At 65.8% G+C, this 112891-nt stretch carries 105 protein-coding genes and 1 riboswitch (1 of these 106 cut by a window edge); of the genes, 42 read left to right on the forward strand and 63 right to left on the reverse strand.

Translation table 11 applies throughout. The annotated features are described in order from the left end of the window. Nucleotides 1-986 precede the first annotated feature (986 nt). The 4 genes from FDW84_RS19780 to FDW84_RS15680 all read left to right on the forward strand — a co-directional run bounded on the left by FDW84_RS19780 (nt 987) and on the right by FDW84_RS15680 (nt 4765). A complete protein-coding gene (locus FDW84_RS19780; protein ID WP_240721554.1) occupies nt 987-1352 on the forward strand; it encodes a hypothetical protein in 366 nt (121 codons plus the stop codon). Further along, on the forward strand, nt 1289-1981 hold the full coding sequence (locus FDW84_RS19785; protein ID WP_240721555.1) for a hypothetical protein: 693 nt from the start codon (nt 1289-1291) through the stop codon (nt 1979-1981). The genes FDW84_RS19780 and FDW84_RS19785 overlap by 64 nt, the downstream gene beginning before the upstream one ends. 427 nt (nt 1982-2408) lie before the next feature. Then, nucleotides 2409-4031 carry a xylulokinase gene (locus FDW84_RS15675; protein WP_171046809.1) on the forward strand — a complete coding sequence of 541 codons (1623 nt, stop codon included), beginning with the start codon at nt 2409-2411 and terminating at the stop codon, nt 4029-4031. Then, on the forward strand, nt 4028-4765 hold the full coding sequence (locus FDW84_RS15680) for an L-ribulose-5-phosphate 4-epimerase (protein WP_138610439.1): 738 nt from the start codon (nt 4028-4030) through the stop codon (nt 4763-4765). The genes FDW84_RS15675 and FDW84_RS15680 overlap by 4 nt, the downstream gene beginning before the upstream one ends. Before the next feature lie 9 nt (nt 4766-4774). Here FDW84_RS15680 and FDW84_RS19790 read toward each other — a convergent pair whose 3' ends face one another. Then, nucleotides 4775-4972, reverse strand: a complete 198-nt coding sequence (locus FDW84_RS19790) for a hypothetical protein (RefSeq protein WP_240721562.1) — start codon at nt 4970-4972, stop codon at nt 4775-4777. Here FDW84_RS19790 and FDW84_RS15685 point away from each other — a divergent pair. The 8 genes from FDW84_RS15685 to FDW84_RS15720 all read left to right on the forward strand — a co-directional run bounded on the left by FDW84_RS15685 (nt 4914) and on the right by FDW84_RS15720 (nt 14926). Next, a complete protein-coding gene (locus FDW84_RS15685; protein WP_240721561.1) occupies nt 4914-5855 on the forward strand; it encodes a LacI family DNA-binding transcriptional regulator in 942 nt (313 codons plus the stop codon). The two genes, FDW84_RS19790 and FDW84_RS15685, sit on opposite strands and share 59 nt — an antisense overlap. A 200-nt stretch (nt 5856-6055) precedes the next feature. After that, nucleotides 6056-7576, forward strand: a complete 1521-nt coding sequence (araA, locus tag FDW84_RS15690) for an L-arabinose isomerase (RefSeq protein WP_138610441.1) — start codon at nt 6056-6058, stop codon at nt 7574-7576. Nucleotides 7577-7839: 263 nt separating this feature from the next. Beyond that, on the forward strand, nt 7840-8853 hold the full coding sequence (locus tag FDW84_RS15695; protein WP_138610442.1) for a LacI family DNA-binding transcriptional regulator: 1014 nt from the start codon (nt 7840-7842) through the stop codon (nt 8851-8853). Nucleotides 8854-9132: 279 nt separating this feature from the next. After that, nucleotides 9133-10473, forward strand: a complete 1341-nt coding sequence (locus FDW84_RS15700) for an ABC transporter substrate-binding protein (protein ID WP_138610443.1) — start codon at nt 9133-9135, stop codon at nt 10471-10473. 102 nt (nt 10474-10575) lie between these two features. Further along, complete coding sequence (locus FDW84_RS15705; protein ID WP_138610444.1) at nt 10576-11526, forward strand: carbohydrate ABC transporter permease; 951 nt, start codon at nt 10576-10578, stop codon at nt 11524-11526. A gap of 3 nt (nt 11527-11529) precedes the next feature. After that, the gene (locus FDW84_RS15710; RefSeq protein ID WP_138610445.1) at nt 11530-12459 is read left to right on the forward strand and encodes a carbohydrate ABC transporter permease; all 930 of its coding nucleotides are present in this window, start codon (nt 11530-11532) and stop codon (nt 12457-12459) included. A 50-nt stretch (nt 12460-12509) separates the two neighbouring features. Continuing rightward, nucleotides 12510-14021: an arabinosylfuranosidase ArfA gene (locus tag FDW84_RS15715; protein WP_138610446.1), complete on the forward strand. Its 1512-nt coding sequence runs from the start codon at nt 12510-12512 to the stop codon at nt 14019-14021. Next, complete coding sequence (locus FDW84_RS15720) at nt 14018-14926, forward strand: aldose 1-epimerase family protein (RefSeq protein WP_138610447.1); 909 nt, start codon at nt 14018-14020, stop codon at nt 14924-14926. The genes FDW84_RS15715 and FDW84_RS15720 overlap by 4 nt, the downstream gene beginning before the upstream one ends. Nucleotides 14927-15241: 315 nt before the next feature. Here the strand turns inward: FDW84_RS15720 and FDW84_RS20075 are convergent, their stop codons facing one another. Together FDW84_RS20075 and FDW84_RS20080 are read right to left on the reverse strand one after the other, a co-directional pair. Beyond that, a complete protein-coding gene (locus tag FDW84_RS20075) occupies nt 15242-15529 on the reverse strand; it encodes an Abi family protein (RefSeq protein WP_138610448.1) in 288 nt (95 codons plus the stop codon). Continuing rightward, nucleotides 15520-16020: a hypothetical protein gene (locus FDW84_RS20080; protein WP_371419181.1), complete on the reverse strand. Its 501-nt coding sequence runs from the start codon at nt 16018-16020 to the stop codon at nt 15520-15522. The genes FDW84_RS20075 and FDW84_RS20080 overlap by 10 nt, the downstream gene beginning before the upstream one ends. 449 nt (nt 16021-16469) lie before the next feature. Between FDW84_RS20080 and FDW84_RS15735 the strand changes: the two genes are divergently transcribed. Beyond that, entirely contained in the window at nt 16470-16703 is a 234-nt protein-coding gene (locus FDW84_RS15735; RefSeq protein ID WP_138610450.1) for a hypothetical protein, read from the forward strand. Between the two features lie 105 nt (nt 16704-16808). On the opposite strand, the gene FDW84_RS15740 is transcribed toward FDW84_RS15735, so the two are convergent. The 6 genes from FDW84_RS15740 to FDW84_RS15765 all read right to left on the reverse strand — a co-directional run bounded on the left by FDW84_RS15740 (nt 16809) and on the right by FDW84_RS15765 (nt 23295). Beyond that, the gene (locus FDW84_RS15740) at nt 16809-17624 is read right to left on the reverse strand and encodes an HpcH/HpaI aldolase family protein (protein WP_171046810.1); all 816 of its coding nucleotides are present in this window, start codon (nt 17622-17624) and stop codon (nt 16809-16811) included. Next, nucleotides 17609-18394, reverse strand: coding sequence for a 2-oxo-hept-4-ene-1,7-dioate hydratase (hpaH, locus tag FDW84_RS15745; RefSeq protein ID WP_138610451.1), 786 nt, complete (start codon nt 18392-18394; stop codon nt 17609-17611). The genes FDW84_RS15740 and hpaH overlap by 16 nt, the downstream gene beginning before the upstream one ends. A 3-nt stretch (nt 18395-18397) precedes the next feature. After that, on the reverse strand, nt 18398-19495 hold the full coding sequence (gene hpaD, locus FDW84_RS15750; protein ID WP_138610452.1) for a 3,4-dihydroxyphenylacetate 2,3-dioxygenase: 1098 nt from the start codon (nt 19493-19495) through the stop codon (nt 18398-18400). A gap of 69 nt (nt 19496-19564) precedes the next feature. Then, nucleotides 19565-21106 (reverse strand): 5-carboxymethyl-2-hydroxymuconate semialdehyde dehydrogenase, encoded by a 1542-nt coding sequence (gene hpaE, locus FDW84_RS15755; protein ID WP_138610453.1) that lies wholly within the window; start codon nt 21104-21106, stop codon nt 19565-19567. Nucleotides 21107-21143: 37 nt separating this feature from the next. After that, entirely contained in the window at nt 21144-21827 is a 684-nt protein-coding gene (locus tag FDW84_RS15760) for a GntR family transcriptional regulator (RefSeq protein WP_138610454.1), read from the reverse strand. After that, nucleotides 21820-23295 (reverse strand): fumarylacetoacetate hydrolase family protein, encoded by a 1476-nt coding sequence (locus FDW84_RS15765; protein ID WP_138610455.1) that lies wholly within the window; start codon nt 23293-23295, stop codon nt 21820-21822. Before FDW84_RS15765 ends, FDW84_RS15760 begins: the two co-directional genes overlap by 8 nt. A gap of 222 nt (nt 23296-23517) precedes the next feature. Here FDW84_RS15765 and FDW84_RS15770 point away from each other — a divergent pair, with 222 nt between their 5' ends. Next, nucleotides 23518-25428 carry an FAD-binding monooxygenase gene (locus FDW84_RS15770; RefSeq protein ID WP_138610456.1) on the forward strand — a complete coding sequence of 637 codons (1911 nt, stop codon included), beginning with the start codon at nt 23518-23520 and terminating at the stop codon, nt 25426-25428. On the opposite strand, the gene FDW84_RS15775 is transcribed toward FDW84_RS15770, so the two are convergent. The 4 genes from FDW84_RS15775 to FDW84_RS15790 form a co-directional block, all read right to left on the reverse strand. Next, entirely contained in the window at nt 25410-26267 is an 858-nt protein-coding gene (locus tag FDW84_RS15775) for a prephenate dehydratase (RefSeq protein ID WP_138610457.1), read from the reverse strand. The genes FDW84_RS15770 and FDW84_RS15775 overlap by 19 nt on opposite strands. 38 nt (nt 26268-26305) lie before the next feature. Then, the gene (locus FDW84_RS15780) at nt 26306-28228 is read right to left on the reverse strand and encodes an amylosucrase (RefSeq protein ID WP_138610458.1); all 1923 of its coding nucleotides are present in this window, start codon (nt 28226-28228) and stop codon (nt 26306-26308) included. Between the two features lie 66 nt (nt 28229-28294). Continuing rightward, nucleotides 28295-30583, reverse strand: a complete 2289-nt coding sequence (treS, locus tag FDW84_RS15785) for a maltose alpha-D-glucosyltransferase (protein WP_138610459.1) — start codon at nt 30581-30583, stop codon at nt 28295-28297. 139 nt (nt 30584-30722) lie between these two features. Beyond that, entirely contained in the window at nt 30723-31397 is a 675-nt protein-coding gene (locus FDW84_RS15790) for an AmiS/UreI family transporter (RefSeq protein WP_371419182.1), read from the reverse strand. A 161-nt stretch (nt 31398-31558) separates the two neighbouring features. On the opposite strand from FDW84_RS15790, the gene gdhA reads away from it, so the two are divergent. Then, nucleotides 31559-32896, forward strand: coding sequence for an NADP-specific glutamate dehydrogenase (gene gdhA / locus FDW84_RS15795; RefSeq protein WP_138610460.1), 1338 nt, complete (start codon nt 31559-31561; stop codon nt 32894-32896). 9 nt (nt 32897-32905) lie between these two features. Here the strand turns inward: gdhA and FDW84_RS15800 are convergent, their stop codons facing one another. The 4 genes from FDW84_RS15800 to FDW84_RS15815 form a co-directional block, all read right to left on the reverse strand. Then, nucleotides 32906-34591 (reverse strand): alkaline phosphatase D family protein, encoded by a 1686-nt coding sequence (locus tag FDW84_RS15800; protein ID WP_138610461.1) that lies wholly within the window; start codon nt 34589-34591, stop codon nt 32906-32908. A 62-nt stretch (nt 34592-34653) separates the two neighbouring features. After that, complete coding sequence (locus FDW84_RS15805; RefSeq protein ID WP_138610462.1) at nt 34654-35403, reverse strand: ThuA domain-containing protein; 750 nt, start codon at nt 35401-35403, stop codon at nt 34654-34656. Continuing rightward, a complete protein-coding gene (locus tag FDW84_RS15810; protein WP_138610532.1) occupies nt 35403-36485 on the reverse strand; it encodes a Gfo/Idh/MocA family protein in 1083 nt (360 codons plus the stop codon). The genes FDW84_RS15805 and FDW84_RS15810 overlap by 1 nt, the downstream gene beginning before the upstream one ends. Nucleotides 36486-36620: 135 nt before the next feature. Continuing rightward, nucleotides 36621-37619 (reverse strand): LacI family DNA-binding transcriptional regulator, encoded by a 999-nt coding sequence (locus FDW84_RS15815; protein ID WP_138610463.1) that lies wholly within the window; start codon nt 37617-37619, stop codon nt 36621-36623. 386 nt (nt 37620-38005) lie between these two features. Here FDW84_RS15815 and FDW84_RS15820 point away from each other — a divergent pair, with 386 nt between their 5' ends. Next, the gene (locus FDW84_RS15820; RefSeq protein WP_138610464.1) at nt 38006-39295 is read left to right on the forward strand and encodes an ammonium transporter; all 1290 of its coding nucleotides are present in this window, start codon (nt 38006-38008) and stop codon (nt 39293-39295) included. A gap of 110 nt (nt 39296-39405) precedes the next feature. Here FDW84_RS15820 and FDW84_RS15825 read toward each other — a convergent pair whose 3' ends face one another. From FDW84_RS15825 to FDW84_RS15835, 4 genes are all read right to left on the reverse strand, one after another. Further along, nucleotides 39406-40374, reverse strand: coding sequence for a glycoside hydrolase family protein (locus tag FDW84_RS15825; RefSeq protein WP_138610465.1), 969 nt, complete (start codon nt 40372-40374; stop codon nt 39406-39408). An 81-nt stretch (nt 40375-40455) separates the two neighbouring features. After that, nucleotides 40456-40806, reverse strand: coding sequence for a hypothetical protein (locus FDW84_RS19795; RefSeq protein WP_240721556.1), 351 nt, complete (start codon nt 40804-40806; stop codon nt 40456-40458). Further along, a complete protein-coding gene (locus FDW84_RS19800) occupies nt 40797-41129 on the reverse strand; it encodes a hypothetical protein (protein ID WP_240721557.1) in 333 nt (110 codons plus the stop codon). Before FDW84_RS19800 ends, FDW84_RS19795 begins: the two co-directional genes overlap by 10 nt. Before the next feature lie 128 nt (nt 41130-41257). Beyond that, on the reverse strand, nt 41258-44740 hold the full coding sequence (locus FDW84_RS15835) for a DEAD/DEAH box helicase (RefSeq protein ID WP_138610466.1): 3483 nt from the start codon (nt 44738-44740) through the stop codon (nt 41258-41260). Nucleotides 44741-44967: 227 nt separating this feature from the next. Here FDW84_RS15835 and FDW84_RS15840 point away from each other — a divergent pair, with 227 nt between their 5' ends. Further along, entirely contained in the window at nt 44968-45564 is a 597-nt protein-coding gene (locus tag FDW84_RS15840) for a DMP19 family protein (RefSeq protein ID WP_240721558.1), read from the forward strand. A gap of 42 nt (nt 45565-45606) precedes the next feature. On the opposite strand, the gene FDW84_RS15845 is transcribed toward FDW84_RS15840, so the two are convergent. Further along, a complete protein-coding gene (locus FDW84_RS15845; protein WP_138610467.1) occupies nt 45607-46200 on the reverse strand; it encodes a DUF5655 domain-containing protein in 594 nt (197 codons plus the stop codon). A 182-nt stretch (nt 46201-46382) separates the two neighbouring features. Between FDW84_RS15845 and FDW84_RS15850 the strand changes: the two genes are divergently transcribed. From FDW84_RS15850 to FDW84_RS15860, 3 genes are all read left to right on the forward strand, one after another. After that, the gene (locus FDW84_RS15850; protein ID WP_138610468.1) at nt 46383-47090 is read left to right on the forward strand and encodes a protein tyrosine phosphatase; all 708 of its coding nucleotides are present in this window, start codon (nt 46383-46385) and stop codon (nt 47088-47090) included. 205 nt (nt 47091-47295) lie between these two features. Beyond that, on the forward strand, nt 47296-47859 hold the full coding sequence (locus FDW84_RS15855) for an RNA polymerase sigma factor (RefSeq protein WP_138610469.1): 564 nt from the start codon (nt 47296-47298) through the stop codon (nt 47857-47859). Next, nucleotides 47852-48592 carry a hypothetical protein gene (locus tag FDW84_RS15860; RefSeq protein WP_138610470.1) on the forward strand — a complete coding sequence of 247 codons (741 nt, stop codon included), beginning with the start codon at nt 47852-47854 and terminating at the stop codon, nt 48590-48592. Before FDW84_RS15855 ends, FDW84_RS15860 begins: the two co-directional genes overlap by 8 nt. A gap of 82 nt (nt 48593-48674) precedes the next feature. Here FDW84_RS15860 and FDW84_RS15865 read toward each other — a convergent pair whose 3' ends face one another. Continuing rightward, the gene (locus tag FDW84_RS15865; RefSeq protein WP_138610471.1) at nt 48675-49223 is read right to left on the reverse strand and encodes a COG4315 family predicted lipoprotein; all 549 of its coding nucleotides are present in this window, start codon (nt 49221-49223) and stop codon (nt 48675-48677) included. Nucleotides 49224-49395: 172 nt separating this feature from the next. Between FDW84_RS15865 and FDW84_RS15870 the strand changes: the two genes are divergently transcribed. Together FDW84_RS15870 and FDW84_RS15875 are read left to right on the forward strand one after the other, a co-directional pair. Then, nucleotides 49396-49890 (forward strand): sigma-70 family RNA polymerase sigma factor, encoded by a 495-nt coding sequence (locus FDW84_RS15870; RefSeq protein WP_138610472.1) that lies wholly within the window; start codon nt 49396-49398, stop codon nt 49888-49890. Further along, nucleotides 49887-50174: a zf-HC2 domain-containing protein gene (locus FDW84_RS15875; RefSeq protein WP_138610473.1), complete on the forward strand. Its 288-nt coding sequence runs from the start codon at nt 49887-49889 to the stop codon at nt 50172-50174. The genes FDW84_RS15870 and FDW84_RS15875 overlap by 4 nt, the downstream gene beginning before the upstream one ends. Here FDW84_RS15875 and trmB read toward each other — a convergent pair. Next, nucleotides 50159-51082, reverse strand: a complete 924-nt coding sequence (trmB, locus tag FDW84_RS15880) for a tRNA (guanosine(46)-N7)-methyltransferase TrmB (RefSeq protein WP_138610474.1) — start codon at nt 51080-51082, stop codon at nt 50159-50161. The two genes, FDW84_RS15875 and trmB, sit on opposite strands and share 16 nt — an antisense overlap. Before the next feature lie 597 nt (nt 51083-51679). Between trmB and FDW84_RS15885 the strand changes: the two genes are divergently transcribed. Next, entirely contained in the window at nt 51680-53017 is a 1338-nt protein-coding gene (locus FDW84_RS15885; protein ID WP_171046812.1) for a CynX/NimT family MFS transporter, read from the forward strand. 13 nt (nt 53018-53030) lie between these two features. Next, nucleotides 53031-54416, forward strand: a complete 1386-nt coding sequence (locus tag FDW84_RS15890; protein ID WP_138610475.1) for an MFS transporter — start codon at nt 53031-53033, stop codon at nt 54414-54416. Between the two features lie 71 nt (nt 54417-54487). On the opposite strand, the gene FDW84_RS15895 is transcribed toward FDW84_RS15890, so the two are convergent. Beyond that, entirely contained in the window at nt 54488-55243 is a 756-nt protein-coding gene (locus tag FDW84_RS15895) for a class I SAM-dependent methyltransferase (protein WP_138610476.1), read from the reverse strand. A 336-nt stretch (nt 55244-55579) separates the two neighbouring features. On the opposite strand from FDW84_RS15895, the gene FDW84_RS15900 reads away from it, so the two are divergent. Continuing rightward, nucleotides 55580-57460 carry a DEAD/DEAH box helicase gene (locus FDW84_RS15900; protein WP_138610477.1) on the forward strand — a complete coding sequence of 627 codons (1881 nt, stop codon included), beginning with the start codon at nt 55580-55582 and terminating at the stop codon, nt 57458-57460. 185 nt (nt 57461-57645) lie between these two features. Here the strand turns inward: FDW84_RS15900 and FDW84_RS15905 are convergent, their stop codons facing one another. The 7 genes from FDW84_RS15905 to FDW84_RS15935 form a co-directional block, all read right to left on the reverse strand. After that, nucleotides 57646-58296 (reverse strand): MBL fold metallo-hydrolase, encoded by a 651-nt coding sequence (locus FDW84_RS15905; protein ID WP_138610478.1) that lies wholly within the window; start codon nt 58294-58296, stop codon nt 57646-57648. Nucleotides 58297-58332: 36 nt separating this feature from the next. Further along, nucleotides 58333-59325, reverse strand: a complete 993-nt coding sequence (locus tag FDW84_RS15910) for an aldo/keto reductase (protein ID WP_138610479.1) — start codon at nt 59323-59325, stop codon at nt 58333-58335. A 41-nt stretch (nt 59326-59366) separates the two neighbouring features. Next, complete coding sequence (locus FDW84_RS15915) at nt 59367-59993, reverse strand: nucleoside/nucleotide kinase family protein (RefSeq protein WP_138610480.1); 627 nt, start codon at nt 59991-59993, stop codon at nt 59367-59369. A 106-nt stretch (nt 59994-60099) separates the two neighbouring features. Further along, complete coding sequence (locus FDW84_RS15920; protein WP_138610534.1) at nt 60100-60468, reverse strand: DMT family transporter; 369 nt, start codon at nt 60466-60468, stop codon at nt 60100-60102. Then, the gene (locus FDW84_RS15925; protein ID WP_138610481.1) at nt 60468-60791 is read right to left on the reverse strand and encodes a DMT family transporter; all 324 of its coding nucleotides are present in this window, start codon (nt 60789-60791) and stop codon (nt 60468-60470) included. The genes FDW84_RS15920 and FDW84_RS15925 overlap by 1 nt, the downstream gene beginning before the upstream one ends. A gap of 9 nt (nt 60792-60800) precedes the next feature. Beyond that, nucleotides 60801-60866: riboswitch (guanidine-III (ykkC-III) riboswitch) on the reverse strand. A 66-nt stretch (nt 60867-60932) separates the two neighbouring features. Beyond that, nucleotides 60933-61463: a ferritin gene (locus FDW84_RS15930; RefSeq protein WP_138610482.1), complete on the reverse strand. Its 531-nt coding sequence runs from the start codon at nt 61461-61463 to the stop codon at nt 60933-60935. A 94-nt stretch (nt 61464-61557) separates the two neighbouring features. Then, the gene (locus FDW84_RS15935; RefSeq protein ID WP_138610483.1) at nt 61558-62739 is read right to left on the reverse strand and encodes an ROK family transcriptional regulator; all 1182 of its coding nucleotides are present in this window, start codon (nt 62737-62739) and stop codon (nt 61558-61560) included. Nucleotides 62740-62861: 122 nt separating this feature from the next. Between FDW84_RS15935 and FDW84_RS15940 the strand changes: the two genes are divergently transcribed. From FDW84_RS15940 to FDW84_RS15965, 6 genes are read left to right on the forward strand one after another with little or no spacing between them, the layout of a single operon-like run. Next, a complete protein-coding gene (locus FDW84_RS15940) occupies nt 62862-64193 on the forward strand; it encodes an ABC transporter substrate-binding protein (protein ID WP_138610484.1) in 1332 nt (443 codons plus the stop codon). Next, nucleotides 64193-65107 carry a carbohydrate ABC transporter permease gene (locus FDW84_RS15945; protein WP_205754754.1) on the forward strand — a complete coding sequence of 305 codons (915 nt, stop codon included), beginning with the start codon at nt 64193-64195 and terminating at the stop codon, nt 65105-65107. Before FDW84_RS15940 ends, FDW84_RS15945 begins: the two co-directional genes overlap by 1 nt. Continuing rightward, nucleotides 65104-65988, forward strand: a complete 885-nt coding sequence (locus FDW84_RS15950; protein WP_138610485.1) for a carbohydrate ABC transporter permease — start codon at nt 65104-65106, stop codon at nt 65986-65988. Before FDW84_RS15945 ends, FDW84_RS15950 begins: the two co-directional genes overlap by 4 nt. A 27-nt stretch (nt 65989-66015) precedes the next feature. After that, nucleotides 66016-67101, forward strand: a complete 1086-nt coding sequence (locus FDW84_RS15955) for an ABC transporter ATP-binding protein (RefSeq protein ID WP_138610486.1) — start codon at nt 66016-66018, stop codon at nt 67099-67101. Beyond that, a complete protein-coding gene (locus FDW84_RS15960; RefSeq protein ID WP_138610487.1) occupies nt 67098-68456 on the forward strand; it encodes a glucosylglycerate hydrolase in 1359 nt (452 codons plus the stop codon). The genes FDW84_RS15955 and FDW84_RS15960 overlap by 4 nt, the downstream gene beginning before the upstream one ends. Before the next feature lie 3 nt (nt 68457-68459). Then, complete coding sequence (locus FDW84_RS15965; RefSeq protein ID WP_240721559.1) at nt 68460-69776, forward strand: Gfo/Idh/MocA family protein; 1317 nt, start codon at nt 68460-68462, stop codon at nt 69774-69776. On the opposite strand, the gene FDW84_RS15970 is transcribed toward FDW84_RS15965, so the two are convergent. Then, nucleotides 69760-70353, reverse strand: a complete 594-nt coding sequence (locus tag FDW84_RS15970) for a HutD/Ves family protein (RefSeq protein WP_138610488.1) — start codon at nt 70351-70353, stop codon at nt 69760-69762. The genes FDW84_RS15965 and FDW84_RS15970 overlap by 17 nt on opposite strands. A gap of 107 nt (nt 70354-70460) precedes the next feature. Here FDW84_RS15970 and FDW84_RS15975 point away from each other — a divergent pair, with 107 nt between their 5' ends. Together FDW84_RS15975 and FDW84_RS15980 are read left to right on the forward strand one after the other, a co-directional pair. Continuing rightward, nucleotides 70461-71060, forward strand: a complete 600-nt coding sequence (locus FDW84_RS15975) for a phosphoribosylanthranilate isomerase (protein WP_138610489.1) — start codon at nt 70461-70463, stop codon at nt 71058-71060. A gap of 94 nt (nt 71061-71154) precedes the next feature. Then, nucleotides 71155-71556 (forward strand): YccF domain-containing protein, encoded by a 402-nt coding sequence (locus tag FDW84_RS15980; RefSeq protein WP_138610490.1) that lies wholly within the window; start codon nt 71155-71157, stop codon nt 71554-71556. 34 nt (nt 71557-71590) lie between these two features. Here the strand turns inward: FDW84_RS15980 and FDW84_RS15985 are convergent, their stop codons facing one another. Both FDW84_RS15985 and FDW84_RS15990 read right to left on the reverse strand, forming a co-directional pair. Next, entirely contained in the window at nt 71591-71977 is a 387-nt protein-coding gene (locus FDW84_RS15985; protein ID WP_138610491.1) for a VOC family protein, read from the reverse strand. Nucleotides 71978-72020: 43 nt separating this feature from the next. Next, nucleotides 72021-72902: a DUF4031 domain-containing protein gene (locus FDW84_RS15990; RefSeq protein WP_138610492.1), complete on the reverse strand. Its 882-nt coding sequence runs from the start codon at nt 72900-72902 to the stop codon at nt 72021-72023. A 115-nt stretch (nt 72903-73017) separates the two neighbouring features. Between FDW84_RS15990 and FDW84_RS15995 the strand changes: the two genes are divergently transcribed. From FDW84_RS15995 to FDW84_RS16010, 4 genes are read left to right on the forward strand one after another with little or no spacing between them, the layout of a single operon-like run. Further along, the gene (locus tag FDW84_RS15995; RefSeq protein ID WP_138610493.1) at nt 73018-73428 is read left to right on the forward strand and encodes a TOBE domain-containing protein; all 411 of its coding nucleotides are present in this window, start codon (nt 73018-73020) and stop codon (nt 73426-73428) included. Then, the gene (gene modA, locus FDW84_RS16000) at nt 73428-74213 is read left to right on the forward strand and encodes a molybdate ABC transporter substrate-binding protein (protein ID WP_138610494.1); all 786 of its coding nucleotides are present in this window, start codon (nt 73428-73430) and stop codon (nt 74211-74213) included. The genes FDW84_RS15995 and modA overlap by 1 nt, the downstream gene beginning before the upstream one ends. A gap of 24 nt (nt 74214-74237) precedes the next feature. Then, nucleotides 74238-75113, forward strand: coding sequence for an ABC transporter permease (locus FDW84_RS16005; protein WP_138610495.1), 876 nt, complete (start codon nt 74238-74240; stop codon nt 75111-75113). After that, complete coding sequence (locus tag FDW84_RS16010; protein WP_138610496.1) at nt 75110-76204, forward strand: sulfate/molybdate ABC transporter ATP-binding protein; 1095 nt, start codon at nt 75110-75112, stop codon at nt 76202-76204. Before FDW84_RS16005 ends, FDW84_RS16010 begins: the two co-directional genes overlap by 4 nt. Before the next feature lie 60 nt (nt 76205-76264). Here the strand turns inward: FDW84_RS16010 and FDW84_RS16015 are convergent, their stop codons facing one another. Then, nucleotides 76265-76600, reverse strand: a complete 336-nt coding sequence (locus FDW84_RS16015; protein ID WP_138610497.1) for a YciI family protein — start codon at nt 76598-76600, stop codon at nt 76265-76267. A gap of 281 nt (nt 76601-76881) precedes the next feature. Here FDW84_RS16015 and clpB point away from each other — a divergent pair, with 281 nt between their 5' ends. Beyond that, entirely contained in the window at nt 76882-79524 is a 2643-nt protein-coding gene (gene clpB / locus FDW84_RS16020; RefSeq protein WP_138610498.1) for an ATP-dependent chaperone ClpB, read from the forward strand. Between the two features lie 31 nt (nt 79525-79555). Here the strand turns inward: clpB and FDW84_RS16025 are convergent, their stop codons facing one another. Further along, nucleotides 79556-80221 (reverse strand): septum formation family protein, encoded by a 666-nt coding sequence (locus FDW84_RS16025; RefSeq protein ID WP_138610499.1) that lies wholly within the window; start codon nt 80219-80221, stop codon nt 79556-79558. 275 nt (nt 80222-80496) lie between these two features. Here FDW84_RS16025 and FDW84_RS16030 point away from each other — a divergent pair, with 275 nt between their 5' ends. Beyond that, the gene (locus FDW84_RS16030) at nt 80497-80730 is read left to right on the forward strand and encodes a DUF3073 domain-containing protein (protein ID WP_138135377.1); all 234 of its coding nucleotides are present in this window, start codon (nt 80497-80499) and stop codon (nt 80728-80730) included. 202 nt (nt 80731-80932) lie between these two features. On the opposite strand, the gene FDW84_RS16035 is transcribed toward FDW84_RS16030, so the two are convergent. The 14 genes from FDW84_RS16035 to FDW84_RS16100 all read right to left on the reverse strand — a co-directional run bounded on the left by FDW84_RS16035 (nt 80933) and on the right by FDW84_RS16100 (nt 95768). Next, nucleotides 80933-82726: an ABC transporter permease subunit gene (locus tag FDW84_RS16035; RefSeq protein ID WP_138610500.1), complete on the reverse strand. Its 1794-nt coding sequence runs from the start codon at nt 82724-82726 to the stop codon at nt 80933-80935. Further along, nucleotides 82726-84276 (reverse strand): ABC transporter substrate-binding protein, encoded by a 1551-nt coding sequence (locus FDW84_RS16040; protein ID WP_138610501.1) that lies wholly within the window; start codon nt 84274-84276, stop codon nt 82726-82728. Before FDW84_RS16040 ends, FDW84_RS16035 begins: the two co-directional genes overlap by 1 nt. A 67-nt stretch (nt 84277-84343) precedes the next feature. Next, nucleotides 84344-85600, reverse strand: coding sequence for an MFS transporter (locus FDW84_RS16045; RefSeq protein ID WP_138610502.1), 1257 nt, complete (start codon nt 85598-85600; stop codon nt 84344-84346). Beyond that, nucleotides 85597-86454: an ABC transporter ATP-binding protein gene (locus FDW84_RS16050; RefSeq protein WP_138610503.1), complete on the reverse strand. Its 858-nt coding sequence runs from the start codon at nt 86452-86454 to the stop codon at nt 85597-85599. Before FDW84_RS16050 ends, FDW84_RS16045 begins: the two co-directional genes overlap by 4 nt. Then, nucleotides 86451-87203 (reverse strand): ATP-binding cassette domain-containing protein, encoded by a 753-nt coding sequence (locus tag FDW84_RS16055; protein ID WP_138610504.1) that lies wholly within the window; start codon nt 87201-87203, stop codon nt 86451-86453. The genes FDW84_RS16050 and FDW84_RS16055 overlap by 4 nt, the downstream gene beginning before the upstream one ends. A 274-nt stretch (nt 87204-87477) precedes the next feature. Further along, a complete protein-coding gene (gene purM, locus FDW84_RS16060) occupies nt 87478-88641 on the reverse strand; it encodes a phosphoribosylformylglycinamidine cyclo-ligase (RefSeq protein WP_138610505.1) in 1164 nt (387 codons plus the stop codon). Then, nucleotides 88638-90308, reverse strand: coding sequence for an amidophosphoribosyltransferase (gene purF / locus FDW84_RS16065; protein ID WP_138610506.1), 1671 nt, complete (start codon nt 90306-90308; stop codon nt 88638-88640). Before purF ends, purM begins: the two co-directional genes overlap by 4 nt. A 75-nt stretch (nt 90309-90383) precedes the next feature. Continuing rightward, entirely contained in the window at nt 90384-90698 is a 315-nt protein-coding gene (locus tag FDW84_RS16070) for a hypothetical protein (RefSeq protein WP_138610507.1), read from the reverse strand. 104 nt (nt 90699-90802) lie between these two features. Then, nucleotides 90803-91141 carry a hydroxyisourate hydrolase gene (gene uraH, locus FDW84_RS16075; RefSeq protein ID WP_138610508.1) on the reverse strand — a complete coding sequence of 113 codons (339 nt, stop codon included), beginning with the start codon at nt 91139-91141 and terminating at the stop codon, nt 90803-90805. Beyond that, nucleotides 91138-91635, reverse strand: a complete 498-nt coding sequence (uraD, locus tag FDW84_RS16080; RefSeq protein ID WP_138610509.1) for a 2-oxo-4-hydroxy-4-carboxy-5-ureidoimidazoline decarboxylase — start codon at nt 91633-91635, stop codon at nt 91138-91140. The genes uraH and uraD overlap by 4 nt, the downstream gene beginning before the upstream one ends. A 312-nt stretch (nt 91636-91947) precedes the next feature. Further along, nucleotides 91948-92373 carry an ATP-binding protein gene (locus FDW84_RS16085; protein ID WP_138610510.1) on the reverse strand — a complete coding sequence of 142 codons (426 nt, stop codon included), beginning with the start codon at nt 92371-92373 and terminating at the stop codon, nt 91948-91950. Further along, nucleotides 92366-92698, reverse strand: a complete 333-nt coding sequence (locus FDW84_RS16090) for an STAS domain-containing protein (protein WP_138610511.1) — start codon at nt 92696-92698, stop codon at nt 92366-92368. The genes FDW84_RS16085 and FDW84_RS16090 overlap by 8 nt, the downstream gene beginning before the upstream one ends. Further along, nucleotides 92698-94659, reverse strand: a complete 1962-nt coding sequence (locus tag FDW84_RS16095; protein WP_138610512.1) for a glycosyltransferase family 2 protein — start codon at nt 94657-94659, stop codon at nt 92698-92700. The genes FDW84_RS16090 and FDW84_RS16095 overlap by 1 nt, the downstream gene beginning before the upstream one ends. After that, nucleotides 94656-95768 carry a PP2C family protein-serine/threonine phosphatase gene (locus FDW84_RS16100; protein WP_138610513.1) on the reverse strand — a complete coding sequence of 371 codons (1113 nt, stop codon included), beginning with the start codon at nt 95766-95768 and terminating at the stop codon, nt 94656-94658. Before FDW84_RS16100 ends, FDW84_RS16095 begins: the two co-directional genes overlap by 4 nt. 236 nt (nt 95769-96004) lie before the next feature. Here FDW84_RS16100 and FDW84_RS16105 point away from each other — a divergent pair, with 236 nt between their 5' ends. After that, nucleotides 96005-96319, forward strand: a complete 315-nt coding sequence (locus tag FDW84_RS16105; RefSeq protein ID WP_138610514.1) for a hypothetical protein — start codon at nt 96005-96007, stop codon at nt 96317-96319. A gap of 279 nt (nt 96320-96598) precedes the next feature. Here the strand turns inward: FDW84_RS16105 and FDW84_RS16110 are convergent, their stop codons facing one another. Both FDW84_RS16110 and FDW84_RS16115 read right to left on the reverse strand, forming a co-directional pair. Then, on the reverse strand, nt 96599-97174 hold the full coding sequence (locus FDW84_RS16110; protein ID WP_138610515.1) for a GNAT family N-acetyltransferase: 576 nt from the start codon (nt 97172-97174) through the stop codon (nt 96599-96601). A 41-nt stretch (nt 97175-97215) separates the two neighbouring features. Then, entirely contained in the window at nt 97216-97710 is a 495-nt protein-coding gene (locus FDW84_RS16115) for a hypothetical protein (RefSeq protein ID WP_138610516.1), read from the reverse strand. Between the two features lie 95 nt (nt 97711-97805). On the opposite strand from FDW84_RS16115, the gene FDW84_RS16120 reads away from it, so the two are divergent. After that, entirely contained in the window at nt 97806-99314 is a 1509-nt protein-coding gene (locus tag FDW84_RS16120) for an MFS transporter (RefSeq protein ID WP_240721560.1), read from the forward strand. 67 nt (nt 99315-99381) lie between these two features. On the opposite strand, the gene bcp is transcribed toward FDW84_RS16120, so the two are convergent. The 9 genes from bcp to FDW84_RS16165 form a co-directional block, all read right to left on the reverse strand. Then, on the reverse strand, nt 99382-99861 hold the full coding sequence (gene bcp, locus FDW84_RS16125; RefSeq protein WP_138610517.1) for a thioredoxin-dependent thiol peroxidase: 480 nt from the start codon (nt 99859-99861) through the stop codon (nt 99382-99384). An 80-nt stretch (nt 99862-99941) separates the two neighbouring features. Beyond that, a complete protein-coding gene (locus FDW84_RS16130) occupies nt 99942-100598 on the reverse strand; it encodes a winged helix-turn-helix domain-containing protein (protein ID WP_138610518.1) in 657 nt (218 codons plus the stop codon). A 9-nt stretch (nt 100599-100607) separates the two neighbouring features. Continuing rightward, on the reverse strand, nt 100608-101951 hold the full coding sequence (gene allB, locus FDW84_RS16135; RefSeq protein WP_138610519.1) for an allantoinase AllB: 1344 nt from the start codon (nt 101949-101951) through the stop codon (nt 100608-100610). Continuing rightward, nucleotides 101944-103140, reverse strand: coding sequence for a glycerate kinase (locus FDW84_RS16140; protein WP_138610520.1), 1197 nt, complete (start codon nt 103138-103140; stop codon nt 101944-101946). The genes allB and FDW84_RS16140 overlap by 8 nt, the downstream gene beginning before the upstream one ends. Before the next feature lie 36 nt (nt 103141-103176). Further along, nucleotides 103177-104967, reverse strand: a complete 1791-nt coding sequence (gcl, locus tag FDW84_RS16145) for a glyoxylate carboligase (protein ID WP_138610521.1) — start codon at nt 104965-104967, stop codon at nt 103177-103179. A gap of 119 nt (nt 104968-105086) precedes the next feature. Next, nucleotides 105087-105965, reverse strand: coding sequence for a 2-hydroxy-3-oxopropionate reductase (locus FDW84_RS16150; protein WP_138610522.1), 879 nt, complete (start codon nt 105963-105965; stop codon nt 105087-105089). A 42-nt stretch (nt 105966-106007) separates the two neighbouring features. After that, on the reverse strand, nt 106008-106808 hold the full coding sequence (locus tag FDW84_RS16155; protein WP_138610523.1) for a hydroxypyruvate isomerase family protein: 801 nt from the start codon (nt 106806-106808) through the stop codon (nt 106008-106010). A 215-nt stretch (nt 106809-107023) separates the two neighbouring features. Beyond that, complete coding sequence (locus tag FDW84_RS16160) at nt 107024-108313, reverse strand: MFS transporter (RefSeq protein WP_138610524.1); 1290 nt, start codon at nt 108311-108313, stop codon at nt 107024-107026. A 96-nt stretch (nt 108314-108409) separates the two neighbouring features. After that, the gene (locus FDW84_RS16165) at nt 108410-109642 is read right to left on the reverse strand and encodes a M20 metallopeptidase family protein (protein ID WP_138610525.1); all 1233 of its coding nucleotides are present in this window, start codon (nt 109640-109642) and stop codon (nt 108410-108412) included. A 139-nt stretch (nt 109643-109781) separates the two neighbouring features. Between FDW84_RS16165 and FDW84_RS16170 the strand changes: the two genes are divergently transcribed. Then, nucleotides 109782-110807 (forward strand): Lrp/AsnC family transcriptional regulator, encoded by a 1026-nt coding sequence (locus FDW84_RS16170; RefSeq protein WP_138610526.1) that lies wholly within the window; start codon nt 109782-109784, stop codon nt 110805-110807. Between the two features lie 21 nt (nt 110808-110828). Here the strand turns inward: FDW84_RS16170 and glgX are convergent, their stop codons facing one another. Then, on the reverse strand, nt 110829-112891 hold the 3' portion of the coding sequence (gene glgX / locus FDW84_RS16175; RefSeq protein ID WP_138610527.1) for a glycogen debranching protein GlgX. The gene runs 163 nt beyond the window's last position; only the last 2063 of its 2226 coding nucleotides appear in the window; the start codon falls outside the window, past its right edge; its stop codon occupies nt 110829-110831.

Raw genomic sequence — 112891 nt, forward strand, 5'->3', positions numbered from 1 at the left:
CCACTTCGCAGCCAAGGGGATCGTGCTGAGCGAGGCGCTGGGTGGGCGGCCCTCTTACCTTTTGCAGGTGCCTTCCGTATATACCGCGGATGAAGCATCTGAGGACATCGTTCGGCATCTCGAGGAGCTGCTCCCGTCGGTCGTCGCCGAGCAGGTTTAGGGGTGGGGGCATCATGGGTCACAGCACTGCCGAGGTAACCGCGGTCGTTCCCGCCCGGCTCGCTGAACATTTGCTCCGGCGCTGGCTGGAGGCCCCCTTCAGTATGGGGTTGACGACTTGTTCAGGGTTCGTAGAGGACGGCCATGGAGCCTCCAAGCAGTTCTGGAGAGTGTTGTGGACCGGGCTATTGGGGCCCGGAGCTGACAGATCAACTCGTTCAAATCGGGGGAGGACAACGAACCGCGTCGGCGGATGCGGTCGTGGGGACTGCGACCGGCGTTGTCGCGGCGCGTAATCGTAAAACATTGTTCGCGGTAGACGACTTCGACTTCGCCCTGGACTAATTCCTCATGGAGGGGTCGGGACTGGAACGAATGGTCCGCAAGGCAGCTGGCGCGGTGCAACTTTGACGCTGCTCTGGGACTCGTTGGCGTGCTGCCCTACCCGTTCTGGGCGGGGCTCTTGCTTCTTAACGTCGCTTTCGTCCTGGCGATTCGGGGAGATGCTGCGGGTCCGGTGTGCCTTCCGGTCATGGTGTGGCTCGTCGTGGTGCTCGTGTTCGTGCTTTTCGGGACTGCCGCCCTCGCTACAGAAGTACCGCGGGGTGAGGTCGCTTTCCGCCATATAGGCATCGCTGACGCACTCTCGCGCACTCAGAAAATCGACCCGGACATCGACGCGTACTTCAACTGGCCTGCTTTCTTCGCGCTTCTGGCAACGATATTCCAAGCAACCGGCCTCAACCCGCTCGCTGCCTTGGCTGTGCTGGTGGCGGGGCCGCTTACCCGCCTATCCCCGACCAAACCAGCGAATAAACGCCCTCGCTGTGACCCTTCTACTCCTCGCGGTTATCTGCGCAAGCCATCAGCTGACACCGTTCATGATGCTCATCGCCATCACTGTCCTAACCTTGAGCGGATGCGTCTGGCCCAGCCGCCTGCCCCTGATCACCGCCGTCGTGCTGGCACTCTGGCTCGCCTATCCCGCCAGTGCATACCTGGTGGGTCACCCACCCCGTTCAGACGTCGGACTGCAGGCCGCAACAAAGGCGAACGTCGTCAATCGCATGAGCGGGACCCCTGGGCACGTGCTGGTGGTGCAGCTTCGGATGGTTCTGACCCTCGTGCTATGGGCCCTCGCAGCGGCGGGAGTGACCGTGACTGGCGCAAAAGGCGTCTGGACATCCGGGTAATCCTCCTCGCCGTCACCCCGCTGTTTCTCTTGCCGGCGCAGTCGTACGGCGGGGAAATGCTCATCCGTGTCTCCCTGTTCGCGCTTCCTTTCATCGCAGTGCAGGCGTCCTCCATCCTGCTTCCCACGGCCAGTCGGGCGCGTCCTTCCTCTCCGGCAAAGGCAGGCCTTACCGCAGGAAGTCTCGTGCTGACCTGCTTCCTGCTTGCTGTATTGACCGTGACAGGCCGGTTCGGCAACGGGCGCTACGACATGTTCACCGACAGTGCGGTCGCCGCCGTTGCCGCCGCAAATCGTATCGCACCCCCTAGCTCGGCCATTATTTCGGCTGCCCACCCAACTCCCTGGCGCAGCGAGGCCTACCTCGAACACAAATACCGCACGTTCGACGAACTGTGCGGGCCTGAGCTGTCAACAATGACGTGCGGCCCACGCCTCTATGGCTGTGCCCGGCACAATCCTGCGGGAGCAGTAGTGCTGCTCATGCGCTCGTCAGAGGCAAGCCTGGTACTCCGAGGCGTAACCAGCGCGCAGGGTATACAAGAGCTGGAAAAATGGCTCGGCGCGCAGGACGGCGTGGAGCTGGCATTCAGCAACGCGGACGCACGCGTGTACCGTGTGGCACCATGAGCGGCGGCAGCGTCAGCCGGCAAAACGTGAGGCTGGGTCTCGCGGACGTAGCGCTGTCGCCGGTGGCCCTCGTCAGCCTGCCAACACCGCTACTGGCGACCTTGGCCAGGAAGCCGGGCATAGATGTTTGGATCTTACGGCCCACCCTGATTCTCGCGAGCCCGTCAAGCGAACGGGTGTCTTGTTGAGGTGTAGATCAGCCGCACGCTTCGCGTGCTGAGGTCTTTATTTGTGTACGCCAGGGGCGAGGAAAAGAACCGCTCTGTCGAGACTGCTCTTGCCTGTTCAGGTGCTTAGCTGTCACTCCAACCTTGGGCCGGCACCTAGCAATGCACGCATCAGGAGCTGCCCTGGTCACGTCTGGACGTTGCTGCCGCCATGAAGTAACCTGTGTGGAACTTGTTAGCGCTAACAGAAAGGGATCTTTGTGAATCTTTCCAGCACCGAGAGTGCGGCCGATGCCATTCGCTCCGGACGAGGTCGTCTCGGAATCGAACTGGGCTCAACGCGAATCAAGGCTTGCCTGATTGGCGATGATCCCCGCGACGTCCTGGCACTGGGGAGTTTTACCTGGGAAAACTCGTTTAAGGACGGGCTGTGGACGTACTCGCTCCCGGATGTTTGGGCCGGCGTGCAGGCAGCCTATGCCGATCTCGTGGCCAACGCGGAGCGCAGGTACGGCGTAAGGCCTAGAGCTCTTGAAGCCATTGGCATTTCCGCCATGATGCACGGCTACCTCGCTTTTGACGGCGAAGGTGAGCTGCTCGTACCGTTCCGGACGTGGCGGAACACCACGACCGGGGAGGCCGCCGCAGAACTCACCGGGCTTTTCGGTGTGAACATTCCCCTCCGCTGGTCCATTGCCCACCTGCACCAGGCAGTTCTGGACTCGGAGCCCCATGTTCCCCGGATCGACTTTACGACCACATTGGCGGGTTACGTCCATTGGTGCCTTACCGGTCGGAAGGTCATTGGAGTTGGTGACGCCTCCGGTATGTTCCCGATCGATTCCGCCACGCATGACTATGACGCCGACCTGATGAAGCGCTACAACGCACTCGTTGCCGAAGCCGCGCCGGGAATGGACCTTTCGCGGCTGCTTCCCCAGGTGCTCGTGGCAGGGGAAAAGGCCGGAAGGCTCACCGAAGCCGGAGCTGCGTTGCTTGATCCTTCAGGTCGCCTGCAGGCCGGTGCGGTCTTTTGTCCCCCGGAGGGTGACGCCGGCACTGGGATGGTGGCCACCTGTTCGGTAGCGCCCAGGACCGGCAATGTCAGTGCCGGGACCAGCATCTTCGCCATGGTGGTGCTCGAGCATCCGCTGGCGCAGGTGCACCACGAACTGGATCTGGTGGCAACTCCGGCCGGCGCCCCTGTAGCAATGGTCCACTGCAACAACGGCGCCAGCGAACTCGCTTCCTGGGCGCGCCTGTTCACAGACTTTTCCGCAGCAGCAGGCGTCCCCGTTGGTTCCGACACGGCCTTCAACGCCCTCCTGCAGGAAGCGCTTAAGGGCGAAGCAGATGCCGGAGGCCTGCTCGCATACAACTATCTTGCAGGGGAACCCATCGCAGGGCTCAGCGAAGGACGCCCCCTCTTTGTCCGCGCCCCCGACAGTAGCTTTACGCTGGCCAACTTCATGCGGGCCCAACTTTATGGCGCATTCGCCACCCTAATCCTGGGCATGCGGGTGCTGGCCCAGGAAAATGTCGGCATTGACAGGATGTTCGCCCACGGCGGTATGTTCCGGACCGCCGGTGTTGCCCAGCGGTTCCTGGCTGGTGCGCTGAATGCGCCCGTTTCGATGGCGGAATCCGCTTCCGAGGGCGGCGCCTGGGGAATCGCCGTACTGGCTGCCTTTGTCACCGACACCACCGCAAACCTCGATGAGTACCTCCGCGACTCCGTCTTCGGCGGCGCAGCATTCGAAACCGCCAATCCGGACCCGGCCGATAGCGCCGGCTTCACCAAGTTCCTCGACCGCTACAGCGCCGGACTCGCCGTCCAGCGTGCCGCGGTGGACACCCTCACCCTCAAAGGACTACCCCGATGACCACTGCCAAAGAAAACCTTCCCGTCGATTCCATCCCTGCCGACGTCGCAGAAAGCATTAGCCGGGTCCGCGTGGAGGTCTGCGCGCTGCATGCGGAACTGGTCCGCTACAACCTCGTCGTGTGGACTGGCGGCAACGTCTCAGGCCGGGTGCCGGGCACCGACTACTTCGTGATCAAACCCAGCGGGGTGATTTATGACGATCTGGCTCCTGAGAATATGATCCTGTGCACCCTAGACGGCGAGGTCGTCCCGGGGTCCCTGGGTTCTAAAAGAGCACCCTCAAGTGACACCGCTGCCCATGCCTACGTCTACAGGCACATGCCCGAGGTTGGGGGAGTGGTTCACACCCACTCACCCTACGCGGTCGCCTGGGCCGCGCATGGCGAACCCATTCCCTGCGTAACTACCGCCATGGCCGACGAATTCGGCGGCGAAATCCCGGTGGGCCCCTTCGCCATCATCGGTGATGATTCTATTGGCCGCGGCATCGTCGAGACCCTGGCCGGGCACCGCTCACGCGCCGTACTGATGAAAAACCACGGCCCCTTCACTATCGGCAAGGACGCCCGCGACGCAGTCAAAGCAGCCGTGATGGTTGAAGACGTCGCCCGCTCCGTACTGTTCTCCCGGCAACTGGGGAACCCTCACCCCATCGCCCCGGAAGCTGTGGATTCCCTTTTTCACCGCTACCAGAACGTCTATGGGCAAGACCCGGCGGGAGCCCTGAACTGACCGCGGTCTTCACAAATCGCCGCGCACTTCGTAATCCCGCCGCAAGCGCCGGTGGCGGACGACGATGATCAAAAGCAGCAAGGCGCGGTTGCCGCGGCTGGAAGACGTAGCTAATGTCGCCGGAGTTTCGCAGCAGACAGTTTCCAGGGTGATCAATAACCACCCCAACGTCAGCACGGCGACGAGGGAAAAGGTGGAGTCGGCCATCGTGGAACTTGGGTATCGCCGGAACACCGCTGCCAGGAGTCTTGTGACACGGCGTTCACAGATCATAGGCGTCCTGGCCAGTGAGCTGTCGCAGTACGGCCCTGCCCGCACGCTGCTGGGCGTGGAGCAGGCTGCCCGCGATGCCGGATACTTCGTCAGCATCGCGGCGCTGCGTGAGGTGACCACAGAGGGCATACTCAATGCCGTCAGCCACTTCACTGACCAGGCCGTTGACGGCATAGTGGTACTGGTGCCGCACGCGGATACTGTCAGAGCATTGGAGGAAATGAACCTGTCTGTGCCTGTAGTAGCGGTTGGAGCTCCTGGAAACAGCAACGTGAGCGGGGCCAGGGTTGACCAGCGCCACGGTGCCCGCCTCGCGGTCAGGCACCTTGTCGAGTTGGGCCACAGGAGGATAGCCCATGTTTGTGGTCCACCCCATTGGACCGACAGTGGGGAACGTGCCGCCGGTTGGCGGGAAGCCTTACGCGATGCAGAACTTGATGACCAGTTTCTTTTGGAAGGTGACTGGAGCGCGGGCAGTGGCTACCACATCGGCCGCAGGCTTGGTGCAGAACGGCAGGTCACAGCCCTGTTCGTTGGTAACGATCAGATGGCATTGGGAGTGCTGCGCGCCTTCGCGGAGGCGAACGTCAGGGTCCCGCAGGACGTCTCCATTGTTGGCTTCGATGACCAGCCGGAGTCCGGCTACTTCACCCCGCCGCTGACCACCGTTCGGCAGGATTTTGAAGAGCTGGGCCGCCGATGTGTCGACGTCATGCTCAGGGGAATTGCGGCCAACGCGGTGGAAGGTTCCATCTTCGTGCCTCCCCACTTGGTACTGCGTTCCAGCACGGCGCCGCCGCGAGGACCGGCATTTTGATCATGAAAGATAGTTGACCCAGCACATGTTAGCGTTCACACTTTACCTATCCCAATGGTCCTCGCGCTGCCTCGCGTCGAACGTCCCGATCGCCAAAGTGCTACGCCACAGCTGGAAACGCCCCTTGTTGTCCCCATAAACTCCCTGCCCCTTATCGCCCCGGTTACACCAACCAGCTCACTTACTTCCCAGGAGAACCCATGAGTACCGCAGCATCCACTTCACTCGACGGCTACGAGGTCTGGTTCCTCACCGGCAGCCAGCACCTCTACGGCGAGGACGTCCTGAAACAGGTCGCCGCCCAGTCGCAGGAGATCGCCAACCAGCTCAACGCCTCCTCCTCGGTGCCTGTACGGATTGTGTGGAAGCCGGTCCTGACGGACTCTGACGCCATCCGCCGCACGGCCCTGGAGGCGAACTCGGACGATTCCGTCATTGGTGTCACGGCCTGGATGCACACCTTCAGCCCGGCCAAGATGTGGATCCAGGGCCTGGACCTGCTCCGCAAGCCGCTGCTGCACCTGCACACCCAGGCCAACCGGGACCTGCCGTGGGCGGACATCGACTTCGACTTCATGAACCTGAACCAGGCAGCCCACGGCGACCGGGAGTTCGGCTACATCCAGTCCCGCCTGGGCATCGCGCGGAAGACCGTGGTGGGGCACGTCTCCAACCCGGAAGTTGCGCGCCAGGTGGGCTCCTGGCAGCGGGCCGCCGCCGGCTGGGCCGCCGTCCGCACACTGAAGCTGACCCGCTTCGGTGACAACATGCGCAACGTTGCCGTCACCGAGGGCGACAAGACAGAGGCCGAGCTGCGCTTCGGCGTCGCGGTCAACACTTGGTCGGTGAACGAGCTTGCCGATGCCGTGCACGGGGCGGAGGAGTCCGACGTCGATGCCCTGGTGGCGGAGTATGAGGACCTTTACGATGTGGTGCCGGAGCTGCGCGCGGGCGCGGCCCGGCACGAATCGTTGCGCTACGGCGCCCGGATCGAACTGGGCCTGCGCAGCTTCCTTGAAGCGAACGGCTCGGCGGCGTTCACCACGTCCTTTGAGGACTTGGGCGGCCTCCGCCAGCTTCCCGGCCTGGCAGTCCAGCGGCTGATGGCCGCCGGCTACGGCTTCGGTGCCGAGGGCGACTGGAAGACGGCCATCCTGGTTCGCGCCGCCAAGGTGATGGGCGCCGGACTTCCTGGCGGCGCATCCCTGATGGAGGACTACACCTACCACCTCGAACCCGGCTCCGAAAAGATCCTTGGCGCCCACATGCTGGAGGTATGCCCGTCCCTGACTGCCGGCAAGCCGCGGCTGGAAATCCATCCGCTGGGCATCGGCGGCAAGGAGGACCCGGTGCGCCTGGTGTTCGACGCCGATGCCTCCCCCGGCGTGGTGGTCGCGCTGTCAGACATGCGGGACCGTTTCCGTCTGGTGGCGAACGCCGTCGACGTCGTTCCCCTGGACCAGCCGCTGCCCAACCTGCCCGTGGCCCGCGCTCTGTGGCAGCCCAAGCCGGACTTTGCCACCTCCGCGGCAGCCTGGCTCACCGCCGGTGCCGCACACCATACCGTGCTCTCCACCCAGGTGGGCATGGACGTGTTCGAGGACTTCGCAGAAATCGCCAAAACCGAACTGCTCACCATCGACGAGGACACCACCATCCGGCAGTTCAAAAAAGACCTGAACTGGAACGCCGCCTACTACCGGCTGGCCGGGGGGATCTAGACCCCGTATATCCTTCGAGGGAGTACGCCCGCCGTCGAAACTCCGGCTAGTGCATCCCGGAAGCTGCGCCACCGGGACGGGATTTAACGTCCCGTTCCCGGTGAAACCCGGGTTTCAACTTAGGCGCCGTTATGGCATCATCTAACCACCCACCTCGCTTGTGGCGGCCGACCCTCGTGAATGATGCCCGGCGTCCTACAACGTTATAGACTAATTGCACGTGACGTATCGGGCATCACGGCGGGGATATACCGGGGAGCGGCATGGCGGTCACAATTAAGGACGTTGCGCTGGCGGCCGGAGTCTCAATTAAGACTGTGTCCAATGTAATCAACGACTACCAGTACATCCGCGCGGACACCAAGCAGCGGGTCATGGAGGCTATCGCCAGCCTAGGCTATAGCCCCAATCTGTCCGCTCGGAGCTTGCGCTCGGGCAAGACCGGCGTGATAGGGCTCGCTGTTCCCGAGCTCTCGCTCAGCTATTTCGCCGAGCTGGCGGATTCCATCATCAAGGCCGCCGAAGAGCGCGGCCTCAAGGTTCTGATCGAACAAACCGGCGGCGACCGCGCCCGTGAACTCGAGATACTCGCCAGCCCGCGGCTGCAGATGACTGACGGGTTGTTGTTCAGCCCATTAGGTGTGTCCAACGAAGACGCCCACCACCTCAACGTCAACTTCCCGCTCGTCCTCCTCGGCGAGCGGATTTTCGGTGGTCCCACCGATCACGTGACCATGAGCAACGTGGAGTCGGCGCGGGCCGCAACGGCACACCTGATCTCGAAAGGCCGGAAGCGCATCGCCGTCGTCGGAGGACACGAAGGGGAGGTCATTGGTTCTGCCGGGCTCCGCCTGCGCGGTTACCAGGAGGCGCTGGAGGAAGCCGGCATCCCGTTCGACCACAGGCTCGTGGCCTACACTACCCTGTGGCACCGCTCCAACGGGGCCACCTCCATGCGGGAAATGCTCGAGAGCGGCGTCGAGTTCGACGCGATGTTCGGCTTGAATGACACGTTGGCCCTCGGAGCCATGCGCGTGCTGCAGGAAGCGGGCCTGAGGATTCCTGACGACGTCGCCGTCATTGGTTTTGACGACCTCGACGAGGGCAGGTATTCGCTGCCCACGCTGTCGACTATCGATCCTGGTCGGGGAGAAATCGCTGAGACTGCCGTGCGTGTCCTGCAGGAGCGGATTTCGGGCCATGATGGACCGCCCAGGGAGCTCGAGGCGCGGTTCCAAGTTGTCGAACGTGAGTCCTCAAGGCTCCCCACCAGCTGAATTCCTGCTGGCCCGAAAGTTTTCTGCGGAACAGCTTGACAGTGACAGGCCTCACTCGTCATGCTACTTCTACAACGTTTACCTACAACGATGCAACATCGGACCAGGCACTTGCGGGAACCTCGCTGGGAGGCGAGCTTGCAGGAGGACGGACCGGGATCAAGGAAGATCGAGCGGCACCCACTTAGTGCCCCGGCGATCCTCCCTTATGCATCGCCCGGACCGGCCGCCTACGGGCGGCCCCACGGTGGATTGCCACCGCGAGAGGAAGCAAGAGATATGAAAGCCAAGTTTCTGGCATCGGCCGGCATCGTTGCCGCCACCGCCGTAGCGCTGACAGGCTGCTCCGGAGGAAACGGAAGCGGCCCGGAGGCCGCGTCCTGCACCAACACCATTGTCAATGCAGAGGCACCCCAGGTCACCGTCTGGGCCTGGTACCCCGCGTTCAACGAGGTCGTTGATAACTTCAACAACACCAACAGCGATGTGCAGATCTGCTGGACCAATGCGGGCCAGGGCAACGACGAGTACACGAAGTTCTCGACCTCGATCGAGTCCGGCTCCGGCGCCCCCGACGTCATCCAGCTCGAGTCGGAGGTTCTCTCCAGCTTTACCATCCGCAATGCGCTTGTGGACCTCACCGAGTTCGGCGCCAATGACGTCAAGGACCAGTACGCCGAAGGCGCCTGGGAGGATGCTTCAAGCGGTGACGCCGTGTATGCGATCCCGGTCGACGGCGGCCCCATGGGGATGCTCTACCGCCAGGATATCTTCGACGCCGCGGGCATCCAGGTGCCGACAACGTGGAAAGAGTTCGAAGCCGCTGCCCAAAAGTTGAAGGAGTCCGGCAACGGTGCCGTCATGGCTGACTTCCCGACCAACGGGCGCGCATTCAACCAGGCTCTTTTCGCGCAGGCCGGTTCGGTTCCGTTCGAGTACGATTCCGCTAACCCGCAGGAGATCGGAATCAAGGTCAACGACCAGGGTGCCAAGGACGTCCTTGAATATTGGAACGGGCTCGTCAAGAAGGGCCTCGTCGCCACCGATGACGCTTTTACGGCGGACTACAACACCAAGCTCGTCGACGGCTCGTACGCCCTCTATCTGGCAGCAGCCTGGGGCCCCGGCTACCTGCAGGGCCTGTCCGACGCCGACCCGGACGCAGTCTGGCGTGCGGCGCCGCTCCCGCAGTGGGATGCGGCCAACCCCGTCCAGGTCAACTGGGGCGGTTCCACCTTCGCAGTGACCGAGCAGGCCAAGGACAAGAAACTTGCAGCGAAGGTGGCCATGGGCATCTTCGGTAACAAGGAAGGCATGAACCTCGGCGTTGACAAGGGAGCGCTCTTCCCGTCATACGCGCCGGTCCTCGACTCCGAGGAGTTCGCCAACAAGGAGTACAAGTTCTTCGGCGGGCAGCAGATCAACAAGGACGTCTTCCTCAAGGCTGCTGAGGGCTACCAGGGCGCGACCTTCAGCCCGTTCCAGAACTACGCCTACGACCAGTTGACCGTGCAGCTCTACTCGATGGTCCAGGGCGAGAAGGACGCGGGCAAGGCCCTCGACGATCTCCAGGCATCCCTCGAGCAGTACGCGACCGAGCAGGGATTCACCCTGAAGTAACTGCCGGGATAGGTGCCCGCGTCCATCGCGGGCACCTATCCGCCCGGCCCTCGTGGACACTTCCAGTGCGCCAACCGTCCCATTGCTTGAGGAAAGACCATCATGGCTACGACCACCGCGCCGAGTTCGGCCCCGCGGGCCAAGGCACCGGCCCCCGCTAAGCACCGCCCCGACAAAAACTACCGGCGCCGGCAGCGCTGGGGATGGATCTTTGTTGCGCCCTTCGCGGCAATCTTCCTGACCTTCCTTATCCTTCCCCTGGTCTACGCCTTCAGGATGAGCCTCTTCACCAGCACCCTGGCCACGGGCACCAAGTTCGTCGGCGCGGACAACTACCTCAAGGCGTTCTCCGACCCGATCTTCCTGCAGGGACTGGCGACGGTGGCGAAGTTCGCACTGATCATGATCCCCGCGCAAATGATCGTGGCCCTGCTCGCCGCACTCGTCCTCGACAATCTTGCCACCTGGGCGTCCAAGTTCTCCCGGCTGATGATCTTCGTCCCGTACGCGGTTCCCGTGGTCATCGGCGCCCTCATGTGGGGCTTCCTCTACAGCCCCCGCTTCGGGCCGGCCGGCTCCATCTTCGGCCTCTTCGGCATGGCCGCACCGGAATTCCTGGCGCAGGGCAGCATTTTCGGCAGCCTCGTCAACATCGTGACGTGGCAGTGGGCCGGCTACTACATGATCATCATCTACGCCGCTCTGCGGGGTATCGATCCCGGAATCTACGAGGCAGCGGTGCTCGACGGCGCCTCGGACAGGCAGATCGCGTGGCGAATCAAGGTCCCCATGATCTCCTCCTCCTTGGTGATGGTGGTCATCTTTGCCCTTATCGGCACCCTGCAGTTCTTCACCGAACCGCAAGTGCTCCGGGGAGTGGCCCAGGGCGCCATCCCCACGTCATACACCCCTAATATGTACGCTTTCTCGCTGGCCTTCTCCTACAGCCAGTTCAACTATGCCTCCGCCATCTCCTTCGCGCTCGGCATTGTCGTGTTTGTCTTTTCCTTCCTCTTCCTCTTCCTGACCCGCAAGCAGAGCGGACTGAAATAAGCCATGGCACTTGTCACCGAAACCCCCCAGCTGGAGGGCGGCCGGAAAGGCCGCAGCGCTGCCGGCCGCCGCACCAGGTCCCGCAACGGCGGCCCCCGCATCGGCTCACACATCTTCCTTCTCATCCTCGTTATCTACTTCATCACCCCCATTTGGTGGCTGACTGTCGCCAGCACCAAGGACACCGCCGGCCTCTTCGGGGGCTCGGGTGGACCCCTCTGGTTCGACAACGAGTTCCACTTCTTCAGCAACATCCAGGGCTTGTTTGAACGGCAGGACGGCATCTACTGGCGCTGGCTCGGGAATTCATTCCTCTACGCCATCTCGGGCGGTGTTGGGGCAACCATCCTCGCCGTGCTTGCGGGCTACGGCTTCGCCAAGTACAACTTCCGCGGGCGGGGTCCCTTCTTCGGGCTCCTTCTGGGGGCGGTCATGGTGCCACTGACGGCCCTGGTCATCCCGACCTTCGTGCTGCTGAGCTCGGTGGGGCTGGTGAACACCATCTGGGCTGTGATCCTGCCCTCGCTCCTCAGCCCGTTCGGCGTCTACCTCATGAGGGTCTTCACCCAGGAAGCGGTTCCGGACGAATTACTCGATGCCGCCCGGATCGACGGCGCGGGAGAAATCCGCACGTTCGTCCAGATCGCACTGCCCCTGTTGCGCCCGGCGATCGTGACGGTACTGCTGTTGTCCGTCGTCGGGACCTGGAATAACTTCTTCCTGCCGCTGGCCGTGCTCAGCGACCCCCTGCTGCTCCCCGTAACCGTGGGACTCAACGGATGGCAGGCCCTGTCCAACGCCGGCAGCGGCGGCGAGGCCCTGTGGAACCTGATCACCACGGGCGCCTTCCTCTCGATCATCCCGCTGATCATCGCGTTCCTCTCCCTCCAGAAGTACTGGCAGGGCGGGTTGTCGCTGGGCTCGCTCAAATAGCCCCGACCCCGGCTGCCAGTCCAAGCCACCCCGTACAGAAAGCAATATCGATGCAAAACGCACATCTTACGCTCGACCCCCACTTCACGGTCGGGCGGATCAACCGCAACATCTTCGGCGGGTTCGTCGAACACCTTGGCCGCCACGTTTACGACGGCATCTATGAACCCGGCCACGAGAGCGCCGACAACGAAGGGTTCCGCCAGGACGTCATCGAGCTCGTCAAGGAAATGGGTGTTTCCACCATCCGCTATCCCGGCGGCAACTTCGTCTCCGGCTTCCGCTGGGAAGACAGCGTGGGTCCCCGCGAGGAGCGCCCAACCCGCGTGGACCTCGCCTGGCACTCCACCGAGACCAACCAGGTGGGCATGCACGAATTCGCCTCCTGGCTGCAGAAGGTAGGCAGCGATCTCATGCTGGCCGTAAACCTCGGAACGAGGGGAACGACCGAAGCGCTTGAACTCCTCGAGTACTCGAACCTGCCGAAAGGTACCACGCTCGCCAACCAGCGCATGGCCAACGGCCACCCGGACCCGTTCGGCGTCAAGATCTGGTGCCTGGGCAACGAGATGGACGGCCCGTGGCAACTCGGGCACCGCTCCGCCGAGGACTACGGCAAGCTTGCCGCCATCACGGCCAGGGCGATGCGCCAGCTGGACCCATCGATCGAGCTCGTGGCCTGCGGTTCTTCGAGCGCCCACATGCCGACGTTTGGCGAGTGGGAGCGCGTGGTGCTCACCCACACCTATGACGTCGTCGACTACATCTCCTGCCACGCGTACTACGAGGAGAAGAACGGCGACCTGGGATCGTTCCTCGCATCCGCCGTCGACATGGACCACTTCATCGAGTCCGTCGTGGCGACGGCCGACCATGTGAAGGCCGTCCGCGGGAGCTCAAAGACCATCAATATCTCCTTTGACGAGTGGAACGTCTGGTACATCAGCCGTTTCGAAAACGTCGACAAGATCGAGGGTCTCGACAACTGGCCGGTGGCCCCGCGCCTGCTCGAAGACTGCTACTCAGTGGCAGACGCCGTCGTGTTCGGTAACCTCATGATCTCGCTGCTCAAACACGCCGACCGCGTCACCTCCGCTTCACTGGCGCAGCTCGTCAACGTGATTGCGCCCATCATGACCGAGCCAGGCGGCCCCGCGTGGCGCCAGACCACGTTCTTCCCGTTCTCGATCACCTCGAAGCTCGCGCAGGGATCGGTGCTTGAACTCAAGCTCGACGCCGGGACGTACGAAACCAGCGAGTACGGTGTGGTGCCGCTCGTCGACGCTGTGGCCACGCACGACGACGAAACGGGCGCGACCGCCGTCTTCCTCGTCAACCGCTCGCAAACCGAGGAGACCACCGTGACCATCGACATCGCGGCCCTCGACGGCTTCAGCTCTGTCGAGGCGCAGTCACTGTTCGATTCGGACGTGTACGCGAAAAATACCCTCGAGGAGCCCGAGCGCGTGACCATGAAGCCCAACACATCCGCCACCCTAGACGGTAGTGCAGTCACCATCGCCCTTCCTCCCGTGTCATGGACGGCCCTTTCCCTCACATGAACCACCAGGAATACAGAATCGAGGGCGGCGGCTACACAGCCGTCGTCCTCGGCTTCGGGGCCACTGTCCGCGAACTGACTTACCAAGGGCGGCCGCTCGTAGTGGGCTTCGGCTCCGACGAGGAGATGCCCAACTTCCGTGGCGCCTTCGTGGCTCCCTGGCCTAACCGCATCGCCGATGGGCGCTATACGTTCGACGGAGCGAACTACCAGCTTGCAATTAACGAGCCAGATCGGGGCGCTGCGCTGCACGGGCTCGTGTTCGATGTCCCCTGGACACTGGTGGAGCACACCGGGAGCACGCTGACCCTGGCATGCACCATTGAGCCCACGGAAGGCTACCCCTTCAAGCTTTACCTCCAAGCGCGGTTCAGCCTCGACGGGCAGGGCTTCAGGACAGACGTAGCAGCATGTAATGTCGGCGCCCGGCGCGCGCCCTACGGCGTTTGCCCTCACCCGTACCTTGTGGGCGGGCCGTCACCGCTCGAGGAGTGGGCGCTCGAGCTGCCTGCCTCAACGGTTCTGACGGTAACTCCCGACCGTCTGCTGCCCGTGGCCAAGGAATCAGTCGCCGGCACTCCATTTGACTTCCGCTCGGCCCGTACCATCGGTGACGTGCAAATCGACCACGCTTTCACGGACCTTGCCTGGGATCGCGAAGGGCACGCCATGGTCCGAGTTATCGATCCCGCGCTTGGGACCGGCACAGCGATGGTGTGGGACGCGAGCTGCCCCTGGGTGCAGATCCACACTGCGGACCTTCCGAGACAACCAGAGCGCACCCGGCTCGGGCTTGCCGTCGAGCCCATGTCATGCCCGCCGGAGGCCTTCAACACCGGCGAGGACCTTGTGGTCCTCGAACCGGGGGAATCGCACAGCACGGGCTGGACCATCGCCGCCCTTTAGCTCTTGTCGGGCTTCATAGGCCAGCCGCGTCGATGAGCGTGAAGGACGGGGACCCCGGAGACGCTTCGCCAAGAGCGCGCCGTCAAGACGCACCAGAGGCGGGGCGACTCGGCTCACTGTAACATCGAGGCCGGTTGTCCTGCACAGCCCCTTTTGGGGCCGCTCCCCACCGCTTTGAACTGTCGATAACGGACATTCCGTCAAACCTACAGGTAGGGATTCACTTTGCTTGCTGACGAGGACCACACGTGCAGCAGCTTTAGCGGGTCGGCGTCCACAGGTCGAGGTCAGACCATCCCACGGGAAAGCCCATGCTCACATTGGGCGATAGGAGTTCGGAGCCGTCCGGCGCTTGAAGTTTAAGATCAAGGTCTGCATGAGTTCATAAAGGAACGGAAGACTTCCGAAGCTCAAGACTTCGGTGACAGCCCAGATGGGCACATCCTGCTCTGGATACTTCAACAGGTGGTGCTTTAGGAAGTCTTCATCCTCCGCAGCGGACGTAACAGCTTCCCGCCACGTCTTAGACCATGCTTCAAACTTCGTTTTCTCACTCGTGGGTTTATCGCATCTTTGCGCATCGAGAAAATTGCTTAGAGGCATGAGCTGCAACGTCCTTCGAAGCAAGCGTATGGGCGATAGCTGCCCTCAACCGGACTTCGAATTCCAGCAGGCCTTCCTGGCAGACTCGGGCCAGCTTGAAGTCGAATGCTTCCAGCTTCCTGGCTGCCGGAGGCTGCCAGGCCCTGACCGAGGAAGGTGCCCATGGTGACAAACCAAGCGCCCCAGACAAAGAACTGCAGGAACATCATCAGGGATAGTCGCAGTCGGATCCCGACGGGCATTGCCGCGTTGCTGCTGTTAGCGGCTGCCGGCGTGGTGGTCCCTTCTCCCTGCCGCGGGTCCCGGCTGGCCGGGGGTCGGTCTTGTGTCATGGCACATCTCCTCCGGAAACGATGAGTGGGCGTAGGGGTTCGGTGGGAGATGCGCAGCCCAGTTTGGATCCGGTCCCCGGTGCCGCCCCAGGCCGCGCCCAGCCGCTGCGCTGCAGCGGCCGAACGCTCCGGTGGCGAGACTGCAACCGCCGCCACCATACGGTTCGCCGCGCGCGCACCGCGCGGGCGCGGACGTCGACGACGAGCCCGAGCCCACTGATCCCTGACCGCAGGCCACCAACGCTGGCCGTTCCGACCGGCCGCGCCGGGGAGGACGCTGCTTCAGCCTCCATAAAGAAAAGTTCAGTCCACAGGTGCGGTCTGCTCGACTTATCCACGGCTGCTGGCACCGATTGAGACGCCGGCAAAACCCGTAGCGTCATCCGTGAGATCTCCCACCTTATTATGAAAAGCTCAAATTAAGCCCGTAGAGTTAATAGCAGGCCACCGCAGCCCTTGAGTGCGTGGCGGGTGAAGAGTCCCCGCTCCAGCAACGCCGGTGGCCGTCCGCCTCCGGTATAGCCCCGCCACCTCCGCAGAAAGCGGAAAGAATTCCAGGCACTCATCTGGCACGGCCGGCCCCTTTCGCGAACCACGAGGAGAACCCCATGACCTTGCTCATCGAACGCCCCGCAAACCATAAAGCTACGCACAGCGCTACGCGCCGGGACAGCTACGTCACCCTGCCCGGTAACGTGGACGTCCCTCGCCCGGCCGAGGGAAACTACGTCACCGTGCCTGGTGCAGCAACCGGCAGCGGCAACAAAGCCCAGGGCAGCTATGTAACCCTTCACTCTGCTCCGATGGGTGAGACGGAAATCAGCTACACCCGCGTCGGCTAGTTCCTAGACACAGTAAGGCGCCCGCCAACCCTCCGAACGGAGAGCCGGCGGGCGCCTTTGCTGTGCCTGCTTAGGGCGTACGGCTTCAAAACCAACCGTCGAAACTCAGTAGCTCGTCTTAATTTCAACTGGCTCAGCCACTGCGTCCTCCGGTATGAACTTTGCAGCGAGGGCTTCGGAGCCGCGGGCGAGGAGGGCGACGTCGGCTCCGACCAGGATGAAGTCGGCGCCGTTGTCCAGGTAGTGCTGCGCAGTGTCCAGGTTAAAGGCGTTCACGCCGGAGGGTTTCCCCGCGGCACGTGCAGCGGTAAGGCAATGTTCGACGGCGGCGCGCACCTCGGGGTGTTCCTGCTGTCCCAGCAGGCCCATAGAAGCGGCGAGGTCGGACGGGCCTACGAAGACGGCGTCCACGCCGTCAACCTTCAGGATGTCGTCCACGGCGTCCACTGCCGCCGTCGACTCGATCTGGACGATGACGCTGATGGTCTCATCCGCCTTGGCGAGGTAGTCCGGCACCCGGTTCCAGCGGGCGGCGCGGGCCAGGGCGGAGCCGACACCGCGGACGCCCTGCGGCGGATAACGTGTGGCGGCCACGGCGGCCTCAGCTTCCGCCACGGAATTGATCATGGGAATCAGCAGGTTCTGCACTCCCAGGTCCAGGTACTGCTTAATCATCACGGTGTCATTGACCGGAGGCCGGACCAGGGCGTGGACGGGGTAGCCGTGGATGGCCTGGAGCTGGGCAAGGATGGATTCGAGCCCGTTGGGGCTGTGCTCGGCATCCACCAGCAGCCAGTCCAGCCCGGAACCCGCGCAGAGCTCGGCGATCAGCGGGCTGCCGGAGCACACCCACATGCCCGCCAGCGGCCGGTTCGCTGCGCCGAGGGCAGCGCGGAAGGAATCTTCTATTCGAAGCGGCATGTCACGCTCCCGAGGGGTCCGTAGTCGGCGTGGACGGTGTCACCCTTGTAGACCCAGAGAGGTCGGGTGAAGGACCCGGCGAGGATGATGTCGCCGGCCTTCAAGGAGTCACCATGCGCGGCGATCTTATTCGCCAGCCAGTGGACCCCGTTGGCCGGATGGTCCAGGACCCCGGCGGCCACCCCGGTCTCCTCGACCGTCTGATTCTTATAGAGGATCGCGGAGACCCAGCGGAGGTCCACGGCGTCCGGCTTCACCGGCCGTCCGCCGATCACCATGGCACCCATGGCAGCGTTGTCCGAGATGGTGTCAACGATGGTCCGGCCCTTCATCTCGATCCGGGAATCCAGGATCTCCAGGGCAGGAATCACGTAGTCGGTGGCTTTCAGGACATCGAAAATCGTGACGCCGGGGCCCTTGAGCCCGTCTTTCAGAACGAAGGCCAGCTCCACCTCCACCCGCGGATGGGTGTACTGGTCCCACTCGACCGAGCAGCCTGTTTCGAGGACCATGTCGTCGAAGATGGCGCCGTAGTCCGGTTCGGTGATGCCGGTGGCGTCCTGCATGGCCTTGGACGTGAGGCCGATCTTGCGGCCCACCAGGGTCCGTCCGGCCTCCTCGTTGCGGCGCCGCCACAACTGCTGCACCGCGTAGGAGTCCTCCACCGTCATGTCCGGGTACCGGGCGGTCAGCAGGGGAACAGGGGTGCGGGAACGGCCGGCTTCCACCAGCTCGTCCGCAATGGCCTCAATCGTCTTCGGCTCGAGCATGGCCTAGACCTGCGCTCCGAGCTTGAAACCAGCGCGGTCCCCTTCGGGGGATCCGTCCTTGCGGGTGTAGGAGAAGCCGTCGGCGCCGACGGTGACGGCCATCTCGGACTTTTCCTCGCGTTCGATGACGGGCTGCGGGTTGCCGTCGAGGTCCAGGACCAGGGAGGCTTCGGTGTACCAGGACGGGACCACGGGGTTGCCCCACCAGTCGCGGCGCTGGTTGTCGTGGACGTCCCAGGTGATGGTGGGGTTGTCGGGGTCGCCGGTGTAGTAGTCCTGGGTGTAGATCTCGATGCGGTGCCCGTCCGGGTCCAGGATGTAGAGGTAGAAGGCGTTGGACACGCCGTGCCGGCCGGGGCCGCGTTCGATCCGGTCGCTGATGCGCAGGGCGCCCATCTTGTCGCAGATCTGGATGATGTTGTGCTTTTCGTGGGTGGCGAACGCGATGTGGTGCATGCGCGGGCCGTTCCCGCCGGTGAGGGCTGTGTCGTGCACTGTCTGCTTGCGGTGCATCCACGCGGCGTACGTGACGCCGTCGGAGTCCTTGATGTCCTCCGAAACCCGGAAGCCCAGGTCCTCCAGGTACTTACGGCCACGCGGGACGTCCGGGGTGACCTGGTTGAAGTGGTCCAGGCGGACCAGTTCACCGGCGGAGTAGAGGTCGTAGCGCTGGGTGAGGCGCTCCACGTGCTGCACGTTGTAAAAGAATTCGTAGGGGAAGCCCAGTGGGTCCTCAACACGGACGGAGTCTCCGATGCCCTTGGTAAAGCCCCCGATCCGGCGCTCCACTCGGCAGCCCAACTCGCGGTAGTAGGCTTCGGCGGCGTCCACCTCGGCGGGGGACTTCACCCGGTACGCGAACGCGGCGACGGCGGCGATGGGGCCCTTGCGCAGCACCAGATTGTGGTGGATGAACTCCTCCAGCGAGCGCAGGTAGATCGCGCTGTCGTCTTCTTCGGTGACGTGCAGGCCCAGGACGTCCACGTAGAACTCACGGGACTTTGCGAGGTCGGTGACCACAATTTCCATGTAGGCGCAGCGGACGATGTCCGGGGCCGGGACGGTTGGAGTGGGGATTGGGCCGGTGAAGGGGTTGGTCATGATGGTCTCTCTCTTCTTCGAAAGGGTTTGAAAAAGTACACCTGCGGCACGCCGGCGGGGTGCCGGACCTTAGCCCTCGTTGGCGGCGGATGCTTCGATGCTGCCGAACTTGGGGGTGTGGACCGTACCGAGCGTGATGTGCACGGCCTGCTGGTCGGTGTAGAAATCGATGGAGCGGTAGCCGCCCTCGTGGCCCAGGCCGGAGGCCTTGACCCCGCCGAACGGGGTCCGGAGGTCACGGACGTTATGGCTGTTCAGCCACACCATCCCCGCTTCGACGTTCTGGGCGAAGTTGTGCGCCCGTGTCAGGTTCTGGGTCCAGATGTACGCGGCCAGGCCGTACTTGGTGTTGTTCGCCAGGGCGAGGGCCTCGTAGTCGTTCTCGAACGGGGTGATGGCCACGACGGGTCCGAAAATTTCCTCCTGGAAGATCCGGGCGTCAGGTGCGACGTCGGCAAATACGGTGGGTGCGATGTAGTTGCCCTCCGGGAGGTGGTCGGGTCGGCCGCCGCCAGCGAGAAGCCGGCCTTCGGACTTGCCGATCTCCACGTAGGACGCCACCTTGTCGTAGTGTTCCGGGTGGACCAGGGCGCCGACTTCGGTCTTCGGATCGTGCGGGTCGCCCACCACGATGCTCTTGGCCCGGGCGGCGTACTTTTCGCAGAACTCGTCATAGACGGCACGTTCCACCAGGATGCGGGAGCCGGCGGTGCAGCGCTCGCCGTTGAGGGAAAAGACCCCAAACAGGGCCGAATCGATCGCGGCGTCCAGGTCGGCGTCCGCGAACACGACGCAGGGGGACTTTCCGCCGAGCTCCATGGACAGGCCTTTGAGGTTGGTGGCGGCGTTGCGGAAGATCGTCTGGCCGGTGGTGGTCTCGCCGGTGAAGGAAATGAGCGGCACATCCGGGTGCTTCACCAAGGCATCGCCGGCTTCCTCGCCCAGGCCGTTAACCAGGTTGAAGACCCCGTCCGGCAGGCCGGCGTCCTTGAAGATGGTCGCCCAAAGGGAGGCTGAGAGCGGGGTGAACTCGGCCGGCTTGAGGACCACTGTGTTGCCGGTGGCCAGGGCCGGTGCGAGCTTCCAGGACTCCAGCATGAACGGGGTGTTCCACGGGGTGATCAGGCCAGCGACGCCGATCGGTTTGCGGTTCACGTAGTTGATCTGCGAGCCGGGGACCTTCATGGCGTCATCGAACTGGGCCACAATCAGGTCCGCGAAGAACCGGAAGTTTTCGGCGGCGCGCAGGGCCTGGCCCTTGGCCTGGGTGATGGGCAGGCCAGTGTCGAAGGTCTCCAGTTCGGCGAGCCGCGCTTCCTGGGCCTCGACAGCGTCAGCAATCCTGTTCAGGACGCGGGCGCGTTCGCGTGGCTTCATCTTCGGCCACGGGCCGTTGACAAAGGCTTCACGTGCAGCGGCGACGGCAAGGTCAATGTCCTCCTTCTGTCCAGCCGCGGCGGTGGCGTAGTTCCGGTTGGATACCGGATCAAGCACATCGAAAGTCTTGCCCCCCACGGAGTCAACAAATTTGCCAGCAATGTAGTGCTGGATGTGGGTGGGAAGGTCCTGCGGCACGTAATGCGTGGCGGCCTGTTCTGCAGTGAACGTCATTGTTGTTTCCTTACTGCTCGGGTGCTGCTGGGGGAGTTCAGAGGTTCCTGGCCTGCCGGAGGTAGGCGTCCAGGGTGGCGGAGCGGTGCAGGCGGGCGGCCTTTTCAATCTGGTCCGCGTCAGCCCCGGTTTCAATTAGCTTTAGCAGGTTCTCGTGTTCCTCGACGGAGTCGCGGGCGCGGCCGGGAACGAAGCGGAACGTGGAGGAGCGGAGCGCTGCAAGCCGGTTCCAGCCGCGGTGGACCAGGTCCAGGATGTGCGGGTTGGGGCAGTGCTCGAACAGGACACTGTGGAATTCCTGGTTGAGCTGGGTGAACCGGACGGGATCAAAGTGGGCCAGGCATTCGCGCATCTCCTCGTTCAGACTGCGGGCCCGTGCAATTGCCACCGAATCGATCAGGGGAGCGGACAGCGCCGTGGCTGCACCTTCCACGATGCTGAGGGTCTGCATGGTGTAGAGGTATTCGGTGGGATCAATCCCGGCAACGGTGGCGCCCACGTTGCGTTCGAACATCACCAGGCCCTCAGCTTCGAGCCGGCGGATGGCTTCCCGGACCGGCACCACACTGACGCCGAGGTCCTTGGCAATGCTGCCGAGGACCAGGCGGTAGCCGGGGGTGTAGGCGCCTTCGACGATGCGGCCCTTGACTGCCTGGTAAGCCTGCTCGGATTTACTGCCGGGAGCCGCGGCGGGCAGTTCGGTGAGGGCTGTCTCAGTCATTTTCCTTGCCTGCTTCCCATTCCTTGTACTTGGCCTGCCATTCCGCGTTCATGGGGTAGAGGCCGTCCACGCTGTTGCCTTCCCTGACCATCTCGAAGATGAAGGTTTCTTCCTTTTCCTGCTGGATGCAGTCCTCCACCAGTTCCTCCGCGATGGCCGGCGGGATCACCAGGATGCCGTCGGCGTCAGCCACGATGATGTCACCGGGCTGGACGGTCGCACCGCCGCAGGCGATGGTAATGTCCGTATCCCACGGAATGTGGCGGCGGCCCAGCACGGCAGGATGCGGGTTGGCGAAGTACGTGGGCATCTCCAGCCCGGCCACAGCGGTGTAGTCGCGGACGCCGCCGTCGGTGATGATGCCCGCGGCGCCACGCACCTGGGCGCGCAGGGCCAGGATGTCCCCGACGGTTCCGGTGCCCTTTTCGCCGCGGGCTTCCATGACCAGGATCTCGCCCTCGTTCACGGAGTCGATGGCGCGTTTTTGGGCGTTGAACCCGCCGCCATGGGTTTTGAACAGGTCCTCGCGGTTGGGCACGTAGCGCAGGGTCCGGGCCAGGCCCACCACCCGGCGGTCCGGGCGCGTGGCCTGCAGGCCGTCGATGCTGACGTTGTTCAGGCCGCGCTTGCGCATCTGGGAGGAGAGGGTGGCGGTGGCGACAGACTCGAGCTTGGCCTTCAGTTCCGGGGAGAGGAAAGGTGCGACGGCGGCACTTGCCTGGGCGGGAAGCCCGGCTGCTTCGCGGGAACCGTAGGCTTCCTCCCGCTGCAGGTCATCAACCTTGGGCCGGGCACCAAAGTCCGCGAACGGCGTCGTGCCTTCCTCCACGGTGGTGGTCAGCCGGCCCGTGGTGAGGTCGCCAGCGGAAACCTCAACTTCCAGGACATCCCCCGGCTTGGCGACGGAGGCGCCTGCCGGGGTGCCGGTGAGGATGATGTCCCCCTCCTCGAGCGTTAGCAGCTGGGACAGGTCCGCCACCAGGCGGGCGAACGGGAAGAGCAGGTCCGCCGTGGTGTCGTCCTGGACGAGGTTCCCGTTATGCCAGGTGCGGATGCGCAGGTTGGCGGGGTCGACGGCGTCTGCCGGGATCAGTGCCGGACCCACCGGGGTGAACCCGTCACCGCCCTTGGATCGGAGGTTGGAGCCCTTGTCCGCGTAGCGCAGGTCGTAGACGCCGAGGTCGTTGCTGGCCGTCACGGCCGCAATATGGCTCCAGGCGTCCTCAATCCCGACCCTGCGGGCGGCCTTGCCGATGACCAGCGCAATCTCGCCTTCGTAGCCCAGAAGTTCGCAGCCTGCGGGACGTTCGACCACGCTGCCGCTCACCGCAAGGGAGCTGGAGGGCTTGAGGAAGTAGGAGGGCTGCGCCGGCGTGCGTCCCCGCTGGGCAGCCCGGCTGGGGTAATTGATGTGCACCGCGACCACCTTGCGCGCTGACGCCAGCATGTCCTCATTGACCTGCTCCAAGAGCACTCTCCTTCGGGTATGAAATCGTATACGATCACTATCCTGCTGCCGCTGCGGTAGGTCAACCCCCCCTGCTCCCGGTGCCTTCTAGCTGCTCTTGTAGTGCCTGTCACAGGTGGCGTACAGTGTTGAGCCGAAGCAGTGCTTTCTGATATGGAAACCAAAATTCTATTATCGAACACGAGCGTTAATTCGATAGCCACACAATGAAGTGAGGAACCCGTGCAGTTTCACCACCACGGCTACGTCTCTGGAGACCCGCGGGTAATGCTCGCAGCCGGCGTCGGCCTCAACCGACCCGAGGATCTGCCGGCGGAAGTGGACGTTCTCATCGTTGGAACCGGACCGGCGGGGATGCTTGCGGCCGCACAGCTCTCCATGTTTCCGAATGTCACCACCCGCATCATCGAGCGGCGCCCAGCGCGGCTCGTGATCGGCCAGGCCGACGGCATCCAGGCGCGCTCCGTCGAGACCTTCCAGGCCTTCGGCTTTGCGGAGCGGATTGCTGCCGAGGCCTACCGCATCACGGAGATGGCGTTCTGGAAGCCGGACCCCGCAGACCGCAGCCGCATCATCCGCACCGCCCGGACGGTGGATGACCCCACCGGCATCAGCGAATTTCCGCACCTGATCGTCAACCAGGCCCGCGTGCTGGACTACTTCGCCGAGTTTGCCGCCAACTCGCCGTCCCGCCTCAAGCCCGACTACGGCTACGAGTTCCAGAGCCTGGAGGTCGCGGATGGCGGCGAGTACCCGGTCACCGTGAGGCTGCTCCACACCACCGGTCCCGAAGAAGGGCAGGAACGCATTGTCCGCGCCAAGTACGTGGTGGGGGCCGACGGCGCCCGGAGCAAGGTGCGCCAGGCGATCGGCTGCATCCTCGCCGGGGACCAGGCCAACCACGCCTGGGGAGTGATGGACACCCTCGCCGTTACCGACTTTCCGGACATCCGCACCAAGTGTGCAATCCAGGGCGAAAAAGGCAGCATCCTCCTGATTCCACGGGAAGGCGGACACCTGTTCCGCATGTACGTGGACCTGGGCGAGGTGGATCCGGCCACCCACCACGCGGTGCGGAACACCAGCATCGAGCAGATCATCCAGAAGGCCAACGAGATCATCCACCCCTACACGCTCGACGTCCGGAATGTCGCGTGGCACAGCGTCTACGAGGTGGGCCACCGGCTCACGGACAGGTTCGACGACGTCCTGCCGCAGGACCGCGGCACCCGCACCCCCCGCGTCTTCATCACCGGCGACGCCTGCCACACCCACAGCGCCAAGGCCGGCCAGGGCATGAACGTCTCCATGCAGGACGGTTTCAACATCGCCTGGAAGCTTGGGCACGTCCTGGAGGGCCGCAGCCCCGAAAGCCTGCTGTCCACCTATTCGGAGGAGCGCCAGGTTGTGGCAAAGAACCTGATCGACTTCGACAAGGAATGGTCATCCATGATGGCCAAGAAACCCGAAGAGTTCGAGCACCCCTCGGACCTTGAGGATTTCTATGTCCGGACCGCCGAGTTCCCCGCCGGGTTCATGACGCAGTACGCCCAGTCCCTGATTGTCGGCAGCTCCGACCACCAGAACCTCGCCACGGGCTTCCCTGTCGGCAAACGCTTCAAGTCCGCTCCCGCCGTGCGGGTCGCGGACACCAACCCCATCCACCTCGGCCACCACGCGACGGCCGACGGCCGCTGGCGGATCTATGTTTTCGCGGACCCGTCGCTTCCGGGGACCGGCTCAGCCACGGACAAGCTCGGCGAATGGCTCGCGGCCTCGCCGGAATCGCCGCTGGCCGCGACGCCGTCGGACGCAGATCCCGATGCGTGGTTCGACGTGAAGGTGGTCTACCAGCAGCCGCACACCGAGCTGGACATCAACGCGGTTCCGGCGGTCTTCAAGCCGCAGGTGGGCCCGTTCAAGCTCACCGACTATGAAAAGGTCTACGGTACGGACCCTGGAGCGGACATCTTTGAACTCCGCGGACTGGACCGCCAGGGAGTTGTGGTGGTGGTGCGACCGGACCAGTACGTGGCGAACGTCCTGCCGCTGACCGCCACTGCGGAGCTGGGCAGGTTTTTTGCGCCGCTGCTGAAACCACGACGCGCCGCAGGTCAGCCGCTGACCGTCTGACCTGTCCTGTACTCCGCGGCCGAGTACACGCCGAGAATCCGCACCTCGGTGGTGAAAAAGTCCAGTTCCTCGAGGGCCAGCTGCAGCGGCAGGTCCTCGGGGTGGCCCTCGACGTCGGCCATGAACATGGTGGCGGCGAACTCGTTGCCCACCATGTAGCTCTCCAGCCGGGTCATGTTCACGCCGTTGGTGGCGAAACCGCCCAGCGCCTTGTACAGCGCGGAGGGGACGTTGCGGACGCGGAACACAAAGCTGGTGACCGCCGGTCCGGGAAGTTCAGCCCGGGCCGGCAGTTCCTTTTCCCTGGCCAGGACCACGAAGCGCGTGGTGTTGGAAGGGTCGTCCTCGACCCGTGACGCGAGCACGTCCAGGCCGTAGATCTGCGCGGCGAGCGGGGGTGCGAGGGAGAGCTTGCGCGGGTCGTTCCATTCCGCCACTTCACGCGCGGACCCGGCGGTGTCACCAGCGATGACTGGCTTGAGGCCGTGTTCGCGGATGAGCCTGCGGCACTGGCCCAGGGCGTGGATGTGGCTGTGCACCTCGGTGGCGTCCTCGATGGTGCTGCCCGGGATGCCCAGCAGGTCGAAGTGGATGGGCAGGAAGAACTCGCCAACGATCTGCAGGTTGGACTGCGGCAGCAGGATGTGGATGTCAGCCACCCGGCCGGCGATCGAGTTCTCGATGGGGATCATGGCCAGGTCAGCCTCGCCGCTGGCCACCAGTTCGAACGCGTCCTCAAAGCTCGCGCACGGCACGCTTTCCAGGTCCGGGAACATCTGCTTGCACGCGATATTGGAGTTGGCGCCGGGCTCACCCTGGTACGCAATCTTGGAGGCCATGATCCGTATCGTTTCACGCCCCGCCCCCGGGGACCGAATCAGTACCGGGGAGTGACGCGCAGCCAGACGTATTGCCGGGGGAGGAGGGTGACCCCGTCGTCCAGCTGCAGCTTCGCTTCGGAGAGAATGTCGACGGCGGCGGGCAGGAATCCACCAAAGGTTTCCGCCGGCAGGGTCTGCGGCGAGTCGCTGAAGTTGGCGAGGGCCAGGACCCTCGTTTCGCCGCCGGTGGCTGCGCTGGCAGGGCGCTGGTAAGCCAGGACACCGGAGTTGTGGGTATCGAAAGGGATCAGGGTGCTGCCGGCGAGTTCAGGGGCGGCGGAACGGACCGTGATCATCCGCTGCAGCCCTGCGTAGATGGCTCCTTCCGGGGTGGAAGGGTCCGTGCGCCGGGCGTACTGCTCCTCCGGGAAGCGCGGCCGGTGCACCCAGCGGCTGTCATCCTCGTGGCCTGGCTCCCGTGCATAGCTGTAGTCGTTGACCTGGCCTACCTCGTCGCCCAGGTACAGGAGCGGAATGCCGCCGGTGCTGAACGGCACCGAATGGGCCAGGAGGATCCGCTCCACCGCCTCAGCCGGGTCGACCTCCATTCCGCACAGGGACGCCGTCGTGCCTGAAATCCTGCAGTCGCCGGTCTTCGGGTTGTCCTGGAAGGGGACGCCGCGGGCAAAGCTGCCGGGGAACCGGTTGACGTAGAAGGAGTTCAGGAAGCGGCGGTGGTCAAAGCCGTTGATGCCCAGCTCTGCGGCGTCCTCGTCGGCGAAGGTCCAGCCAATGTCATCATGGCTGCGCACGTAGTTCACCCACGCGGTTCCTGCGGGAATGTTGTGCCGCCGCTCCAGGGCCTGCGCTAGGAGCCAGACGTCGCGGGTGGCCAGGGACTCCCAAATCAGCGCCATCTGCAGCGGGTTGTAGGAAAGCTGGCACTCGGCAGGGTCAATGTAGAGGGCCACCTCGTCCGGGTGCACGATCGCCTCTGACTTGAACAGCAGCGACGGCGCCGCCAGCCGGGTTACGGCGTTAAAGGCCCGGAGCAGCGTGTGGGCCTCTGGCAGGTTCTCGCAGGACGTGCCCAGCTGCTTCCAGATGAAGGCGACGGCGTCCATGCGCAGGATGTCCACGCCTTGGTTGGCAAGGAACAGCATCTCGCCGGCCATGGCGCGGAAGACGTCCGGGTTGGAGTAGTTCAGGTCCCATTGGTAGGTGTGGAAGGTGGCCCAGACCCAGCGTCCGTCTTCCATCTGGATGAAGGAGCCCGGATGGTTTTCGGGGAAAATCTCGCGGACGTTCTGCTCGAAGGCGTCCGGCATGGTCCGGTCCGGGAAGATCCAGTAGTAGTCGCTGTACTCTGGGTCCCCTGCGGCTGCCTTGCGCGCCCACTCGTGCTCGTCGGAGGTGTGGTTGAAGATGAAATCGACCACCAGGCTGATCCCATTGCTCTTCAGCTCGGCAGCCAGGGACTGCAGCTGCGCCATGGTGCCCAGCTTGGGGTTGACCTGGCGGTAGCTGGAGACGGCGTACCCACCGTCCGAATGCGGCTCGGGCGCCAGGAACAGCGGCATCAGGTGCAGGTAGGTAAGGCCAAGCTCCTTGAAGTACGGGATGCGCTCCCGCACGCCCGCAAGGCTCTCCGCGTACCTGTCCACGTAACAGACGCCGCCCAGCATCCTGTTTGACTGGAACCAGTTGCTGTTGCTTTCCCGTTCCGCGTCCAGCGCCTTCAGTTCCGCGGGCCGCTCCTGCCAGGACCGGGCGGACTGGACAACCAGCGCTGCGAGCTGGTCCATCCAGTCCGGCCGTGAGCCGTACAGGGACCCGAACAGGTGTGAAAGCGCCGGGAAATGCCGTTCCAGGCGGTGGTCGAACGCCGGATCCTGGAGCAGGCCGTTGGCCCGTTCCCGGAACAGTGCCGCCTGCACTCGCTCCAGCGGTGTTTCATCCACCCTGACGGATTCCTGCATGCCCACGCCCCCCTTCCACCTCCACCGGAACCTCCGACGGCACAGTTGCTATGGAAGTATCGCACGTCACATGGGAGTGCCTGGCCCGTCGCCGTCATCTTCGGTCGTGAGGAGCAGCGTGGTGCCCTGATAGGCAGGCAGGTCCAGGAAGAAGCTGTGCAGGTCATCCACGTGCCCCACCGGCTCCCCGCTGAACAGGTCCTGGACGTCTGCTCCCGGCGGAAGGTGGGTGGACTGGATGCTGCCCGAAATGTCCTGGCCGGAGAAGTTCAGCACTGTCACTGCCAGCGCTCCGTCTCCCAGTTCGATGACCAGGACGAGCAGTCCGCGGTGCGAAACTTCCGGCACGTCGAGCAGCTTGCCAGTGGCAATCCCGTTTTCCTCGCGTACAGCCAGAATCTTCTGGAGCCTCCGGGCGAAGGAATTCTCATCCTGGAGCTGCTCGGGGAGGGGTCCGTAAAGGCTGTGTGCACGTGGCATCCCGGCGGAGGACGTTGTGGCATCCGGGCTGATGCCCATGATGTCGTGCGCGCCGCGGTTGATCCACCGGGTGTCACCCTGGGCGATAAGCTCCTCGACGCTGCTGCGGTCCAGCACCGTGATGCCGGCCAGGTCCCAGCCGGAAAGCGCGAAGACGCCCGGCTGCAGCGCGTTGTACATCGACAGGAGGATGTGGACATCCAACACCTGCGATTCCTGTTCAGGGGTAATGGCCGCTGGATCCTGGATCCCCAGTGCAGCCATGATGAAACTGACCGAGGTACAGGCGATGCCGTTGGTGGTGAACAGGGAGTTGTAGGGAGCATTCGGGCCGGTTAGCCGTTCCCGCATGGTCTGCTGGACGTGTTCGGCGACCTGCGCACCCGTCAGTTCCTGCCCGTTCAGTTCGAACATCTCGTCCCGGTGCCCCGCGGCAAAGTGCATGAGCTCGTACGTCAGTTCGTCATGGTTCTGCAGTGCATGGACCAGTGCGGCCTGGTCAACGCCGATCTCCATGGACAGGCGGAGAGTCAGCCGGAGGAACTCGGTGTCAGCGGTCACCAGTGCGTAGTGGTAGGCGGGACGGGTGATGAAGTCGTAGGAAAGGTCCGGGCCTGATTCCGAGGTGGCCTTGATGTCGTCGATGGTGAGGTTGAGCTCCTGAAAGGAGAATCCACCCACCTTGCGGATCATGGAGCCGATGAGCTGGTTGGCGGCTTGGGACAGGGGGTGTCCTTCTGACCAACCGGGCTGCTCTTCGGCGCTCTTTTCGACGCCAAGGAAGCCGTTGGCGTCGAGCCGGAGCGCTCCGGTGCCGAGGTCAACCAGCGAGTGCAGGGCATCGCCCACCACCAGCCGCATTCCGGCAAAGGTGGGGTCCAGCCAGTTGATGGACGGCTGGCCGGCCTTAAAGTAATGGAGGTAGACCCAGCGCCGCGTCTTTCCGGTGGTGTCGACTACCGGGCGGGTTGCGCTCCAGTTGGTTTCCTTGACGCCGGGCTCATAGAAGATCACCCGCTGCAGCCGGCCGATGATGTACCCGGCTTTCTGGAGCGACTGTTCTGACTCCGGACTCAGGTTCACCGAGTCCTGCCCTTCGGGGACGTCCGGCAGCAGGTGCCAGTCCTCCTCGGGGATGTCCACCATGTGGTAGATGCCGGGGTAGTCCCGGAAGTTCATCTCGGCCAGGCGGAAGTCCGCTCCCTTGCCGGTGTGGCCGGGAACGATGTCGTCGATGATCGTTCCGCCGTGGTCCGCGGCCACCTGGCACATGCTGCGGAACTCGTCCTCGTCACCGAAGACCGGATCGATTGCCATGCTGATCCTGTCGAAGTGGCCGTCCACGCTCGGCGTCTGCAGCCAGCCGCTGATGCCTCCTGCCAGCTTGACAGGCCCGGTATGGATTGCCCTGATGCCGATCTCCCGGAAGGCGTCCCACATGTCCTGGTCGCCCAGGGCAGCGAGGAAGGACTGGCCGGGCTTGGTGATGAAGGACAGCGGATAGGCGGTGAACCAGACCGGAGCCTTCTCGACGGCGGCCCTCGGGTTGGGGTGCGCGTACGCGTTCTGCCACATGCTGGCCTGCCCGGAAAGCTGCCGGGCAAGGACGTTGGCGTCCCCGAGCATGGCCTGGTTCCGCAGCCATTCGACGTACGCCGCATTCCGGCCGTCGAACTCGAACGATGGCCGGGTGGCAAGGTACTGACGCCGGCGGGCGACCGGCCTCAGGGCTTTCGGGCGGGCCGGATAAAACTGCTCGTCGTAACTGAGGTCCGGGTCCACTGCGGATTCGGTCGCAGCCTGCTCTTCCTCTTCGCTGTTGCCAGCCAGGGCATCCGCTCCAAGAATTCCCTCGCCCGTCATCGATTCGCTCATCTGTTCCTCTCCGAAGGTTGCTTCCGTGATCGGGAACAATGTCCCGGGACACCTCGCGTACTCTTCACCGTACCCCGGTCCACCCCGACTATTCGCGGGGTGTCCGTTTTCGCAGCCCGGGTCCCGGGCCAGGCAGCAGCTAACGGGCAGCTTTTCGGGCGGCAGAACCGGCAGGGGCGGCACCGGCCCGCCCTGGAGCGTCTTTACGACTGGCGAGGATGCGGGCCAGGACAAAGAGCGAAGCCAGGAAGGCTGCTGCCGGCCATGCCGCGGCGGGAGTGCCGGGCCATGCACCCGCGAGGCCCAGGAAGGCAGGAAGGGTGGCGCTCGCCTGGCTGGTCAGCACCAGCGCCCAGCCGATGAACGGGTCCAGGCGGCCCAGGCCCAGTGCCATGGACAGGAAGAACATTCCCCACAATACGGCCCAGCACAGCCAGAGGACTGCCAGCAGGGGGTCGGTTCCCAGCCAGGTGCCGGTAAGCAGCAGGCCCACAAGAGCCACCATGCCGCAGAACCATCCCAGCCCCCGGGAGCCGAGGCCCAGCAGCACATCCAGCCCCACATAGACGTAAGTCAGGCCGAAGAGGAACATCCCGACGGCGGTCAGCAGCGACAGCTGAGCCCCTCCCGCTGAGGACAGGTAGGAGAGGGCAAGCACGAGCTGGACGGATCCGACCACCAGGCTGAAGACAGCCGCGTCCCGGCGGGGGAGGAGCCCGAGGGTGGCCAGTCCGTTGATGAGCAGGGCGCCGCCGGAGAGAAGCAGGCACACGTACGGCATCAGCCGGCCACCGCGAGGCATGCGCGCGTCCATGGGCTTTTCGCTTCCTGGAATTCAGATGTCACATTATGGATACTAGGGCATCCCGGTTCCAAGGGTTGAGTGAATGGCGGTCTTAATGGGTAGGTTGAAAACCTAAGTGCGAACGGCTGCGATTCTTTGCCGTCCACATCACACAGGGGTGAGGAGAGTTCATGGATGCACGGCTGGAAGCCATCAGGGATACCGTCCTGGCCCGAAACCCGGGTGAGTCGGAGTTCCACCAGGCAGTAGTGGAAGTCTTCGAAAGCCTGGGACCGGTTCACGACAGGCATCCCGAGTTTCTCGAAGCAGCCATCCTGGAGCGGCTCTGCGAGCCCGAGCGGCAGATCATCTTCCGCGTTCCGTGGACGGACGATGAGGGCCGGGTCCAAATCAACCGCGGCTTCCGCGTGGAATTCAACTCCGCGCTGGGCCCCTACAAGGGCGGCCTGCGGTTCCACCCCTCGGTGTACCTGGGCATCGTCAAATTCCTGGGCTTTGAGCAGATCTTCAAGAACGCCCTCACCGGCATGCCCATCGGCGGAGGCAAGGGCGGCTCGGATTTTGACCCCCGCGGCCGCAGCGATGCGGAAGTGATGCGATTCTGCCAGTCCTTTATGACAGAGCTGTACCGGCACATCGGCGAATACACCGACGTTCCCGCCGGGGACATCGGGGTGGGCGGACGCGAAATCGGCTTCCTCTTCGGACAGTACAAGCGCATCACCAACCGCTACGAATCCGGTGTCCTGACCGGGAAGGGCATTTCCTGGGGCGGTTCACTGGTCCGGCCCGAAGCCACGGGCTTCGGCACAGTGATCTTCACGGAGGAGATGCTGAAGACCCGCGGAACGTCCTTCGACGGTCAGCGCGTGGTGGTCTCGGGCTCCGGCAATGTGGCCATCAACGCAATCGCCAAGGCGCAGGCCCTCGGCGCCATGGTCGTGGCCTGCTCGGACTCCTCCGGCTACGTGGTGGATGAGGCGGGGATCGACGTCGCGCTTCTTCGCGAGGTGAAGGAAGTGGAGCGCGGCCGCCTGAAGGACTATGCGGCCCGCCGTCCGGGCGTTTCCTATGTGGACAGCGGCTCCGTGTGGGACGTCGACGCCACAGTGGCGTTGCCCTGCGCCACGCAAAACGAGCTCGACGGCGATGCTGCCGCCCGCCTGGTGCGTGGCGGGCTCCTTGCCGTCGGCGAAGGTGCCAACATGCCGTCCACGCGCGACGCCGTCTCGGTTTTCCAGGAGGCCGGCGTACTGTTCGGTCCCGGCAAGGCCGCCAACGCGGGTGGAGTGGCGACGTCGGCGCTGGAGATGCAGCAGAATGCCAGCCGCGACTCGTGGTCCTTTGAACACACGGAAGAGCGGCTGAGCGAGATCATGGTAGGGATTCACCACCGGTGCGCGGCCACCGCCGACGAATACGGGGACCCTGGGAACTACGTCCTGGGCGCCAATATCGGCGGCTTCGTCAAGGTGGCTGATGCCATGCTAGCGCAGGGCCTCATCTAGGGCAGCAAGTTACCGCGCTTCCCGGACAGCCTCCGCTGTTGTCCGGGAAGCTATGGTGATATCAGCGACGCGTTTTAGCCGTGGATGCAGATGGTCGGCGCCGTCCACCACACCCTTCTGCCACCACAGTTTCAGGCCCTCGGGCACCACTTCCAGGCAGGCCAGGTTGTTGTCGAACCAGGGGCCTTTGATGCCCTTCCAATGGAACGGCGGCTCCTGGACTTTGGCCGAACGGGCTATCGCCGCGCCGATGGGGGCGGCCAGGCTGTAGGACATCAGGGCGCCGAAGGACCTCAGGAGCCTCGGCAGGGGATTGCGGATCGGGGAGCAGACGGCCTGGATGATGCGGCTGCCTGAGGTCCGCTGCACCTCTGAGACATAGGAAAAGTGGACGTCACCGGACAGGAACGTGATGGTGTCCGGTGCAGGCCCCCGTGCACCGTCTGCTATTTCCGCCACCATGCCCGCCACCCGCCGGAAGCTTCCCTGGAACGCAGCCCAATGCTCCAGGTCGGCTGCCTGGCGCAGATTTTCGCCCACCCGGGCGCCGAATTTTCCCCACGCGCCTTCGGACACCGCCTCGTCCCACGACTCCAGATGGTGCAGGCCCATCGGCAGCAGGAAAGGCAGGGACGTGGCCACCAGCAGGTGCCGGAAGCCGCCCTGCATCCTGGCGTCCAGCCATCCCATCTCTGCGTCGTCCAGCAGTGCACGCCGGTCCGGCGCCAGGTTCCGCGCGGCACGGGAATCGACCACGACCAGCCTGGTGTCGCCATAGTCCCGGCAGTAGCTCCAGCGGTAGGCTTCGGGGTCCCGGTCTGCCCGGAGGGCGAAACTGTCCAGCTCGGCGCTGAGGTCCGGCTCGTTCCCGTCCAAGTGTGCAGCGGCTTTCTGCCAAAGCGGATCCACCGCCCGCTCCTGCGGCGAGAGGTTTCCCAGGTGCTGGTACACCCAATAGGAGGCCAGTCCCGCCATGATCCGCCCCTGCCACCATGTTTTGCCCTTAATGGCTTCCCGCCAGCTCCGCGACGCGTTCCAGTCGTCCCGGATGTCATGGTCGTCGAAGATCATGGCACTGGGCAGGGTGGAGAGCAGCCACCGGTTGGCCGGATCGGACCAGGCCAGGTAGTACAGGTGCGCGTATTCCTCGTAGTCCTGGAGTTCCTCACCCGGCGGCGCTTTGATGTCACGGCGTGCCTTGATGAACTCCTGCATCTGCTTACTGGTGGAATCGGCATAGACCTGGTCCCCTAGAAACGCCACCAGGTCCGGCCATGGTTCTGTTCCACCGGACGCCATCTCCAGGGCATAGGCACGCAGCGAGTCCACGCCGTGGCTCCGGTTACCCGACGCGTCGTGCGGAACGCTGGTGCGGCAGGAGCCATAGGCCAAGCGCAGCGGCTTGCCTGGTTTGAGGGTGGCAATCACCGGCGGCGGGAAGCCAGCCCCGGACTCGGGCCACACCTGGACCCCATTGACCGCCACAGTGTACGGCGTTACCGTTCCGGGCTTGAGCCCGTCCACCGCCACCAGGGCGTAATGATGGCCGTGGACCGCGAAGGTGCGGGCTTCCCAATCCCTTCCCGCCGCGCTGACGGCAACCCGGGCATCGTCCCGGGTTTCCACCCAAATACTGGCGGAAGTCTCATCCACGTACCGCATCAAAGGACCGAGAACCAGCGCGTGGGTAATCATCTCTCAGTTGTACCCGCCTGGGCCCTGCACCGCCATGGGGACTGCAGCTGCGGTCCCCGCTCCTAGCCCTGGTCGAACCAGCCCCGCGACGGGTTGGTCACCTCCGGGGCCGAACGCTGCAGCCCGGGCTGGGCTGCCCACTTCACGCCGTTGGAGAGCACCCGCTGGATCTGCGGGTGGTGGTACACCGGGTACTCCTGGTCGCCGGGGCTGAAGTAAAAGATCCGGCCCTTGCCCCGGGTGAACGTGACGCCGGAACGGAACACTTCGCCGCCAGCGAAGGAGCTGATAAAAATGAGGTCGTCCGGGTCCGGGATGTCGAACAGTTCGCCGTACATCTCCTGCTCGGGGATGACGATCGGGCTGTCCACTCCCTCAGCGATCGGGTGCGAGGGCTTCACCGTCCACACGAGCTCGCGCTCGCCGTCGTTCCGCCATGCCAGCGAGCAGCTGGTGCCCAGCAACTTGGTGAACACCTTGGCGAAGTGTCCAGAGTGGAGCACGATCAGCCCCATGCCGCCCAGCACGTGCCGGTGGACGCGTTCGACGACGGCGTCACTCACCTCGTGATGGGCCATGTGCCCCCACCAGAGCAGGACGTCAGTCTCCGCGAGCACCTCCTCGTCAAGCCCGTGCTCATCGTCCGTAGCGAGGACCGCCGTCGTGATTTCCGCCTCCGGGCAGTAGGAGCGGAGCCCGGCAGCGATGGCGCCGTGGATGCCGTCCGGGTAGATTTCGCCGATGTGGGACGGCTCGTTGATGGCCTCGTGGACGCCCTCGTTCCAGACGCGGATTCTCAGCTTGTCGTTCATTAGAGACGAACCTCCCTCTGCTCCAGCGCGGACTGGTAGCAAGCATCGATGATCTGTGCACGGTACAGCGCCAGGGAGCCGTCGTGTTCACCCCAGACTCCCTCGCCGCCCCGCACTGCCGTGATGAAGTCTTCCACGACTGCATCGTGGGCGCGGCCCGGCAGGACCGGCGGTACGTAGTCGGCGGATTCGCCGTCCTTGTCTGTGAACACCCGGAGCTGGCCAACGGGCGGGAAGGGTGCGCCCTGCACCTTGAGCTCGGCGCCGCCGTCGGTGCCGTATACCGTGAAATCCAGGAGATCGTCCGTTTCCCGGTAGGTGGCCCAGCTTGCCTCGATGAGCAGCGTGCCGCCGCCCTCAAGCCGGAGGAATGCCGATGCGAAGTCCTCTACTTCAAACGCGTGGCTCGAGGCCAGGGCAGAGTACGCGCTGCCGCCGCCGCGGCCCTGCGGGCCGAGTTCTGAATGCGTGGCGGCGGATACGGCCACCACCTTCGGTTCTCCCAAAAGGTGCAGGGCGTAGTCCAGTGCGTGTACCCCAATGTCCGCCAGCGGACCGCCCCCGGCCAGTTCCGGGTTGGTGAACCAGCTTCCGATCGTGGGGATGCCGGAGCGGCGCAGCCAGGATGCCTTGGCGTAGTACGGCCGGCCCAGGCCGCCCTCGTCGATGACTTCCTTGAGGGCCTTGATGTCGCCGCGCCGGCGGTGGTTGAAGGCCACGTCCAGCACACGGCCTGCCTTGCGTGCGGCGTCCACCATGGCCTGGCCCTCGACCGCGTTGCGTGCGATGGGCTTCTCGCTGAGCACATGGATACCCCGCTCCAGGGCCGCAATGGTGATGGGGGCGTGGAGGAAGGTGGGTACTGCCACGCTGATCGCGTCCAGGTCACCGTGGTCCAGCATGTCTTTCCAGTCGGCAAAGGCGTTGGGAATGGAGTACTCAACCTGCAGCGAGTCCCGGAGTTCCTGCTCCATTCCAGCCAGCGACACTATCCTGACGCCGTCCAGGGCTGCGTAGGCCTTCAGGTGCTGCTGGCCTGCCCAGCCAATTCCGACGACGCCCACCCGCAATCCTGCCGGCACTCCTTTCGGGAGAGCGGCGGGCTGCGCGGACGACTGCTGCTCGTTATTCAAATGGTGCTTCCTTCTGATGCTGTAGACGCGGTGGAATCGATTCCAAAAAGTCTTTCAGCGAGTGCTGGCGCTGTCAACCCTTGCTTAGCCTTTGGTAGAGCCCCGCACTATGAGCTTGTGGGGGAGGAAGCTCCGCCCGCGGCGGTGCTCGCCCCGTTCTGTCATCCGCGCCAGGAGCGCATCAAAGGCCACCCGGCCCATTTCATAGGCCGGCTGGCGGATGGTGGTCAGTTCCGGAACGCACATTTCAGCCTGGATGGAATCGTCAAAACCGGCAACTGCGATATCCTCCGGGACCCGCAGCCCGGCATCGGTGACTTCCCGGACGCACCCGGCGGCCACGGTATCACTGCCGCAGAAGATGGCATCGGGCAGCGGCGCCCGGCTCAACAGCTCACGCGTGAGCCGGCGCCCGGCGTGGAAGTCGAACTCGCCCTCAGCGAACAACAGCTGTGTTGGGGACAGGTCCGCCTCGGCGAGAGCCCTGCGGAATCCTTCTTCACGCAAACTTCCGGAGCGGGCGGCCCGGTTGCCGATCATCGCCAATCGCCGGCTGCCGGTGGAAATGAGATGCCGGGTGATGTCCAAGGCAGCTTGCCGGTCATCGATGGACACTCCGAACGCGGACTCTGATTCTGCAATCTCACAGAGCTGCACAACGCTCAGCTGGCCGGCAAGTGCCTCGATGTCCGCATCCGCCATTGCCGGGGAGAACATCACCAGTCCGTCCACCGAGCCGTTGCGCAGCATGTTCACCAGTTGTTGCTCCCGCTCAAGGTCACCGGAAGTGGGGGCGATGAGGCTGACATAGCCGGACACAGCCGCTGCGTCCCCGAATCCCCGGAAGGCCTCGCTGATGATGGGGGAGTTGAGGTTCTTCGCCAGGGCAAGGATGCGCATGGTCCGGTCCCGACGCAGATCGCGGGCGGAGGCGAGCGGGCGGTAGTTGAGCTTGCGGATGGCCCCGGCCACCTTTGCCTTGCTCGCCGCGCTGACAGCCGGGCTTCCGTTCAAAACCCGGGAAACAGTGCCCACAGAGACGCCTGCCGTCTTGGCGACGTCCTGGACTGTCGCTCGCGCCATGTGCCGCCTCCTTCCGGGGCCGGTGAAGTAGGTCCCCGCTGCCTGTCACCTCCCGGTGCTGTCACGGGTTTTCCCCAGCTTAGCCGCACGCAGGACGTGTGAAGCCGCCGGCGCAGGGCCCCACCAGTTCGCAAAAGGCAGTCCCGCTTCTCCACCTCCTGCAACCCACCTGCTGCTGCGCCGTCTGGGACGTCTGAAACTCACGTGTGAATGACTGAAACGACCATTTAACGCAGCCGAAACCCACCCAAAGATGCCCGCCATACAGTTGGAACCAGACGGCAATAGCCGCCCTCCGCTGAACGTGGAATCGAGCCGCGTCCCTCCTCCGGAGCGGCTCTGACGGCAAGTTACCGTTCTCTCTTCGCGTCACGAAAGGGGTTCCCATGGATTCGGGACATGTCGCTTGGATTTTGACCAGCGCGGCGCTGGTCTGCATGATGATCCCCGCCCTGGCCCTGTTTTACGGGGGCATGGTGGGGTCCCGCCGCATTCTGAACATGATGATGATGTGCTTTGGCGGCGCCAGCCTGGTGGCCGTGCTCTGGGCGCTGTTTGGGTACTCGCTGGCGTTCGGCAACTCCGTGGGCGGGCTGGGGCTGATCGGTGACGTCACTGAGTTCCCCGGCATGAACCAGTTGCTGGCCGCGGATGAGGAGGCGTCCATCCCGGTCATCCTGTTCGCTGCCTTCCAGCTGTTCTTTGCCTGCGTCACCACTGCGTTGGTGGCTGGCGCGGCCGCCGGGCGGATGAAGTTCGGCGCCTGGATGCTTTTCGCCGGCATCTGGGCCACCATCGTCTACTTCCCCATCGCGCACTGGGTGTTCGCCTTCTCCTCGGCGGACGGCAGCACCGTTGGCGGCTGGATCGCCAACGGGATCAAGGCCATTGACTTCGCGGGCGGCACGGCTGTGCACATGAACGCCGGCGCAGCAGCCCTGGCCCTGGCCCTGGTTTTGGGCAAGAGCTCGGGCTGGCCCAAGGTGGAACACGCCAAGCCGCACAGCCGGCCGCTGGTGCTGATCGGGGCCGGCCTGCTCTGGGTGGGCTGGTTCGGCTTCAACGCCGGTTCCGCACTGTCCGCCGGCCACTCGGCGTCGGTGGTGTTCCTCAACACCGCAGTAGCTGCCTCGGCAGGCCTGCTGGCCTGGTCCATGGTGGAACGGCTCCGCCGCGGCGCGGCCAGCAGCATGGGTGCGGCCTCGGGCCTCATCTCGGCACTGGTTGCCATCACCCCGGCCTGCGGCTCGGTCAGCCCGCTGGGCGCCGTTGCCATCGGTGCGATCGCCGGCGCCGTCTGCTCGCTGGCTATCGAACTGAAGTTCCGCCTGGGCTTCGACGATTCGCTCGACGTCGTGGGCGTCCACCTGGTGGGCGGCATCCTGGGCACCCTGCTTATCGGACTCTTTGCCACCGATGCCGCCCCGAACGGAGTCAACGGACTCTTCTACGGCGGCGGGGTGGAACTGCTGGGCGTCCAGGCGCTGGCAACGGTCACGGTGCTGGTCTACTCGTTCGGCATCACCTGGATCCTGGCGAAGATCCTGGACCGGACCATCGGCCTGCGTATCGGACCGGAAGACGAGATGCGCGGCATCGACCTTGCTGCCCACTCCGAACTTGCCTACCTTACGGATGAGGATCCGGTGGAGCTGGGGTCGCCGCAGCGCGGCTAGCTTCAGGAAGTCCGGGGGTGCCCGGAGTACGAGTCAGGCAGAGGGCCAACCCTTGGACCGGTGCCGGCAGCAGCCGGCTTATAGTTCCAGGGGTTGGCCCATTGTCGTGCCTACTGTTCGGTGCAGACCAGGTTACCGTCGCGCACTTCCAAAGCAGCAGCCCGGACGTGGCTGAGGCGGACCTTCGGGTCCGGGTCCATGGTGTCAATGTCCTCGCCGCCCCAGTAGGGGTGGGTGAAGTAGACCAGCATGGCCTGTTCCGTGCCGTCCTCCCGCGTCCCCAAGGGAACCACGTCGGCGTGGCGTCCGACGACGGGCCTTCCGTTCACGAATTCGGGCTGGGTGAGGATGAGCCCGTCCAGGTGCTCCTGCCGGACCCAGTTGCCGGCCGCGTCCGGGGAGCGGTAGACCGCCTGGCCGCGCCATTCGTCCACGATCATCCACCAGGACCCTCCCAGCCGGAAAACTTTGGGTCCTTCATGGGGACGGCCGGGAATGGTGATGCCTTCCGGAGCCCACGACGACGGGTCCCGGGGTGTGTCGCTCACGGCACTGTACGTGTTGGAGCCGCGGGCTTCATCCTTGTACCAGAGCCGGTACCGGCCGTCCCCGCACAGCGAGACAGCGGCATCGATCACCCGGGGTGAATCGAGGTCGATTGAACCGAGATACTCCCACTGCACCAGGTCCTTGCTGGACAGTTGGACAATCGCGGCGCTGCCGGTCCAGTCCCTGCGCACCCCGCCCAGGACGGTCAGGTACATGATCCACTCGCCGCCGATCCTGACGACGTCGGGGGCCCAGAGAGTGGCCGGGAGTTCGGTTCCGGGCGGCACCAGTCCCTGGACGGTGCCCTGGTACCTCCAGTTGAGGCCGCCGTCGGAGGACCGGGCCATGCCGATGTCCGTGCCGTGCACCCACTCAACGCCGGACAGCCCGGGTGCGGTAGCCCGGCGTTGCGTATAGAACAAAACCCACTCGCCCGTGACGTGGTCCGGAACCAGGACGGGATCCGTGGGACCGTCCCAGACGGGATCGCGGTAGGGGACGGCGAAGGCATCCGGACGCAGGGGGTGCACGATTTCTCCAACGTTGTAGGTCAGGGGGCTTCCAGCTTATGCCACAGACCCTGACAGCCCGCTCTGGATACGGTGCCCGTGTTAGCCGTGCGTCTTTTGCTGCCCGCCGTGGCGGGCCCGATAGGCGTAAACCAGCAGGCCAATGCCGGCCAGGATCATGACGGCCAGGACAACGACGTCCGCGGCGATGAGCAGCGCTGCGGACTGGAGGGCGAACATGCTTCCCAGCACTGCGAGGATTGCGGCCGGTATCAGGGGCCATTTCATCCGGCCCGTCCCTGCGGCGGATTGCACGGGCACCAGGGAAAGCACGCCGAAGGTGGCAGCCAGGCCAAGGAACAGCACGGCCGCGGTGGGCATGCCCTGCACGTCCGCCGGCAGGGCCACCATGACTGCCAGCGTCAGCATCACTCCGCTTGGGATCAGGGCCACCAGTTGGCCGGTTCGCGCAGGTATACGGCCCCGAATCCGGCTGACAGGAACAGGAACAGGAAACCTGCGCCTGCCGCGCCTGCGGTGAGCTGGGCCGCGGTGACCACTGCCGCCACGCCCAGGAACACCGAGCCGGGGATAGCCGCCCACCAGTACTCCCGGCCCCGGAAGAAGAGGGACAGGAACACGGTCCCGATCGCGGTGAAGATCAGCACCGGCACATACGCCGCGCTCCCAAGTGCATCGAACAGGTTTAGCAGCAACAGCACGCCGACCGTTATCAGGGCAATGCCGGCGACGATGCTTGCGTTGGCTGATGTCACCTTCGCCTCCCGGAATCCACCAGGCGCCCCCGCCGCCCTGCTGGTTCCAGGTTATGGTCCCGCCCGCCACGGTTCATAGGGCACAAAGCCCCGCCTTCGCTGCCCGCGCGGGCAGCCGCATACCGCGCCTACTCCTTGAACAGCTCCGCCAGGTCGTCCGCCGTGATGGCGCCACCGGCCAGGGCGTCGCCCTCCATGACGTCGGAGAAGAGCTGGGACTTCCGGGCCTTCAATGCCATGACCTTTTCCTCGATGGTGTCCTTGGCCACCAGCCGGTAGACCATCACGTTGCGGGCCTGGCCGATCCTGTGGGTACGGTCCACGGCCTGCGCCTCGGAGGCCGGGTTCCACCAGGGATCCAGCAGGAACACGTAGTCGGCTTCGGTGAGGTTGAGCCCGAACCCGCCGGCCTTCAGCGAAATCAGGAACACCGGCGCGCTGCCATTCTTGAACCCGTTCACGACGTCGGCACGGTTGCGGGTGCCGCCGTCGAGGTAGCAGTACTCGATCTTTTCCTCGTCCAGCCGTTCCCGGACCTTGCCCAGGAAGCCGGTGAATTGGCTGAAGATCAGGGCGCGGTGTCCCTCGGCCACCAGGTCCTCGAGCTGTTCGAACAGCACGTCCAGCTTGCTGGAGCGGACAGCGGACATAGCCGGATCAATCAGCGAGGCATCCAGGCTGAGCTGCCGCAGCAGGGTCAGCGACTGGAAAATGGTGAAGCGGTTCTTGTTCACGTCCTCGATAAGGCCCAGGATCTTCTGCCGTTCGCGCTGCAGGTGGGTCTGGTACACCTTCTGGTGGCGCGGATTCAGCACCACTTCCAGGATCTGCTCCTGCTTGGGCGGCAGGTCCTTGATCACCTGGTCCTTGGTCCGGCGCATCATCAGGGGACGGACGCGACGGCGGAGCTTGTCGAGCTGCCCCTTGTCGCCGTTCTTCTCCACCGGCTTCTGGTAGTACTCAGCGAAGCGCTTGGGGCTCGAGAACAGGCCCGGCGCCACGATCGAGGTGAGCGCCCAGAACTCCATGAGGTTGTTTTCAAGGGGCGTGCCGGTGATGGCCAGCTTGAACGTTGCCGGCAGTTTGCGGGCGCACTGGTACGCCTTGGACTGGTGGTTTTTCACGAACTGCGCCTCGTCCAGCACCAGCCCGGACCAGGTTCGTGAGGCGTAGGATTCGTAGTCGATCCGGAACAGGGCGTACGACGTGACGATGATGTCGGCGCTGCCCAGCACCGCCAGCGGATCCTGCCCGCTCTTGGCGAAGGTCTCGCTGATGGCACGGACCTTCAGCCCGGGCGCGAAGCGCGCGGCCTCCGCTGCCCAGTTGCCCACCACGCTGGTGGGGGCTACCACCAAAAAGGGAGCACCGGCGTCGGACGCCGTTTGTTCCGTCCCCGCATCCGCAACCGCCGTGTCAGCGGCCGGTCCCGCGGCAGCAAGCGCAAGCTCCTTCGCCGCACACATCAGCGCCAGCGCCTGCACGGTCTTGCCCAGGCCCATGTCGTCCGCAAGGATGCCGCCCAGGCTGTGCTTGTAAAGGAAGGTGAGCCAGTTGAAGCCCTCCAGCTGGTACGGGCGGAGCTCGGCGTTGAGGGTGGCCGGGAGCGGCAGGCCGTCCACGCCACCCTCCAGCAGGCCGCCCACGGCCGATCGCCAGGCTGCCGCCTGCTCGTCCACGATCCCCAGCTGGGCCAGCTCATCCCACAGTCCGGCCTGGAAGCGGCTGATCTGCAGCGGCGCGTTCTTGTTGTCCTGCAGGGAGCGGGCCTCTTCGATCAGCGCACGCAGCTGGTGCAGCTCGGGAAGGTCCAGGGAGAAGTAGGCGCCGCTGGGCAACAGCATCTTGGTCTGCCCGGCGGCCAGCGCGGAGAAGACGGCGGCGAAGGAAACCGGCTGGCCCTCGAGCGAGATCTGGATGCCGAGGTCGAACCAGTCCCGCTGTTCCGTGGCTTTCGTGGAGATGGAGACCACGGGAGCCTCCTCGGCTTCGCGGTAGTCTGCGATGTCGCCCACGGTTTCCACCTCGACATCCCGGGCCTCGCGGAGCCGCGGCAGGACATCCTCGGTGAAGGCGAGCGTGTCCAGCCCCTTCAGCTCTGCGGAAGCGGCCAGCCGTGGAGTGCCCCAACCGTCCGTGGCGGATTCGCCGAGCGCCGAAACCACGTCCCAGGGCTGTCCGATGCCTTCCAGGATGCGGGCCTCGGCGGTGTCATCGCGGTAGCCGTGGTCACCGGGGTGCCGCCAGAGCGGCTGGGCCGTAACCAGGTTTCCGCTTTTGTAGTGCCACTCCCAGTGCAGCTGCACCCGGTGGTCCGCGCCGTAGTTTGCCAGCAGCGACAGCGTGGGGACAGCCAGTGCAGGCAGTTGCACTGACTCGTCCCGGGCCGTGACCCGGGCCGTCTGCTTCAGCTTCGGGTAGAAGCCGGTGAGGAAGCGCGATTCGTCCTTGGCCGGGATGTGCAGCGTGCTGCCGGCCGTCACGAAAGTCAGCAGCTCCTCGCTCAGTCCGCTTTCCAGCGGTGCGAGCGTGATGGCGCCGTCGGGGTCTGGAACGCCGGGCAACGCAGCCTCTCCGGTGGTGAAGAAGATGCCGTGCGCCGGGCGGCCGATGGTGCCAACCGCGGCCGGATCGATCTCCTCCCCCTCAACGGTGATGGTGGGCGAAAGCTCCAACCCGCCGTCGGAGGCTGGATCCTTTGGCGCTGTGCCCGGCTCCGCTGCCGGTTCACTGACGGGGGAGCCGTAGCGGCTCAGGTTAAGGCCGACGGCGGCCGGCGCCTCAGCCAGGCGCACGGGTTCGGTGCCGCGGGAGTGGACCAGGGCCAGGCCGATCTTGCGGGCGTCGACCAGCAGGCTCCAGAGGTTCTTGCCCGCGTACGAGTTCAGGCCCAGCCAGAGCCCGGAGGAGTTGTAGCTCCGGCCGGCAGACGTGGAATGGGCGGCCAGGAATTCCTGCATCCACTCCACATGGGCGGGATTGCATTCGCGCCGGAAGTTCAGGTAGCCCAGGGTGTTCCAGGAGACGTCGCCGCGGATCCACTTGCCCTTGGCGCCCATGATCACCGGCCGGGCCTTGAGCTGGCGGACGCTGCGCTGCGGATCGCGGCGGCCGGTGTAGGAGAAATGCGGGGCAGGCTCTTCGATCTCGAACTGCAAAGCCAGCGGGACGCCGCTGTTGGAAGGTGTGCCGCCCGGTTGGGAAATCAAGGGGCTGAGGGCCTGTTCCCAGTCGGACAGGGCGGCGCCGGAAGGGGTGCGGGCCAACTGGGCAGCGGTTGACGGCGTGAGCAGCTGGACGCGGACGGCAGGGTTGTCCTCCGCAGCGAACAGGAGGGCAGCGACGTGCTTGCAGTCCTTGCGCACGGGGCAGCTGCACACCCCCACGGTGCAGCTCCAGCCGCCGCCCTTGCGGACCAGCTTGGCGGTGGTGGAGTAGGGGACGTCCGCGCCGCCACGGACCTTGCCCAGCATGAGCCCGGTGGCGGCGTCGAAGGAAATGCCCGAGACCCGGCCGCCCATGGCGTACGCCAGCCCGGCCGCCAGGGAACGGTCGTTGATGGCGGGGGTCTGTATTGCCAGGTCCGTACTCTCGTCCGGTTGGGATGGAATGTGCGCGCTACTTTCAGCAGGCCGCGGCGGGCCGGGGCCGGTGGTTGGTTATCTGGTCCATCTTAGTTCGCCTTCGGGGGAGCGTGCCGCCGGCCCTCACTCCGGGGGAACCTCGCCGTACACCAAACTTCGCCGGACGTTCATATCCTCATCAACAACGTGCAGGTTCGGTCGCCGTAGCGTGAAAAGCGTTCCAAGCACCGCCAGCACCAGCAGTAAGGATTACCATGATCACCAGCCAGCAGCCTGTCGTCCTGACCAGCAGCAGCATCCACTCAAGCGACGAGGACGTCGTCGAGGCCAGCGCCGGCATTGTGGAAGCGATGCATGCCGCCCTGCTCCGCATCGAGGAGATGTCACCCGTTGCCGTCCGGAGCTACGCCGTGGACTTCTACCTCAGCCAGGCTTTGGAGGGCGGCTTCGCACAGTATGTGTCCGCCGCCGTCGACAGGGTTGACATGGACTCACTGATCCGCGAAGGAATGGCGGGCATGGGCGCCACCGCCCACCTCGATCTCTTCAACCGCGCCGCCGAAGCGTTCGACGGCCTCTCCGATGAAGACGCCGGGGTAACCCCCGACGGCGTCCTGCGCATGGAAGAACTCGACGGCGAGTTCGAGGAGCTGCTCGAGCGGGAGAACATCACGGCGTGCAATGCAGCATGGCTGCGCAGCCAGGCCGAACTTTTGGTGCTGGACGACGACGAGGTCGGAGCCTACATCGAGCGCCTTGCGTCGATGATCCCGGACCTGCCGCAGCGCAAGGCGCAGGCGGAGGCCGCGGCACTGGCGGAAGATGCCGAAGCCGGGATGATCGGCGCGTGAAGCCTTCCGGGAGGGCGTCCGCGCAGCCGGATGCCCGGCTCTTTAAGTGTTCTGCTCCAGGGCAGCGGCCAGGATGTCCAGCAGTTCATCGTCCACCTGGTCAGGCGATGTCAGGCGCACCTTACGGATGAAGGGGTCGTCCGCACGGGTTTTGACGGCCTCGATCCTGCCCTCCGCGGGGACGTCGAGCCGGAGGGCCACGTCCACAGCAGTGTTGGTGGTCCTGGTGACCTGCGCGAACTTGCGCCGCGGGCTGTGGAGCGACACATAGCCCTTCCGCATCTGGATCTGTACGCCTTCGGTAGCGGATGCCCATCCCAGTATGGCGTCCGCCACGGGCCGCAGGTGCGGGTGGCGGGCATACTGGCCGTCGATGAGTTCGTCGGCGTCCCGCAGCATGAAATCCGGATAGCCGAACATTTCCCAGGACACGGCGTACTGGGCGTACCCGGTCACCCCGAAGCCATCCCGCATCCAGGCGCGGAGTTCGGCGTCGCTCCGAATACCGGCGGCCCGGGCCTTCTCTGCCCAGTACGCGGTGTCCTTCCCGGTCTTCCGCAGAAGGAGCGCCTTGTTGTTGTCCACCATGGTCTGCCAGGTGCCGGCGGTTTTGTGGGACTCGGGGATGCTGGGCATGCATCGATCGTAGCGGTGCCTGGAGCCTGCATGGTCTGGCCGCCGGTGCCGCCCGGAGACGGGGCGATGAAAAAAGATTCTCCACGGCCGTAACCTTTTCAGCGGTGCCGGCGATGTAGGACGTGATGGGCCCGCACGGCGGACCCGGATTGAACATGTTGTCTAGGTTTTGGAGTTTCTAAATGTCGTTGTTCACCGTTCTCGCCACCAGCAAAGTAGCCGCCGGAGTACTGGCAGCCGGAACCCTTGCCGTCGGTGGAACCGGCGCCGCCGCTGTTTCCGGCGTCCTGCCTGCCGAAGCCCAGCAGACCGCCCACAACCTCTTCGGCGCACCGGCCCCGAAACTGGCAGCAGAAGCAGCCGCCGACGCGCAGGCAACTGCCGAGGCCGCTGCTGATGCAGCCGCTGACGCTGACGTCGCCACGGACGCCGACGCTGAGGCCGCCGGCGAAGCCACGGTCACGGACGAAAAGGTTGCCGCCCAGGCGGGTGCCGCTGTTGCTGCGGATACGGCCGTGGACGCCGCCGGTGCTGCAGCCTTCGGCCTGTGCACCGCTTTCACCAATGGCGGCCTGAACGCTTCATCCGAGGGCTTCTCCTCCCTGGTGATTGCAGCGGAAGGCGAAGCGAACGTCGAAAGCTTCTGCGCCGACGTCGTTGCCGAGGCTGACGCCGCCGCAGAGGCCGGCGCTGCCGCAGCCGGTTCCGCCTCTGTTGAGGTTGAGCGCCCCGAGCTGCCCGCTGTTCCGGCAGTGCCCGCAGTGCCTGCCGTTCCGGGTGTCGACGGCGAACCCGCCGTTCCGGCCGTCCCTGCTGTTCCTGCCGTTCCCGGCGCGTCGGTCGACGGCGGCAGCGCGGCCGTGGACGCCCCGTCCGTTTCGGTCCGCTAAGGGCGGTTGGCTAGTGTGTACTGCGGGGAGCGGCGCAGGTTCCGTTTCCCGCAGTACCGCAGTCCGGGATGAACAAACACCGTTGGCTGTCCAACAGCCCCGCCCGGACCACCTGCCGCAAGGCAGGAAATAAGACCATGGACTGGCAGTCCCCACCGGAAACCGGGACAGGCGCGAGCCGTATCCGGGGATGGAGTAGCCGCTGGTGCTAAGCACTTTGGCCCAAGAAGAGACCGACATATTCGAGAGTACGGCCCGTACGGATCCGGCCGTACTGTTCGGTGCTGCCTATCGGTCCTTTGCCGGCCCCGTGCAGGGCTACCTCACAGCACGCGGAGTGGATGACCCCGAGGCGGTAACCCAGGACGTATTCCTGGCGTTCTACCCGAAAATCAGCGGGCTCACCGGCGGGCTCCAGGGCGCCAAATCACTGATCTTCTCCATTGCGCACGCGCGGATGGTGGACTACTACCGCCGCCTTGAGCGCAGGCCGCAGCTTAGCCCGTACGATCCCCAGCACGACGCGAGAACCACGCCATCCGCCGAGGACCATGCCGTGGAACTGGCCGGTGGGGCCGCCGACTTGCTGGCCGGACTCAGCGACGAACACCAGGAAGTGCTGGCCCTCCGCGTCGTGGCAGACCTGTCCATCGAACAGGTGGCCGCCATCATGGGCAAAAGCACAGGAGCCATCAAACAGCTCCAGCGCAGGGCCCTTCAGAACCTCAAAGCACAGACGCTCACAAGAAACCAGGCGAACCATGAGTGACACCGCAGGATCCCGCAGCGAAGGATTCGTTGACCAGTTGCTGCTGGAGGCAGGACTGGAAGACGACAACCAGCTCCGCCCGGCACTGCAGGAACTCCGTGCCCTGGCAGCCGGCGCACCCGAACCGTCGGCCGCCGTCGCCGCACTGATGGCGCCCGCTCCGGCCGCTGCGGTTCTCGATGAAGTCCCTCAGCCCGAAAAAGGCCCGCAGCGTGATGGCGTCCAGCCGCGTGACGAACTGGCCGCCCGCCGTCGCACCAAGCGCCGTATTGCCCTCACCACTTTATCCGTGGCCGTCTCGCTCGGTGCCGGCGGCGCTGTTGCTGCGGCATCGGATCAGGGGGTCCGCGATTCCTTCAACCAGCTGAACCAGGTCATCACTTCCTTTGTCACCGGCTCCGGAACGGCACCCGCCAGCCACCAGCCGGAGGAACCCGCTGCGCCCTTGCAGCAGACTCCCGCCAGTCCGGCAACGGTGCCGGCACTGCCGGTGCCCGCGCCCGCCGATAAGCCCGCGGTGGTGCCCCCGGCCGAAGCTCCGGCCGGCACGGAGGCGCCGGGTACGGAGACTGCCGGCCCCGGCAAGCCGGCAGAAGATCCTGCGGCTGAACCTGTGCCCGCCACCGTTCCCGAGCACCTCACCGACGGCTTGGGCCAACGGCCGCCGGTGCCCGTCCCCGGCCCGTCAGACCTGCCCCTGCCGGGGACGCTCCCCGCAGTACCGCTGCCGTAAGGCACCTCGCCCCGGCGGCCCTGTGCCTGCTGTGGAGGTGCCAGCTACCGGCGCGTCCCCGGACCGGATTGTCCCGCCTGGATCACATCGCCCGGATCATTTCGCCCGACGGGTCGGCGAGGTACCAGACGTCGTTGACGCCCTGGCCCATGACGTCTCCAGGCTTGGTGTCCTTCGCGAAGTAGTAAAGCGGCATGCCGTTCAGGGTGACCTGCTGCTTGCCGTCCGGCGTGGGGATGGTGCCCAGCTCTCCCGTGATGCCCTCCGCGGCCGGCGTCGCCGACTCCGTGAGGACGGGCGGCCAGGCCGCCAGGCAGGCATCGGTGCAGGCGCTGGTTCCGGAGTCCTTTACGTCCTTGGTGAAGAAGTAGACGCTCATTCCGTTGGCATCCACCACAATGGTGCCCGCGCTTGAAGATGCCGTCTTGAGTCCGACGGCGGCACTTGCCGTGGACGTGGGGGTGGCCGATGAGGGGGAAACAGAGGCGGCGGGCGCGGTTGCAGAGGCCAGGGGTGTTCCTGCCGTGACCGTCGGGCTGGTTTCCGGCGACGTGCCGGTACCGCCTCCGCAGCCAGTCAGTGCAGCGGAAAGGGCCAGGATGGCGAGGCCTGCGCTCACATGGTGTTTCATGGCGTTGCTCCTTGGCTTGGCCCGGCGTCGGATCGCCGGACGCTAACCCCTACCACGCGTCGGGACGGAAAATGGTTCACAGCAGCTGCCCCCTGCTTGAACTTTTCGCCGGCCGGCGGCGTCTACAGGGGGTAAGCGGAAACCTTGATAAGCCTGAGGCGGGAGGGGCACCATGCCGCTCGATGACGACGTGGTGGAATCCATCTACCGCGAACACGGCCCCGCGCTCCGCCGTTTCGTCAGCAGCGCCTCGAAGGACCCGCAAACAGCTGAGGATGTGGTCCAGGAGACGGTGCTCCGCGTGTGGCAACATGCCCCGGACATTGACGGCAGCCTCCGCAGCTACCTGTACCGGACGGCCAGGAACATCATGATTGACAACTACCGCCGCGCCCAGCGCCGGCCCGAATCCCTGGAAGGCAGCCCGGACGCTGGCGGGGTCAGGGAGAAAGTGGATGAGCTGCTCACCCGGGTGCTCGTGGAAGAGGCCCTGCTCCGGTTGAGCAGGGAGCACCGGGAAGTCCTCGTGGCGCTCCACTACCGCCGGCTCACCGTCAACGAGACCGCGGTGCAGCTCAACATTCCCAGCGGGACGGTGAAGTCCCGCGCGTACTATGCCGTGAGGGCACTGCGCACCATCCTGGACGAGATGGGGGTGGAACAGTGAAGGCAGCGGATTCGCACCAGCTGCTCGGCGCCTACCTCCTGGGCGGTCTTGATGCCGTTGACCAGGCAGCCTTTGCCGCCCACCTCAAACAGTGTGCTGCCTGCCGGGAGGAGCTGGCAGGGCTTGAGGCGCTTCCCGTACTCCTGGACAACCTTCCCGTTCCGGACGCGGTGTCGCTGACCCTCGATCCACGTGCCACTGCCGCCCCCGGCACGTCCACTGCAGCGCCGCTCCTTGCCAGGCTGGCCAGCCGTCGGCGGAAGATACGCTACCGCCGGCGGTAGCAGAGATCGAAGATCAGCCGGCCGGCCTCGTGTGCCTTCGCCTCGAAGCTGGTCCGGATCCTGCCCTCGAATCGCGGTGCCCAGCCCCCCGTTTCGTCGATTCCTTCGTTGGGTCCGGTGTGCTCGGTGCTGACCGGGGCGCGGCCCTCCCTCACCGGCGCGCCACCCACCACGGACTCAACGCCGGACTGCCACACGTGCGTCAGGGGGCTTTCCGGTCCGCGGCGCTCGCCGGTGTGCAGGTTTTCGAAGTCCTCTGAACCGGCCAGGACGTCCCGCACGTGGACGGCGTAGTTGGACCAGTCGGTGGCGATCCGCCACAGCCCGCCAGGTTTGAGTGCCCGGGCTGCCAGGCCTGCGAACCCGGGCTGGATCAGGCGGCGCTTGTGGTGCCGGGACTTGTGCCACGGGTCCGGGAAAAAGACCCACAGTTCACTGACCGAGCCGGCCGGGAGCATGGTGGCCAGTACTTCCGGCGCGTTGGCCTCCACCACCCGTACGTTCTGCAGGCCGCGGCTGTTGATTTTCATGATGGTGTTGGCAAGCCCGGGAGTGTAGACCTCCACGGCCAGGAAATCGGTGTCCGGGTTCTGCTCGGCGGCGTGGCAGATGGCATCGCCCAGGCCGGAACCGATCTCGACGATCAGGGGTGCCTTGCGGCCGAACTCCGCCTCGGCGTCGAAAACGTAGTCGGGGTGGACAGAGGTGTTGGCCACGTGGCGCGGGACGTTCACAGCCCACCGCTCCGCGTGCTCTTCCCACGCGGCCTGCCGGCGGCCCTGCAGCCGGGTGCCGCGGCGGACAAAGCTGACCGGCCGGCCGCCGTACGTACCAAAGGAAGCCTGTGTCCCGGGAGTGACGGGCCTCGGGGCATGCGGCTGCTGGGAATTTTCTGGGGATTCGCTCATCCCCTCCAGAATACCGGGGAGGAGGAAGGCCGGCTCATGCCGATCTCCAGTGCGACAGCAAGAGAGCAGTGTGTCCAGCAAAGAGCGCAACGGAAATGCATATGGACGTTATCGCGTATGCCCGCCCCGGTGTCCGTTGCTCTGAACTTTTGACGGCTTGGAATGCCAGCGCCAGGGAGGTTAAAGCCAGAAGGAAAGGCAGGCTCAGGAGGACCACCATGTCTACCCAGAGCGGCAACTCGGGCCGGTCCAGGGAAAAGAGCAGCACCCCGACGAACAGATTCGTCATGGCAGTAACAACAAGGGATGCAGGGGCAGCAATTGCAAGCATGAGGCTGGCAGCAGCGAGTCGAATATTTCTGCGGTGCCGGCCCGGACCCGGGTGTATCAACGGTCCCGGCGGTACTGTGCCATCAGTGGAAGGTCGCGGATCATGGCGAGGAGGGTTCTGCCCGGGTGGACGTGCTGTCACTGAGTCTCCCCTGATTGCCCTGTAGCCGCTGGTTCCAATGTAGGGACCTGCCCCGCCAAAAGTGGCCGGCGCAGTCTCCTATGTGGACAACTGGCGGGGAAGCAAGTCCCTGCAAGAATGGGCGGGTGACGGAAGCGACAGACGCGGCGGCGAAGAAGCGGCGGCCCGGGCAGCCGGCGGTAAAGCGCCGGTCGGAAAACCCGGTGCCACCAGACAACCTGGTGGACGCTGAAGTGGATGAACTGCCCGCCCCCGCGCCCACAGTCTTGGGCAACCGGCGCCAGCTCGCATACCTGGGGCTGTGCCTGGTCCTGATCGGACTGAACCTGCGAACGGTATTTTCCAGCTTCTCGGCGGTCCTGCCGGAGGTGACAGCCCAGGCGGCACTGCCCGGGTGGGCGGTGGTGGTGCTGACCACCGCGCCGGTGACGCTGCTGGGCGTGTTTGCTCCAGCTGCCCCCGTGCTTGCGCGGCGGTTTGGAGCGGAGCGGGTGCTCCTGGGCGCCATGGCTGTCCTGACCGCGGGACTCCTGCTGCGCCCTGCCGAGGCCGGTCTCGCCGGGACCGGACAGGGAGCCGGCCACCTGCCCGCGCTGCTCGCCGGGACCGCGGCCTGCGGGGCGGCCATCGCGCTGTGCAACGTGCTCCTGCCCGGGCTGGTGAAGCGGGACTTCCCGCACCGTCTTGGCCTGATGGGAGGCCTCTACACCACCGCCATCTGTGCTTCTGCTGCACTGGGAGCGGGCCTGACCTACCCAGTCTATACGGCAACAGGGGAGTGGACGCTGGCGCTCTGGTCCTGGGCGGTTCCTGCCGCCGTCGTGCTCCTGCTCTTCCTGCCGGTGGCAGTCCGCCAGCCCCGCGTCAAGCACCAGGCAGTCAGGGACGGCGTCAATGTATGGCGCTCCGCGGTGGCGTGGCAAGTGACCATTTTCATGGTGCTGCAGGCCATGATGTCCTTCAGTGTCTTCGCCTGGCTGGCACCGATCCTGCGCGAGCGTGGCGTGGACGGGAGCACCGCCGGGCTGATCGTGTCCGTGAGCATCGTGCTGCAGATGCTGGGGTCCCTGTTCGCGCCGGCACTGGCCTCCAGGTTCCACGACCAGCGTGCCATCAACACAGTGGTGGCCCTGATGACCGGTGGCGGCTTTGCGCTGAGCATATTCGGCCCGCTGGAACTCATCTGGGTCTGGGCCGGCCTGCTGGGGCTGGGCCAAGGAAGCCTTACCGCAGTGGCGCTGACCATGATCATGCTCCGCACCCGCGACGGGCACACTGCAGCCCATCTTTCCGGCATGATGCAAGGCGTGGGCTACGGGTTGGGTTCCACCGGGACCCTGATGGTGGGCCAGTTGCACCAGGCCACCGGGTCCTTCAGTGCCGCCGGACTCCTGTTCATCGTGGTCGGCCTGCTGGCGGCCGCCTTCGGGTACCGTGCCGGCCGCAACCGGTACGTCAGCTAAGGGCCCCGGCACAGTGCAGGACTCCGTTGTACCGGCCACCCGTCCCGCCGCGGGCATTCTCCGCGGCCAGTTCCTGTGGGTAACGGTGGGAACGTGCGCCCTGGTGTTCCTGGCCGCGTTCGAATCCCTTGCCGTGACCACCATCATGCCCCTGGTAAGCCGCGGACTCGGCGGCGCAAACCTCTATGCACTCGCCTTTGCCGGGCCGCTGGCCACCGGGGTGATCGGCATGGTGGCGGCCGGAAACTGGTCCGACCGGCGTGGACCAACAGCCCCGCTCTACACGTCCGTCGCCCTGTTTGTGGCGGGCCTGCTGATTGCGGGGACCTCGGTGTCCATGCCGGCGCTCGTCACCGGACGCCTGGTACAGGGCCTTGGCGGCGGAGCCCTGACCGTTGCGCTTTATGTGCTGGTGGCGCGCATCTATCCAGGCGCGCTGCACCCCAGGATTTTCGCCGCCTTCTCCGCTGCCTGGGTGGTTCCGTCGCTGGTGGGGCCGTTCGCCGCCGGAATCGTGGCCCAGGTCTTCAGCTGGCACTGGGTGTTCCTGGGCGTGGTGGGCCTGGTTGTTCCGGCACTGGCCATGATCGCGCCGGTGCTGCGCAGCCTGGCCCCGGAGGTCGCGGAAGCCGGAATGACCCCGTGGGCGGTGGGCCGGCTGGCATGGGCAGCGCTCGCAGCCGTCGCGGTGCTGGGGCTCAATCTGTCCGCCGAGGTGGACATCCCGGGCATTCCCGCCGCCACCGCTGTTTTGGCCGCCGCAGCCGTCGGGGTGGCGCTGCTGGCCGTCCGGCCGCTGGTTCCGCACGGCACCCTCACGGCCAGGCGTGGGCTGCCCAGCGTCATCCTGACCCGCGGGCTCGCGTCCGCGGCGTTTTTCGGGGCGGAGGTCTACCTGCCGTACCTGCTCATTGAGCAGTATGCTTTTTCGCCCACCTTCGCCGGGCTGACTCTCACCGCCGGTGCCTTGGCGTGGGCGGGCGCGTCCGCAGTCCAGGGGCGCCTGGGCGGCCGTTTGCCCCACCGGACCGCGGTAGGGATCGGGGCGCTGATGGTCCTGGCTGCTGTGGTCCTCGCCCTGGCAACCGCCGCACTTCACTGGCCTGCCGCCGTCGCCATTGCCGGCTGGATCTTCGCCGGCGGCGGGATGGGACTGCTCTATCCGCGGCTCAGCGTCATGACCCTGGCACTGTCCAGCAAGGAAAACGAGGGCTTCAACAGCTCCGCGATGTCCATCTCGGACTCCCTCGGCGGCGCGCTCGCCCTGGCCACCACCGGCATCGTGTTCGCGGCATTTACGACGACGGCGGGTTCCTTCGCGGGGGTCTTCGGCCTCGCCGCCGTGGTGGCCGCAGCCGCGGCCATCGTAGCGCCGCGGGTCACCGCCAAAGCCCCCTGAGTTTTGGGCAGCTATGCCGGGCTGGCGTCCTCTGAAGCCTGCATATCTGGCCGCGAACTCCAGGGAAGGGGTCAGAGGAGCCGGGTGGCCCGCAGGACCACATCGGCGATGGTGGCGTGCTGGCCCTCAGGTCCGGTGACCGGCCGCTCCCGGCTGGTCAGGATCTCGACCTGCCACCCTGGACCATCCAGTCCCAGTTCCCGGACCAGCTCGTCGCCGGTGTAGAACATCTCCCTGTGGTTGTGGTGGTCGCTGCCCCACGGCGGAAGCCGGTCCGGGTGGTGGCCCACGATCAGCAACGTGCCGCCGGACTTCACTGCCGACGCCGCTGTGCGGAGCGGCCCCTGCCAGGCGAGTTCCTCCGAGTGCAGGAACTGCGAGGTCACCAAATCATAGGAATTGCCGGGATCCCAGTGCTTGAGGTCGGCCTGCTGCCAGGTGATGCGGCTGGCGATGGCGCCCTCGGCGGCATGCACGCTTTCCCGCGCCAGCGCGGCTTTCTCGTGGGCGCGGGCCCGCTCCAGCGCGACGGCGGAAACGTCGACGGCGGTCACCGTCCAGCCCTGCTGTGCGAGCCAGATGGCGTCGGCCCCTTCCCCGCAGCCGAGGTCGAGGGCCTTCCCGGGACGCAGGCCGCCGGCTTCCCGGACAAGCTGCGGGTTCGGCTTCCCGCTCCAGAGCCTGGCCTTGGTCCGGTACCGCTCATCCCAAACGGAGGCGGCGTCATTGCCGCGGATCCCGCTCCCTATCCCGCCGCTCAAGGTGCCGCTGCCGCCCTGCGACGGTTCGTCGTCGTGCGTTCCATGGTGGCCGGCGTGTTCGCTCATGCCACAAGCCTGCCCTGACCCGCCGGCCAAGGCAACGGGAAGGGAAGGTTAAAGGCCGGGAGAAGGGGCAGCAGCCGGTGGTGCTAGAATGGAGGTACTTGATGTGCAGTGATGCCCGCTCGCTCCGCCTTTCAGGAGTTCCCTGTTGGGGGAGTGGGCATTTTTCATGTGAGAGGCACATCCTGCGTCGATGAACGCGTTCCATTTGGTCCCGGCCGCCGTCCTGCAAGTGGCAGCTGGCTGGTTGACCACCTGAATTTTCTTCGGCGAACCCCCTGGGCCAACCGGCACCGGGGGCCGATATCCGCACGGATACCGCCTGAAAGACCTTTGACTTTGACTACTTTTGCTGCCCTCGGCACGCCCAAAGCCCTTGCCGACACCCTGGCCGCGCAGGGAATCGAAACCCCGTTCCCCATCCAGGTGAAGACCCTCCCTGACACCCTCGCGGGACGCGACGTCCTGGGCCGCGGCCGCACCGGCTCCGGCAAGACCATCGCCTTCGCCATCCCCCTGGTGGCGCGCCTTGCCGAGCGCGAAGCGCCGTACTTCCGCAAGCCCGGCCGCCCCATGGGCCTGGTCCTTGCCCCCACCCGCGAACTGGCCACCCAGATCAACGCCACCATCGAGCCGCTGGCGAAGGCTGCCGGGCTGAACACCACCGTGATCTACGGCGGCATCTCGCAGGCGCGCCAGGAAAAGGCCCTGCGCACCGGCGTCGATATCGTCATCGCCTGCCCCGGCCGTCTGGAGGACCTGATCCGCCAGCGCATCCTGACCCTCGAGGCCGTGGAGGTCACTGTCCTGGACGAGGCGGACCACATGGCGGACCTCGGCTTTTTGCCGGTGGTCAAGAAGCTCATGGACATGACCCCCAGCCAGGGCCAGCGCCTGCTGTTCTCCGCCACCCTGGACAACGGCGTGGACAAGATCGTCCAGCGCTACCTGTCCAACCCGCTCACCCACTCGGTGGACGATCCGCAGGCCGCGGTGACCACCATGGAGCACCACGTGCTGGTGGTCAACGACCAGACGGTGAAGAAGCAGCTGATTGTGGAGCTCGCCTCCGGCGCCGGCCGCCGCGTCCTCTTCATGCGGACCAAGCACCACGCCCGCAAGCTGGCCAAGACCCTCACTGACGCCGGGATCCCCGCCGTCGATCTGCACGGCAACCTGTCGCAGAACGCCCGTGACCGCAACCTCGCCGAGTTTTCCAATGGCGACGTCCGCGTCCTGGTGGCCACTGACGTCGCAGCCCGCGGCGTGCACGTGGACGACGTCGAACTGGTCATCCACGTCGACCCGCCCACCGAGCACAAGGCGTACCTGCACCGCTCCGGCCGTACCGCCCGCGCCGGTTCCGACGGCACCGTGGTGACCATCACCCTGCCCGAGCAGCAGACCGACGTGAAGAAGCTGATGAAGGCCGCCGGCGTAGACGTCAGCTTCGAACGCGTCACCGCCACGTCGCCCATCGTGGGTGATTTGGTCGGGGAGATCGCGGACAAGGTTGACCCGCGGACCCGCGCGGCACTGCAGGCTGCCAAGGCACCCAAGCAGGGCGGCGGCACCTCTACCGGCGCCAACGCCGAGCGCAAACGCGCCCGCCGCCAGGCTTCGCCGGTTGCAGGTGGCCGCGGCGGCCGTGGCGGACGCGGCAAGGTTTCGGCCGAGCCCGTCCGCACCGACGTCCCGCGTGCCGAGCGCCGGGCAGCTGCCTTCGAGGGCCGCACCGAAGCCCGTGCAGCTTTCGACCGCGTCGCAGAGCAGAACGAGGACCGCGCCGTTGCGGCAGCAGCTGCACGGCGCAACGCCCGCGGCCGCGGCACGGCGTCCACCCACCGCAATGACGTTCCGGCCGCCGGTGGCCGGGCAGCAGCCGGCCGCGGCTCAGACGGCAGCGCCGAATCACGCGTGACCCGAAGCGAAGCCCCCCGTGGCGGCACCGGCCGCCCCGCAAGCGGTGGCGGCCAGCGCGGCGGACGCCCCGCAACCGGCCAGCGGGCAGCAGCGGGAGCTTCCCGTGGCGGCCAGCGTTCGGCTGCGGCTTCCTCGACTGCAGGTTCCGGCGGCAACAAGGCCGTCTGGTCATCCAGCACCGGCGGCACGTCCGGCGAATCGTTCGGTGCCGGCAAGAGCAGCGGCTCCGGCCGCCCGGCCCGCAGCGGTCCCCGCCGCGCCTCGGCTCCGGCATCCAACGAACGCCGCGGGCGCTAATCCCCACCGGTTCCCTAGCCCCGCAAGCTCGGCCAAGGAACCCTCCGGCGTGGCCCCACCCACCGGTTCCCTAGCCTCGCAAGCTCGGCCAAGGAACCCTCCGGCGTGGCCCCACCCACCGGTTCCCTAGCCTCGCAAGCTCGGCCAGGGAACCCTCCGGCGTGGGCCCACCCACCGGGTTGCTTTCACCAGCCGCGGGCGCGCCACTCTTCAAGGTGCGGGCGTTCGGCCCCGAGCGTCGTCGCCTTGCCGTGGCCGGGATGCACTACGGCGGAGTCCGGGTAGTTGCCGAACAGCCGCTCCGTGACGTCATCCAGCAGCCGGTTGAACCGCTCCGGGTCCTTTTGGGTGTTGCCCACGCCGCCGGGGAACAGCGAGTCGCCGGAGAAGATGTGGGTCAGGCCCCGCGGCTCCTCGTACACATAGGCGATTGATCCCGGGGTGTGGCCGCGCAGGTGGACCGCCGTCAGCTCGAACCCGGCCACGGACAATGTGTCCCCGTGCCCAAGCTGCCGGTCCACCGGAACCGGCAGCGCGTCGGCGTCGTCCGCCCCTGCTGCCGTGGCTGCACCGGTAACGTCCGCCAGTTCCTTCAGCGCCCGGACGTGGTCCCAGTGCTGGTGGGTGGTGGCGATGAGCACGAGCCTCGGCGGGGCGGACGTGTCTGCCGTTGCATCCTGCAGCAAGTGCTGGATGGCCGGAAGATCGTCCGCGGCGTCGATCAGTACCTGCTCGCCGGTGGCTTTGGCGGTCAGCAGGTACACGTTGTTGTCCATCTCGCTGACGGAGATCTGGCGGATGGTCAGGGCCGGCAGGTCGTAAAGAAGTGTGTCCATGGGCTTCAGTCTAGGGATGACTGCTTGCGGCCCTGGTTACTCGCGCCCTTCCGACACCCAGTTGGGATCCGCCGAGCGGGAGCCGACGACGGCGTCCGAGGCCCGGGCAAGGGCGTCCAGTTGCGCCGGGGCCAGGTCCAGGGCCAGTGCGCCCAAGTTCTCGTCGATCCGGTGCCTCTTGCGGGTGCCGGGGATGGGAATCACCGGCAGGCCGAGCCGCCTGCCTTGGGCGAGCAGCCAGGCCAGGGCAACCTGGGCGGGCGTCGCGTCCAGTTCGTCAGCCACGGACTGGACGGTGTCCACCACTGCCTGGTTGGCGCTGGCCGCGTCCGGGGCGAAGCGGGGGATACGGCGCCGGAAGTCCTTCTCGCCCAGGCTTGAGGCGTCGACGGTGCCGGTGAGGAATCCCCGGCCCAGCGGCGAATACGGCACAAAACCCACCCCCAGGGCGGCGGCGGCAGGAACAACGTTGCGTTCCACGTCGCGGCTCCAGATGGACCATTCACTCTGGACCGCCGCGATGGGGTGGACGGCGGAGGCTTCTTCCAGCTCCTGGGCGGTCACTTCTGACAATCCCAGGTGCCTGACCTTGCCCTGCTGCACAAGCTCCGCCATGGCCTCCACGGTTTCCACAATCGGAACGCGGAGGTCACGGCGGTGCATGTAGTAGAGGTCGATCTCGTCCGTGCCCAACCGCCGCAGGCTCCGGTCCACGGCATGCCGGATGTAGCCGGCATCGCCCCGGATGTCTGTGTAGCCGTCCGCGGGTGTGCCCACCAGCCCGAACTTGGTGGCCAGCTGCACCTCGTCCCGCCGCTCCTTCAGCAGCCGCGCGATCAGTTCCTCGTTGCTGCCCCCGCCGTAGATATCCGCCGTGTCAATGAAGCTGACGCCGGAGTCGACGGCATGGTGCAGCGTCCTGAGCGCATCCTCCGGATCCACGTCCCCATAGACCGGGGTGAGTGCCTTGCCGCCGAAGCCGAGCGGGCTGACGTTGAGGTTGTCGCCGAGGTTCACGGTTGCTGCCATCGGTTCTCCTGTTTCGGGGTCAACAATTCTTCGGGGCCGGGCTAGTGCCACGGGATAACGCGGTCTGCTGCAGGCCTTGTTGCCTGGATCAGCACGGCGTTGGCCTCGTCCGGGCCGTTTGCCCAGGCCTCCGCGGCCGCCCGGTCCATGCCGAACGAGACGTGCCGGTCAACCAGCCGGCTGAGCCGCAGATCCTGCGGTGTATCCACGAACCACACCTCGTCCAGCTGTGCCCGGATATCCTTCCAGGGTTCCTGCTCCATCAGCAGGTAGTTGCCCTCGGTGATCACCAGCGGAACCTCCGCGGGGACGGCGATCGACGCGGCCACCGGCTCGTCAAGGGTCCGGCGGAATTCCGGGGCGTACACCACAGGCTCATCCCGGCGCACCAGACGGCGGAGCAGCGAAAGGTATCCGCCGGCGTCGAACGTGTCCATCGCTCCCTTGCGCTGCCGCAAGGGCGTCCCGTCGATGATCGCGTTGCCCAGGTGGAAGCCGTCCATCGGCACCACCACGGCCTGTCCAGGGCCGAACTGCTGCCGGATCCGATCCGCGAAGGTTGACTTGCCCGAGCCGGGCGCCCCGGCAATGCCCAGGATGACCCGTGCCCCGGGCACCAGCCGCCGACGCAGGGCGTCTAACGCTTCAGCTGTCTCGGGGGAGTCCATGCCAAAAGCCTAGACCGAGTGTCCGTGCATCCGCTGCGTCTCCCCACCCTTGGCTTTGAAAGGCAGCGTTCGACGGCGTTTTGCCGGAACACGCCGTCGGCGCTCCCTAACGGCGGGGAGACTCAGCGGTGTCCGGCTCCTTGCCTCCGGGCAGGGCCTTCAACCCGGCAGCGCAGCCTACGATCCCGGCGATGAACAGCAGTTTCAGCACGCTGAAGGGTTCCACGCCGGTGGCCATCGCCCAGGCGACCGTGAGCGCGGCGCCGATTCCCACCCAAACCGCATATGCCGTGCCCAGTGGGATGTGCCTGATGGCCATGCCCAGGCCCAGCATGCTCAGGGTGGCCGTGACGGCGAAAACAAGGGTGGGCAACGGCCTGCTGAAACCGTCGGACAGGCCCAGGGCCGTGGCCCACACGGCCTCCAGTACCGCCGAGGCCAGCAGGACCAGCCACGGAATCGAACGGCGGAACATCACGCCACCACCTTCAAGCCAACCACGCACGCGGCGATGCCGGACAGCAGCAGGAGGCGTGCCGCCGTCGGACGCTCCACCTTGGTGACGATGGCGTAAGCGGATGTCAGCACCACGCCCACGCCCACCCAGACAGCGTAGGCAGTGCCGGTGGGAATGGACTGCATGGCGACGGCCAGGCCGCCGGTACTGGCAGCCACCGAGACCAGGAACAGGGCGGCGGGGGCGATCCGCCGGCGGCCCGAGGCCTGGGACGCGCGGTGCAGCGCTGCCGCCCAGACGGCTTCGAGGGCGCCGGAGAGTATGAGTATCAGCCACGACACGGGGAGTCCTTTGGCCAGTCTTGTCGTGTGCCGGGTACTGAACCGTCGTCCGGAGGCCCGGGTGCTGGGCCTTGTTTCCAGCGTAGCAACGGCCGACGGCGGCGGGCCACTCTGGTGCCCAACCTCACCACCGGGGAGGTCTTAGAGGGCGCCGCCTGCTGCCTCGGGGGCGGCGCTGTCCCGGCCGCCGTCGCCGATGGTTTCCCGGGCAATGAAGTTCTCGATATCGAACAGGTTGTCCGCCCGTTCTGCAATGTTCAGCAGTGTAGTCATGGAAGCCACTTCCTCCACCTGCTCCTTGAGGAACCAGAGCATGAACTGCTCGCCCAGTGCATCATTCTCGCCGCGGGCTGCCCGGAACAGGTCCTCGATGTTGCGGGTGACGTCCTTTTCCTGCTGCAGGGCAAGGGCCAGCGGCTCGGTAACGGAAGCGAAGTCGTTGCGGACCGCGGGAACGCCGGGGATGGTGAAAGGTATGTCCCGGTCCAGCATGTACTGCACCATCATCATTGCGTGGTTCCGTTCCTCCACTGACTGCCGGTAGAAGTACTTTGCCAGCTGGGGGAGGTCCTGGTTGGCGAACCAGGTGGCCACGGCAACGTACTGCTGTGAGGCCGTGAACTCATTGCCGATCTGCGTGGACAGGAGCGCGTTGAACGATGAAGTGGTCATAGCCCGAGTCTAGGGAGGGTCCTGTTGCGGGGCCAGAGTGGGAAGCCTTGCTTTGCATAGGTGAGGCTGTCCTGGTTCCCGCCTGGCTTGGCTCTCAGCCTGCCCGCTGTGCCAGCAGCTGTTCGATGCGCTCCGGGGCGTAGAGGCTTTCCTCCACCAGCTTGCACAGCCCAATGGCGGTGGCGGTCCGGCTGTCCGCCGGAACAATTTCCAGATCCACCAGGGAAGGTTCAAAAGCGTCACTGAGGATCTGCTGCCGGCACGCGGACAGGAACTCCGGCAGGACGCCCACCAGGCCCCCGACCGCGATGCGGCCGGGATTGAGGGTTCCCACCGTCGCCGCGAGTGTCCGCCCCAGTACCCGTCCCGCCTCTGCCACCGCTGCTCTCAGTACCGGGTCGCTGCCATAGCCATCGGTGAGCTGCCGCAGCGTCCCGTAGTGCGCAAACCTTGGGTCGGCCAGCAGGGCCCGCCCGGACGCCACCGCCGCAAGGCAGCCGTCCCGGCCGCAGCGGCAACGCCGGCCGGCGGCCTCCGGGATGCGCACATGCCCGATGTCGCCGGCGGCACCGTGCGCACCCCGGACCAGCGCGCCGCGGACGATGATGCCGGACCCCACGCCGGTGCTGACCTTCACCGCCACAATGGACTCGAGCGGGTCCAGTACCTCCCCGACCGCCATGGAGCGGGCATCGTTTTCCAGCAGGACCGGGCAGTCGAGCTTGGCCTCCATCACCTCCTGCAGGCGCTGCAGGTCCCAGTGGGCAAGGACAGTGCGTTCGAGTCCCAGCCGGTGGAGGGGATCCACCGGTGCAGGAAGTCCCACTCCTGCCCCCACCGGCTGTTCTCCATCCAGCAGCCGGAGGGCATCGGCGATGACGTTGCTGATCACAATCTCCTGGGGCTGCTTGATGTCAATCGGCAAGCGGGTGGAGGCCAATATCTTGCGGCCCAGGGACAGGAGATGGATCCCCGCATGGGTGTGTCCGATCTCGATGCCGAGCACCAGTTTCTTGCGGTCATCGAAGCGAAGGGCGCGGGGCGGCCTGCCGCGCTGGGAACGCAGTGGGATCGATTCGTACACCAGGCCGGCCGCGAACAGGGCGTCCAGCCGCTCGTACAGCGTGGACCGTGCCATGCCTGTGATCTCCAGCAGGGCAGAGCGGCTGTATCCCTCTGCACTCGAGCGGAGCAACTGAAGAAGGTGTCCCGCGCTGGTCGCCAGTCCCACGGGAGGCTGGCCCGACCCCCCGACCAGCGTTCGCTGCTGGTTCATGCTGTCCCCCCTCTCGGCCGGAACGGGCAATCCTGCTGCCCGTCATTGACGTGGTCTGGATCACACAATTATGATCGACCATCAGACAAAAATACTATCTGCCCTCGCAGCAGGAGGCTCCAATGTCCGATCTTGCTTACAATGACGTCAGCCGGCGGGCCTTGCTGAAGGGTGGACTGCTGGCCCTGGCCACCGGACCCGTGCTCGCAGCCTGCGGCGTCAATACCAGCGGCAGCGGAGGTGAAGGCTCGGTCAACTTCCTGTCCACCCAGTTTTCTCCGGTCGAGGAACGCCAGAAGTACGAGTCAACGCTTAAGAAGTTCGCCGGGGACATCCAGGTGGCCTACAACCCCGTGGACACCGGCGTCTTCAACACCACCTTGAAGTCCCAGCTTGCCGCCGGAAAGGTGGAGGTGGGCATCGCCGGCGGCCTCCACAGCGACCTGGTTCCCTTCGCCTCGCAGTTTGAGGACCTCAGTTCCGTCACCAGTGACCTCTCCTCCGCCGGTTACTCGGAGGACCTGCTGGAACTGGCCAAGCTCGGCACGGATACACCGCGGTATATCCCATGGATCCAGGCCACCTACGTGGTGGCGGTGAACAAGAAGGCCCTAGACTGGCTGCCCTCGGGAGCGGATGTCAACAACCTCACCTACGACCAGTACCTGGCCTGGGCGCAGGCGGCCAAGGCAGCGAACGGGGGACGTCCCGTCTTTGGGATTCCCGCCGGTCCGAAGGGCCTCCATCACCGCTTCTACCAGGGCTTCCTCCTTCCCAGCTTCACCGGCGGGCAGATCACCACGTTCCGCAACGCGGATGCTGTCACCGCCTGGACGTACATGCGCGACCTGTGGGCCAACACGAACCCGGCCTCCGCCAATTACGACTTCATGCAGGAGCCGCTGGGCAACGGAGAGGTCCTGGTGGCGTGGGACCACGTGGCACGCCTTATCAACGCAGTCCAAAACAAGCCGGACGACTGGCTGATGGTACCGGCCCCGTCCGGGCCGAGGGGCAAGGGCTACCTGCTCATCGTCGGCGGGATGGCCGTGCCGCAGGGCTCTCCGGAGAAGGACAAGGCGTTTGCGCTGATCAAGGCACTGTCCAGGCCGGAAGCCCAGATCGAGACGCTGAAGTCCAACGCCTTCTTCCCCACCGTGAAAACGGAGATCGGAGGCGACCTGCCGGGCGGCATCGCCCTGGAGGCAAAGGCAGTCAAGGCGCAGCAGGAAGCCGGGGACGCAATCCTTGCCCTCCCGCCCGTTGGCCTGGGCGACAAGGATCCGCAGGTTTCACAGCTGTTCAAGAATTGCTTCCAGGAGATCTGCCTGAACAATGCAGACGTCAAGGCCACACTGGACCGGCAGGGTGCGGAGCTTGCCAGCATCATGGACACGCTCAACGTGCCGTGCTGGGCTCCGGACCCCGACGCTGACCAGTGCAAGGTAGCGTGATGGCTGCCCCCGACGCCCCCGCAGCCGCACGGCCCCAGCCCCGGCCGGCCGGTCCGCGGGGCCGCCCGCCCAGGAAGAAGGGCACCTCGGCGGCAATGCTGCTGATTGCCCCGTCCATCGTCTTCATGACCCTGCTCTTCGGCTGGCCCATGGTGAGCGGCATCCTGCAGGCGTTCGGCGGCCCGGAAGGGCTGACGACGGCGAACTTCACCCGCATGACACAGGACCCCTACTTCTGGTCATCCGTCGGCAACACACTGCTGCTGATCGTGGTGATGATTCCCATCCAGTTCGTCCTGGCACTGGCCATGGCCCTGCTGATCCGGGCCAAGCCGAAAGGGTCCTCGGCCTACTTCTACATCTGGGCCATCCCGCTCGCAGTGAGCGACCTCGCAGCCGGCCTGGTCTGGCTGACCGTCTTCACGGACCGGGGCTACCTCAACTCGCTGCTGGCGTCCTTTGGGCTTGAACCCGTCTCCTGGCTGGCCTACGACAACTACGCCTCGATGTTCATGGCAGTGCTGATTGCGGAGGTCTGGCGTGCCACGTCGCTCGTCTTCGTGATTGTGGTGGCCGGGCTGCAGTCCATCCCCAAGGATTATGAGGAGGCGGCCGGCGTCTTCGGCGCGGGCTTCTGGGACCGGCTCTGGCACGTGACCCTGCCGCTGCTGCGTCCCAGCCTGCAGACAGCCCTGATCCTCAGGACCATCCTCGCCTTCCAGACCTTCGCCGTGGCGCTTGCCCTTACCGGGCAGAACTTCCCACTGGTGGTCGGCGAGACGTACCGCTGGTACACCGGCCTGCAGGACGCCAACGTCGCTTCCGCCCTCGCCCTGGTGGTCATGACGGTGTCCATGATCACGGCGATCGGCTACCTCAAGCTCCTGAAAGACCAGTCGGAGGCCCCGCGATGAGCCACACGAAAACCACCGAGACCACAACCCAAGCGGCCCGGCAGCAGCCGGAGGTGGACCGCAGGCCGCTGGCCAGGCAGCGCCGCAACCGGATGCTGCTCCAGGCGGCCTGCATCGTGATCACGCTCTTCATGGCGCTACCGATCTACCTGATCGCACTGTCCGCCACCTCCAGCAGGGCGGCACTGCAGGAATTCCCGCTGAGCTTCATCCCGGACAACTTCTCGCTCGAAACCATGGAAACGTTCCTGCAGTCCACCGGCATCCTGGGGGGCCTGATCAACTCCGTCCAAGTAGGCATTTTCACCCTCCTGCTGTCATTGATCATCGGAGTTCCGGCAGGATACGCCGTTGCGCGTTTCGCCTTTCCGGGCAGGGACCCTTACCAGCTCTTCCTCCTGTTCACCCGTGCCCTGCCCATCGTGGTGCTTTCGGTGCCGCTGGCGCAGCTCTTCCTGCAAACGGGACTGTACGACAGCGTCATCGCCGTCGTGCTGCTCCATACCGCACTGGCGCTGCCCACCACCATCCTGATCACGTCCTCGGTGTTCCTGGGCGTGCCCCGCGACGTCGAGGAAGCGGCCCGGATCTTTGGCTGCAGCCCCGTGCAGGCCTTCCTCAAGGTGGTCATGCCCATGGCCATCCCGGGCATCGCCGCGGCGTCGATCTTCACCTTCGTCATGTCCTGGAACGAAGTCCTGGGCGCGTCGATCCTTACCCTGAACCAGCGCACCCTGCCAGCCCAGGTCCTGACTTCCCTCGCAGAATCACCGCTGGCCTACCGGTTCGCCGGCGGCTTCCTGCTGGTGGTTCCGGCACTGGTCTTCATCTTCTTCATGCGCCGCTACCTCACCAACATGTGGGGCTCCACCATCCGCTGACTGCTTTTCCAGAGAGGCTGTAGTCCCATGGCTGACATTTCCATCAAGGGCCTTCACAAGACCTACCCCGGCAGCACCGAGCTGGCCACGAACAACGTCTCTCTCGAGGTTGCAGAGGGCGAGTTCATGGTGCTGCTCGGGCCCTCGGGCTGCGGGAAAACCACCCTGCTGCGCATGGTGGCCGGACTGGACTTCCCGGACGAGGGAAGCATCTCCATCGGGGGCAGGGATGTGACCTACCTGCCGCCGCAGGACCGGAACCTGTCCATGGTGTTCCAGTCCTACGCCGTCTTCCCGCACCGGAAGGTACGCACCAACATCGGCTTCGGCCTGGTGATGAAGAAGGTTCCCCGGGACGAGATCGAGCGGAAGGTCGCCTGGGCAGCGGACCTGCTGCAACTGACCCCGTACCTTGACCGCTACCCCGCGCAGCTTTCCGGCGGGCAGCGGCAGCGCGTCGCCGTCGCGAGGGCCATCGTCATGGACGCTGATGTGCTGCTCATGGACGAGCCGCTGTCCAACCTCGACGCCCTTCTGCGCCTGGACTTCCGCGCGGAGCTGAAGAAGATTGTCCAGCAGCTGGGCTCTACCACCCTTTACGTCACCCATGACCAGGTTGAGGCAATGAGCCTGTCCGACCGGGTCGCGGTGATGAAGAAGGGGCAGATCGCGCAGCTGGGGCATCCCATCACGGTGTATGAGGAGCCGGCGGACCGGTTCGTGGGAGGATTCATCGGCTCCCCGCCAATGAACTTCCTGGAAGGCCGCGTCACGCAGCAGGGTGCCCTGGAAGTCGCCGGGCAAAGCACGGATGCCCCCGAATTCCTGGCCCACACGGCGCGGACCGGCGGCCTCCCTGTAATGGTCGGCATCCGGGCCGAGAACATCTACCTTGAGCAGCGGGGAATACCGGGGACGCTGGACGCCACGGTGGAGGTGGTGGAGCCCCTCGGCCACGCCACCCTGCTGACAGTGGACCTCGGCGGGCAAACCATTAAGGTGCAGGTTGCTTCCACCGTGCGTGTCTCTTCAGGAGAGAGGGTCGGCCTGAGGTTTGACCAGTCCGCCATTCGGTTCTTTGACACGGAGACCCAGCTGGGGCTCACCGCATGAGCCTGCCGGCAGAAGGGGACAGTTATCCCATCCAGGACCTGGCGGAGCTGGGCCGCCGTGCCAGGGACGTGTTGGGTGCCAACGACCTCGGCACCATGGTGACGGCCGCGCCCAACCTTTACCCGCACATGTGGAGCTGGGACGCCGCCTTCGTTGCCGCCGGGCTGTCAACAATGAGCGTGGCCCGTGCCATCCAGGAACTGGACTACCTGCTGGCCGCGCAGTGGACCAGCGGCATGATCCCGCACATCGTCTTCTCCGACGTCCCCGGCTACTTTCCCGACGTTGATCGCTGGGGGACACGCGGTGCCTCACCGGAGGGCCTGGAGTCCAGCGGCATCTGTCAGCCCCCGGTGCACGCCACGATGCTGCGCCGCATTGTGGAACGGGCGACGGCGGCGGGAGGCGAGGATGCCAGGCTCGCCGAAGATTTCGCCCGCCGGTCCCTGCCGCAGTGGGTGGACTGGCACGCCTGGCTCCGCAACTGCCGCGGCGGAGACAGCTCGGGCTTGCTGACGATTTACCACGGCTGGGAATCGGGGATGGACAATTCACCCCGCTTCGACGGCCCGTACTCCAGGGTGAAGTCCGGAGAGATGGAGCCGTTTGTCCGCACTGATACCCTCAAGGTCACCGACCACAGCCAGCGGCCCAGCGACGAGGAGTACAGGCGTTACCTGTGGCTGGTGCAGCAGATGGCGGACGTGGGCTTTGATGACGCCCGACTGCCCGGGGTGATGGCCTTCCAGGTAAAGGACGTGTTCATGTCCGCCATTTTCGCCGCCGCGAATGAGGACCTTGCCGTGTTGGCAGAGCAATTCGGCCTGCCGGAGGAGGCACTCCGGTTGCGGCAGTGGGCCAGGGAATTCCGCGACGGCGTTGACAGGAGCGTGGACGGGCAGACAGGGCTCGCGCGGGACCGCGATGTGCTCACCGGGGAATGGATCGGGCTGCCCACCATGGCCGGGTTCGCGCCCCTCATCTCCACCGCGGACCAGGCACTCCTGGAACGGCAGCTGGAAATCTTCGAGGGGCCGGACTGGACCGGCGATCCGCGCCTGGCCTTTCCCCTTCCTGCCTCCACCTCCACCACCTATGAGGGCCTTAAGCCGCGGCAGTACTGGCGCGGACCGGTCTGGCCGGTGATGAACTGGTACCTGGCCCACTGCCTGCGGAGGCGCGGTGACGACAAGCGCTACCGCCAGTTGCGTGAAGCGTCCCTGGCCCAGCTGATGGAGGGCCACTTCGCGGAGTACTACGAGCCGTTCACCGGCGAGCCGCTCGGAAGCATGGACCAGTCATGGACAGCCGCTGTTGCCCTGGAATGGCTTACCGACAACCCTGAGAACGGATGACCGGTGGCGGAGCCAGGGCGGGGAATTGCGGCTTCCCGGCAACCGGTGCGGCTCCTCGTGGCAGGTGCCGGAGCGAGGGGCGCGGCCTATGCCCGGCTTGCCGCCGCCACCGGCCAGGCCACCATCGCGGGTATTGCCGAGCCGCGGCGGACCCTCCGTGAGAACCTGGCCGCTGAACTCCACGTGCCCCCGGCCGGCGTCTTCGAGGACTGGCAATCGATGCTGGCAGCGCGGCCTTCCGCGGATGCCGTCATCATTGCCACCCCGGACCGCGAGCATGAGGGGCCCTTTGAGGCGGCGGCCATGCTGGGCTATCCGATCCTCCTGGAGAAGCCCGTGGCCGTCCACCCGGCCGGGTGCGCAGCGCTGGCACAGCTTGCCCGGGACACGGGAGTCAGCGCTACGGTCTGCCATGTCCTGCGCTACACACCGCTGACCGCCCTGCTGCGGCAGCTCCTGGCCGAGGGTGCGGTGGGCCGGATCATCTCCGTCCAGCACCTGGAACCGGTGGGTTTCTGGCATTTCGCGCACTCCTATGTCCGGGGAAACTGGCGCCGGGAGGAGGACTCAAGTCCGTTCCTGCTCGCCAAGTGCACCCACGACGTCGACTGGCTCTCTTTCATCATCGGCAGCCAGCCCGTGCGGGTGTCATCCTTCGGCCAACTGGCCCACTTCCGCCCTGAAGGTGCACCGGAGGGCGCCGCCCCCCGCTGCATCGACTGCCCTGCGGAACCGCAGTGCCCGTACTCCGCCGTCAGGATCTATGGGGCCGGCCGCCCGGAAAACGGTGCCGCAGCGGATCCCGCCAGGGCGCACTTCAGCGAAGTGGTGGATCCCGGCGGCACCGCGGAATCGTTGCTGCAGGCGCTGGCAACCGGGCCTTACGGCCGCTGCGTTTACTCCTCGGACAACGACGTGGTGGACCACCAGGTGGTGAACCTCGAATACGGTAACGGCGTAACCGCCGCCTTCACTGCGACGGCATTTACCGCTGCAGGCCCGCGCCGGACCAGGATCTTTGGCAGCCGCGGGGAAATCTCGGTGGAGGCGGGAGCCATCTCCGTCTACGACTTCCTGACGGGAGAAACCGCCGTTCACACTGTTCCCGCCGCCGTCCCCCTGGTACGAGGCGAACGCCATGAGGGCGGCGACAGGGGGCTGGTAGGGGCGTGGGTGGCGGCACTGGCCAGCGGGGACTGGTCGGGCGTGGTGTCCGGGCTGGAGGAGTCCCTGGTCAGCCACGCTGCCGTTTTCGCTGCCGAGGAGGCACGCCACCATGGGACGGTGGCGGCAGTGGACCAGTTCAGCCCTGTGCAGTGACCTGGCTGATGGACACCACAGCAAGGAACCCCCGGCCCAGGACCTGCGGCGAAGCACTGTCGGAGCCCACCACCGCGTCATAGCGGTCCAGGGGCACAGGCTCGGTTGTTTCGTCAGCAGCTGTGGCCTGGCCCTGCAGCAGCACGCCGAGCTGCCCGTCGAAGAGAGGGTGGGCGCGTTTCTTCGAGATCTCCACGATGGACGTGTAGCCCTTGAAGGCACCGCTCCGGGTGATGACGTTGAGGTTCCGAACGTCACCGGTGGGCAGTTTTGCGGATGTGGCGGCGCCGCCCGGGAACCGGAATGGCCGGTACTTCTCCATGGCCTGCTCGGCGCCGTCCACGGTGAGCAGCAGGAGTTCGCCCTCCACCACGGTAAGGACCCGCTCCATGCCCGGAAACGGCGAGAAGTCCCCGGCTTTGGTGACATCTGCGATGCTGACCCGCCAGTCCCAGCCGCCGTAACGGTCTCCGGAATTGGCTGACCCCGAAGCGGAATGGCTGGCAAGCTGCCGCGTCACTCCGCCCCCATTGCGCCAGGGTTCGGGCTTGAGACTGGCAAAGCGGATGATCTCCATGTGCCCAGCCTAGTTGCCCTGCCTCGCACCCCGTCTCGGCAGCTTCCATTCCCGCCTGCTACTCTCCTGCGGGGGGACAACACGAAAACAGCCTGAAGGAGCCGGGAATGTTCGTCAAAGTGTGTGGTCTCAGCACGCCGGAATCTGTACGCGCAGCAGTGGATGCCGGGGCGGACGCGGTGGGTTTCGTCCTTACTGCCAGTGCCCGGGTGGTCTCGCCGTCACAGGCCGCTACCCTGCGGGCCGAGGTGCCGGCCGGGGTTTCCCCCGTCGGGGTCTTCCGGGATGAGCCGGTGGCCGACGCCGTTGCCATCGCCCGCGCTGCCGGACTGGAATGGATCCAGCTTCACGGTCAGCGCTCCCGCGAAGATGTTGCCACCGTGCACGACGCCGGCATGAAGTTGATCAGGGCCGTCACCATTGATGCCGCGCCCGAGGAGCTGGAGGACTGGGGAGAGGACCTGCTCCTGATTGATGCCGCCGTCCCCGGATCGGGCCAGTCGTGGGACTACGCCTCGGTGGCGGCACTCCCTGTCCTCAAGGGGCGGCACTGGCTGCTGGCCGGCGGACTGGATCCGGACAACGTGGAACAGGCTTCCGCCGCGGCACATGCCTGGGGTGTGGACGTTTCCTCCGGAGTGGAGGCATCCCGGGGGGTCAAGGACCTGGCTGCAATCAGCGCCTTCGTTCGCGCCGCGAAAGGCTGAATCCCCGGCAGGGGGCTGCCACAGCCCGGCGGTTCAGTGATAAATCAGGGGAGTCCCCAGCTTTTTCGCCGTGGCCCAGGGGCACAATGGATGGATGAAGGCACTGCTCAACATCATCTGGCTGGTTTTCGGCGGGCTCTGGCTCGCGCTGGGCTACTTCGTGGCCGGGGTCATCTGCTGCCTGCTGGTCATCACCATCCCCTGGGGCATCGCGTCGTTCCGGATCGCTGCCTACACCCTCTGGCCGTTTGGCCGCACTGTGGTGGACAAGCCCGGCGGCACCGGCGTCTTCCCCCTGCTCGGCAACGTGATCTGGCTGCTGGTGGCCGGCATCTGGATCGCCATCGGCCATGTGGTCACAGCCTTCGCCATGGCAGTCACCATCATTGGCATTCCGCTGGCAATCGCCAACCTGAAGCTCATTCCGGTGTCCCTGATGCCGCTGGGCAAGCAGATCGTGCCCACCAGCCAGCCGTTCGTCACCTCCTACCGGTAGGCGGAGCGCCAGGCCGGGGGACTTCCAGACTGGGTCAGCCGGCCATTTCGTCCGGCCGCAGGGCCCGCAGCACGCAGAACTCATTGCCGTCCGGATCCGCCATCACCACCCAGTTCACTTCCGCGCCCTGGCCCACGTCCACCCGTTTGGCGCCCAGGCTTTCCAGCCGTGCCACTTCTGCATCCCTGTCCGCGGGCCGAAGATCAAGGTGCAGCCGGTTCTTGGCCTCCTTGCGCTCAGGTACTTTGAGGAACAGCAGATCCGGCGCCACGCCGTCTTCCGGGCTGCCCGCCCGCGGCTCCAGGACGATCTCGTCGTCCTCCTCGTGGGTCCGCCGCCAGCCCAAAGCTTTCTCCCAGAAGGCGGCAGGGATGCGGGGATCGGTGGAGTCGATGCAGAGGGCCTGGATGCGCAAGGTCATCCGAGAAGTGTTGCACCGGCGCCCGCGGACGTAAAGGCCCAGCTCAGCGGCTTGGAAGGCCCAGTTCGGCGCGCAGGTTCCGCCGCGCAGGCTCCAGCCACAGCATCCGGGCGCGGCCGCCGTGGAACAGCGGGTCCAGTTCCAGCAGGCGGCGTACGACGGCGGCACGTCCCGCAGCGAAGTCAGCGTCACCGACGTGCGCATAATCCTGGCGGACGTCAGCCACGTAGCGTGCATATTCGTCCGGTTCGCCGCCGAGAACGGAAAGGTCAGCGTCGCAAAGGAGGGCGCCGGCGTCGTCCCCCGGCTCCGGGCGGTGGTCCCGCGTCAGCAGGACAAGCCTGCTGACCTCGGCAGCCTCCACTGACGGCAGTCCGGCGGCCTGGAGGCGGTCCTTGGCGAGCAGGGCAGACTCTTCCTCGTCCTGCCCCGGCACGCCACGGTAGACGGCGTCGTGGAACCAGGCGGCCAGCAGCACCGTGCGCGGCGGGTCGGCCGGCTCGGTAAGCAGGTCCAGCGATTCGAGTATGGACAGCAGATGCGTGCAGCCGTGGTAGTGGCGGTGCGGCTCGCTCCAGCGGTCCAGCAGGTCCAGGAAAAGCGCGTCGTGGCCGGGCATGATGGCGTCCCACCGGTTCCGCAGGGGCACTTTGAGTGCTTTGTTCCGCTGGCGGGCGGGAATGCGCAGGCCGCTGGCGATCAGCTTGCGGACCAGGATGCGGGCTTCCACGGGGACGGCGCCCGCTGCCACCAGGTCATCGAAGCGGCGTTCCGGGACGTCGTAATGGTCGCCGTCGAACGCCCGCTCCGGAACGCCGGCCGCCGCCGCGAACTCATGCAGCTCCGCCAGCGACTCGTCCGAGACCAGATGGGAAAAGTGCGTTCCGTGGGCAGGCCAAAGGGGCGGGTCGATGTAGATGGCCATGGAGGAAGTCTAATCCGGCCTGGTGCGGCCGGATCGGCTCCTGCCGGCCAGTCATAATCCGAATATGAGCTCCCTTACCCGAATTTTTTCCGCATCTGCGCCTTATGCTGTGGAAATGACGATTATTCGCGTTTCGGAAGCCGCCCGTTTCCTGGGTGTCAGCGATGACACCGTGCGCCGCTGGACGGACAACGGTTCGCTGACCCCCTTGCGGGACGACGCCGGCCGGCTGGCGGTGGACGGCCTTGAACTGGCCCAACACGCGCAGAAACTCGCGCAGCTGCCGGATGATCCACACCGCACCGGCAGTTCGGCCCGCAACCGGTTCGTCGGCCTGGTCACGGGCATCACTGCGGACAAGGTGATGGCCCAAGTGGAACTTCAGTGCGGACCCTTCCGCGTGGTGTCCCTGATGAGCAGCGAAGCCGTCCGCGATCTTGGACTGGAGCTGGGCTCGGTGGCCACTGCCGTGGTCAAAGCAACCACGGTGATCGTCGAAACGCCCCAGGGGAAGGGCGCAGCTTGATGAGGGCAACCAGAACCTCAGCTGCACTGGCCGCGGTGCTCATGGCCGGGCTCCTCGCCGGGTGCGCCGGCAGCGGCGCAGCGGGCAACGCAGCAAACAGCGAGGACCAGGAAAGGCTCACTGTTTTCGCCGCAGCATCCCTGAAAGGGAGCTTCACGGAGCTTGCGGAACGGTTCGAACAGGAGAACCCCGGTACCAGCGTCGCCCTCAGCTTTGCCGGCTCCTCGGACCTGGCCACCCAGATCAGTCAGGGTGCTCCCGCTGACGTTTTTGCCTCGGCGGACACGCGGAACATGGGAAAGCTGCAGGATGCGGGCCTGGTGCAGGGCGAGCCCCGTGCCTTCGCCACCAACACCCTCGCCATCGCGGTTCCCACGGGAAACCCGGCAGGCATCAGTTCCTTCAGGGACTTGGCCGCCAGCGGCATAAAACTCGTGGCGTGCGCCAGGCAGGTGCCCTGTGGGGCAGCAGCCGCCACCGTGGCAGAACAAAGTGGAATAAAGTTCAGCCCCGTCAGCGAGGAAAACTCGGTGACCGACGTCCTGGGCAAGGTCGTCTCTGGAGAGGCCGACGCCGGGCTGGTCTACGTCACGGACATCCGCTCGGCCGGCGGCAAGGTGGAAAGCATCGCCTTCCCGGAGGCGGCCGGCGCAGTCAACACCTACCCCATCGCGGCCTTGGCCGGCAGCAGGAACCAGGCCGCGGCCGCCAGGTTCGTGGACCTGGTCACCGGCCCCGAGGGCCGGGAAGTCCTGGCGGCCGCCGGCTTTGGGCCAGGCGAATGACGCGGACGGAATGGCGGACATGACATGACGGGCAGCAAGCGGCAGCCCCGGCACCATGCCTATACCGGCGTTCCCCGCTGGATCTACACCCTGGCTGTGCTGGCCGCCCTGGTGGTGGTCCTCCCTCTCGTGGCCATAGTTGGACGGGTGGACTGGGCCAACTTCCTTCCGCTGGTCACCTCCGAATCCGCGGTGTCGGCCCTGGGCCTGAGCCTGCGGACATCCGCGGCCAGCACGGTCCTGTGCGTGGTGCTGGGCGTGCCGCTGGCGGTGGTCCTGGCGCGCGGCAGGTTTCCGTTCCTGGGACTCCTGCGCTCGCTGGTGCTGCTGCCGCTGGTCCTGCCGCCCGTGGTGGGCGGCATCGCCCTCCTGTACACCTTCGGCAGGCAGGGTCTCCTGGGCGGCACCACGGAAGCGCTGGGACTGCAGGTTGCCTTTTCCACCACGGCAGTGGTCCTGGCGCAGACGTTCGTGGCGCTGCCGTTCCTGGTGGTGAGCCTGGAAGGGGCGCTCCGGACCGGCGGCCACCGCTATGAGGCGGTGGCGGCCACGCTCGGCGCATCCCCCGGAACCGTCTTCCGCCGCGTCACACTGCCCCTGGTCCTGCCCGGCCTGGCCTCCGGGGCGGTGCTGTCCTTCGCCCGCAGCCTGGGTGAGTTCGGCGCCACGCTCACCTTCGCCGGCAGCCTGCAGGGGGTGACCCGGACCCTGCCGCTGGAAATCTACCTGCAGCGCGAGACTGACCCGGACGCCGCCGTCGCGCTTTCCCTGGTGCTGGTGGCCGTGGCAGTTGCCGTGGTGGCACTCGCCTACCGCCGCCCGGCTGGTGCGGCACGGCGCGGAGCATCTTCCGGGGAACGGCCGACGGCGGCTGCCGCGGCGGACGGGCAGGTCACGTGACGTTCTCGTTCCAGGCAGCAGTGGGGGAGCGGGGCTTCGACGTCTCCCTTTCCCTCGGTCCTGCCGAAACCGTGGCGGTGATGGGTCCCAACGGCGCGGGCAAGTCGACGCTGCTCTCGGTCATCGCCGGTTTGATCCGACCGGACAGCGGACGGGCTGAACTGAACGGCCGCCCGCTGTTTCAGCTGGGCGACATCCCCGCGGATGGCGTCCACGTTGCCGCCGCGCGTGCGGGCGCGGGAGATGACCGCTGGACCGCACCCCACCACCGCGGGACCGCGCTGCTGGCGCAGGAGCCGCTGCTTTTCCCGCACCTCACTGCCGTGGACAATGTGGCGTTTGGACCCCGCAGCACGGGAACGCCCAAGGGTCGGGCCAAAGCTGAAGCCAGGCATTGGCTGGCCGAAGTGGAGGCAGCGCATCTTGCGGCACGCCGGCCCCCAGAACTCTCGGGCGGCCAAGCCCAGCGGGTGGCGGTGGCCCGGGCGCTCGCTGCTGATCCCGGGCTGCTGCTGCTGGACGAACCCATGGCGGCCCTGGACATCCACTCAGCCCCGCTGCTCCGGCGCCTGCTCAAGCGCGTCCTGGCGGACCGCCCGGCCATCATCGTCACCCACGATGTCCTGGACGCGCTGATGCTCGCGGACAGGGTAGTCATCCTGGAAAACGGCCGGGTCGCCGAGGAAGGCCCTACCCGGCAGGTCCTGGAAAGGCCGCACAGCGCTTTCGCAGCAGGACTGGCCGGGCTCAACTTCATCCCCGGAACCCTTGTCGGGGACGGGGTCCTCAGCAGGCAGGGACTGCACGTCGCCGGCCATGCGGAGGACCCCATCCCGGCGGACCGGGCAGCGGCAGCCGTATTCCCGCCGTCGGCCGTTTCCGTGTTCCTCACGGACGCGCACGGAAGCCCCCGCAATTCTTTCCAGGTAACCATCACGGACCTTGAGCCGCACGGGGACCAAATCCGGGTGAGGGGCGATGGCATGGCGGCCGACATCACCCCTTCCGCCCTGGCCGACCTTGGCTTGGTACCGGGCATGACTGTGCATTTTGTGGTGAAAGCCGCCGCGGTATCCCTTTACGAGACCTGAGTTCCTGTCCGGATATGGCCTAAAACCTGCATATCTGCCCAGAAACTCCCTGTTTGGGGGTTACATGCCCGGCAGGTCAAGGGATTCGTACACCTGGATGCTGGCGCCGGGCATCATCAGGTGGGGGTGGCCGTCCAGCAGGGCCTGGGCGCCGGCGAGGTCGTCGGCCTGGATGATGCTGTAGCCGGCCACACCCGTGCTGGTTTCCGCTGTCCCGGTGGCGGTGATTTCCTTCCCGGCACCCAGCGGAGTCCCCATGTCCACCATGGCATCGCCGACGCGCCCGGCCCACTCCATCCAGGCCTTCATGCCCTCCTGCGCGGCCTCCGGCGAGCTCTCCGCCATCTGTTCCTGGGCTGACTGCGCTGCGAAGTAAAGAACAACAAACTTATTCATCGACTGTCCCCTCTCGATTGCTGCGTTCCGGGTTGTGCCGCGGCGCGCTGTCTCCGGGCATACGCCCGATCCTAGGGCCCAAGGGGCGGAAGGGGAACGGGCGGTCGGCACCTGGGCCTCACCGGGCCTGGCTGCCGGTAGCCCAAGTAGGGCCGGCCGCCTGTTCCGGGGAATGCCACAGCCTGTTTCGCTGTAGGAAAACAATGACGGGATAACGTCCCACAGCAAACTTGAGCGTAGTACACTCAACTTAGAAAAACTGTCCCCGAAAGGAGCTCTCTTTGGACGTCAAATTCACTACCAAGAGCCAGGAGGCTCTTTCGGCTGCGGCCATGAACGCCTCCACGGCCGGGAACCCGCAAGTGGAGCCCGCGCACTTGCTCAAGGCGCTGATGGACCAGCGTGAGGGAGTGGCGGTTGCGCTGCTTCGCGCCACCGGAGCCGACGTTGATTCCGTCAGCGTCCAGGCAAGCAGTGCCATCAAGAACCTGCCCGCCACCTCCGGCGGCTCCAGTCAGCAGGCACAGCTCTCACGGCCGGCGCTGCAGGCCATCCAGAACGCCAAGGAAGAGGCGGACCGGCTGGGCGACACCTTCGTCTCCACCGAAGTCCTCCTGCTTGGCCTCTCGGCCGGCAATGATGCTGCCGCGCGCCTGCTGCGCGACGCCGGCGCCTCCCATGAAGCGCTCCTCGCTGCCCTGCCGGGCGTCCGCGGCGACCGCAAGGTGGACAGCCCGGATCCGGAAAACACCTTCCAGGCGCTCGAGAAGTACGGCGCTGACCTTACTGCCATGGCACGCGCAGGCAAGCTGGACCCCGTGATCGGCCGCGACTCCGAGATCCGGCGCGTGGTCCAGGTCCTGTCCCGACGCACCAAGAACAACCCGGTGCTTATCGGCGAGCCCGGCGTTGGTAAGACCGCCGTGGTCGAAGGGCTGGCGCAGCGCATGGTGGCCGGCGACGTGCCGGAAAGCCTGCGCGGCAAGACGCTGATTTCTCTGGACCTAGGGTCCATGGTTGCCGGCGCGAAGTACCGCGGTGAGTTCGAGGAGCGCCTGAAGGCGGTCCTTGAGGAGATCAAGGGCTCCGAGGGCCAGATCGTCACCTTCATCGACGAGATCCACACGGTGGTAGGGGCAGGCGCCACCGGTGATTCCTCAATGGACGCCGGCAACATGCTCAAGCCCATGCTGGCACGCGGTGAACTGCGGCTGATTGGCGCCACCACCCTGGATGAGTACCGCGAGAACATCGAGAAGGATGCGGCCCTGGAACGCCGCTTCCAGCAGGTGTACGTTGGTGAACCCAGCGTGGAGGACACCATCGGCATTCTCCGCGGCCTCAAGGAACGCTACGAGGCGCACCACAAAGTGTCCATCGCCGACTCCGCCCTGGTGGCCGCAGCCACGCTGTCCAACCGGTACATTTCCGGGCGCCAGTTGCCGGACAAGGCGATCGACCTGGTGGACGAGGCAGCGTCGCGCCTCCGGATGGAAATCGACTCCGCGCCTGAGGAGATCGACCAGCTGCGGCGCCAGGTGGACCGGCTCACCATGGAGGAGCTCGCCCTCGAAGGCGAAACCGATGCTGCTTCCGTGGAACGCCTTGCGGCGCTCCGTGCGGACAAGGCGGACAAGGAAGAGGAGCTCGCAGCGCTGAACGCCCGCTGGGAGGCGGAGAAAGCCGGGCTTAACCGGGTGGGTGACCTCAAGGCGAAGCTGGACGAACTGCGCAGTGCCGCTGACAAGGCCTACCGCGAAGGTGACCTGGAGACGACGTCGCGCATCCAGTACGGCGAAATCCCTGCCTTGGAGCGCGAGCTGAACGCCGCCGCGGAAGCCGAGGCCGCCGTTGCCGACAAGTCATCACAAATGGTGGCCGAGGAAGTGACGGCAGAGGACATCGCCGAGGTCATCTCCGCCTGGACAGGTATCCCCGCAGGGCGCATGCTGCAGGGCGAAAGCCAGAAGCTGCTCCACATGGAGGAGGAACTCGGCAAGCGGCTCATCGGCCAGACGAAGGCCGTTACTGCCGTCTCTGACGCCGTCCGGCGCGCACGGGCCGGGATCAGCGACCCCAACCGCCCCACCGGTTCCTTCCTGTTCCTGGGCCCCACCGGCGTCGGTAAGACCGAGCTCGCCAAGGCGCTGGCGGAATTCCTGTTCGACGACGAGCGCGCCATGGTGCGCATCGACATGTCCGAGTACGGCGAGAAGCACAGCGTCGCCCGCCTCGTGGGCGCCCCTCCGGGATACGTGGGCTACGAGGAGGGCGGCCAGCTCACCGAAGCGGTCCGCCGTCGTCCTTACTCGGTGGTGCTGCTGGACGAGGTGGAGAAGGCCCACCCCGAGGTGTTCGACATCCTTCTGCAGGTGCTCGACGACGGCCGCCTCACCGATGGCCAGGGCCGGACCGTAGACTTCCGCAACGCGATCCTGGTGCTGACCTCCAACCTGGGCAGCCAGTTCCTGGTGGACCAGTCGCTGGATGCCGAGGCCAAGCGGAACGCAGTCATGGCCACCGTCAACGCGTCCTTCAAGCCCGAGTTCCTGAACCGGCTGGACGAGGTTGTGCTGTTCGATGCGCTCAGCGTCGAGGAGCTGGCGCACATCGTCGAGCTGCACGTGGCGGAACTGGGACGGCGGCTGCACGAGCGGCGACTCACCCTGGAAGTCACCGACGGCGCAAAGGCCTGGCTTGCTCTCTCCGGTTTCGACCCAGCCTACGGGGCACGGCCGCTGCGCCGCCTGGTGCAGCGCGAGATCGGCGACCGGCTGGCCAAGGCCATCCTTGCCGGCGAGATCAGCGACGGCGATACGGTGCTCGTGGACACGGCAGCAGACCTGGGCGAGCTCTCCGCGGGCAACGTGGACGCCCTGACGGGGGTCCCCAACAGCGGGCTCTCGGTCCGGCGGAAGGACTAACTGCAGGGTGTTGCCCTGGCGGCCCTCGCCGCTAGGGCAACACGCTGGCGTTGATCACGTTGCCGCCGGGTGCGGTCACGTAGCAGTCCACCCTGCGGTCCCCGGATTCCCAGCTGGTGCTGCTGGGGAAGCTGCGCTGGTAGTTCAGCTGGACCAGGTTGGCTGCCGGGCCAAGCCGGGCGGCCTGACAGGCCTCGAGTGCCTTGGCCTTCAGCGCATCGGCTCCGGGGTAGGCCGCATCCTCCGGATACCGGTACAACGCCACAAGCTGGGCGGAGTGCCCGGTGTCGCAGGGCACCACGGTGGAGGCCAGTGCTTCCGGGTCGAAATCCTTGAAACAGTCACCCAACGCATAGTCCGGAGGCTGCACTCCTTCGCGGGGCAAGGGCAGCGGCGTGGCGGGTGTGGTGGCCGTGGTTTCCAGCACCCCAGAAGTTTCGCTGCCGGAATCGTCTGCACCCGGGTTGGAGTTCAGCCAGAGGGCAAGCCACACCAGTGCGCCGATGACGGCCAGCAGGACGGCGACAAAGACTGCTATCCAGAGCGCCCGGCGGTTCAGGCGGCTGGGGCGTGATGGGGCCTCGTCCTGCGGTTGCATCTGCGGATGCAGGACAGGCTGCGCTGCCGGCGCAGGGACGCGCGGGAGCCCGCTGGTCGGTGGCGCGGCGGGCTTCGGCGGGACGTCCTGGTCATTCACGGGGGTTGCATCCTCCTGCGTTCTCTCCGCGGCGGCAGCCGGTTTGCGGCCGGTGTATCAGCAGTTGTTTAAGTGACTCTACCGAAGAAAAATGCTGGAAACTCGCGGTCTCGAGCCCTGGCTGGTAACGCAAGCCACCTTCCGGGAGCCTGTGTGGCAAGCGGGCACTGTCGAAAGCATGTAATCTAGGTGTACGACAAATTGACCAAACATTCCGGGGCCTCACCTATGCCAAGGTGACCACCTCCGGTCCAAGTACAAAAGGGGGTCACGCCATGGGGCGCGGCCGTCAAAAGGCAAAAGCTACCAAGCAGGCTCGGGACATCAAGTACTACTCCCCGAACACTGACTACTCGGCACTTCAGCGTGAGCTGACGGGCCCGAGCAGCCGTCCCGCGAGCCATTACGCGAATGAGCCGGTCGAGCCGGACTATTCGGCTTATGTGGACAAGTACGCGGATGATTTGGAAGAAGACGACGACGAGGTGGACACCCGTCGCATCGGCTAGTTGTTGCATGGTGCTGTTGCCGTAACCCGGACAGCCGTGTGATGCGCTTCTTTTTCAGTACCCGGATCCACGTGGATCAGGGCTGACTTCAGTTATTGGGCCCGCTGCCCGCGCCGAAACGGTGCAGGCGGCGGGTTTTCTGCTGCGTCTGAGAGGGGCCAAATTTTTGCTCCCCACAGCAACGCTCCATCACCTTCTGCGCCTAATCGGGCAATCCTCCGTTACCTTTGCCAGATGCCGGTGGCCGGTCACCGCATTCCACCTGCCGTGCCGTCGGGGAAATCCTTCCGGCGCCGGCCAGTCCCACAGCCAGCACCGATGCCAGGACGAGCGCGGAGGCCGGAGCCAAAACCGCCCACGGCGCACGCTCCACATAGCTGATGCCCTCAGCCAGGATCAGGCCCCATTCCGGTGAAGGCTGCTGGGGTCCCAGCCCCAGGAATCCGAGGGCAGCCAGGGCAAGTGCGATCCCCGGCAACCGGAGCATTGCGTGCCGCAGGAGAGGCTTCAGCACCGCAGGCAGGATGTAGCGCAGCATGATCCGCGCCCGCCCCACCCCCAGCACCGGAAGGATCTGCACGTAGGGTTGCGCCCGGGCTTCCTGTGCAAGTGCTGCCGTATGGGCAGCAAGGGGTGCCCAGCTCACGGCGGCAACAGCCAGCGCTGCGCCGTGGGCCGACGGGCCGGTGACAGCTGCAACAACCAGGCCGGCCAGGATGGGGGGTGCCGCGTTCGCCACCTCCAGTGGGCCGGTGGCGGCCAGCGGGAAGAGCCCGACGGCAATTCCCACGGCCAGGCACACCAGCACCACTACCAGCGCGGTCCCGAGTGTTCCCACTGCGCCGTGCCCCACCCGGGCGAGGAGATCGCGACCGCTGGCGTCGGCACCGAAGGGAAGCGACCACGTGGGTGCCGCCAGCCTGGGGTGGGCAGAGGCGAACGGGTCGCGCGCCAGCCCGGCCAAAGTGACGAGCGCCAGCGTCCCGCCGGCAACCGCAGGCACGGCCAGTTGGCGGCGGCTGCCGAACCGCGGCGGCTCCGCCAGCGGAAGCGTGCCGAAACGAACCGCAGGACCGATCAGGAGGTGCCGGGCCGCCGTCGTCAACGTTCCTACCAGCAGGGCGAGCCCCATCAGCGCCAGCATGCCCGCCTGCAGGGTGGGAATGTCCTGGGCGCCGGCGGCGCCCAGCAGCGTCCGGCCGAGGCCCGGGATGGCGTAGACCTTCTCCACTGCGACAGCCCCGCCCGTGAGTCCGATGAGCACCAGGCCGATCTGCGGCAGAACGGCCGGCAGCGCCCGCCGGAGCACTGCTGCGGTCAACCGCAGGGGTCCTGCCCCGGCCGTACGCCACGTGGCCACCCACTTCTCCGCGAAGCCCGCGCGGATCGCGTCGGACAGCAGGAGGCCCATGAGCCCGCCGGCCGGAATCCCCAGCGCAAGCGCCGGCAGCACGGCATACTCGGCGCCATTCCAGCCAAAAGGTGGAAACCACTGCAGCCAAACGCCGCCCACCACCAGCAGCACGGCGGCCAGCAGGAATTCCGGCAGGGAGGTAAGGGCGGCGGACAGGGCCCCCGACGCCGGCCTCGGCCGCTGCCGCAGCCCTTCCGTCACCGCGGGGACGCAAATCAGAGCGGCAATAAGCGAGGCTGCAGCGATGGCGAAAACCATCAACGTGACGGAAACACCCAGCGCCGCAGCGATACCGGGCGCCACCGGAGTGTTGCTGATCCATGATGTGCCCAGGTCGCCGGTGAAGATTCCGTGGCCCCAGGACTGAAGCAGGGAAACGGGGCCCTGTTCCAGGCCAAGCTCCGCACGGACAGCGGCCAGGGCCTCCGGCGTTGGTTCCCGGTCAGAGTATCTGGCCCGGAGGATGGTGTACTCCGCGCCGCGGCCCGAGAGCCACGGCATCATGCCGATGAGTGCCACCAGCCCCAGCAACGCCAGGATGCGCGAAGCAGCGACTTTCACCAGGGCGGGAACCGTTGTCATCAGTCTTTGGCACCCGTGCTGCCGGTCACTGAAGTCCGGCCCGTAATCAGCGCCCGTTCCCGCGGATCCCGCTCGACGCCGCCCACCCGCGAGGATTCGCCCTGGATGACGCGCTCGTGGAGCAGCGGGATGGCTGCGTCGCGGGCCAGGATCAGGCTCTCGGCGGCGGCTATGGCAGCCCGGCGCTCGGGACCGGCGGGAATCCCTGCTGCCTTAACCAAGGCAGCATCAACGCCGGGATCGCAGAACTGGGAGATGTTGAAGGAGCCGTTGCAGGAGAAGTCGCTGTAGAGGTAAGCCACCGGGTCGCCGGAATCCAGCACGGTGGCTCGCGAGAGAATGAAGGCATCGAACTTCCCGGCCAGGGCGTCCGCCTCGATGTGCTGGTACTCCCGGACATCCTGCTCCACCACGAACCCTGCGGATTCCAGCTGCTGCTCCAGCTGGACGGCGACTTCGGGCAGTTCGGCGCGGTCGGTGAACGTGCCCAGCCGGATGGGCGTCCCCTGGACGGCGGTGGCGGCAACCCTGCCGGCCATCGCTTCCACGTAGGTGTCATTCTTGCGTTCTCCGGCTGCCCAGGGCAGGGCAGGACCGAGCAAGCCCTCAGCCTGGTCAGCACGTCCTTCGTAAACCCTGTCCACGACAGTGCCGGCATCCACGGCGTTGCGGGCAGCGGCTCTGACGGCCGGGTCAGCAAAAGGGCCCGAAGCAGTATTCAGGTACAGCGTGTTGGTCCTGGGCATGGGCACCTCGTGCACCAGGGCGGGGTCGACCCGTGCTACCTGGCCCACCGGGATCGCCTCCACGATATCCGCGCCACCGGTCCGGATGGCGGCAGCCCTGGCGATCCCGTCCGGCACGAACTGCACATCCACGCCGTCGGCTTCCGCCTCCTCACCCCAATACCCGTCAAACCGGTCCAGCCGGGCGGACGAGGTGCCGTCCACCGAAACCAACCGGAAGGGGCCTGTGCCGGCATTGACCGGACTCACCGTGCCGCCTTCCTTGTATGCCGAGGCCGCGAGGATGGCCAGCTGCGGACTGGATAGCCGCTGCGGCAGGAGGGGGTCCGGCGCCGCGGTCGAAACCACGACGGCCGCGGGACCGTCCGCCCGCGCTGTGAGTTCCACGCCGTCCAGGATCCTCGGCTTGGGGCTGGCGTTTGCAGCGGCGGTCAGGGATGCGGCCGCTTCCGCTGAGGTCATGGCCGTCCCGTCATGGAACTGCACCCCCTCGCGCAGGGCGAAACGCCAGGTGGTTGCGTCATTTTGCTGCCATGCCGTTGCCAGCGCCGGTTTCGCCTCCCCGAGTTCGTCCAGCTCCACCAGCGTCTCCGCAGTTTTCCAGCGGGACAGTTTGAAGGCGTCGTCGCTGAGCGGTGAGAGCCCGGACCGCGGTGGCTGGAGCATGGCCAGTTTGATGCGGCCGGCACCATCGCCGCCTTCTGCCGTTTGTCCGGCTCCCGGCGAGAAGCATCCTGTCAGCGTGGCGGCCAGCAGCAGCGCTGACATTCCTGTTACTGCCGGACGGAGAGGGAATTTTGACATGGGGGAGCACCTGTTCCTTCTGTAGGGTTTCATGCACTTCTTGCCGGGCTAAGGAGAGGCCCCGGCCCTAGTGTTTGGTGGGGAGCAGCCTGGAAAGTCCGACGGCGGGAATCACCATGAGTGCCGCCATCACCGCCCAGGGCCAGACGGCGTCCTGTCCAGGTTGGGTGGCGCCGGCGTAGAGCGGTCCCAGGGCAAGGTTCCCCAGCAACACCGCGCACCCGCCCATGCTCGCCAGGAGTCCGTAGTAGATGCCGGTGGGCCGGCCGTTGGCAAAATCAAGGACGAGCGGCATGGCTACGGGTCCGATGCACATGTGTCCGAGGCAGAGCCCGGACACCAGCAGGAGCGGCGGCAGGAGCTGCAATGCCCCGGCGGACGGGTACTGGGCGAGCACAGCCATGGTGGCGAAGGCCAGGCCTTTGAGGGTGAAGCCGAGAGTCAGAGCCCTGCCCGGACCCAGCCTGTGGGTGAGCCGGGAGATGGGCAGCTGCAGTGTGATGGTCAGGACCGAGGCAACAGCAAACAATCCGGCCAGCGCGGCTGGCCCGGCGCCACTCCTGGTCAGCTCGATGGGAAGGCCGAAATAAAGCTGGTTGTAGGCCAGCAGGTTGACACTGTAGAGAGCAGCGAAAGCCACGAAGCGCCTCTTCCGCAGCATCGCGCCGATGCCTTCGGTCCGTGGCGGCGAAGGAGGCAATTCTTCCTCAGTCGAGCCTGCGGCCCGGGCCGGCACGTTGCACCAGAGTACAACAGCCATCACCGCAAAGACGGCCGCCCCGGCCAGTGCTGCCCAGCTGAAGGACACGCCAAGCAGAAGGGCGCCCACCAGGGGACCGGCCACCGCCCCGATCTCACCGCAGATGGCGAGGAGCGCAAAAAGTCCAGGCGTCCGCCCACCGGTGCTCCGCCGTCGTTCTTCCGCTTTCCCCACCAGGGACTCCAGGGCAGGCGAGAACATTGCGCCGCCCATTCCGGTCAGGACCGCGCCGAGGAGGAAGAGGGGAAAGCTGCCCGCCATGGCCAGGGTAAGGTACCCGGAAATACGCACCAGGCAGCCCGCCAGCATGGCCCGGCGCGGCCCCCACCGGTCCGTGATGATTCCGCCCACCAGGAACAGGCCCTGCTGGCTGAAGACCCGGGCGCCCAGGACCACACCCACGGCTGTTGCCGCCATGCCGAAGTCCCGGCTCATGACCAGTGCCAGGAAGGGCACCACCGCGTAAAAGCCGATGTTGAAGACGAGTTGGCTCGCCAGCAGCAGCCCGGGTGCCGGGCGGTGCTTGGGCAGGGCCGGGAGGACGGTGCCGGATGTTGCGGTCATGCTGTGGCCGCCGTACGGTCACTGCTGGAATGCAGGGTGGACGGCATGCCTGCCGCAGCCTGCACCAGCGCCGCGCCCGCGGCACTTCGCGGCTTCTCCAGGACCTGGTGCGTTGGCGCGTGCTCCACGATCCGGCCTTGCGAGAGGACCGCCGTGGTGCCGCACATCCTGGCAGCGGTGGCGAGGTCGTGGGTCACCAGGAGCAGTCCCAGCCCCTGCTCATGGACCAGGCTCTCCAGCAGCGCGAGAACGGTGTCCCGCAGGGGAAGGTCCAGGCCACTGACGGGTTCGTCGGCCAGGAGGTAGGCCGGGGATACCACCAGTGCACGTGCGATGGCCACCCGCTGGTTCTGGCCACCGGACAGCTCTCCCGGGTGGCGTTCCAGCATTGCGGCCGGCACTTCCACTCGTTCCAGCGCCTCGCTGACCAGGGGCCGGTGGTTTCCCTCCACCCGGAGCTGCCGCAGGGGCTCCCTCAGCAGCTGGAAAACAGTCATGCGTGGATCAAGGCTGCCGGCCGGGTTCTGCGGAATGTACTGCACCGCCCGCCGGTACCGGCGCAACGTCCGGACCGGGCCCGGCCGCACTTCCTCCCCGCCCAGGGTAACGGTGCCTGCCGACGGCTTTGCAAGTGCCAGCAGGATCCGCACCAGCGTGGACTTGCCGGAGCCGGAACTTCCCACCAGGGCCGTGCTGGCGCCGGGGGACAGGCTCAGGCTGACGTTTTGGAGGGTGGGCTGCCGGCCGGCGCGGAAGCCGCGCCTTGGGTAGGCAAAGGAGATGCCGTTTACGGCCAGGATGGCTGGTTTCCTGCCGGCACTCCTGCCGCTGACGCCCGTGCCGTCGTCGCTCATGCTGCCCCGGCCAGGGGAAGGCTTCCGGCATTGGCAGCCTGGACCAGCCGCTGGGTGTAGGCGTGCTGCGGGTTTCGGAGCAGCTTTGCCATGGGTCCCTCTTCCACGATGCGCCCGGCCTCCATTACCAGCGCCCTGGTGCACAGGGACACGGCCGCGGCGAGGTCGTGGGTGATGAAGAGGAGGCTGCGGCCCTCCGCTCCCCATGAGCGGAGCGCTGCCAGTACTGTGTGTCGGCTGACTGCATCGAGTGCTGTCGTGGGCTCATCTGCCACCAGAACGCTGCTGCCGCAGGCCAGGGCAAGGGCGATGCAGACCCGCTGCAGCTGCCCGCCGGACAGCTCACCTGTGTAGCGCGGGAGGAAGCGGCGGGGTTCGGAGATGCCTGTTCGGGCCAGCAGCCTGGCGGCCTCCTCTTGTGCTTCTGCCCGGCTCAGGCCTGCACTGCGTAGCGGGATGGCCAGCTGCTTACCAACAGGCACCAGGGGGTTGAGCGACGACGCCGGATCCTGGCCCACCAGAGCAGCCCTGCCTCCCGGTCCCTCCGCGAAGGAGATATCACCGCTGGAGGAGATCCCGGCCGGGACACTGCCTGTCACAGCTGCTGCCGTTAGGGATTTGCCCGACCCCGAAGCGCCGAGCAGCGCAACCCGCTCGCCGGCTGCCAATGAGAACGTCAGGGACCCAACCAAGTTCCGGCTGCCGCTGGAGAGCGAGAGGTTCTTCACGGACAGAGTAGGTGCAGGCATGGGACATCGTTTCGTGGCAGGACTGTCAGGGTCGAACCAATGCTATCAATAATCATTCTCATGTGCTCCATGACGCTCTCTCACTTGATGCGGCTTTCCTAACAACGCTCTATCACTCCTGAGAGAGGGTTGCTAAAAAAGCCGCATGATCTGAGAGAGCGTCGCCCGAAAAGCCGCAGGAGGTGACGGGGTGTCGGGGGTTAAACGCCCGGCCGCCCCTACGAAGCTTCATAGGGGCGGCCAGGAATGGCGCCATCAGGGGGCAGCGGAATAGTTAGGCGTAGGCGTTGACCAGGCGCACCGCACCGCCGTCGACGCCCTTGGCGCCCTGGACATAGTCAGGGCCGGACTTGAGGATGGACTCGGAGTCCTCCGTGACGGTGCCCATGATCCAGGACGGGAGTCCGCGCTCGTTGAGGCGGGCGACGGCGGCATCCGCAGCTTCGGGGGACACGATGGCTACCATGCCCACGCCGAGGTTGAGCGTGCGTTCCAGGTCTGCCAGCGGCACATTGCCCAGTTCGGACACGAGCTTGAAGATGGCCGGCAGTTCCCAAGTGGCGCGGTCAACGGTGGCCACCAGTCCCTGGGGGAGGACTCGGGCCAGGTTTGCGGCCAGACCGCCGCCGGTGACGTGGCTGAAGCCGTGGACAGCGGCGCTGCCCGTGACCGGGAATGCGCGGGCGAGGTCCAGGCAGTCCGCGGCGTAGACGCGCGTGGGCTCCAGGAGTTCCTCGCCCAGGGTGCGGCCCAGTTCGGAGACCTGGCGGTCCAGCGCCCAGCCGGCGTGGTTGATTACGCGGCGCACCAGGGAGTAGCCGTTGGAGTGCAGGCCCGAGGACGCCATACCGATCACCACGTCGCCGGCACGGACGCGCTCCGGGCCCAGCAGGTTGTCAGCCTCGATGACTCCGGTGGCTGCACCGGCGACGTCATACTCGTGCTCGCCCAGCAGGCCCGGGTGCTCAGCCGTTTCTCCGCCCACCAGGGCGGTTCCGGCCACGGAGCAGGCTGCGGCGATGCCGCGGACGATGTCGGCGATGCGCTCGGGCACCACCTTGCCGCAGGCGATGTAGTCGGTCATGTAGAGGGGCTCGGCGCCCACCACCACGATGTCGTCCACCACCATGCCCACCAGGTCGAACCCGATGGTGTCGTGGATATCCATGGCCTGGGCGATGGCAACCTTGGTGCCCACGCCGTCGGTGGAGGTGGCCAGCAGCGGCTTCCTGTAGGTCAGCAGCTTTGAGACGTCGTAGAGGCCGGCAAAGCCGCCCACCCCGCCGATCACCGATGAGTTGTGGGTAGCTTTGACGGCACCCTTCATGAGCTCGACGGCGAGGTCCCCGGCTTCAACGTCCACGCCGGCGGAGGCGTAAGTGATGCCGCCTGCGTTCGGATCGGAGGTGTTGCCTGAGGCGGGGGCGGCGGAAGTCATACGGACTCTTTCTTGTCAGCGCCGGTGGCGGCATGTAGGTCTGGCACGATGTCGGCTTCGGTCAGCAGGTTTTCAAACTCGGAGTCCGGCCCCGGATCACAGCCGGTGGCCCCGGACTTCTCTGCCGGGTCCTCCGTTGAATCGACCGCCAGGGCTGCGGTTTCACCCGGAAGTGCTGAGGGGGAAGCCTTCAGGCCGCCCAGGTCCTTGCGCTCCAGCAGGTTCTTGCCCAGCTTGTCCGCGTCCGGGAGCTTGATGGGGTACTTGCCGGTGAAGCACGCGGTGCAGAGGCGTTCGCGCGGCTGCCGGGTGGCGCCGATCATCCCGTCTTCAGAGATGTAGGCCAGCGAGTCGGCGCCGATGGCCTGGGAGATTTCCTCGATGGTGGCGCCGTTGGCGATCAACTCGGCGCGGGAGGCGAAGTCGATGCCGTAGAAGCAGGGCCACTGCACGGGCGGGGAGGAAATCTTGACGTGGACGGCGGCTGCACCGGCCTCGCGGAGCATCCGTACAATGGCGCGCTGGGTGTTGCCGCGGACGATGGAGTCGTCCACCACCACCACGCGCTTGCCGCGGATCACGGATTCAAGGGCGTTGAGCTTGAGCCGGATGCCCAGCTGGCGCAGGGTCTGCGACGGCTGGATGAAGGTGCGGCCCACGTAGGAGTTCTTGACGAAGCCGTGCGCGAACGGAATACCGGACTCTTCGGCGTAACCCACGGCGGCCGGGGTGCCCGATTCCGGCACGGGAATGACAATGTCCGCCACCTGGGTGTTTTCGCGGGCCAGCTGGCGGCCCATCTCCACGCGGGACTCGTACACGGACCGGCCGGCGATGGCGGCGTCCGGACGCGCAAGGTAGACGTACTCGAATACGCAACCGGCCGGCGTCGGCTCCGCGAAGCGCTGGGAGCGAACACCCTGCTCGTCGATGGCGATGAATTCACCCGGCTCGATTTCGCGGATGTAGCTGGCGCCCACCGTGGCCAGGGCGGACTGCTCGGACGCGACAACCCAGCCGCGCTCCAGCCGGCCCAGGACCAGCGGGCGGATGCCGTAGGTGTCCCGTGCTGCGTAGAGGGTGCCCTCATCCATGAAGACGAAGCAGAAGCCGCCCTTGATCTTGGGCAGCAGCTCCATGGCGGTGTCTTCCAGGCTCTTGCCCGGCTCACCCTCCAGCAGGGCAGTGACCAGGGCAGTGTCAGAGGTGTTGCCCTGCTTCATTTCACCTGTGAGCTGGCCGCCGTTGCGCTCCTGAATCATGGCGTTGAGCTCGGCCGTGTTGGTCAGGTTGCCGTTGTGCGCCAGCGCTACGGTGCCGGTGCTGGTGGCGCCGAGGGTAGGCTGGGCGTTGGCCCAGTGGCTGGCGCCGGTGGTGGAGTAGCGGCAGTGGCCCACGGCCAGGTGCCCGGTCAGGGTGTTCAGCGTGGTCTCGTCGAAGACCTGGGAAACGAGGCCCATGTCCTTGTAGACGTTGATCCGCTTGCCGTCGCTGGTGGCAATACCAGCCGACTCCTGACCGCGGTGCTGCAGTGCATACAGCCCGTAATAGGTAAGTTTTGCTACTTCTTCACCTGGTGCCCAGACGCCGAAGACGCCACAAGCGTCCTGAGGGCCCTTTTCGCCAGGGAGAAGATCATGGGAAAGTTTTCCATCGCCGCGTGCCACTGGTCGATTATCTCACGTTATGCGGTATGACTTTTCCGGCCCGCCTCTTTGTGACCGGGCGGTGGTTTAGCCTGGCTAGGGCTGGCTGTCCGTGTCCGGCTCGGAGTCGGGTACGGATTCGACGACGGCCCGCTCCTGCCGCTTGATGCTGCGGCGGTCCAGGACCAGCGCCACCACGGCGCCGAGGATTGCGCCGGCAGCGGCGAAGGCCACCGTGAAGAACCCGAAGACGGCCCCGGCGTCGAAGCTGGGGTTCGCGGGGACCGAGAAGGCCGCCACCGCTGCGGCCCCCACGCCCACCAGTGCGCCCAGGATGAGGAACGGCACATATTTGGGTGCGCGGCGGACCGTGATTTCGCGCCGCTCGGCCGGGAGTTCTTCGGAAGACATGCCATCTAGCCTACATTTCCGCCGTTGCCCTATCAGTTACGGCTGCCAAAACTGCCAAAACGGCGGGATGGGGACCATAACTGATAGGGCAACGAGGGGGTGGATCAGCTGCCGCGGTAGGTGGAGTACGCGAACGGGCTCAGCAGGAGCGGTACGTGGTAGTGCTCCGGGCCGGTCACCTCGAACACCAGGTCCACTTCGGGGAAGAACGTGGTTGCCTGCAGGCCGGCGTAGTAGTTCCCGGTGGCGAAGTTGAGCTTGTAGTGCCCGGGCTCCAGCTGCTCCGGACCGAGGTCCTTTGCCCGGCCGTCCGCATCGGTAGTGGAGGAGGCAAGCTTCTGCCAGGTGCCGCCGTCGTTTGCGTAAAGCACGACGGCGACCCCCGCCGCCGGGCGTCCGGCACCGGTGTCCAGGATATGGGTGGTCACATGGGAGACGCTCATTCGGTGATCAGTCCTTCAAGGCGGAGTATGGCGATTTCGCGCAGTTGCTGGGCCACGATGCTGTCTTCTTCGGCAGGGGAGTTGGCAAGCCGTTCCTTTAGTGCCGCCAGGATTTCCGGGGCTGTGCGGCCGGCGGCGCGGATCAGGAAGACCCGCCCGAATTTCTCCTCGTAGTCCCTGTTGCCCTGGGCCAGCGCCCCGGCAACTGCGGCATCCGCCGGGTCCACCCCGGCCTGTTCGGAACGTGACATGGACGCCTCGGCGGTGGCCGCCGTCGGACGTTCCCCGATGCGCGGATGGTGGGCCATGGCCGACTCAACCTCGGCAGGGGTGAAAGGGCTGGCGGCGTTGGACGCGAAGCTCAGGAGCGCATCCTTGCTGGGGAACGGGCGGGCCGCGGCAACCGCGTCTACCCAGCGTGTGACGTCGATGCAGGGCCTCAGGGTGTCCGCGGCCCTTGCGGGGTCCGCGGTGTTGAATTCGGCAAGCTTCATGCTGTCGGGATCCTTGGTGGCAATGTGCTGGCATCCATGGTGACGGCTATGCGGACGCCGGACTGCCCGGCACCCCGCGATCGTGTGGATTCAATCGGGGCTTCCGCATCATGGAACTGTTATTTCAGCATACGTAATATTGAAGAGCAGGCTTGCCGTGGTGTCAAGAGAACTGGAGCTCACTGACACCCCGGGCGGCGGCACCACCGTACCGGTGCCGTTCCCGGACGTGCAGTAGGCTCGGGTTTTTGTCCAGGTATGCGCACTTTAGGCCCCAAGAGGCCTGCATATCCGGACAAAAACTCCGATCGGTTAGTCCTGGGATGAGCTACGCGTCAGGACCCAGGTGTTGGTCCCATCCTGCCGCTCAAAGGTGACGGTGGTGACCAGCGCCTCGATCAGCGCCAGGCCGCGTCCGGACTCTGCGTCCTCGCCGGGGGTGGAAGGTTCCATGGGCCCGAACGGCGGCTTGGCGTTGTAGGCACTGACCCGCGCCTGCAGCAGCGTGGGCCTGACCTCGATATCCACGCCGAGCTCCACCGGGTCCTGTCCGGCCGGCTCCGCGTGCTGGACGATGTTGGACGCTGACTCGATCACCGCGGTCGTAAACGTCATCTGGTCCATGTCGCCAACAAACGGCGCGTCCAGCCAGAGGCTGTCCATGTCGTTGTGGATGGACTCGATGGCATCCTCGGCGGCAGGGCCGCGGAAGTTGCGGGCTGCCAGGACCTCAGTCATTGCTGAACGCCTCTTCGGCCGTGCCATACGCCGTGAGGACCTTGTCCATGCTGGTCAGCTGCAGCACCATCTTCACCTGCGGCTGCACAGCGGCGATGCGGAGGTCGCCGCCGGCCTGGCGGGCCGCCTTGAGGCAGCCGATGAGCGCCCCGAGGCCCGACGAATCCATGAACGCCGTGTTTTCCAGGTTCACCACGATCCGGTTTGAGCCGCCGGCGATGACGTCGGTGACGAACTCTCGGAGCTTGGGCGCGGAAACCATGTTCAGCCGCCCGTCCGCCTTGACCTCCGCGTACGAATCTCGGACCTCGTAACTGAATTCCATCAGGACTCCTTTTTTTGATCTGCGGGTTCTGGGGCCGGCTGGTAGCCCTTATAGAGCACTGCCCGGACCAGGATGCTCATGACCACCAGGTCGAAGATGACCCAGGCGACATTCACCAGTGTGCCGAGCGGTTCTGCAAGGCCGGTGGCCAGGCGGATGATTCCGACGACGGCGGCCACCGCCAGCAGCACGGACACCACGATCTGTGGCCGGATCAGGCTCCAGCTGGGTCCGCCGCTCTGGCGGGCTTTGGGGGTGACGGCAAAGCCGAGGGGACGGCCGAACCAGACGTTGCGCGCCGCCGTCGAACATGCCTTGATCCAGGTGGGGAACAGCGCCAGGCTGTACTGCTGGCCGCGCCAGGTGGGGATGCCGCGGCCGGCGACGGCGAACAGGATCTGGTTGACCACCATGAAAGGGATGAAGCGGACGAAGAAGTCCCAGCTCAGGCTGGTGACCGGCAGGATGCCCAGCAGCAGGTAGATGATGGGGGCGGCGAAGTAGATGACCGCCGCGTACCCGCTGAGGTACGTCCACATGGTGGCGAAGTACATCAGGCGCTGTCCGAGCTTGAGGCCCTTCTGCACCAGCGGGTTCTCCCGCAGCAGCACCTGGATGGTGCCTTGCGCCCAGCGGAGGCGCTGGGTGAGCATGGTCTTCAGGTCCTCGGGCGCAAGGCCGTAGGCCAGGACCTCGTGGTGGTAGACGCTTTCCCAGCCCATGGCGTGCATGCGCATGGCGGTGGCCATGTCCTCGGTGACGGAGATGGTGGCCAGCGGCATCACCGGCTGGGCTTCGTCGTTGCGCTCCACGGACAGGGCGTCCAAAACGGCCTGGACGGACTCCAGGGCTCCCAGCGGTGACCAGTCGCGCGCGGACATGCGCTTCACGGCATCGTCCGCCACCACGGGCACGCCGGACTCGCCCACATGGGCGAGTTCCATCGCGGCAATCTCTTCGAGGTCCGCCTGCAGGGCTTCGACGTCGGCCGACACCAGGGTCTGCACGGCTGCGTCCACCCGGCGCCGGACCCGGTAGGTGATCTCGCTGAGGGGCTGGCCGGCGTCGAGCTCCCGCTGGGCCTCAACCGTGGCGGCCTCTACCTCATCCAGCACCTCCGCCACCAGGGGCGTGTCCACGTCTGCGGACTTCCGGGCCTGCTTGATCGCGGAGCGGGAGGCCGCCAGCGCCCGGCGGATGCTCTTTTCGGTCTCCTTGACGTAGCCCACCAGGCCCAGCTGCATCAGGGCCTCACGGCGCAGGATGGCGTTGGAGCCACAGAAGAAGGCAGCGTTCCAGCCGTCCTTGCCCTGCTGGATGGGCCCATAGAACAGCGGGGCCTGGCTGCCGAGGGGATCGTCGGCTGGGACGTTGCTGAAATACTGCGGGGTCTGGACCAGGGCCACCCGGCGGTTGTTGAAGTACCCGAGAGTCTTCTCGAGGATGTCCGGCTCCGGAATCTGGTCTGCATCCAGGATCAGGAGGAACTCGCCGTGCGTCTGCATCAGTGCGTTGTTGAGGTTGCCGGCCTTGGCGTGCCGGGGGAGGTTTGAGGTCCAGTCCTCGCTGCGGGTCACATAGCCCAGACCATGCTGCTCGGCGAGGGCCTTGAGCTCGGGACGTGCGCCGTCGTCCAGGATCCAGGTGCTGTGCGGATGCCTGATCTTCTGCGCTGCCAGGGCAGTGGTCATCACCATGTCCAGGTCTTCGTTGTACGTGGTGATGAAGACATCAACGGTGGCATCGTGCGGGGGCGGCGGTGCGCCCTTGCGGATTTTCAGCTTCCACACCGTCATGCCGAAGAGCATCACGTCGATCAGGCTGTACGTCTCGGCAATCACCAGGGGCAGGGCGATCCACCAGGCGTCCCAGTTCAGCGATGCTGCCCAGCGCCAGGCAATGTAGTTCACGCCGGTGATGACGGTCAGCACGACCACCAGCCGGGTCCAGAAGCGGGTCATGCGGCCGTGTCCTTGGGAAGCCGGCGGACGACGACGACGGTCACGTCATCCTCGGCGGTTTCAGCAGGAGCCAGGGCCAGGATGGCGCTGCTTGCGGCCTGCGCCGAACTCCCACCCTGCGTAGCCCGGCGGACAGCCGCACTGAAGTCCTCCACGGTATCGAAGACATCCAGCACGCCGTCGCTGACCACCACCAGGGAATCCCCGGGCTCAAGCTCCAGACTGGCGGATGGCCAGGAGCTGCCTGCCCAGGCCCCCACCGGCGGCCCACCGGCCGGCAGCCGGTGTGCCTCCCCGCCCGGCTTCACATGCAGCGCAAGCCCATGACCGGCGTCGACATAGCTGACCTTTCCTGACGCCGCGTCCAGCCGCGCGTGGAACAGCGTGACAAAGGAGTTCGACGAGTCAAGGTCTGCGGCGATGGCCTGGCTGGCCGTGCTAAATGCCGTGTCCAGGTCATGCCGCAGGCCGGTGGAACGCATGACTGCCCGGACTGTTGCGGCGATAAGGGCTGCGCCCATCCCTTTGCCCATGGCATCGGCAAAGGTCAGGTGAAGGCCGTCATCAGTCTGGTACCAGTCGTAGAAGTCGCCGCCGACGCTCCGCGAGGGGCGGAACAGGCCGGCGACGTCGTAACCGTCTATTCGGATGTCTTCCTGGGGCAGCAGGCTTTGCTGCACCTCTGTGGCCCGCTGCAGTTCGCTGCGGGCGGCCGAATCGGCGGCGGGAGAAGGCCTGCGGCGGAACAGGGCATTGATCCTGGACTGCAGTTCGCGGGGGCTGAAAGGCTTGCTGAGGTACTCGTCAGCGCCGTTGTCCAGGCCGGTGAGCTTGTCGAGTTCGTCGGCGCGGGCGGTGAGCATCACGATGAACGCGTCCGAGAATTCGCGGAGCAGCTTGCAGACTTCCAGGCCATCGAGGTCCGGCAGGTTCAGGTCCAGCGTCACGAGGTCGGGCTGGCGGCGGCGGACTTCCTCGACGCCGGGCAGGCCCGCGGCGGCCTCGGTGACGTCGAATCCCTGCTTGGCCAGCACCCGGACCAGAAGCCCCCGGATGTCCGGATCATCCTCGATGACAACGGCGCGGCGGATTTCGGGGGGAGAGACCATGGCTCTACTTTTACCGCATTAACGGCTACCAAGCATGTCGCGCCTGTTTTCACGGGTGTTTAGCCCGTCCCTGCAACCGATGCTTCCGGGCCCATGACGATCTTGTGGAAATCCTAAGACCGGCTTGCCCGGAGCTTGAGGTACACCGCGGACACTCGAAGAAAGCAGCAGTTCAGGCATAGCGGTCGACGGCGACCCGAGCCGAGCTGGACGGCTTGCGGGAAGGCGGGGAAGCCATGGGAGATTTTGCGATCAAGGAACAGGCGGCGGCCAGGGCTGCCGCCGGTGCGGCCCTGGCCAAGGGCCAGGCACTGCTGCGCGTCTACTTCCACAGGCGGAAAGTGCGCGCTGCTGCCAAGGCATTGGCGGCGGCTTTGGCGGAGTCGAGGGAAGTGTGGAGCTGGCCCGGGGACCGGCTTCCCGTTGGGGCGGAAATGTCCCAGCAGGTGGAGAGGCTCACCCGGAGGCTCAAACTTGAGACAGAAGCGCACAACAGGCTGGAGGCCCTGTTCAGGGCTGCGGACGGAGGGCGTTCCGTACTGGCACATTAAGTGCCACACTTAGGAGCAATCGAGCGGCTGGGGGATACAGTCAGGAGATTGCAGTGGCTTGGTACACAGGGTGGGCCTACCTCATCGCGGGACTTATGACCGTTGACGCGCTGCTTCTGGCCCTGTGGGCTATCGACGAGGACTGGCCCGGCCGCTGGTGGAGGAAACCCTGATTTGCCATTGGGACGAAAAAACTGTGAACGGTCCGGGAGGACCGCCCACAGTCTGCAATTAAAAACTTCGCCCGCGGGCTGGATGGGTCGAGACAGCGCTGTTGAGTCAGCCGCGCAGGTCCAGGCGCATCAGCACGCGCGGGAAGCCGTTCAGGACCGATTCGGTGTCTGCAGCCTTGGTGAAACCGGCGTCTTCGAAGAGCTTCCGGGTGCCCACATAGGCCATGGTGAGGTCGACTTTCCGCCCGCCGTTGTCCACCGGGTAGCCCTCGACGGCTGGCGCCCCATAACTGCGGGCCATGTCAACGGCGCCTGCCAGCAAAGCATGCGAAATTCCCTGGCCGCGGTGTCCGGGGCGCACCCGGATACACCAGACCGCCCATACGTCCAGGGTGTCCACGTGCGGGATTTTCCGGTTCCCGGCGAAACTGGTATCGGCACGGCGGTGGACCGCAGCCCATCCCACTGGCTCACCGACGTCGTACGCCAGGACCCCGGGCGGGGGATCCTGGGCCACCAACATCCTCACAAGGTCCGCACGCTCCGTTCCCCGCAGCGCCTGGTTCTGTTTAGACGGGATGCGGTAGCTCAGGCACCAGCACACGGTGGCGTCCGGCCGCTTGGGGCCAAGGATCGTCCTGACGTCCTCGAACCCGGTGCCCGGGCGGACCTCTATCACCATGCGGCCATCCTGTCAGGGGCGGCGGGAACCGGGCAATGGCCTTAGGCGTCGGGTATCCGGCCGATGCTCCATGCTGCGACTTTGCGGAGGTCAACCCTGGTTGCCGGCACGCGTACACGCGTTCCTCCTGAGAGCAGCACCGGCTCCAGGAAGTGGATGTACCGGTCCTGCAACTTCAGCAGCGGGTTTGCCTTGGTCTCTTCCGATGCCTCCAGCTTTAGTTCGTCCACACTCGGCCCTGAAGCGGCCATGGCATCGGCGAGAGCCGGGCTGCCGATGCGGATCTGGTCATTCTGCCGCTGCGCCCACGCCTGCTCCGCGACGACCGATCCGGAAATCACCGTGCCGTCAACCACCACGGTGAGCTCGATGGTGGCGTACGGGTCTGTGCTGAGTATCGGGGTCAGCAGCAGTGCCAGCCGGGGGTCAATCTCGTACCAGGACTGGGCTGCGAAGTGTTCACGGTTGGCCGCGTACCGGGCTTTTTGCTCAGCGGCCACTTTGGAAATTGCTTCTTCTGCGCTCTCGTCGGCCATGGCTGTTCCTCTCGCGGTTCCTGGGAGTTGGAGTCCCCCTACGAGCTTAGTTTTCACCCTGTCAGCCCGCGCTGGCCGTCAGTACACTGGGACGCATGACCGAGCAGGAACCCGCCCGGCAGCAAGCGGTTTCGGCCTCCGACGGCGGGGAGGGCCTCCGTGAAGACGTCGCCGCCACCTCCGCACCAGGCGGGGATAGTGGCCCTCCGCGCCTTACGGACCCTGACGCCGTCGACACCTCCCTGCGCAGTCCTGCACAGCGGTTCCGCACGTTCACCGGGATCCTGGCGAACACCGCCGTCGCGAACATCACCACGAGCTACCTGTGGTTTGCCCTGACCTTTTGGGTTTATCTGGAGACGCGCAACGTCATTGCCACAGGTGTTGTGGGCGGGGCGTACATGCTGCTGATCGCCCTTTCGAGCATCAGCTTTGGCACCTTCGTGGACCGCTACCGCAAGCTCACCGTGATGCGTTTCGCCGCCGCCTTCACTTTGGTGATGTTCGTGCTGTCCGGAGTGATGTTCCTGCTGACGCCGACTCCCCGCCTGTTGGACCTGGCTCAGCCATGGTTCTGGATCTTCACCATGATCATCCTGATCGGTGCCGTCGTGGAGAACATGCGCAATGTTGCCCTTTCCACCATGGTCACCATCCTCATCGAGCCCGACCGCAGGGCCAACGCCAATGGAATGGTGGGCATGGTGCAGGGCTTGGCGTTCATTGTGACGTCGGTGCTCTCCGGGCTTTCCGTCGGGCTGCTGGGCATGGGCTGGACGGTAGCCGTGGCAGTGGTGCTGACGGCGTTGGCTTTCGCGCACCTGCTGACGCTGCGCATGCCGGAGGAGGTCCGGGTGGCGTCCACGGATGCGCACGGCGGTTTCGACCTGCGCGGCTCCTTCGCCGCTGTGCTGGCAGTGACAGGACTGTTCGCGCTGATCCTGTTCTCGACGTTCAACAACTTCATCGGCGGTGTCTACATGGCGTTGATGGATCCGTACGGGCTGGAAATGTTTCCCGTAGAGGTGTGGGGAGCCGTCTTCGCGCTGGGGTCCACCGGGTTCATTATCGGCGGTGCGCTGATCGGCAAGTTTGGACTAGGCGCCAACCCCCTGCGCAGCCTGCTTCTCGCAGTGGTGGCAATGGGGTTCCTTGGTGCCGTGTTTACCATCCGGGAGTGGGCGTGGCTCTACGTCGCCGGCATCTGGCTGTATTTGATCCTGATCCCCTTCGTTGAGGCTGCCGAGCAGACGGTCATCCAGCAGGTAGTGCCGCTGCCGCGGCAAGGCCGGGTGTTCGGGTTCGCCATGGCCTTCGAGTCCGCTGCTGCGCCCATCACCGCGTTCCTCATCGCGCCGATTGCCCAGTTCTGGATCATCCCCTATGCGCGCTCCGCCGAAGGGTCCGCCCAGTTGGCGCCGCTGCTGGGCGAGGGGACCTCCCGCGGCATAGCCCTGGTGTTTTTGATCGCGGGGATCATTATGGTGGCGGCGGCCCTGCTGGCTTTCCTGACTCCGGTTTACCGCCGGGTTTCGGCGTCCTACCTGCAGGCGGCGGAAGCGGAGGTTTCCGAAACCACCGCCGGCAAGGACAGCGGCCGTTAACGCCGGACGCCCCGCACAAATGTAGTGCGGGAGCGTCCGGGGAAAAGCGGCGTTAAGTGAGAGAGGGTTAGAGTCCCAGGGCTTCCTTCAGCTCGGCGACGTGGCCGTCTGCCTGGACCTGGTACTGGGCCAGGCTGACTTTGCCTTCGGGATCCACCACAACGGTGGAGCGGACGATGCCCTCGACGATCTCGCCCTTGACCAGCTTCTCGCCCCAGGCGCCGTAGGCCAGGGCAACTGCATGGTCGGGGTCGGACAGCAGCGGGAACGTCAGGGAGAAGTCGCCGCTGAAGCCGGCCAGGGCCTCGGGGGCGTCGGGGGAGATGCCGATGACCTCGTAGCCCTTGCCCTGGAGGGAGGACAGGCTGTCTCGGAAGTCGCAGGCCTCGGTGGTGCAGCCGGGGGTGGCGGCCTTCGGGTAGAAGTACACGATGACGTTCTTGCCACGGTAGTCGGCCAAGGAGGTCTCCCGGCCGTGGGCGTCCTTGAGGGTGAACTCAGGGGCCTCGGTTCCGGGCTGCAGCCTGTTGGTCAAAGTGGGGCTCATGGTGTTCCTTTGGAAGGGTCGGTCATTAATGGCCAAGCATCTAGTGAAGCGGTTCCGCGCTCACTGGTACAACTCCGGCGTCATATGCAGTATTCCGCCGGTCCGCGAACGGTGGCATGCGGCCCGGGGATGAACTGGTATCCGCCGCCGCGCACCGTGGCCACGGCGTGCCGGGCGTTGCCCAGCTTCCGCCGGATCCGGCCAACGTAAACATCGATGGACCGGGCGGTGGCGCCGGGGAAACTCAGGGACTCCAGGAACTCCTGCAGTTCCTCCCGGCCAACCGTGCGGGACAGGTGCGTCACCAGGTAGCGCAGCACCTTGTATTCGACGCCGGTCAGCGGCACGGGGCTGCCGTCCAGCAGGACGGTTTCGGCGGCAAGGTCCACGGCAACCCGGCTGAGGGGCCCGGCCGACGGCGGCAGGCGCGTGCCGCCGTCATCCTGGCTATCGCCGGGGTGCTCCGCCGCGGAAGGAGTGCGAGAGGAGTGGTCTGCGGCTCCTTCCGCTGCGGCGGAGACCCCGGACGTGGTGGCTCCGGCGGCAGGCCAATGGACTTCCGCCTCCGGAGCAGTTTCGAGGGCCCGGGCAAGGACCAGTTGGGCGGCGCGCTGCAGGAGTTCCGGGCTGGTTCCTTCCGCCGGAACCACCCACACGGCCAGCCCGCGGGCGGCAGCTTTGGGTGGGGCCATCCGCGGACGGCAAGCCGCCCTCGGATGGTGGGCTTCCACTGCCATGGCTCTTCCCTAAACGCCGCCGCGGCGGATCAGCTTGCCCGTGGGGGTCTGGCCGTCCACCACGGCGCCGCGCAGGAAGGTCTTGCGGACCACTCCTGACAGGGTCTTGCCGTCGTACGGGGTGATGGGGTTCTTGTGCTTGAGCTTGGACACGTCCACCACGAAGGCCTCATTCGGGGCGAAGATGGCGAAATCAGCGTCATAGCCCAGCGCCAGCTGGCCTTTGTTGGTGAGGCGGGCCAGGGCTGCGGGCTTCTCGCCCATCCAGGAGACAACCTGCTCCAACGGAATGCCGCGGTGCCGTGCCTCGCTCCAGATCAGCGAGAGCCCCAGCTGCAGGGAAGAGACGCCGCCCCAGGCAACGGCAAAATCACCGTTCTCCAGGTCCTTCAGGTCCAGCGTGGAGGGGGAGTGGTCCGAGACGATGCAGTCGATGGTGCCGTCCAGCAGGCCCTGCCACAGGAGCTCCCGGTTGGAGGCCTCGCGGATGGGCGGGCAGCACTTGTACGCGGTGGCGCCGTCCGGAATTTCCTCGGCCATCAGTGTCAGGTAGTGCGGGCACGTCTCCACGGTGAGCTTGACGCCGTCGCGCTTTGCACTGGCAATCATGGGCAGCGCATCCGACGACGACAGGTGCAGAATGTGCGCACGCGCACCGGTCCAGCGGGCCCGCTCGATGACCTCGGCGATCGCCTTGTTCTCGGCGCCGCGCGGGCGGGACGCCAGGAAGGTCTGGTAGTGGTCACCGCCGGGGTGGGGCGCACGGTCGATGGCGTGGGAGTCTTCCGCGTGGACGATCATGAGGGAGTCGAAGGATTTCAGCTCGGCCATGTCCTCCTCCATCTCGTCCGCGTCCAGGTGCGGGAACTCGTCCACGCCGGAGTGCAGGAGGAAGCATTTGAAGCCGAACACGCCTTCGTCATGCAGGGCCCGCAGGTCACCCTTGTTGCCGGGGATGGCGCCGCCCCAGAATCCGACGTCGATGAACGCCTGGTCCTCGGCCACCTCGCGCTTGAGCTTCAGGTTTTCCACCGTGGTGGTGGGCGGGACGGAGTTCAGCGGCATGTCGATGATGGTGGTCACGCCTCCGGCCGCCGCTGCACGGGTGGCTGAGGCGAAGCCCTCCCACTCGGTTCGGCCGGGCTCGTTGACGTGGACGTGCGTGTCCACCAGGCCGGGGATCAGGGTTTCATCGTCGGCCAGCTCAATGACCTCGGCGCCGGCCAGGCTGTTGCCCAGCGGCTCAATGGCAACGATCTTCCCGCCGCGGACGCCCACTTCACGCGGCGCGACGCCGGCAGTGGTCATGATGCGCTGGCCACGGATGACCAGGTCAAAACGTTCTTCAGACATGGAGGTCCTCCTTGGTATGTGGGGTGCGGGCGAGCCGGTCGGCCGCCAGCCTCCCGCTGATCTGGGTGCCCAACTGCTCCAGAAGCGGCGCTGCCTCTGCTATGCACCTGTCTACATCGCTTTCGAGTTCGGTCAAAGCGTAAACGTCCTCGAAACCGGCGGCTGTTGCCTGGCCCTGTTCGAGGGTGGTCCGGCCGCACACCGCCACTACCGGAACGCCCTGTGCAACGGCTGCCCGGGCCACCCCCATGGGTGTCTTGCCCAACAGGCTTTGATCGTCCAGGGAGCCTTCGCCGGTGATCACCAGGTCTGCGCCGGCCAGGCGTTCGGCCAGGCCTGTGAATTCGAGGACAACGTCGATGCCAGGGCGGCGGGTTGCGGCCAGGGCAGCAATGGCGGCGTACCCCACCCCACCGGCCGCCCCCGCCCCGGGAGCTTCCGCCGCCTTGACGGCGCGGAATCCGATTTCCCTGGCCAGGACTTCGACAAACCTGGCCAGGGCGGCGTCGAGCACGTCGACGTCCTGTTGTGTGGCACCCTTCTGCGGGCCGAAAACCGCCGCGGCGCCCTGGGCGCCCAGCAGGGGATTGTCGACGTCGGATGCCAGCACAAAGCGTGTGTCCACCAGGCGGGGTTCGAAGTCAGTGAAGTCGATGCTGTGCAGGTTTGCCAGCGCCGCCCCGCCCGGTGGGAGTTCGTTGTTCCTGCTGTCCATGAACCTGGCGCCGAGCCCCTGCAGGAGCCCCGCACCGCCGTCGGTATTGGCACTGCCGCCAACGCCCAGGACAATCCGGCGGCAGCCGGCGTCCAAGGCAGCCCGGATCAGCTGGCCTGTGCCCAGGCTGGTTGCCGTGGTGGCAGCAGCGGAGTTTGGCCGGCCGCCTTCCCGTACTGCCGGCAGCAGGGCGAGCCCGGAAGCGGTGGCCATCTCGATGACGGCCTCGTGGCCGCGCACCGCGAAGTCCGCCTCCACCAATTGGCCCGTGGGGCCGCTCACGGTTGCGGTGCGGCGGGTGAAGCCGGAGCCGACGGCGGCGTCGAGGGTGCCCTCGCCGCCGTCGGCTACCGGAATCCGGATGACGTCAAGGTTGCCGCCCGCTCCGTGCTGCAGGCCCTTTTCGAGGTGCGCGCAGACTTCCGGGGCGGACAGTGATCCCTTGAACTTGTCCGGGGCAATGACGATCCGCATGGCGGTGCCTGTCTTTCCTGTTTAGGCGTGCAGGTTCTAGCCCTGCAGCGCCAGGATGGCGGTGGGGGCGTCGGCTGCAGACTCGGCCAGTTCCTCAAACTCGTTCACGGCGTTGATCTCCACGCCCATGGAGATGTTGGTGATCTTTTCCAGGATTACTTCCACCACCACGGGAACCTTGAACTCGCCCATCAGGGCCTTGGCCTTGTCGAAGGCTGCGGCGAGGTCGTTGGGGTCCTCCACGCGCACGGCCTTGCAGCCCAGCCCTTCAGCCACCTTCAGGTGGTCCACACCGTAGCCGCGGGTGTCCTCGGACAGGTGTGCGCTGTTGATGTTCTCGAACGCCAGGGACACGTTCTGCTCCATTTTGAAGCCGCGCTGGGACTGACGGATCAGGCCCAGGTAGGAGTTGTTCACCACCACGTGGATGTACGGCAGGTTGAACTGTGCGCCGACGGCCAGTTCCTCGATCATGAACTGGAAGTCGTAGTCGCCGGAGAGGGCCACCACGGTCTCGTCCGGCTTGCCGCGCACGACGCCGAGGGCCGCCGGGGCGGTCCAGCCCAGGGGGCCTGCCTGGCCGGCATTGATCCACTTGCGGGGTCCGAACACGTGCAGCATCTGCGCGCCGGCAATCTGGGACAGGCCGATGGTGGACACGTAGATGGTGTCGCGGCCGAAGGACTTGTTCATTTCCTCGTAGACGCGTTGCGGCTTGATGGGGATGTTTTCGAAGTGCGTCTTGCGGTGCAGCGACGCCTTCCGTTCCTGGCACTCGGCAACCCAGGCACTGTAGTCCGGCAGTGACCCGGCCGCCTTGAGCTCCCTGGCGAGCTCAACCAGCCCTGCCAGCGCCGCGCCGGCGTCGGACGCGATGCCCAGGTCCGGCGAGAACACCCGGCCGATCTGCGTGGGCTCGATGTCGATGTGCACAAACTTCCGGCCGGCGGTGTAGGTCTCCAGGCCGCCGGTGTGGCGGTTGGCCCAGCGGTTGCCGATGCCGATCACGAAGTCGCTCTGCAGGTAGTTCTCGTTGCCGTAGCGGTGGGAGGTCTGCAGGCCCACCATGCCGGCCATGAGCTGGTGGTCGTCCGGGATGGTGCCCCAACCCATCAGGGTGGGGATGACCGGAACGTTGAGGATTTCGGCCAGTTCCACCAGCTGAGCGGAGGCACCGGCGTTGATGATGCCGCCGCCGGCCACGATCAGCGGGTGCTGGGCCGCGGTGAGCATGTCCAGGGCCTTTTCCAGCTGCTTGCGGGAGGCCTTGGGCTTTTCGATGGGCAGTGGCTCGTAGGTGTCGATGTCGAACTCGATCTCGGCCAGCTGCACGTCAATGGGCAGGTCCAGCAGCACCGGGCCGGGGCGGCCGGAGCGCATCAGCTGGAAGGCCTTCTGGAAGGCGCCGGGAACCTGTCCGGGCTCCAGGATGGTCATGGCCATCTTGGTGACGGGCTTGGCGATGGATTCGATGTCCACAGCCTGGAAGTCTTCCTTGTGCAGCTTGGCCACCGGGGCTTGGCCGGTGATGCAGAGCATGGGGATGGAGTCTGCCCAGGCGGCATAGAGGCCGGTGATCATGTCGGTGCCGGCAGGGCCGGAGGTGCCGATGCAGATGCCGATGTTGCCGTCCTTGGCGCGGCTGAAGCCGTCAGCCATGTGGCTGGCGCCTTCAACGTGGCGGGCCAGGGTGTGGCGGATGCCGCCGTGGGCGCGCATTGCTGAATAGAAGGGGTTGATGGCGGCGCCTGGCAGGCCGAACGCCTCGATGGCGCCTTCCTTTTCCAGGATGGCCACCGCTGCATCAACGGTACGCATCTTGCTCATGGGGTGCTCCTTGGGAAACTTTGAAGTCTGTTTTTGGGTGTGCTGCGGGAGCCGCCGTCGTGATGTACGACGGCGGTTGCCCTGTTTGTGCTTGTTATCGCGCCTCTGACGCGGGTGCTTTACTCGCGGCCGCTGAGCTGGAGGACCTGCTTGAAGAGTCCTGAGTGGTCCAGTGCGCCGTCGCCCTGGTTGACGGTGGCGGCGACGAGCTGGGCGACGACGGCGCCAAGGGGGATGGCGACGTTGGCTTCACGGGCGGCAGAGGTGACGATGCCCAGGTCCTTGTGGTGAAGGGCGAGGCGGAAGCCGGGGTCGAAGTTGCGGTCGAGCATCTTCTGGCCCTTCTGGTCCAGGACCTTGGAGCCGGCCAGGCCGCCGCCGAGGACTTTGAGGGCGGCGTCGGTGTCCACGCCGTAGGCCTCGAGGAAGGCGATGGCCTCGCCGAGGACCTCGATGTTGACGGCGACGATGAGCTGGTTGGCGGCCTTGACGGTCTGGCCGGAGCCGGAGGGGCCGACGTGGACAATGGTCTTGCCGACGGCGTTCAGGACGTCCGAGGCGGCGTCGAAGTCTTCCTTGTCGCCGCCGACCATGATGGAAAGTGCGGCGTCGATGGCGCCCTGTTCGCCGCCGGAGACCGGTGCGTCGAGCGGGCGGATTCCAGCTTCACGGGCGTCGTCGGAGAGGCGCTTGGCGACGTCGGGGCGGATGCTGGAAGCGTCGATCCACAAGGTGCCCTTCTTCGCGTTGGCGAACACGCCGTCCTCGCCGCTGACGACGCCTTCGACATCGGGGGAGTCCGGGACCATGGTGATGACGACGTCGGCATCCTTTACGGCGTCAGCGATGCTGGCGGCGCCCTTGCCGCCTTCGGAGGCGAGCTTGTCGATCTTGTCCTGGCTGCGGTTGAAGCCGGTGACCGTATGGCCGGCCTTGACCAGGTTGATGGCCATGGGCAAGCCCATGATTCCGAGTCCGATAACTGCAACGTTGCTCATGATGGTTCTCTTTCTGAAGTCTGTGGTGGTGCGGGCTGCGGATCAGCGGGAGGCGTGTTGGCGGATGGCCCAGCTGAAGGCCGTTTCCTGCGGTTCCTTGTACTCGAGCCCGATGTAGCCCTGGTAGCCGAGTTCGCGGCTGCGGGCGATCCACTCGCCGAGCGGGAGGGTGCCGGTGCCGGGGGCGCCACGGCCGGGGTTGTCGGCGATCTGGATGTGGCCGAAGTCCTTGGCGTGGTTTTCGATGACGGATTCGACGTCGTCGCCGTTGACTGCGAGGTGGTAGAAGTCGGCGAGAAGCTTGATGTTGGCGGCGCCGGACTCCGCCTTGACGCGGGCGATGACCTTAAGTGCGTCTTCGGCGGTGAGGAGCGGATACTTGGGTGCGCCGCTGACGGGTTCGAGGAGAACGGTGCCGCCAATGCGGGAGACGCCTTCGGCTGCTGCTGCCAGGTTCCTGGCAGCCAGGTCGTCCTGCTCCTCGGGGCTGAACTCGTCCTGCCGGTTGCCGTAAAGGGCATTGAAGGCCTTGCAGCCCAGCCGTTCGCCGATACCGGCCACTACGTCGATGTTGTCCTTGAACTCAGAGCAGCGCCCCTTCCAGGAGACAAGGCCGCGGTCGCCGCCGGGCATGTTTCCGGCGTTGAAGTTCAGGCCGGTGAGCTGAACGCCGGCGTCCTTGATGGCGTTCTCGAACTTGGTGATTTCGGCGTCGGCAGGGACGGAGGACTCGAAGGGCCACCAGAACTCCACGGCATCGAAACCTGCCGCCTTGGCGGCGGCCGGGCGCTCCAGCAGGGGCAGCTCCGTGAGGAGGATGGAGCAGTTCACTGTGTACGTCATCGTAGGTCCTTCCGAGGAGGGCTTTGATCTATCTTCCCTTGCTTCCCGGCTCTTCTACCGTTTCCGCTTTGTGGAATTTAGATTCTGCGTTATGAAAAGTGTAGGGAAGTATGGGGGAGGGAGTCAAGGGGGACGGCTGGAACCTGCTGAACAGCATGAGGACCCCCGGCATCAAGCCGGGGGTCCTCCGTGTGTGAAGTGAGTGGCAGAAACCTTTAGTGCGTGAGGTCCTTGCCCTTCGTTTCCGGGATTGAGAAGACGAATATGGCGCTGACTACCAGCAGCACCACCGCGTACACGTTGAACACCTGCGGCGCACCGAGCGAGGAGCCCAGCCACTGCTGCAGGTAGGGGGCTGTCCCGCCGAACAAAGCCACACAGATGGAGTAGGGAACGCCTACGCCAACGGTGCGGATCGACGTCGGGAACAACTCTGCGTAAACGGCCGGCACAATGGCGGCACTTGCAGCAATGAAAATCAGCATCACGGACATGGACACCGCCAACTGCCAGGCAGAGTCCTTCAGCAGCCACGTCATGGGGAAGTGGAACAAAGCCGAGCCGAGGGCACCTGCCCACAGCACTTTCTTGCGCCCGATCCGGTCCGACAGCTTGCCCCACACCGGCAGCGCGGCGATGAACACGATGTTGGCCACGACGCCCGCCCACAGCGCCTCGCCGCGGTCGATCTTCAGGGCCGTGGTCGCGTAGCTGGGAGCAACGACGCCCCATATGTAGTAGATCACCGTCAGGCCCACGGTCAGGCCGATCACCTGCAGCGCCTGCTTGCGGTACCGGACAATCTGCGGCCAGATCGGCGCCCGCTTCTCGGACACGGACTCGCCTTCGAACGCCTCGGTCTCATGCAGCCGCGACCGCATGATCAGCGCATACAGGCCCATCACGGCACCCAGCAGGAACGGAATGCGCCAGCCCCATGCATTCATCGCCTCGGCGGTCAGCGTCATGTTCAGGACGGCACCGAGCAGCGTCCCGAACAGAATCCCCACCGTGCCGGAAGTGTAGATTAGTGTCGCCCAGAAGCCGCGGTGCTCCCTGGGTGCCATCTCGGACAGATACGTCTGCGACGACGGCAGCTCGCCGCCGTGCGCCAGGCCCTGGATGAGGCGGGCCACCAGCAGCATGAGCGACGCCCAGGCACCGACGCTGGCGAACGTGGGGGCGACGCCAATCATCAGGCTCCCCAGCGAAGCCAGGCCGACGGCGAGTGTCATGGACGTCTTCCGGCCCACCCGGTCACCGATCCAGCCGAAGAGAAAGCCGCCGAAGGGCCGGGCCACGAAGCCGACGGCGAAGATCGCCAGGGTGGACAGGACCGCCGACGCGGGGTCTGCCTTGCTGAACAGCTGGCTGGCGATGAAGGGGGTGAAGGTGGCGTAGATAGCCCAGTCGTACCATTCGACGGCATTGCCGATGCCTGTTCCGACGATGGTCTTCGTGGTGGACACGCGTCCAGTCTGCTGCCTGGTTGCTGCGAGGGGCATGATGATTTCCTGTTTCGTCGGTGTGTGCATGGTGCCTGGCAGCGGCGCTGCTGCCGGAGGTTATGGTGGTTCGAGGTTGATGGCGGTGTTGAAGGTTTAGGGGGCAACTGAAAGTGCCGCCAGGCGCGAGATGGCCAGCTGGGCGTAAAGCGCGGCTCCGTCAGCCAGCACGCCGTCGTCGAACGTTGCGTAGGGGGAGTGGTTGAACGGCGAGGTGGCCGGATCGCTGCCCGGGGCAACGGCGCTGAGCCCCACGAAGGTGCCGGGCACCTCGGCCAGCACCCGGGAGAAGTCTTCGGAACCGCTCAAGGGGGTGGCCCAGCGGGAGAGGCGGCGCTCGCCGAAGAGTTCGGAGATGACGTTTTCTGCGGTGTGCGTTTCGTTCACGTCGGTGATGGTGAGGGGGTATTCCTCCAGATAGTCCACCTGGACCTCCACCCCGTGCCCCGCCGCGATGCCCATGAGCAGGCGCGGCACCGCTTCCATCATCTTCAGGCGCGACGCCTCCGAAAAAGTGCGGATGGTGGCCTCGATGCGCGCAGTTTCGGGGATGATATTCCGTTTGGTGCCGGCATGCAGCACGCCCACGGAGAGGACCACGGGATCGAACATATTGAACTGCCGGGTGACCATCACCTGCAGCGCGGTGACCATCTCGGCAGCCACCGTCACCGGATCTTTGGCGGCATGCGGGGCGGAACCGTGGCCCCCTGCGCCGAGCACCGTGACCTCCAGGCCGTCGGAGGCACTGAGCATGACGCCGGGCTTGGTGCAGAAGGTGCCGTGCAGTTCCAGCGAGGAGAAGACGTGCATCCCGTACGCGGCCTGGACGCGGGCTCCCGCTGCTTCCAGGACGCCTTCGCGGAGCATGTAGCTGGCACCGTCAAAGCCTTCCTCGCCTGGCTGGAACATGAGGACGACGTCGCCCTGCAGCTGGTGCCGCTTCTCGGCAAGGAGCGTGGCGGCTCCGGCGAGCATTGACGTGTGGAGGTCGTGGCCGCAGGCGTGCATGGCGCCGTTGGTCCTTGAGGCGTAGTCCACACCCGTTTTCTCCTGTACCGGCAGCCCGTCCATGTCGGCGCGGAGCAGTACTGCCGGGCGCTGTTTGCTGCCGGCCTCTTGTGCTGAGGGTCGTCCGCCGCGCAGGACCGCGGTGACCGACGTCGTCTCCTTGCCCAGGGTGATCTCGAGTGGCAGGCCGTCAAGGGCCCGCAGGACGCGTTCCTGGGTGCGGGGAAGGTCCAGCCCGATTTCCGGCTGCCGGTGCAGGTCGTGGCGCAGGCGGATCAGGTCGTCCTGCAGGTCCCTGGCATCGGCGGTCATCGTCACGGGGAACTCCTTGGCAACTGGTTTGGGCTTCGTGGTCTATTCTGAAGTGGCACAGTTCACATCTGCGGGAAGCGCTGGATATCCGCGTAGTCTTCTATTTCAGCGCAGGATTCATGCATGACCGAAAAGGTGTCGACCCATGGAGCTTAGCGAAGAGGACCTGGCGCTTATCCAGGTTCTGCAGGCTTATCCGCGCCTGGGCTGGTCTGATGCGGCAAAGGTGCTGGGTGTCCACGCCACTACGCTCGCTGCCAGATGGGAGAGGCTCAGGTCCAGTGGCGCGGCGTGGGTGACGGCGCATCTGGCAGGGGATCCGCGGCAGATGCTGCTTGCCTTTGTTGCCGTGGACAGCGAAATGCACCTGCGGGAGAGTGTCACGGCGCAGCTGGCCGCCGTTCCGGAGATTGTCACTGTGGAGGAGGCGGCCAGCAACCGGGACCTGATGCTGACCGTGATCACCAGGTCGCTGGAGGAGTTCAGTTCAAAGGTGGGCAGCCGGCTGAAGGGCATTGAAGGGCTCACCAAGTACCAGTCGGCGTTGTGCACCAGGCTGCACACCAGTGCGGATGAATGGCGGTTGAACATCCTGTCCAAATCGCAGTTGGCGGCGCTCCGGACGCTTGGACAACAGGGGCCGGACACCAGGCAGGCGGCAGCGGGTGCCCGGCTTCCTGAAAGCCATCTGGACCTGCTGCCGTTTCTGGCCAAGGACGGCCGGGCAACAGCGGCGGACATCGCCCGGGAACTGGGACGGCATCCAGCCACTGTGCAGCGGCAGCTCAACCGCGTCCTGGCGAGCGGACTCCTGCTGTTCCGGTGCGAGATTGCCCAGTCCTACTCCTCGTACCCGGTCACCTGCCAGTGGTTCGCCAATGTCCCCGCCGGCCGGCACGAGGAAGCGGCCGCGGCCATCAGGACCATCAGCAACGTGAGGCTCAGCGCGTCCACCACCGGACCCACCAATTTTGTGATCATCATGTGGCTGCAGTCCCTGGCGGACGTGATGACGGCCGAACTGGCGCTGCAGCAAAAAGTCCCCGGAATAGACCTGGTGGAAAGCGTGGTGATGCTGCGGACGGTCAAGCGGGTGGGCTGGATGCTGAATGAAGATACGACGGCGAGTGGCGCCGTCGTGCATAACGGCGGCTTTGGCGCGGCAGACTGAAGCCCGCGTTCCTGCCGTACTCTATCCTTCCTTCCGGCCCGCCCTGCCCATCGACGAGGCAACTTGCGTATGCGGCGAGTTGGCCGGCTCCGGGGCCCTCAAGAAGGCGAGCGAGGCCGCCACGGAATGGTCGGGTTTCTCCGGCGGGGTGTAGGCACGGAGAACCAGGAGGGATTTCGAGGCAAGTTTTACGGTGCCGCCAGCCTTCAGGATTCCCGTGTCTGCGTGTTCACCTGCCGTATCGATCAGCTGCTCCCAGGCAGGGGCGTACTCGGCTCCGGGAAGAGTGAAGTCCACCGGCTCGTCCCCCGAATTGCAGTAGAGCAGGAAGTTGTGATCCCGGATAACGCGGCCGCGGTGGTCCTTGCCGACGGCTTCGCCGTTGTAAAACACTCCAAGAGCCCGGGCCAGGGGGTTGCCCCAATCTTCCGGCACCATTTCGGACGCGTCCTTATTGAGCCAGACGATGTCCGGCAATGGCTGCCCGAGGGCGCGGCGCACAGGCCTGCCTTCGAAAAACCTGTTGCGGCGGAAGGTGGGATGTTCCCTGCGCAGGGTGCAAACGGCGGCAAGGAACTGGTTAAGGGGCTGATCCGCGGCCTCCCAGTTGATCCAGGACAGCGGCGAGTCGTGGCAGTAGGCGTTGTTGTTTCCGTATTGCGTCCGTCCAAGCTCATCGCCGTGCGCCACCATGGGCACCCCCTGCGAGAGTAGAAGGGTGGCCAGGAAGTTGCGCTGCTGCCGGGCCCGCAGCGCCAGGATGTCCGGATCACCGGTAGGACCCTCAACGCCGCAGTTCCAGGAGCGGTTGTGGGACTCGCCGTCGTTGTTGTCCTCTCCGTTGGCTTCGTTGTGCTTGGAGTTGTAGGACACGAGGTCGCGCAGGGTGAAGCCATCGTGCGCTGTGACAAAGTTGATGGATGCCACCGGCCGGCGGCCCGAGCTCTCGTAGAGGTCAGATGATCCAGCGAGCCGGGAGGCGAACTCGCCAAGGGTGGCAGGAGCGCCGCGCCAGAAGTCGCGGACGGCGTCGCGGTATTTCCCGTTCCACTCGGTCCACAGCGGCGGGAAGTTGCCAACCTGGTAGCCTCCCGGGCCAACATCCCAAGGCTCGGCAATGAGCTTCACCTGTGAGACCACCGGGTCCTGCTGGACAAGGTCAAAGAAGCTGGAGAGCCGGTCAACCTCGTAAAACTCCCTTGCCAGGGCCGACGCGAGGTCGAAGCGGAAGCCGTCCACGTGCATTTCCAGCACCCAGTAGCGCAGCGAGTCCATCAGCAGCTGCAGGGCGTGCGGGTGGCGGACGTTGATGGTATTGCCGGTGCCTGTGTAGTCCAGGTAGTGCTGCTTTTCATGCTCCACCAGTCGGTAGTACGCCTGGTTGTCGATTCCCCTGAAGGACAGGGTGGGGCCCAAGTGGTTCCCTTCCGCCGTGTGGTTGTACACGACGTCGAGAATTACCTCGATCCCGGCCGCATGCAGGGACCGGACCATCGCCTTGAATTCCTGCACCTGCTGGCCAGGCCTGGTGCTGCAACTGTAGCTCTCGTGCGGGGCGAAAAAGCCCATGGTGTTGTAGCCCCAGTAGTTTCTAAGTCCGCGGTCTTCCAGCACGCTGTCATGGACAAACTGGTGGACGGGCAACAGTTCGATCGCCGTGACCCCGAGCTTCTGCAGGTGCTCGATCACAGCCGGGTGGGCGATTCCGGCGTAGGTGCCGCGTTCCTCCTCCGGCACCTCAGGATGCGTCATGGTCAGCCCCTTTACGTGCGCCTCATAGATCAGGGTGTCGTTGTAGGGAATCCTTGGTGGGCGGTCGTGCTGCCAGTCAAAAAAGGGGCTGATCACCACCGACCGCATAGTGCTGGGCGCCGAGTCATCGGTATTGAACGAGGTCGGGTCGCCGAAATTGTAGGAAAACATCGGCTGGCCCCAGGTGATGCTCCCGCTCATTGCTTTCGCATAGGGGTCCATCAGCAGCTTATTGGGGTTGCAGCGCAGGCCCTGCGCCGGGTTGTACGGGCCATCCATCCGGTAGCCGTACAACTGCCCCGGCAAAACGTGCGGAAGGTAGCAGTGCCAGA

This window comes from Pseudarthrobacter sp. NamE5 (genome assembly GCF_005796225.1).
Taxonomy (GTDB): Bacteria; Actinomycetota; Actinomycetes; order Actinomycetales; family Micrococcaceae; genus Arthrobacter.

Bases quoted from the DNA above. Each gene is read 5' to 3' on its own strand.
- FDW84_RS15935 (WP_138610483.1), bottom strand. From the start codon at position 62,739: ATGAACCAGCAGCGAACGCTGGTCGGGGGGTCGGGCCAGCCTCCCGTG.
- FDW84_RS15970 (WP_138610488.1), bottom strand. From the start codon at position 70,353: ATGGAGATCATCCGCTTTGCCAGTCTCAAGCCCGAACCCTGGCGCAAT.
- gdhA (WP_138610460.1), top strand. From the start codon at position 31,559: ATGGATGCACGGCTGGAAGCCATCAGGGATACCGTCCTGGCCCGAAAC.
- FDW84_RS16005 (WP_138610495.1), top strand. From the start codon at position 74,238: ATGACGGGCAGCAAGCGGCAGCCCCGGCACCATGCCTATACCGGCGTT.
- uraH (WP_138610508.1), bottom strand. From the start codon at position 91,141: ATGAGCGTCTCCCATGTGACCACCCATATCCTGGACACCGGTGCCGGA.
- FDW84_RS15805 (WP_138610462.1), bottom strand. From the start codon at position 35,403: ATGAACGACAAGCTGAGAATCCGCGTCTGGAACGAGGGCGTCCACGAG.
- FDW84_RS15740 (WP_171046810.1), bottom strand. From the start codon at position 17,624: ATGCCGCTTCGAATAGAAGATTCCTTCCGCGCTGCCCTCGGCGCAGCG.
- FDW84_RS15790 (WP_371419182.1), bottom strand. From the start codon at position 31,397: ATGGACGCGCGCATGCCTCGCGGTGGCCGGCTGATGCCGTACGTGTGC.
- FDW84_RS16045 (WP_138610502.1), bottom strand. From the start codon at position 85,600: ATGACCGCAACATCCGGCACCGTCCTCCCGGCCCTGCCCAAGCACCGC.
- FDW84_RS15860 (WP_138610470.1), top strand. From the start codon at position 47,852: ATGAGTGACACCGCAGGATCCCGCAGCGAAGGATTCGTTGACCAGTTG.
- FDW84_RS15950 (WP_138610485.1), top strand. From the start codon at position 65,104: ATGAGCCACACGAAAACCACCGAGACCACAACCCAAGCGGCCCGGCAG.
- gcl (WP_138610521.1), bottom strand. From the start codon at position 104,967: ATGAGCAAGATGCGTACCGTTGATGCAGCGGTGGCCATCCTGGAAAAG.
- FDW84_RS15760 (WP_138610454.1), bottom strand. From the start codon at position 21,827: ATGACTGAGACAGCCCTCACCGAACTGCCCGCCGCGGCTCCCGGCAGT.
- FDW84_RS19785 (WP_240721555.1), top strand. From the start codon at position 1,289: ATGGGCCCTCGCAGCGGCGGGAGTGACCGTGACTGGCGCAAAAGGCGT.
- FDW84_RS15720 (WP_138610447.1), top strand. From the start codon at position 14,018: ATGAACCACCAGGAATACAGAATCGAGGGCGGCGGCTACACAGCCGTC.
- FDW84_RS15735 (WP_138610450.1), top strand. From the start codon at position 16,470: ATGACCTTGCTCATCGAACGCCCCGCAAACCATAAAGCTACGCACAGC.
- FDW84_RS15870 (WP_138610472.1), top strand. From the start codon at position 49,396: ATGCCGCTCGATGACGACGTGGTGGAATCCATCTACCGCGAACACGGC.
- FDW84_RS16040 (WP_138610501.1), bottom strand. From the start codon at position 84,276: ATGTCAAAATTCCCTCTCCGTCCGGCAGTAACAGGAATGTCAGCGCTG.
- FDW84_RS15710 (WP_138610445.1), top strand. From the start codon at position 11,530: ATGGCACTTGTCACCGAAACCCCCCAGCTGGAGGGCGGCCGGAAAGGC.
- FDW84_RS15995 (WP_138610493.1), top strand. From the start codon at position 73,018: ATGACGATTATTCGCGTTTCGGAAGCCGCCCGTTTCCTGGGTGTCAGC.
- FDW84_RS15700 (WP_138610443.1), top strand. From the start codon at position 9,133: ATGAAAGCCAAGTTTCTGGCATCGGCCGGCATCGTTGCCGCCACCGCC.
- FDW84_RS15975 (WP_138610489.1), top strand. From the start codon at position 70,461: ATGTTCGTCAAAGTGTGTGGTCTCAGCACGCCGGAATCTGTACGCGCA.
- hpaH (WP_138610451.1), bottom strand. From the start codon at position 18,394: ATGCTCGAGCCGAAGACGATTGAGGCCATTGCGGACGAGCTGGTGGAA.
- bcp (WP_138610517.1), bottom strand. From the start codon at position 99,861: ATGAGCCCCACTTTGACCAACAGGCTGCAGCCCGGAACCGAGGCCCCT.
- FDW84_RS16035 (WP_138610500.1), bottom strand. From the start codon at position 82,726: ATGACAACGGTTCCCGCCCTGGTGAAAGTCGCTGCTTCGCGCATCCTG.
- FDW84_RS15940 (WP_138610484.1), top strand. From the start codon at position 62,862: ATGTCCGATCTTGCTTACAATGACGTCAGCCGGCGGGCCTTGCTGAAG.
- hpaD (WP_138610452.1), bottom strand. From the start codon at position 19,495: ATGACCAACCCCTTCACCGGCCCAATCCCCACTCCAACCGTCCCGGCC.
- uraD (WP_138610509.1), bottom strand. From the start codon at position 91,635: ATGAAGCTTGCCGAATTCAACACCGCGGACCCCGCAAGGGCCGCGGAC.
- FDW84_RS16095 (WP_138610512.1), bottom strand. From the start codon at position 94,659: ATGACCCGCTTCTGGACCCGGCTGGTGGTCGTGCTGACCGTCATCACC.
- FDW84_RS15910 (WP_138610479.1), bottom strand. From the start codon at position 59,325: ATGGCAGCAACCGTGAACCTCGGCGACAACCTCAACGTCAGCCCGCTC.
- FDW84_RS15955 (WP_138610486.1), top strand. From the start codon at position 66,016: ATGGCTGACATTTCCATCAAGGGCCTTCACAAGACCTACCCCGGCAGC.
- allB (WP_138610519.1), bottom strand. From the start codon at position 101,951: ATGTCTGAAGAACGTTTTGACCTGGTCATCCGTGGCCAGCGCATCATG.
- FDW84_RS16105 (WP_138610514.1), top strand. From the start codon at position 96,005: ATGGGAGATTTTGCGATCAAGGAACAGGCGGCGGCCAGGGCTGCCGCC.
- treS (WP_138610459.1), bottom strand. From the start codon at position 30,583: ATGAGCGAATCGATGACGGGCGAGGGAATTCTTGGAGCGGATGCCCTG.
- FDW84_RS15985 (WP_138610491.1), bottom strand. From the start codon at position 71,977: ATGACCTTGCGCATCCAGGCCCTCTGCATCGACTCCACCGATCCCCGC.
- FDW84_RS20075 (WP_138610448.1), bottom strand. From the start codon at position 15,529: ATGCCTCTAAGCAATTTTCTCGATGCGCAAAGATGCGATAAACCCACG.
- hpaE (WP_138610453.1), bottom strand. From the start codon at position 21,106: ATGACGTTCACTGCAGAACAGGCCGCCACGCATTACGTGCCGCAGGAC.
- FDW84_RS16150 (WP_138610522.1), bottom strand. From the start codon at position 105,965: ATGAGCAACGTTGCAGTTATCGGACTCGGAATCATGGGCTTGCCCATG.
- FDW84_RS15850 (WP_138610468.1), top strand. From the start codon at position 46,383: ATGTCGTTGTTCACCGTTCTCGCCACCAGCAAAGTAGCCGCCGGAGTA.
- araA (WP_138610441.1), top strand. From the start codon at position 6,056: ATGAGTACCGCAGCATCCACTTCACTCGACGGCTACGAGGTCTGGTTC.
- FDW84_RS15820 (WP_138610464.1), top strand. From the start codon at position 38,006: ATGGATTCGGGACATGTCGCTTGGATTTTGACCAGCGCGGCGCTGGTC.
- FDW84_RS20080 (WP_371419181.1), bottom strand. From the start codon at position 16,020: ATGGTGGCGGCGGTTGCAGTCTCGCCACCGGAGCGTTCGGCCGCTGCA.
- FDW84_RS16110 (WP_138610515.1), bottom strand. From the start codon at position 97,174: ATGGTGATAGAGGTCCGCCCGGGCACCGGGTTCGAGGACGTCAGGACG.
- FDW84_RS15865 (WP_138610471.1), bottom strand. From the start codon at position 49,223: ATGAAACACCATGTGAGCGCAGGCCTCGCCATCCTGGCCCTTTCCGCT.
- purM (WP_138610505.1), bottom strand. From the start codon at position 88,641: ATGACTTCCGCCGCCCCCGCCTCAGGCAACACCTCCGATCCGAACGCA.
- FDW84_RS15705 (WP_138610444.1), top strand. From the start codon at position 10,576: ATGGCTACGACCACCGCGCCGAGTTCGGCCCCGCGGGCCAAGGCACCG.
- FDW84_RS15915 (WP_138610480.1), bottom strand. From the start codon at position 59,993: ATGGACTCCCCCGAGACAGCTGAAGCGTTAGACGCCCTGCGTCGGCGG.
- FDW84_RS16055 (WP_138610504.1), bottom strand. From the start codon at position 87,203: ATGCCTGCACCTACTCTGTCCGTGAAGAACCTCTCGCTCTCCAGCGGC.
- FDW84_RS15780 (WP_138610458.1), bottom strand. From the start codon at position 28,228: ATGCAGGAATCCGTCAGGGTGGATGAAACACCGCTGGAGCGAGTGCAG.
- FDW84_RS15840 (WP_240721558.1), top strand. From the start codon at position 44,968: ATGATCACCAGCCAGCAGCCTGTCGTCCTGACCAGCAGCAGCATCCAC.
- FDW84_RS16100 (WP_138610513.1), bottom strand. From the start codon at position 95,768: ATGGTCTCTCCCCCCGAAATCCGCCGCGCCGTTGTCATCGAGGATGAT.
- FDW84_RS15920 (WP_138610534.1), bottom strand. From the start codon at position 60,468: ATGTTCCGCCGTTCGATTCCGTGGCTGGTCCTGCTGGCCTCGGCGGTA.
- FDW84_RS16090 (WP_138610511.1), bottom strand. From the start codon at position 92,698: ATGGAATTCAGTTACGAGGTCCGAGATTCGTACGCGGAGGTCAAGGCG.
- FDW84_RS15845 (WP_138610467.1), bottom strand. From the start codon at position 46,200: ATGCCCAGCATCCCCGAGTCCCACAAAACCGCCGGCACCTGGCAGACC.
- modA (WP_138610494.1), top strand. From the start codon at position 73,428: ATGAGGGCAACCAGAACCTCAGCTGCACTGGCCGCGGTGCTCATGGCC.
- FDW84_RS16085 (WP_138610510.1), bottom strand. From the start codon at position 92,373: ATGACTGAGGTCCTGGCAGCCCGCAACTTCCGCGGCCCTGCCGCCGAG.
- FDW84_RS15815 (WP_138610463.1), bottom strand. From the start codon at position 37,619: ATGGCGCGAGCGACAGTCCAGGACGTCGCCAAGACGGCAGGCGTCTCT.
- FDW84_RS15895 (WP_138610476.1), bottom strand. From the start codon at position 55,243: ATGAGCGAACACGCCGGCCACCATGGAACGCACGACGACGAACCGTCG.
- FDW84_RS19790 (WP_240721562.1), bottom strand. From the start codon at position 4,972: ATGGCCGACTCCACCTTTTCCCTCGTCGCCGTGCTGACGTTGGGGTGG.
- FDW84_RS16130 (WP_138610518.1), bottom strand. From the start codon at position 100,598: ATGGCAGTGGAAGCCCACCATCCGAGGGCGGCTTGCCGTCCGCGGATG.
- FDW84_RS15980 (WP_138610490.1), top strand. From the start codon at position 71,155: ATGAAGGCACTGCTCAACATCATCTGGCTGGTTTTCGGCGGGCTCTGG.
- FDW84_RS15775 (WP_138610457.1), bottom strand. From the start codon at position 26,267: ATGGCCTCCAAGATTGCGTACCAGGGTGAGCCCGGCGCCAACTCCAAT.
- FDW84_RS15905 (WP_138610478.1), bottom strand. From the start codon at position 58,296: ATGGACACACTTCTTTACGACCTGCCGGCCCTGACCATCCGCCAGATC.
- FDW84_RS16050 (WP_138610503.1), bottom strand. From the start codon at position 86,454: ATGAGCGACGACGGCACGGGCGTCAGCGGCAGGAGTGCCGGCAGGAAA.
- FDW84_RS16160 (WP_138610524.1), bottom strand. From the start codon at position 108,313: ATGCCCCTCGCAGCAACCAGGCAGCAGACTGGACGCGTGTCCACCACG.
- FDW84_RS16155 (WP_138610523.1), bottom strand. From the start codon at position 106,808: ATGACGTACACAGTGAACTGCTCCATCCTCCTCACGGAGCTGCCCCTG.
- FDW84_RS16070 (WP_138610507.1), bottom strand. From the start codon at position 90,698: ATGTCTTCCGAAGAACTCCCGGCCGAGCGGCGCGAAATCACGGTCCGC.
- FDW84_RS16120 (WP_240721560.1), top strand. From the start codon at position 97,806: ATGACCGAGCAGGAACCCGCCCGGCAGCAAGCGGTTTCGGCCTCCGAC.
- FDW84_RS16030 (WP_138135377.1), top strand. From the start codon at position 80,497: ATGGGGCGCGGCCGTCAAAAGGCAAAAGCTACCAAGCAGGCTCGGGAC.
- FDW84_RS15800 (WP_138610461.1), bottom strand. From the start codon at position 34,591: ATGATTACCCACGCGCTGGTTCTCGGTCCTTTGATGCGGTACGTGGAT.
- FDW84_RS15715 (WP_138610446.1), top strand. From the start codon at position 12,510: ATGCAAAACGCACATCTTACGCTCGACCCCCACTTCACGGTCGGGCGG.
- FDW84_RS16015 (WP_138610497.1), bottom strand. From the start codon at position 76,600: ATGAATAAGTTTGTTGTTCTTTACTTCGCAGCGCAGTCAGCCCAGGAA.
- FDW84_RS16170 (WP_138610526.1), top strand. From the start codon at position 109,782: ATGGAGCTTAGCGAAGAGGACCTGGCGCTTATCCAGGTTCTGCAGGCT.
- trmB (WP_138610474.1), bottom strand. From the start codon at position 51,082: ATGAGCGAATCCCCAGAAAATTCCCAGCAGCCGCATGCCCCGAGGCCC.
- FDW84_RS15680 (WP_138610439.1), top strand. From the start codon at position 4,028: ATGACCACTGCCAAAGAAAACCTTCCCGTCGATTCCATCCCTGCCGAC.
- FDW84_RS15930 (WP_138610482.1), bottom strand. From the start codon at position 61,463: ATGACCACTTCATCGTTCAACGCGCTCCTGTCCACGCAGATCGGCAAT.
- FDW84_RS15945 (WP_205754754.1), top strand. From the start codon at position 64,193: ATGGCTGCCCCCGACGCCCCCGCAGCCGCACGGCCCCAGCCCCGGCCG.
- FDW84_RS15695 (WP_138610442.1), top strand. From the start codon at position 7,840: ATGGCGGTCACAATTAAGGACGTTGCGCTGGCGGCCGGAGTCTCAATT.
- FDW84_RS16140 (WP_138610520.1), bottom strand. From the start codon at position 103,140: ATGCGGATCGTCATTGCCCCGGACAAGTTCAAGGGATCACTGTCCGCC.
- FDW84_RS16115 (WP_138610516.1), bottom strand. From the start codon at position 97,710: ATGGCCGACGAGAGCGCAGAAGAAGCAATTTCCAAAGTGGCCGCTGAG.
- FDW84_RS15990 (WP_138610492.1), bottom strand. From the start codon at position 72,902: ATGGCCATCTACATCGACCCGCCCCTTTGGCCTGCCCACGGAACGCAC.
- FDW84_RS15960 (WP_138610487.1), top strand. From the start codon at position 67,098: ATGAGCCTGCCGGCAGAAGGGGACAGTTATCCCATCCAGGACCTGGCG.